General features: G+C 63.6%; 101 protein-coding genes, 2 tRNA genes, 1 other RNA gene and 7 pseudogenes (1 of these 111 only partly in view). 55 read left to right on the top strand and 56 right to left on the bottom strand.

The annotated features are described in order from the left end of the window. A protein-coding gene (gene cmk / locus CO676_RS00565) for a (d)CMP kinase (protein WP_014766699.1) crosses the window boundary here: on the bottom strand, positions 1-594 show its 5' portion. Its footprint begins 42 nt before the window's first position; 594 of the gene's 636 nt are visible here — the first part of the coding sequence; it begins with the start codon at positions 592-594; its stop codon lies beyond the left edge, outside the window. 374 nt (positions 595-968) lie between these two features. On the opposite strand from cmk, the gene CO676_RS00560 reads away from it, so the two are divergent. After that, positions 969-1,256, top strand: a complete 288-nt coding sequence (locus CO676_RS00560) for a hypothetical protein (RefSeq protein WP_080605719.1) — start codon at positions 969-971, stop codon at positions 1,254-1,256. A 159-nt stretch (positions 1,257-1,415) separates the two neighbouring features. Here the strand turns inward: CO676_RS00560 and aroA are convergent, their stop codons facing one another. Beyond that, positions 1,416-2,762, bottom strand: a complete 1,347-nt coding sequence (aroA, locus tag CO676_RS00555) for a 3-phosphoshikimate 1-carboxyvinyltransferase (RefSeq protein WP_097519311.1) — start codon at positions 2,760-2,762, stop codon at positions 1,416-1,418. Between the two features lie 296 nt (positions 2,763-3,058). On the opposite strand from aroA, the gene CO676_RS00550 reads away from it, so the two are divergent. From CO676_RS00550 to CO676_RS00535, 4 genes are all read left to right on the top strand, one after another. Further along, a complete protein-coding gene (locus CO676_RS00550) occupies positions 3,059-3,448 on the top strand; it encodes a TIGR02300 family protein (protein WP_041414845.1) in 390 nt (129 codons plus the stop codon). 196 nt (positions 3,449-3,644) lie between these two features. Then, positions 3,645-3,720: transfer RNA gene (locus CO676_RS00545), tRNA-Ala, on the top strand. Positions 3,721-3,838: 118 nt separating this feature from the next. Beyond that, positions 3,839-4,627: a YdcF family protein gene (locus tag CO676_RS00540; RefSeq protein ID WP_097519310.1), complete on the top strand. Its 789-nt coding sequence runs from the start codon at positions 3,839-3,841 to the stop codon at positions 4,625-4,627. Positions 4,628-4,881: 254 nt separating this feature from the next. After that, complete coding sequence (locus tag CO676_RS00535) at positions 4,882-5,517, top strand: trimeric intracellular cation channel family protein (protein WP_097519309.1); 636 nt, start codon at positions 4,882-4,884, stop codon at positions 5,515-5,517. A 55-nt stretch (positions 5,518-5,572) separates the two neighbouring features. Here CO676_RS00535 and irrA read toward each other — a convergent pair whose 3' ends face one another. Continuing rightward, entirely contained in the window at positions 5,573-5,995 is a 423-nt protein-coding gene (gene irrA / locus CO676_RS00530; RefSeq protein WP_014766693.1) for an iron response transcriptional regulator IrrA, read from the bottom strand. Positions 5,996-6,373: 378 nt separating this feature from the next. Between irrA and fabA the strand changes: the two genes are divergently transcribed. Genes fabA through fabI form a run of 3 tightly spaced genes read left to right on the top strand, consistent with a single transcriptional unit; the run spans position 6,374 to position 8,973 of the window. Then, a complete protein-coding gene (gene fabA, locus CO676_RS00525) occupies positions 6,374-6,889 on the top strand; it encodes a 3-hydroxyacyl-[acyl-carrier-protein] dehydratase FabA (protein ID WP_014766692.1) in 516 nt (171 codons plus the stop codon). Positions 6,890-6,941: 52 nt separating this feature from the next. Next, complete coding sequence (gene fabB, locus CO676_RS00520; RefSeq protein ID WP_014766691.1) at positions 6,942-8,162, top strand: beta-ketoacyl-ACP synthase I; 1,221 nt, start codon at positions 6,942-6,944, stop codon at positions 8,160-8,162. 4 nt (positions 8,163-8,166) lie between these two features. Beyond that, a complete protein-coding gene (gene fabI, locus CO676_RS00515) occupies positions 8,167-8,973 on the top strand; it encodes an enoyl-ACP reductase FabI (RefSeq protein WP_097519308.1) in 807 nt (268 codons plus the stop codon). Positions 8,974-9,103: 130 nt separating this feature from the next. Here fabI and CO676_RS00510 read toward each other — a convergent pair whose 3' ends face one another. The 11 genes from CO676_RS00510 to rimP all read right to left on the bottom strand — a co-directional run bounded on the left by CO676_RS00510 (position 9,104) and on the right by rimP (position 22,786). After that, on the bottom strand, positions 9,104-9,343 hold the full coding sequence (locus CO676_RS00510) for a hypothetical protein (protein ID WP_245424233.1): 240 nt from the start codon (positions 9,341-9,343) through the stop codon (positions 9,104-9,106). A 236-nt stretch (positions 9,344-9,579) separates the two neighbouring features. Then, positions 9,580-10,596: a class I SAM-dependent methyltransferase gene (locus tag CO676_RS00505; RefSeq protein WP_097519306.1), complete on the bottom strand. Its 1,017-nt coding sequence runs from the start codon at positions 10,594-10,596 to the stop codon at positions 9,580-9,582. Between the two features lie 79 nt (positions 10,597-10,675). Further along, complete coding sequence (pnp, locus tag CO676_RS00500) at positions 10,676-12,829, bottom strand: polyribonucleotide nucleotidyltransferase (RefSeq protein ID WP_097519305.1); 2,154 nt, start codon at positions 12,827-12,829, stop codon at positions 10,676-10,678. 352 nt (positions 12,830-13,181) lie between these two features. Beyond that, complete coding sequence (rpsO, locus tag CO676_RS00495) at positions 13,182-13,451, bottom strand: 30S ribosomal protein S15 (RefSeq protein ID WP_097519304.1); 270 nt, start codon at positions 13,449-13,451, stop codon at positions 13,182-13,184. 238 nt (positions 13,452-13,689) lie between these two features. Further along, a complete protein-coding gene (locus CO676_RS00490) occupies positions 13,690-15,384 on the bottom strand; it encodes a sensor histidine kinase (RefSeq protein ID WP_097519303.1) in 1,695 nt (564 codons plus the stop codon). 135 nt (positions 15,385-15,519) lie between these two features. Further along, positions 15,520-16,455, bottom strand: a complete 936-nt coding sequence (gene truB, locus CO676_RS00485; protein ID WP_097519302.1) for a tRNA pseudouridine(55) synthase TruB — start codon at positions 16,453-16,455, stop codon at positions 15,520-15,522. 5 nt (positions 16,456-16,460) lie between these two features. Further along, the gene (rbfA, locus tag CO676_RS00480; RefSeq protein WP_014766683.1) at positions 16,461-16,868 is read right to left on the bottom strand and encodes a 30S ribosome-binding factor RbfA; all 408 of its coding nucleotides are present in this window, start codon (positions 16,866-16,868) and stop codon (positions 16,461-16,463) included. Positions 16,869-17,043: 175 nt separating this feature from the next. Then, positions 17,044-19,716 (bottom strand): translation initiation factor IF-2, encoded by a 2,673-nt coding sequence (gene infB / locus CO676_RS00475; RefSeq protein WP_014766682.1) that lies wholly within the window; start codon positions 19,714-19,716, stop codon positions 17,044-17,046. Positions 19,717-19,821: 105 nt separating this feature from the next. After that, positions 19,822-20,505 (bottom strand): RNA-binding protein, encoded by a 684-nt coding sequence (locus CO676_RS00470; RefSeq protein ID WP_014766681.1) that lies wholly within the window; start codon positions 20,503-20,505, stop codon positions 19,822-19,824. Positions 20,506-20,511: 6 nt separating this feature from the next. Then, positions 20,512-22,122 carry a transcription termination factor NusA gene (gene nusA, locus CO676_RS00465; protein WP_014766680.1) on the bottom strand — a complete coding sequence of 537 codons (1,611 nt, stop codon included), beginning with the start codon at positions 22,120-22,122 and terminating at the stop codon, positions 20,512-20,514. Between the two features lie 46 nt (positions 22,123-22,168). After that, positions 22,169-22,786, bottom strand: a complete 618-nt coding sequence (gene rimP, locus CO676_RS00460; RefSeq protein WP_014766679.1) for a ribosome maturation factor RimP — start codon at positions 22,784-22,786, stop codon at positions 22,169-22,171. Positions 22,787-23,043: 257 nt separating this feature from the next. On the opposite strand from rimP, the gene CO676_RS00455 reads away from it, so the two are divergent. The 5 genes and pseudogenes from CO676_RS00455 to CO676_RS00430 all read left to right on the top strand — a co-directional run bounded on the left by CO676_RS00455 (position 23,044) and on the right by CO676_RS00430 (position 28,914). After that, a complete protein-coding gene (locus CO676_RS00455) occupies positions 23,044-24,672 on the top strand; it encodes an MFS transporter (protein ID WP_014766678.1) in 1,629 nt (542 codons plus the stop codon). A 317-nt stretch (positions 24,673-24,989) separates the two neighbouring features. Continuing rightward, positions 24,990-25,391 (top strand): cupin domain-containing protein, encoded by a 402-nt coding sequence (locus CO676_RS00450; protein ID WP_014766677.1) that lies wholly within the window; start codon positions 24,990-24,992, stop codon positions 25,389-25,391. A gap of 45 nt (positions 25,392-25,436) precedes the next feature. Beyond that, a pseudogene (locus CO676_RS00445) lies at positions 25,437-26,753 on the top strand (epoxide hydrolase family protein). A 95-nt stretch (positions 26,754-26,848) separates the two neighbouring features. Beyond that, on the top strand, positions 26,849-27,586 hold the full coding sequence (locus CO676_RS00435) for a response regulator (RefSeq protein ID WP_097519301.1): 738 nt from the start codon (positions 26,849-26,851) through the stop codon (positions 27,584-27,586). Next, complete coding sequence (locus tag CO676_RS00430; RefSeq protein WP_014766675.1) at positions 27,586-28,914, top strand: ATP-binding protein; 1,329 nt, start codon at positions 27,586-27,588, stop codon at positions 28,912-28,914. Before CO676_RS00435 ends, CO676_RS00430 begins: the two co-directional genes overlap by 1 nt. 88 nt (positions 28,915-29,002) lie before the next feature. Here CO676_RS00430 and CO676_RS00425 read toward each other — a convergent pair whose 3' ends face one another. From CO676_RS00425 to CO676_RS00400, 7 genes and pseudogenes are all read right to left on the bottom strand, one after another. Beyond that, on the bottom strand, positions 29,003-29,638 hold the full coding sequence (locus CO676_RS00425) for a VOC family protein (protein WP_097519300.1): 636 nt from the start codon (positions 29,636-29,638) through the stop codon (positions 29,003-29,005). A gap of 376 nt (positions 29,639-30,014) precedes the next feature. Beyond that, positions 30,015-31,058 (bottom strand): alpha/beta hydrolase, encoded by a 1,044-nt coding sequence (locus CO676_RS00420; protein WP_097519299.1) that lies wholly within the window; start codon positions 31,056-31,058, stop codon positions 30,015-30,017. 143 nt (positions 31,059-31,201) lie between these two features. Beyond that, entirely contained in the window at positions 31,202-32,146 is a 945-nt protein-coding gene (locus tag CO676_RS00415) for a GlxA family transcriptional regulator (RefSeq protein WP_097519298.1), read from the bottom strand. A 272-nt stretch (positions 32,147-32,418) separates the two neighbouring features. Further along, positions 32,419-33,222, bottom strand: a complete 804-nt coding sequence (locus tag CO676_RS00410; protein WP_097519524.1) for an SDR family oxidoreductase — start codon at positions 33,220-33,222, stop codon at positions 32,419-32,421. An 80-nt stretch (positions 33,223-33,302) separates the two neighbouring features. After that, positions 33,303-33,527, bottom strand: coding sequence for a hypothetical protein (locus CO676_RS34390; RefSeq protein ID WP_144340107.1), 225 nt, complete (start codon positions 33,525-33,527; stop codon positions 33,303-33,305). Between the two features lie 32 nt (positions 33,528-33,559). After that, positions 33,560-35,320, bottom strand: coding sequence for a cytochrome c biogenesis protein DipZ (locus tag CO676_RS00405; protein WP_097519297.1), 1,761 nt, complete (start codon positions 35,318-35,320; stop codon positions 33,560-33,562). Between the two features lie 193 nt (positions 35,321-35,513). Further along, positions 35,514-35,980, bottom strand: a pseudogene (locus CO676_RS00400) (type 1 glutamine amidotransferase domain-containing protein); the annotation flags it as partial. Positions 35,981-36,016: 36 nt separating this feature from the next. On the opposite strand from CO676_RS00400, the pseudogene CO676_RS36965 reads away from it, so the two are divergent. From CO676_RS36965 to CO676_RS00380, 4 genes and pseudogenes are all read left to right on the top strand, one after another. Continuing rightward, a pseudogene (locus CO676_RS36965) lies at positions 36,017-36,136 on the top strand (NAD(P)-dependent oxidoreductase); the annotation flags it as partial. A gap of 86 nt (positions 36,137-36,222) precedes the next feature. Then, entirely contained in the window at positions 36,223-36,666 is a 444-nt protein-coding gene (gene msrB / locus CO676_RS00390; RefSeq protein WP_097519296.1) for a peptide-methionine (R)-S-oxide reductase MsrB, read from the top strand. A gap of 1 nt (position 36,667) precedes the next feature. Further along, positions 36,668-37,174: a peptide-methionine (S)-S-oxide reductase MsrA gene (msrA, locus tag CO676_RS00385; RefSeq protein WP_014766665.1), complete on the top strand. Its 507-nt coding sequence runs from the start codon at positions 36,668-36,670 to the stop codon at positions 37,172-37,174. 153 nt (positions 37,175-37,327) lie between these two features. Beyond that, the gene (locus tag CO676_RS00380) at positions 37,328-38,566 is read left to right on the top strand and encodes a bifunctional alpha/beta hydrolase/OsmC family protein (protein WP_097519295.1); all 1,239 of its coding nucleotides are present in this window, start codon (positions 37,328-37,330) and stop codon (positions 38,564-38,566) included. A gap of 68 nt (positions 38,567-38,634) precedes the next feature. On the opposite strand, the gene CO676_RS00375 is transcribed toward CO676_RS00380, so the two are convergent. From CO676_RS00375 to ffs, 6 genes are all read right to left on the bottom strand, one after another. Beyond that, positions 38,635-39,927, bottom strand: a complete 1,293-nt coding sequence (locus tag CO676_RS00375) for a lytic murein transglycosylase (RefSeq protein WP_097519523.1) — start codon at positions 39,925-39,927, stop codon at positions 38,635-38,637. Between the two features lie 10 nt (positions 39,928-39,937). After that, positions 39,938-40,543, bottom strand: a complete 606-nt coding sequence (gene recR, locus CO676_RS00370) for a recombination mediator RecR (RefSeq protein WP_014330655.1) — start codon at positions 40,541-40,543, stop codon at positions 39,938-39,940. Positions 40,544-40,593: 50 nt separating this feature from the next. Then, complete coding sequence (locus CO676_RS00365) at positions 40,594-41,205, bottom strand: LysE family translocator (protein WP_014766662.1); 612 nt, start codon at positions 41,203-41,205, stop codon at positions 40,594-40,596. 89 nt (positions 41,206-41,294) lie between these two features. Next, on the bottom strand, positions 41,295-41,618 hold the full coding sequence (locus CO676_RS00360) for a YbaB/EbfC family nucleoid-associated protein (RefSeq protein ID WP_014766661.1): 324 nt from the start codon (positions 41,616-41,618) through the stop codon (positions 41,295-41,297). A gap of 61 nt (positions 41,619-41,679) precedes the next feature. Next, positions 41,680-43,557, bottom strand: a complete 1,878-nt coding sequence (locus tag CO676_RS00355; protein ID WP_041414838.1) for a DNA polymerase III subunit gamma/tau — start codon at positions 43,555-43,557, stop codon at positions 41,680-41,682. A gap of 45 nt (positions 43,558-43,602) precedes the next feature. Further along, positions 43,603-43,700: signal recognition particle sRNA small type (gene ffs / locus CO676_RS00350), an RNA gene on the bottom strand. Between the two features lie 64 nt (positions 43,701-43,764). Between ffs and CO676_RS00345 the strand changes: the two genes are divergently transcribed. From CO676_RS00345 to CO676_RS00330, 4 genes are all read left to right on the top strand, one after another. Next, positions 43,765-44,211, top strand: a complete 447-nt coding sequence (locus CO676_RS00345; protein WP_041414837.1) for an HIT family protein — start codon at positions 43,765-43,767, stop codon at positions 44,209-44,211. Between the two features lie 2 nt (positions 44,212-44,213). Then, positions 44,214-45,194: an NAD(+) diphosphatase gene (nudC, locus tag CO676_RS00340; protein ID WP_097519294.1), complete on the top strand. Its 981-nt coding sequence runs from the start codon at positions 44,214-44,216 to the stop codon at positions 45,192-45,194. 19 nt (positions 45,195-45,213) lie between these two features. After that, a complete protein-coding gene (locus CO676_RS00335) occupies positions 45,214-45,906 on the top strand; it encodes a YafY family protein (protein WP_097519293.1) in 693 nt (230 codons plus the stop codon). Between the two features lie 97 nt (positions 45,907-46,003). After that, entirely contained in the window at positions 46,004-46,372 is a 369-nt protein-coding gene (locus tag CO676_RS00330; RefSeq protein WP_097519292.1) for a VOC family protein, read from the top strand. A gap of 152 nt (positions 46,373-46,524) precedes the next feature. Here CO676_RS00330 and CO676_RS00325 read toward each other — a convergent pair whose 3' ends face one another. The 3 genes from CO676_RS00325 to CO676_RS00315 all read right to left on the bottom strand — a co-directional run bounded on the left by CO676_RS00325 (position 46,525) and on the right by CO676_RS00315 (position 48,617). After that, positions 46,525-46,662 (bottom strand): DUF1127 domain-containing protein, encoded by a 138-nt coding sequence (locus CO676_RS00325; RefSeq protein WP_014766656.1) that lies wholly within the window; start codon positions 46,660-46,662, stop codon positions 46,525-46,527. 340 nt (positions 46,663-47,002) lie between these two features. Further along, on the bottom strand, positions 47,003-47,857 hold the full coding sequence (locus tag CO676_RS00320; RefSeq protein ID WP_041414835.1) for a prephenate dehydratase: 855 nt from the start codon (positions 47,855-47,857) through the stop codon (positions 47,003-47,005). Between the two features lie 13 nt (positions 47,858-47,870). Then, complete coding sequence (locus CO676_RS00315) at positions 47,871-48,617, bottom strand: 3-deoxy-manno-octulosonate cytidylyltransferase (protein ID WP_097519522.1); 747 nt, start codon at positions 48,615-48,617, stop codon at positions 47,871-47,873. A 156-nt stretch (positions 48,618-48,773) separates the two neighbouring features. Here CO676_RS00315 and CO676_RS00310 point away from each other — a divergent pair, with 156 nt between their 5' ends. Together CO676_RS00310 and CO676_RS00300 are read left to right on the top strand one after the other, a co-directional pair. Then, positions 48,774-49,442, top strand: a complete 669-nt coding sequence (locus CO676_RS00310) for a cytochrome c family protein (protein ID WP_097519291.1) — start codon at positions 48,774-48,776, stop codon at positions 49,440-49,442. A gap of 235 nt (positions 49,443-49,677) precedes the next feature. Beyond that, positions 49,678-50,772 (top strand): branched-chain amino acid aminotransferase, encoded by a 1,095-nt coding sequence (locus tag CO676_RS00300; RefSeq protein ID WP_097519290.1) that lies wholly within the window; start codon positions 49,678-49,680, stop codon positions 50,770-50,772. A gap of 139 nt (positions 50,773-50,911) precedes the next feature. Here CO676_RS00300 and CO676_RS00295 read toward each other — a convergent pair whose 3' ends face one another. Beyond that, positions 50,912-51,856 carry an AEC family transporter gene (locus CO676_RS00295; protein WP_097519289.1) on the bottom strand — a complete coding sequence of 315 codons (945 nt, stop codon included), beginning with the start codon at positions 51,854-51,856 and terminating at the stop codon, positions 50,912-50,914. Positions 51,857-52,097: 241 nt separating this feature from the next. On the opposite strand from CO676_RS00295, the gene CO676_RS00290 reads away from it, so the two are divergent. The 3 genes and pseudogenes from CO676_RS00290 to CO676_RS00280 form a co-directional block, all read left to right on the top strand. Beyond that, a complete protein-coding gene (locus CO676_RS00290) occupies positions 52,098-52,373 on the top strand; it encodes a BON domain-containing protein (protein ID WP_014766650.1) in 276 nt (91 codons plus the stop codon). Positions 52,374-52,400: 27 nt separating this feature from the next. Beyond that, entirely contained in the window at positions 52,401-52,844 is a 444-nt protein-coding gene (locus CO676_RS00285) for an SRPBCC family protein (RefSeq protein ID WP_014766649.1), read from the top strand. Positions 52,845-52,967: 123 nt separating this feature from the next. After that, positions 52,968-53,282, top strand: a pseudogene (locus CO676_RS00280) (SOS response-associated peptidase family protein); the annotation flags it as partial. Positions 53,283-53,321: 39 nt separating this feature from the next. On the opposite strand, the gene abc-f reads toward CO676_RS00280, so the two are convergent. Together abc-f and CO676_RS00270 are read right to left on the bottom strand one after the other, a co-directional pair. Further along, positions 53,322-54,944, bottom strand: a complete 1,623-nt coding sequence (gene abc-f / locus CO676_RS00275) for a ribosomal protection-like ABC-F family protein (RefSeq protein WP_097519288.1) — start codon at positions 54,942-54,944, stop codon at positions 53,322-53,324. A gap of 173 nt (positions 54,945-55,117) precedes the next feature. Next, positions 55,118-55,207: transfer RNA gene (locus CO676_RS00270), tRNA-Ser, on the bottom strand. A 316-nt stretch (positions 55,208-55,523) separates the two neighbouring features. On the opposite strand from CO676_RS00270, the gene CO676_RS00265 reads away from it, so the two are divergent. The 3 genes from CO676_RS00265 (at position 55,524) to CO676_RS00255 (ending at position 57,749) form a co-directional block, all read left to right on the top strand. Beyond that, positions 55,524-55,841 (top strand): hypothetical protein, encoded by a 318-nt coding sequence (locus tag CO676_RS00265; RefSeq protein ID WP_014766645.1) that lies wholly within the window; start codon positions 55,524-55,526, stop codon positions 55,839-55,841. Between the two features lie 50 nt (positions 55,842-55,891). Next, a complete protein-coding gene (gene msrA, locus CO676_RS00260) occupies positions 55,892-56,542 on the top strand; it encodes a peptide-methionine (S)-S-oxide reductase MsrA (protein WP_097519287.1) in 651 nt (216 codons plus the stop codon). A 214-nt stretch (positions 56,543-56,756) separates the two neighbouring features. Then, complete coding sequence (locus CO676_RS00255; RefSeq protein ID WP_014766642.1) at positions 56,757-57,749, top strand: BMP family ABC transporter substrate-binding protein; 993 nt, start codon at positions 56,757-56,759, stop codon at positions 57,747-57,749. A gap of 75 nt (positions 57,750-57,824) precedes the next feature. On the opposite strand, the gene CO676_RS00250 is transcribed toward CO676_RS00255, so the two are convergent. Together CO676_RS00250 and CO676_RS00245 are read right to left on the bottom strand one after the other, a co-directional pair. Continuing rightward, positions 57,825-58,034, bottom strand: coding sequence for a SlyX family protein (locus tag CO676_RS00250; RefSeq protein WP_014766641.1), 210 nt, complete (start codon positions 58,032-58,034; stop codon positions 57,825-57,827). A gap of 83 nt (positions 58,035-58,117) precedes the next feature. Continuing rightward, positions 58,118-58,861, bottom strand: coding sequence for a sulfate transporter family protein (locus CO676_RS00245; RefSeq protein WP_097519286.1), 744 nt, complete (start codon positions 58,859-58,861; stop codon positions 58,118-58,120). Positions 58,862-59,053: 192 nt separating this feature from the next. Between CO676_RS00245 and CO676_RS00240 the strand changes: the two genes are divergently transcribed. Genes CO676_RS00240 through CO676_RS00230 form a run of 3 tightly spaced genes read left to right on the top strand, consistent with a single transcriptional unit; the run spans position 59,054 to position 62,057 of the window. Then, positions 59,054-60,415 carry an amidase gene (locus tag CO676_RS00240; protein WP_097519285.1) on the top strand — a complete coding sequence of 454 codons (1,362 nt, stop codon included), beginning with the start codon at positions 59,054-59,056 and terminating at the stop codon, positions 60,413-60,415. After that, positions 60,412-61,320, top strand: a complete 909-nt coding sequence (locus CO676_RS00235) for an ROK family protein (protein WP_014766638.1) — start codon at positions 60,412-60,414, stop codon at positions 61,318-61,320. Before CO676_RS00240 ends, CO676_RS00235 begins: the two co-directional genes overlap by 4 nt. Next, complete coding sequence (locus CO676_RS00230) at positions 61,320-62,057, top strand: copper homeostasis protein CutC (protein ID WP_097519284.1); 738 nt, start codon at positions 61,320-61,322, stop codon at positions 62,055-62,057. The genes CO676_RS00235 and CO676_RS00230 overlap by 1 nt, the downstream gene beginning before the upstream one ends. Before the next feature lie 262 nt (positions 62,058-62,319). Here the strand turns inward: CO676_RS00230 and nagA are convergent, their stop codons facing one another. Genes nagA through CO676_RS00210 form a run of 4 tightly spaced genes read right to left on the bottom strand, consistent with a single transcriptional unit; the run spans position 62,320 to position 66,174 of the window. Next, entirely contained in the window at positions 62,320-63,480 is a 1,161-nt protein-coding gene (gene nagA / locus CO676_RS00225) for an N-acetylglucosamine-6-phosphate deacetylase (RefSeq protein ID WP_097519283.1), read from the bottom strand. Beyond that, positions 63,477-64,499: an SIS domain-containing protein gene (locus CO676_RS00220; RefSeq protein WP_014766635.1), complete on the bottom strand. Its 1,023-nt coding sequence runs from the start codon at positions 64,497-64,499 to the stop codon at positions 63,477-63,479. Before CO676_RS00220 ends, nagA begins: the two co-directional genes overlap by 4 nt. A gap of 29 nt (positions 64,500-64,528) precedes the next feature. After that, the gene (locus tag CO676_RS00215) at positions 64,529-65,293 is read right to left on the bottom strand and encodes a GntR family transcriptional regulator (protein WP_014766634.1); all 765 of its coding nucleotides are present in this window, start codon (positions 65,291-65,293) and stop codon (positions 64,529-64,531) included. Continuing rightward, positions 65,290-66,174, bottom strand: coding sequence for an N-acetylglucosamine kinase (locus CO676_RS00210; RefSeq protein WP_097519282.1), 885 nt, complete (start codon positions 66,172-66,174; stop codon positions 65,290-65,292). Before CO676_RS00210 ends, CO676_RS00215 begins: the two co-directional genes overlap by 4 nt. A gap of 198 nt (positions 66,175-66,372) precedes the next feature. Between CO676_RS00210 and CO676_RS00205 the strand changes: the two genes are divergently transcribed. From CO676_RS00205 to CO676_RS00165, 9 genes are all read left to right on the top strand, one after another. After that, a complete protein-coding gene (locus CO676_RS00205) occupies positions 66,373-67,269 on the top strand; it encodes an N-acetylmuramic acid 6-phosphate etherase (protein ID WP_014766632.1) in 897 nt (298 codons plus the stop codon). 57 nt (positions 67,270-67,326) lie between these two features. Next, a complete protein-coding gene (locus CO676_RS00200) occupies positions 67,327-68,586 on the top strand; it encodes an ABC transporter substrate-binding protein (protein ID WP_014766631.1) in 1,260 nt (419 codons plus the stop codon). A gap of 234 nt (positions 68,587-68,820) precedes the next feature. After that, on the top strand, positions 68,821-69,768 hold the full coding sequence (locus tag CO676_RS00195) for a sugar ABC transporter permease (RefSeq protein WP_041415700.1): 948 nt from the start codon (positions 68,821-68,823) through the stop codon (positions 69,766-69,768). 14 nt (positions 69,769-69,782) lie between these two features. After that, positions 69,783-70,622: a carbohydrate ABC transporter permease gene (locus CO676_RS00190; protein ID WP_097519281.1), complete on the top strand. Its 840-nt coding sequence runs from the start codon at positions 69,783-69,785 to the stop codon at positions 70,620-70,622. Next, complete coding sequence (locus tag CO676_RS00185; RefSeq protein ID WP_097519280.1) at positions 70,619-71,683, top strand: Gfo/Idh/MocA family oxidoreductase; 1,065 nt, start codon at positions 70,619-70,621, stop codon at positions 71,681-71,683. The genes CO676_RS00190 and CO676_RS00185 overlap by 4 nt, the downstream gene beginning before the upstream one ends. Before the next feature lie 17 nt (positions 71,684-71,700). Further along, positions 71,701-72,711 carry an ATP-binding cassette domain-containing protein gene (locus tag CO676_RS00180; protein WP_014766627.1) on the top strand — a complete coding sequence of 337 codons (1,011 nt, stop codon included), beginning with the start codon at positions 71,701-71,703 and terminating at the stop codon, positions 72,709-72,711. Between the two features lie 455 nt (positions 72,712-73,166). Next, entirely contained in the window at positions 73,167-74,372 is a 1,206-nt protein-coding gene (locus CO676_RS00175; RefSeq protein ID WP_097519521.1) for an efflux RND transporter periplasmic adaptor subunit, read from the top strand. A 10-nt stretch (positions 74,373-74,382) separates the two neighbouring features. After that, positions 74,383-77,529, top strand: a complete 3,147-nt coding sequence (locus tag CO676_RS00170; protein WP_097519279.1) for an efflux RND transporter permease subunit — start codon at positions 74,383-74,385, stop codon at positions 77,527-77,529. A gap of 51 nt (positions 77,530-77,580) precedes the next feature. Further along, the gene (locus tag CO676_RS00165; protein WP_097519278.1) at positions 77,581-78,243 is read left to right on the top strand and encodes a TetR family transcriptional regulator; all 663 of its coding nucleotides are present in this window, start codon (positions 77,581-77,583) and stop codon (positions 78,241-78,243) included. Here CO676_RS00165 and CO676_RS00160 read toward each other — a convergent pair. Further along, the gene (locus CO676_RS00160) at positions 78,192-78,626 is read right to left on the bottom strand and encodes a response regulator (RefSeq protein ID WP_097519277.1); all 435 of its coding nucleotides are present in this window, start codon (positions 78,624-78,626) and stop codon (positions 78,192-78,194) included. The genes CO676_RS00165 and CO676_RS00160 overlap by 52 nt on opposite strands. Beyond that, positions 78,610-82,091 (bottom strand): annotated as a pseudogene (locus CO676_RS00155) (chemotaxis protein CheB). The gene CO676_RS00160 and the pseudogene CO676_RS00155 overlap by 17 nt, the downstream one beginning before the upstream one ends. Positions 82,092-82,337: 246 nt before the next feature. On the opposite strand from CO676_RS00155, the gene CO676_RS00150 reads away from it, so the two are divergent. After that, on the top strand, positions 82,338-83,390 hold the full coding sequence (locus CO676_RS00150) for a chemotaxis protein CheB (RefSeq protein WP_097519520.1): 1,053 nt from the start codon (positions 82,338-82,340) through the stop codon (positions 83,388-83,390). A gap of 121 nt (positions 83,391-83,511) precedes the next feature. On the opposite strand, the gene polA is transcribed toward CO676_RS00150, so the two are convergent. Further along, entirely contained in the window at positions 83,512-86,526 is a 3,015-nt protein-coding gene (polA, locus tag CO676_RS00145; protein WP_097519519.1) for a DNA polymerase I, read from the bottom strand. A 445-nt stretch (positions 86,527-86,971) separates the two neighbouring features. Between polA and CO676_RS00140 the strand changes: the two genes are divergently transcribed. The 3 genes from CO676_RS00140 (at position 86,972) to CO676_RS00125 (ending at position 90,225) form a co-directional block, all read left to right on the top strand. Then, positions 86,972-87,415 carry a MarR family transcriptional regulator gene (locus CO676_RS00140; RefSeq protein ID WP_097519276.1) on the top strand — a complete coding sequence of 148 codons (444 nt, stop codon included), beginning with the start codon at positions 86,972-86,974 and terminating at the stop codon, positions 87,413-87,415. Between the two features lie 97 nt (positions 87,416-87,512). Next, a complete protein-coding gene (locus CO676_RS00135) occupies positions 87,513-88,904 on the top strand; it encodes a M20/M25/M40 family metallo-hydrolase (protein WP_097519275.1) in 1,392 nt (463 codons plus the stop codon). A 373-nt stretch (positions 88,905-89,277) separates the two neighbouring features. Continuing rightward, complete coding sequence (locus CO676_RS00125; protein WP_097519273.1) at positions 89,278-90,225, top strand: YbhN family protein; 948 nt, start codon at positions 89,278-89,280, stop codon at positions 90,223-90,225. Positions 90,226-90,241: 16 nt separating this feature from the next. Here CO676_RS00125 and CO676_RS00120 read toward each other — a convergent pair whose 3' ends face one another. Both CO676_RS00120 and CO676_RS00115 read right to left on the bottom strand, forming a co-directional pair. Then, the gene (locus CO676_RS00120; RefSeq protein WP_097519518.1) at positions 90,242-90,733 is read right to left on the bottom strand and encodes a hypothetical protein; all 492 of its coding nucleotides are present in this window, start codon (positions 90,731-90,733) and stop codon (positions 90,242-90,244) included. Between the two features lie 106 nt (positions 90,734-90,839). After that, positions 90,840-91,727, bottom strand: a complete 888-nt coding sequence (locus CO676_RS00115) for a DMT family transporter (protein WP_097519272.1) — start codon at positions 91,725-91,727, stop codon at positions 90,840-90,842. A gap of 576 nt (positions 91,728-92,303) precedes the next feature. Between CO676_RS00115 and CO676_RS00110 the strand changes: the two genes are divergently transcribed. The 3 genes from CO676_RS00110 to dnaJ all read left to right on the top strand — a co-directional run bounded on the left by CO676_RS00110 (position 92,304) and on the right by dnaJ (position 98,160). Beyond that, positions 92,304-94,526, top strand: a complete 2,223-nt coding sequence (locus CO676_RS00110) for a transglycosylase domain-containing protein (RefSeq protein WP_097519271.1) — start codon at positions 92,304-92,306, stop codon at positions 94,524-94,526. Between the two features lie 253 nt (positions 94,527-94,779). Then, complete coding sequence (gene dnaK, locus CO676_RS00105) at positions 94,780-96,705, top strand: molecular chaperone DnaK (protein ID WP_014766615.1); 1,926 nt, start codon at positions 94,780-94,782, stop codon at positions 96,703-96,705. 312 nt (positions 96,706-97,017) lie between these two features. Next, a complete protein-coding gene (dnaJ, locus tag CO676_RS00100) occupies positions 97,018-98,160 on the top strand; it encodes a molecular chaperone DnaJ (RefSeq protein ID WP_014766613.1) in 1,143 nt (380 codons plus the stop codon). A gap of 184 nt (positions 98,161-98,344) precedes the next feature. On the opposite strand, the gene CO676_RS00095 is transcribed toward dnaJ, so the two are convergent. From CO676_RS00095 to CO676_RS00080, 4 genes are all read right to left on the bottom strand, one after another. Next, entirely contained in the window at positions 98,345-99,232 is an 888-nt protein-coding gene (locus tag CO676_RS00095; RefSeq protein WP_097519270.1) for a DUF2182 domain-containing protein, read from the bottom strand. Between the two features lie 4 nt (positions 99,233-99,236). Continuing rightward, positions 99,237-99,872: a DUF1326 domain-containing protein gene (locus CO676_RS00090; protein ID WP_097519269.1), complete on the bottom strand. Its 636-nt coding sequence runs from the start codon at positions 99,870-99,872 to the stop codon at positions 99,237-99,239. A 140-nt stretch (positions 99,873-100,012) separates the two neighbouring features. Next, positions 100,013-101,017 (bottom strand): inorganic phosphate transporter, encoded by a 1,005-nt coding sequence (locus tag CO676_RS00085; protein ID WP_014766610.1) that lies wholly within the window; start codon positions 101,015-101,017, stop codon positions 100,013-100,015. Next, a complete protein-coding gene (locus tag CO676_RS00080) occupies positions 101,017-101,661 on the bottom strand; it encodes a DUF47 family protein (protein ID WP_097519517.1) in 645 nt (214 codons plus the stop codon). Before CO676_RS00080 ends, CO676_RS00085 begins: the two co-directional genes overlap by 1 nt. Here CO676_RS00080 and recF point away from each other — a divergent pair. The 3 genes and pseudogenes from recF (at position 101,596) to CO676_RS00065 (ending at position 104,397) form a co-directional block, all read left to right on the top strand. Next, positions 101,596-103,094 (top strand): annotated as a pseudogene (gene recF / locus CO676_RS00075) (DNA replication/repair protein RecF). The gene CO676_RS00080 and the pseudogene recF overlap by 66 nt on opposite strands. Before the next feature lie 60 nt (positions 103,095-103,154). After that, positions 103,155-103,916 (top strand): molybdopterin-synthase adenylyltransferase MoeB, encoded by a 762-nt coding sequence (gene moeB, locus CO676_RS00070; RefSeq protein ID WP_097519268.1) that lies wholly within the window; start codon positions 103,155-103,157, stop codon positions 103,914-103,916. Positions 103,917-103,923: 7 nt separating this feature from the next. Next, complete coding sequence (locus CO676_RS00065; protein ID WP_097519267.1) at positions 103,924-104,397, top strand: GNAT family N-acetyltransferase; 474 nt, start codon at positions 103,924-103,926, stop codon at positions 104,395-104,397. Between the two features lie 108 nt (positions 104,398-104,505). Here the strand turns inward: CO676_RS00065 and CO676_RS00060 are convergent, their stop codons facing one another. Then, the gene (locus CO676_RS00060; RefSeq protein WP_097519266.1) at positions 104,506-105,510 is read right to left on the bottom strand and encodes a D-glycerate dehydrogenase; all 1,005 of its coding nucleotides are present in this window, start codon (positions 105,508-105,510) and stop codon (positions 104,506-104,508) included. A gap of 286 nt (positions 105,511-105,796) precedes the next feature. Between CO676_RS00060 and CO676_RS00055 the strand changes: the two genes are divergently transcribed. Continuing rightward, positions 105,797-106,348 carry an SH3 domain-containing protein gene (locus CO676_RS00055; protein WP_041415694.1) on the top strand — a complete coding sequence of 184 codons (552 nt, stop codon included), beginning with the start codon at positions 105,797-105,799 and terminating at the stop codon, positions 106,346-106,348. Positions 106,349-106,420: 72 nt separating this feature from the next. Here CO676_RS00055 and CO676_RS00050 read toward each other — a convergent pair whose 3' ends face one another. The 3 genes from CO676_RS00050 to CO676_RS00040 all read right to left on the bottom strand — a co-directional run bounded on the left by CO676_RS00050 (position 106,421) and on the right by CO676_RS00040 (position 108,490). Beyond that, positions 106,421-106,942 carry an AAA family ATPase gene (locus tag CO676_RS00050; RefSeq protein ID WP_097519265.1) on the bottom strand — a complete coding sequence of 174 codons (522 nt, stop codon included), beginning with the start codon at positions 106,940-106,942 and terminating at the stop codon, positions 106,421-106,423. A gap of 47 nt (positions 106,943-106,989) precedes the next feature. Continuing rightward, a complete protein-coding gene (locus CO676_RS00045; protein ID WP_097519264.1) occupies positions 106,990-107,982 on the bottom strand; it encodes an adenosine kinase in 993 nt (330 codons plus the stop codon). 82 nt (positions 107,983-108,064) lie between these two features. Then, positions 108,065-108,490 carry a VOC family protein gene (locus tag CO676_RS00040; protein ID WP_097519263.1) on the bottom strand — a complete coding sequence of 142 codons (426 nt, stop codon included), beginning with the start codon at positions 108,488-108,490 and terminating at the stop codon, positions 108,065-108,067. Positions 108,491-108,557: 67 nt separating this feature from the next. Between CO676_RS00040 and CO676_RS00035 the strand changes: the two genes are divergently transcribed. Continuing rightward, positions 108,558-109,151, top strand: a complete 594-nt coding sequence (locus tag CO676_RS00035) for a TetR/AcrR family transcriptional regulator (protein ID WP_097519262.1) — start codon at positions 108,558-108,560, stop codon at positions 109,149-109,151. Between the two features lie 21 nt (positions 109,152-109,172). Here the strand turns inward: CO676_RS00035 and nth are convergent, their stop codons facing one another. After that, on the bottom strand, positions 109,173-109,949 hold the full coding sequence (nth, locus tag CO676_RS00030) for an endonuclease III (protein WP_097519261.1): 777 nt from the start codon (positions 109,947-109,949) through the stop codon (positions 109,173-109,175). Between the two features lie 22 nt (positions 109,950-109,971). On the opposite strand from nth, the gene CO676_RS00025 reads away from it, so the two are divergent. Both CO676_RS00025 and CO676_RS00020 read left to right on the top strand, forming a co-directional pair. Then, a complete protein-coding gene (locus tag CO676_RS00025) occupies positions 109,972-110,469 on the top strand; it encodes a DUF2244 domain-containing protein (protein ID WP_014766598.1) in 498 nt (165 codons plus the stop codon). Positions 110,470-110,533: 64 nt separating this feature from the next. Then, the gene (locus CO676_RS00020) at positions 110,534-111,406 is read left to right on the top strand and encodes a bifunctional helix-turn-helix domain-containing protein/methylated-DNA--[protein]-cysteine S-methyltransferase (RefSeq protein ID WP_014766597.1); all 873 of its coding nucleotides are present in this window, start codon (positions 110,534-110,536) and stop codon (positions 111,404-111,406) included. A 54-nt stretch (positions 111,407-111,460) separates the two neighbouring features. On the opposite strand, the gene CO676_RS00015 is transcribed toward CO676_RS00020, so the two are convergent. The 3 genes and pseudogenes from CO676_RS00015 to CO676_RS00005 all read right to left on the bottom strand — a co-directional run. Next, complete coding sequence (locus CO676_RS00015; protein WP_097519260.1) at positions 111,461-112,096, bottom strand: 2,3-bisphosphoglycerate-dependent phosphoglycerate mutase; 636 nt, start codon at positions 112,094-112,096, stop codon at positions 111,461-111,463. Between the two features lie 27 nt (positions 112,097-112,123). Then, positions 112,124-112,942: a 4-hydroxy-tetrahydrodipicolinate reductase gene (gene dapB / locus CO676_RS00010; protein WP_097519259.1), complete on the bottom strand. Its 819-nt coding sequence runs from the start codon at positions 112,940-112,942 to the stop codon at positions 112,124-112,126. Between the two features lie 18 nt (positions 112,943-112,960). Then, positions 112,961-113,259, bottom strand: a pseudogene (locus tag CO676_RS00005) (ABC transporter ATP-binding protein); the annotation flags it as partial.

Below are 113,259 nucleotides of genomic sequence, written 5' to 3'. Positions count from 1 at the left end.
CGCCTGGAATGCCGCCTCTATACTCATTTCAGACGTGTCAAGCAAGTGCGCGTCGGCGGCCGGCCGAAGCGGGCTGTCGGCCCGGCCCATATCGCGCGCATCGCGCTTCTTCACGTCCTCGAAGATCGCCGCATAATCGGCCGTCCCGCCGCCGGAGATGATCTCGTCATAGCGCCGTTTCGCCCGCACCTCCGGCGAGGCCGTGACATAGAGTTTCACCGCCGCATCCGGGCAGACGACGGTGCCGATGTCGCGCCCGTCGAGCACGGTGCCCGGCTCCTTTTGCGAAAAACCCCGCTGCGCCTCGACCAGCGCCCGCCGCACCGCCGGCATGACGGCAATCTTGGAGGCCGCCTCGCCGATCACGTGCGCCGACAGCACGGAGCGATCGAGGCCGGCAAGCTCGACCTCGCGCGCCATCTTCTCCGCTACCGCCTCGTCGTCGAGCGGCAGCCCGGCATCGAGAAGCGCCTTGGCGGTGGCGCGGTAGGTGAGCCCGGTATCGAGATGGTGGAAGCCGTACTCCTCGGCGATCCGGCGCGAAAGCGTCCCCTTGCCGGCGGCTGCCGGCCCGTCGATGGCGATGGTGATCATACTTGGTCCTGCGATCTTTCCTGCGGGCCTGTTAGATCAAAATCGATGGAGAATCCACGATCATCCGATATTTTACGGTTCGCGGGCCAGTCCTGTAGTGTATGGGGTCGCCGACAGCCCTACCGCCGCGGGTAAAGCGCTGACGACCAGCGGCATCATCCAGAACGACATCCAACTTGCGTAGTGGGCAAACAGTAGGGGGAATTCTTCCATTCGGTTGAAGAACACCAACATTATTTTGCGTCAAATTCTTTAACTGCGGTTTTCAAACCATTCACAGGCTCATTTCGCAGCGCTTTGCCGTCCTTGTTCTTGGTGGAACCTAAATCACTCCTGTGAGTTTTGCCACAGAATGAAGAATAGGGAGAAATTAAATGGCTGATAGAGGACCAACAGTAGTGAATACTGGTAGCGGTGGCGCCTGGGCCGTCGCTATAGTTTTAGTTCTGCTTGTCGTCGGCGCCTTGTTCCTCTTTGGTGGCGATCTGTTCGACGGCGCTGGTGGCGGCGGTGACACCGATGTGAATGTCAACGCCCCGACCATCGAAACGCCGGCTGGCGGACAGGGAACGCAACAGGCGCCCGAAGGCGGGCAAACCACACAACCCGCTCCCACAGAAGGACAGGGCACGCAGCAGGCCCCATCGGGCGGCACGCAGTAACGAATGAGCCGTCGCTCTCGGGCGACGGCTCGGAGCCCTTTGCTTCTTCCATTAAATGCCCGAGATGAAGGCGAAAGGAGCCAGATTAGGCCGCCGATCCCATGCGATCTCGCCTTTGCAAAGATTCGGCTCCGCGCGACCGCTGTCCGATTAAGTTGGTCACTCGATCTTCGCGCCGAGCCCGGTCATCAGATCCATGAACTCCGGGAAGCTGGTGGCGATCATCGACGCGTCGTCGACCGTTACGGGATGCTCGGAGGCCAGCCCCATGACGAGGAAGCTCATGGCGATGCGGTGGTCGAGATGGGTTTTCACCTGGCCACCGGCAGCATTGCCGAGGCCCTTGCCGCCCGGGCGGCCGCGCACGACGAGCGAGGCTTCGCCCTCGTCGCAATCGACGCCGTTGAGCTTCAGTCCGTCGGCGACGGCCGAAAGGCGGTCCGATTCCTTGACACGCAACTCGTCGAGCCCGTTCATCACGGTTGCGCCTTCGGCAAAGGCAGCGGCGACGGCCAGCACCGGATATTCGTCGATCATCGACGGGGCGCGCTCCTCCGGCACGGTGACGCCCTTGAGCTCCGAGTAGCGGACGCGGAGATCGGCGACGTCCTCGCCGCCGGCGAGGCGCTCGTTCATGACGTCGATATCGGCGCCCATTTCCTGCAGCGTCAGGATCAGGCCGGTGCGGGTCGGGTTCATCAGCACGTTCAAGATGGTGATCTCCGAGCCCGGAACGATCAGCGCCGCTACCAGCGGGAAGGCGGTGGAGGACGGATCGCCCGGCACGTCGATCACCTGGCCGGTGAGCTTGCCGCGACCTTCGAGGCGGATGGTGCGCACGTCTTGCGGATCGGTCTCCACCGTCAGGTTGGCGCCGAAACCCTGCAGCATCTTTTCGGTATGATCGCGGGTCAACACCGGCTCGATGACGGTGGTGATGCCGGGCGTGTTGAGGCCGGCGAGCAGCACGGCGGATTTCACCTGGGCAGAGGCCATCGGCACGCGATAGGTGATCGGGTTAGGCGTCTTCGGCCCGCGCAGCGTCACCGGCAGACGGTCGCCGTCGGCCGACTTCACCTGGACGCCCATTTCGCGCAGCGGATCGAGCACGCGACCCATCGGGCGCTTGGTCAGCGAGGCGTCGCCGATGAAGGTGGAATCGAAGTCATAGACGCCGACCAGACCCATGGTCAGCCGGCAGCCGGTGCCGGCATTGCCGAAATCGAGCGGCGCTTCCGGCGCCAGCAGGGCGCCATTGCCGACGCCGTTGATGATCCAGGTGTCGCCCTCCTTGCGGATCTTGGCGCCCATCGCCTGCATGGCCTTGCCGGTATTGATGACGTCCTCGCCCTCGAGCAGGCCGGTGATGCGCGTCTCGCCGGCTGCAAGCCCGCCGAACATGAAGGAGCGATGCGAGATCGACTTGTCGCCCGGAATGCGGACCGTGCCCTTGAGATCGGCAGACTTCTTTGCGGTGGCGGGCCGCGGGCTCAGGCCATGGGACATGATGTTTTACCTCTGTCAATCCGGCTCGGCGGCGGCCAAGGATCAAGCGCTGCTTGGGGGTTGAACGAGGACCGCCGGTGTTGCGGGCTCCCTAACATAAAGAGCAAAAGGGGTCATCCTCCCCCACGAAGAAAATGCGCCCCGCCCTGCAGCGAAGTTTGCCGCGGAAGTTTGTCTTTGACAGACGACACCAAGACGATTATGGGGACCGGCTAATCATCATCAGCTTGATACCTTTCCACCCGCCGGCCTACCGGCAAGAGCCGGCTCGCCCGGCCATTCAAGAGGCTTTGACTGTGGCAAAACCGGAACTTGGAACAAAGCGCATCGACCCGGAAACGGGGCGCAAATTCTACGATCTGAACCGTGACCCGATCGTCTCCCCTTATACCGGCAAGTCCTATCCGCTGTCCTTCTTCGAGGAGACCTCGGTCGCCAAGGTGCTCGAGAAGGAGGAGGAGGAAGACGTCACGGAAGTCGATGCAGAGAACACCGAAGTCGAACTCGTTTCGCTCGAGGATGCCGACGAGGAGACATCGGGCGGCGACGAACTGCCGGATCTCGGCGATGACGAAGTCGAGATCGACGGCGACGACGACGACACCTTCCTCGAGGCCGATGACGAAGACGATGACGACGACATGAGCGACCTCATCGGCGTCTCGGACGAAGACGAAGACGTCTAAGAGCCTCAAAAGACGGATAAAAGCCGCTCCGGCCGCGCGACTATGCGGCGGCCGGGCGGACGGCCGGAAGAAAAGATAAAATCGCACCGGCCTTCAATTTTCGGCTTGCCATCTGCCAAAAGCAGAAGTAATAAGCCGCCACTCGCCGGGCACAAATCCCGACGGTTCCCGGAACCGGCACTGCCGGACCCTTGATGGGGCTATAGCTCAGCTGGGAGAGCGCTTGCATGGCATGCAAGAGGTCAGCGGTTCGATCCCGCTTAGCTCCACCAAATCCCTCGTATTTTCGGTTTGATGGAGCATCGGAAGCCCCGATCTTTGCGTCGCGACACCTGTCACTGACGATCGAGTTCACAAAATCTTAACCAGGCGAGCTGAAGAGCAATCTGCATGTTCGTCATCTCGAAAATCTTCTGGCTCGTCGCCCAGCCGATGTCCCTCGCCTTCCTGAGCCTGCTCGTCGGCGTGCTGATGATGCTCGCCCGCTTGCGACGCAGCGGCGGCATTCTCGCCTCGCTTGGCCTCGCGGTGCTGTTCCTCAGCCTCTTCACCACCGCCGGCCCCTATTTCCTGCAGATCCTCGAGGACCGCTTTCCCCGCCCATCGCCGCCTCCCTCGGAGGTTTCCTGCATCATCGTGCTGGGCGGTGCCTTCGAGAATGTGGTGATCGCAAGCCGCGGTGGCATGGAGTTCAACCAGGCGGCGGATCGCTTCGTCGAGACGGTCCGCCTCGCCAAGGCTTATCCTTCGGCGCGCATCCTTGTTTCGGGCGGCGACGGCTCCTTGAGCGGTGCCTATGAGGGCGATGCGCGTGCCTCGCGAGGCTTCTTCGAGGCGTTCGGGATCGCCGCCGATCGGGTGATCCGCGAGGAAGCCTCGCGCACGACGTTCGAGAACGCGCGCTACACGAAGGATCTGCTCGCGGCCAACCGGCTCGAACGATGCGCGCTGGTCACCTCGGCCTACCACATGCCGCGTTCGGTCGGCCTCTTCCGCTCGAACGGCCTTGAGGTCGTTCCCTGGGCGGCGGACTACCGGACGGATGGCAAGGTGCGGCTCGGCTTCGATTTCACCCAGCCCTCGCTCAACGCGCAACTGGCGACGACCGCCGCCAAGGAATGGACCGGGCTTGCTGCCTATTATCTCCTCGGCCGGACGCAAACGCTGCTGCCGCAATAGGCCGTCACGGGACACCGTGCCCAGGCGATTGGCCCCTCATCCGGCCTGCCGGCCGCTTCTCCCCGCCCCCGGGGCGAAGTGGACTAGCAGCGGGCCCCAGTCCCCTCTCCCCGTTTTGGAGAGGGCTAGGGTGAGGCTCAAGCACCGAGTGTGGCACTGAATGACAGAGCAGCCCGCTGACTTATTTTCGGCGCTACGCTAATGATCTCGGAAAGCGTCGATCCCGGATCAACGCAGTCGCAAGCGGAGCCTTCATGCCGATCCTCGAAATCCTCGACTATGCCGGTGTCGCCGTCTTTGCCGCGACCGGCGCGCTTTCGGCCTCGCGCAAGCAGCTCGACATCATCGGCTACCTGTTCCTGGCATCCGTCACCGGCATCGGCGGCGGCACCATGCGCGACGTGGTCCTCGGCGCGACCCCGGTTTTCTGGGTGCTCAACCCGGCCTATCTGATCGTTTGCGCTTGCGCCGGGCTGCTGGTGTTCCTGACCTCGCACCGTTTCGAGTCGCGCTACCGGATGCTCGTCTGGCTCGATGCGGTCGGGCTTTCGGCCTATTGCGTGATGGGCGCGGCTAAGGGGCTGGCGGCGACCGGCTCGCCGACTGTCGCGATAGTGACGGGCATGCTGACGGCGACCTTCGGCGGCATCCTGCGCGATCTCTTGGCCGGCGAGCCGTCGGTGCTGTTGCGGCCGGAAATCTACGTCACCGCGGCGCTTGTCGGCGCCGGCGCCTTCGTGCTGGCGACGCTCGCCGGCCTGCCACTTGCTGCGAGCTCGGCGCTTGGTGTCGCCGCTGCCTTTGCGGTGCGCGGCGGGGCGATTCGATACGGCTGGACGCTGCCGACCGGCAAGGCCGGGCCGGGCCGGGATCCGGACGAGGTGATGTAATTATTTAGTGTTTCCAGCGTCCTTTGTGCGTCTGAACAGACGCACGGCGCTGCAGTTAGCGCTGCGTCTTGCGGCGCAGCCGGACCACGACGTCGACATGGGAGATCTCCATGCCTTCCGGCGGCTCCGGGAGATTGCCGATCTGGATGTTGCTCACCGGAATATCGAGGACCTCGTTCTGGCCCTCGATGAAGAAATGATGGTGATCCGAGACATTCGTGTCGAAATAGGTCTTGGCGCTCTCGACGGCGAGAACGCGGATCATGCCGGCTTCGGTGAACTGATGCAGCGTGTTGTAGACGGTCGCGAGCGACACCGGGACACCGGCCTCGACCGCTTCCTCGTGCAATTCCTCGACCGTCAGATGGCGGTCGCCCTTGGCGAAAATCAGATCGGCGAGCGCCATCCGCTGCCGGGTCGGGCGCAGTCCCGAATTGCGCAGCCTCTCCTGCGAAGACATTTCCGTTGCTTTCGTCATGCGCAGCCGTTCCGATATTCCTGCCAAGTTTATGGAGTATCAGCTTGCGATATAACTTCTGGCGCCGCGGCTTTCAATAGATTCCGGCCCGGGAAGCCGCCGCAAAGGCCTGAAAATCCGTCTAAAGCGGGGGAAGGCTGGCATTTAACTCTGGTCGAGGCCACATACATACTGTAAGCGACGGCGGAACGCCATCGCCATGGGGAGCGGCGCGAGGAAAGACTGACGGACAACTTTTTCCGCCCGCATGTCGCCCTACTTGGAAGAACGTGAGAAACTGCAACCGGCAGCCATCAGGACGGGCTGCGCTTCAATTCCGGCCGAACTTGCTCTAAAGCAGGTCGGAGAACACTTGAGAACTCGGGGAAGCAACCATTCATGACCACCAGGCAATCCAGCTTCAGCTATGAGGAAATCCTGACCTGCGGCCGAGGCGAAATGTTTGGCCCCGGCAATGCGCAGCTGCCGCTGCCGCCGATGCTGATGTTCAACCGCATCACCGAGATTTCGGAAACCGGCGGCCCCCACGACAAAGGCTATGTGCGCGCCGAGTTCGACATCACCCCGGACCTCTGGTTCTTCCCGTGCCACTTCATGGGCGATCCGGTGATGCCGGGCTGCCTCGGCCTCGACGCCATGTGGCAATTGACCGGCTTCTTCCTCGGCTGGCTCGGCGAGCCCGGCAAGGGTCGCGCCCTTTCGACTGGTGAAGTCAAGTTCACGGGCATGGTGACGCCGAAGACCAAGCTGGTCGAATACGGCATCGACTTCAAGCGGGTGATGCGCGGCCGGCTGGTCCTCGGCATTGCCGACGGCTGGATGAAGTCCGACGGCGAAACGATCTACAAGGCTACCGACCTCAGGGTCGGCCTTTTCCAGGAAAAGGCCGATTGAACTGTGGGGTCTTCGCCCCGCACGGATCCAAACTAACAAAAGGTCATCTACCATGAGACGGGTTGTTGTAACGGGCCTCGGCATCGTTTCCTCGATCGGTAACAATGCCGACGAAGTCACCGCGTCGTTGCGCGAAACAAAATCGGGCATTACATTTTCCCCGGATTTCGCCGAGCATGGCTTCAAGTGCCAGGTCTGGGGCCAGCCGACACTCGACCCGACTGACCTCGTCGACAGGCGCGCCATGCGCTTCCTGTCGCAGGCCGGCGCTTGGAACCACGTGGCGATGAAGCAGGCGATCGCCGATGCCGGCCTCGAAGCCGTCGACATCACCAACGAGCGCACCGGCATCATCATGGGCTCCGGCGGCGCCTCGACGCGTACGATCTACGAGGCCGCCGAAATCACCCGCAAGAACAACAGCCCCAAGCGCATCGGTCCCTTCGCGGTGCCGAAGGCAATGTCCTCGACGGCGTCCGCAACGCTTGCCACCTGGTTCCAGATCCACGGCGTCAACTATTCGATCTCGTCGGCCTGCTCGACCTCGGCGCATTGCATCGGCAATGCCGCGGAAATGATCCAGTGGGGCAAGCAGGACGTGATGTTCGCCGGCGGCCACGAGGACCTCGATTGGACGATGTCGAACCTCTTCGACGCCATGGGCGCCATGTCCTCCAAGTATAACGACACGCCGTCCTCCGCCTCGCGCGCCTATGACGTCGACCGCGACGGCTTCGTGATCGCCGGCGGCGCCGGCGTCCTCGTGCTCGAGGAACTGGAGCGCGCCAAGGCTCGTGGCGCCAAGATCTACGCCGAGATCGTCGGCTATGGCGCGACCTCCGACGGCTACGACATGGTCGCCCCCTCCGGCGAAGGCGCGGTCCGCTGCATGCGCCAGGCGCTCTCCACGGTGAAGGGCGATGTCGACTACATCAACACGCACGGAACCTCGACGCCGGTCGGCGACCAGAAGGAAATCGGCGCCATCCGCGAGGTCTTCGGCGAGAAGATGCCGCATATCCAGTCGACCAAGTCGCTGACCGGCCATTCGCTGGGCGCGGCCGGCGTGCAGGAATCGATCTACGGCCTTCTGATGATGCAAGAAGGCTTCATCGGCGAAAGCGCCCATATCGACACGCTCGATCCCGAATTCGAAGGCGTGCCGATCGTCCGAAAGCGCATCGACAACGCCAAAATCGACACGGTTCTCTCGAACTCCTTCGGCTTTGGCGGCACCAACGCGACGCTCGTCTTCCAGCGCTATAACGGATAACAAGATGAACGGATTGATGAACGGGAAGCGCGGCCTCATCATGGGTGTGGCCAACAACCATTCCATTGCTTGGGGGATCTCAAAGGCACTCGCGAGCCAAGGCGCTGAACTCGCCTTCACCTATCAGGGCGAGGCGCTCGGCAAGCGCGTCAAGCCGCTTGCCGCAGAGGTGAATTCCGACTTCCTGCTGCCCTGCGACGTCGAAGACATCGCCTCCGTCGATGCCGTCATCGACGCGATCAAGGAGCACTGGGGTAAGCTCGATTTCATCGTCCATGCCATCGGCTTTTCCGACAAGAGCGAACTCAAGGGACTCTATGCGGACACGACGCGGGAGAATTTCAGCCGCACCATGGTGATCTCCTGCTTCTCCTTCACCGAGATCGCCAAGCGGGCCGCCCGCCTCATGAGCGATGGCGGCACGATGCTGACGCTGACCTATGGCGGCTCTATGCGGGTGATGCCGAACTACAATGTCATGGGCGTGGCCAAGGCGGCGCTCGAGGCGTCGGTGCGCTATCTCGCAGCCGACTACGGCACGCGCGGCATCCGCGTCAACGCCATCTCCGCCGGCCCGATCCGGACGCTCGCCGGCGCCGGCATCTCGGATGCGCGCGCCATGCTCTCCTGGCAGCAGAAGAACTCGCCGCTCCGCCGCACGGTGACGATCGAGGATGTCGGCAACTCGGCTCTCTACCTGCTTTCCGATCTTTCCCGCGGCGTCACCGGCGAGATCCACTATGTGGATTCCGGCTACAACATCACCTCCATGCCAGCGCTCGATACGCTCAGAAGAGCGGACGCCGAATAGGCGCGGCCGGTCAAGACTCCAGCACGGTGCGTTCCTTCGGAGCACCGTTGTTGTCTATGAAGCGCTTCCATACTCAGCGTCGTGCGCCTTTTCCGGCGCGCAAAAGGCGCTGTAGCACTTTGAAGTCCGATTATCCCGCCCAGGCCCAAGCCAGCACCAAGGCGATCGCTGCAACCGCGGCGGCATACGACGCCACACCGAGGCGCTCGCGCCGCAGCCGGGCGCTGTGTATCGGGATGCGGTAGGAGCGCTGGAGGAAGGACATCGGCACCTCCGACGTGGCGCCATGTCCTTCGGCGCTCTTGATTTCCCGGGCAATCAGCTCCGCGACATCCTCCATAAAGGGCGCCCGGACAGGTCCAAATCCCATGGCTTGCTCCCCAAGGAGAAACGATGGCCTTCGGCGACGCGCATCCATCCGGACGCGCAAAGGCGGCCGTGACCTACAGCGCCGTGCGTCTATTCAGACGCACAAAGATAGCACTTTGAATGGCTGAATGTTTTTATGCTTAAGTCGAATACAATTTAAGGAAACATGCAGTAGCCCGATGATTTTATCCCTAATTGCTGCCGATTTAAGGAACTATCCTGATCTGAAGACGCGCGTTACCGCTTCGCCCAGAGCACCTTGAAGCGCGCATTGCGGCAGGTCTCGCCATACTCCTTGGCGTTCTCTGCCAAAACCTGCTCGTAGGGCAGGCCGCGATTTGCGACGAGCATGAGCCTGCCGCCCTGCTTCAGCGCCTTCAGGGCCGCCTTGATGATCGCCGACCCGATCGCCGGCTCAGCGGCATGCCCCTCGTGGAAGGGCGGATTCATGACGATCAGGTCGTATTTGTCGCGGGTATCCTCGCTCGTCAGGTCATGCCAAAAGAACCGGGCCGGCGTCGTGGGTGCGTTCGCCTTCATGTTGCGGCGCGCCGCGTCCAGTGCATCATGATCGGCCTCGAACAGATCGATTCCCTTGAGCCCGGGTGATGCCTGCGCCAGCATCACCGAGAGATAACCCCAGCCGGCGCCGAAGTCGGCCGCATGGCCGGTGAAGTCCTTCGGCAGGCGCGAGGCGAGAAGTTCCGAGCCGGCGTCGACGCGATCATGCGAAAACATGCCTGGTGCTGCCTCGAAGAGGCCGTCCACCCGCACCGGAACCTTGGCGAGTTTGTGAACGGCATCGGCCACATCCTCCGGCCGGGTGAACCAGAAGGCGACGCCGTGGTACTTCGGCAGATGGTCGCCGTCCCATTCGAATTTGTCGATGCGCTTCCTCAGAGACTGGATGCCGTCTTCCTTGCTGCCGGCAACGACGATGAGGGCGCCTTCGCGTGTGCGCTTCAGCGCCTCGGCGATTCGATCCTCGTTCTCGCCCTTGTGTTTGCCGCAGAGCACCAGAGCGACGTCATAGTCCTCGCCCGCAACGACAGGGCTCACATCGGCCCGCATCGCCTCCAGGGTGCGATAGAGCGGCCGCAGGGGCTGCACGGCGGAAATCGGCGCCACGAAGCCCTCGGGCAGCCGGTAGCCCGCCTCGGCACCGAGAAAGAGTACACGCTCGCCTTCTCCAGGCGGATCGATGATACCGGTTTCGAACGGATGGAACAGGGTTTTCAGCGCGTCGCGGCTCATGGGTCGTTTCCATTTTTCTACAAGAAAAGGGCGCGGAGCCATCCGCTCCGCGCCCCTTTTTCAACTGGCTGAAGCCGGCTTATTCGGCCGCTTCGCCGCCGTCCTTCTTCTCGGACTTTTCGGCGACGACCTCCTTGCCGGTCGCCTGGTCGACGACCTTCATGGAGAGGCGGACCTTGCCGCGCTCGTCGAAGCCCATCAGCTTGACCCAGACCTTGTCGCCTTCCTTGACGACGTCGGTCGTCTTGGCGACGCGCTCGGAGGCGAGCTGCGAAATGTGGACGAGGCCGTCGCGGGCGCCGAAGAAATTGACGAAGGCGCCGAAATCGGCGGTCTTGACGACCGTGCCTTCGTAGATCTGGCCGACTTCCGGCTCAGCGACGATCGAGTGGATCCACTTGCGGGCGGCTTCGATCTCCTTGCCGGACGAGGACGCGATCTTGACGGTGCCGTCGTCTTCGATGTTGATCTTGGCGCCGGTCTTCTCGACGATTTCGCGGATGACCTTGCCGCCCGAGCCGATGACTTCGCGGATCTTGTCGACCGGAATGTTCATGACCTCGATGCGCGGCGCAAACTCGCCGAGCTGGCCGCGGCTCTCGGAGATGGCCTTGGCCATTTCGCCGAGGATGTGCAGGCGGCCGCCCTTGGCCTGGTTGAGCGCAACACCCATGATCTCTTCGGTGATGCCCTCGATCTTGATGTCCATCTGCAGCGAGGTGATGCCGGCTTCGGTACCGGCAACCTTGAAGTCCATGTCGCCGAGATGATCTTCGTCACCGAGGATGTCGGAGAGGACGGCGAAGCGGTCCTCTTCCTTGATGAGACCCATGGCGATACCGGCGACCGGCTTGGCGAGCGGAACGCCCGCATCCATCAGCGCCAGCGAAGTGCCGCAGACCGTCGCCATCGACGACGAGCCGTTGGATTCGGTGATCTCGGAAACGACGCGCAGCGTGTAGGGGAACTGCTCGGCTTCCGGCAGCATCGGGCGGATAGCGCGCCAGGCGAGCTTGCCGTGACCGATTTCGCGGCGCCCCGGGGAGCCCATGCGACCGGTTTCACCGACCGAGAAGGGCGGGAAGTTGTAGTGCAGCATGAAGCGTTCTTTGTACATGCCGGTCAGGCTGTCGACATACTGTTCGTCTTCGCCGGTGCCGAGCGTGGCAACGACGATCGCCTGGGTTTCACCGCGGGTGAAGAGCGCCGAGCCGTGGGTACGCGGCAGAAGACCGACTTCCGAGACGATCGGACGTACGGTTTCGAGATCGCGGCCGTCGATGCGGCTCTTGGTGTCGAGGATATTCCAGCGAACGATCTTGGCCTGCAGGTGCTTGAAGACAGAGGCGATTTCCTCGGCCGAATGGGCCGGGTTCTCGATGCCTTCCGGCAGAAAATGTTCCTTGACCTTCGCCTTGACGGCGTCGACGGCGGCGTAGCGGGCAGCCTTCTCGGTGATCTTGTAGGCGTTGCGCAGCTCGTCTTCGGCGATCGACAGCATGGCATTTTCAAGAGCGGAGTGGTCTTCCGGATCGAACTCGCGCGGCTCCTTGGCGGCAACTTCGGCGAGCTTGATGATCGCGTCGATCACCGGCTGGAAGCCCTTCTGGCCGAAAACGACGGCGCCGAGCATGACGTCTTCCGGCAACTCCTTGGCCTCGGATTCGACCATCAGCACGGCTTCCTGCGTGCCGGCGACGACGAGATCCAGCGAGGATTCTTCCATTTCGTCGAGGTGCGGGTTGAGCACGTATTCGCCGTTGATGTAGCCGACGCGGGCTCCGCCGATCGGGCCCATGAAGGGAATGCCGGAGAGGGTCAGCGCCGCGGAGGCTGCGACCATCGAGACGACGTCCGGGTTGTTTTCCAGGTCATGCTGCATGACCGTGATGATCACCTGGGTGTCGTTCTTGTAGCCCTCGGGGAAGAGCGGGCGGATCGGCCGGTCGATCAGGCGCGAGACGAGCGTCTCGTTCTCGCTTGGGCGGCCTTCACGCTTGAAATAGCCGCCGGGGATCTTGCCGGCGGCATAGGTCTTTTCCTGATAGTTGACGGTCAGCGGGAAGAAATCCTGACCGGGCTTCGGTGCCTTGGCGGAAACCACCGTGGCGAGCACGACGGTTTCGCCGTAAGTGGCGAGAACGGCGCCGTCGGCTTGACGGGCGATCTTGCCGGTTTCGAGCTTGAGCGGACGCCCAGCCCATTCGATTTCTACCTTGTGGGTCTCGAACATGTTCTGTCCTTCGTGTGCGGGAGATCGTCCGCGGCTGTTGCAGCGCAGGCGATCTTGTTGCCGCTTGGTGTGGCGCATCACGGGCAAGACAACGGGAGGCTTCTAACCGAACCGGCCGCTCGCCACTTTGCCGCGCTGCCGCATGGAAGCGCTTCGGCGAGCAGGCGCCGAAGCATCCTGCAATCCTGCCCCATGACGGGCCATCGGTTGATCCGCGATACCGGCCCATCCGGTTCGCTGGACATTCTCTCCCTAATGCTGCGCCCTCGGCGCCCGTGGAGAGTCAATTCGGTGGGCGCTTCAGCGCCCAAAAAAATCCGGCGGATCGCCAAGCGACCCGCCGGACAGTCGATTAGCGACGGATGCCGAGGGCACCGATCAGCTTGCTGTAGCGCGCTTCGTCTTTCTTCTTCAGATAGTCGAGGAGCGAACGGCGGCTGGAAACCATCGCGAGAAGACCACGGCGGGAATGGTTGTCCTTCTTGTGGTCCTTGAAGTGTTCGGTCAGGTTGTTGATCCGTTCCGTCAGGAGCGCAACCTGGACTTCCGGAGAACCGGTGTCGCCTTCGATGGTTGCAAATTCCTTGATAAGCCGAGCCTTGCGCTCTGCAGTGATCGACATCGGTTGATCCTTTCGTTTCGAGGATTTTAGGGTCGCCGGCAGCCGGGATGTCGTCCAGCCGCGGCCGTTCACACGAAGAGGCGGTGCCTTTCGCTGGCGTGCCTATAACCGAAACGGACGCAAAAGGAAAGGGCGATCGAGCCGGCCACGGATCGCCCCGCCGCGCCCCGACTGCTCGTCACGGCAGGTACCGCAAATCATCGACGCCGGCGGGCGTCGGTCAATCGCCCGCGCCGCTTCAAGCCTCGCCGCCGCGTGGAATGCGGATGTGCCACTCGATACCGTCAGCGTGCATCGTTCTGTCGAGTTCGGCGCGCAAGGCCATGCCGAGCATGCGCTCGATCACCACCGATCCGAAGCCTCTGCGGGGCGCCTGAGCCAGCTCGACGAGATCCGCACCCGTCTCACGCCAGCGGATGGTGATCGTTCCCGGCGAAACCGACCACTCGAGCTTGATCGCGCCTGTCGCATTGGCGAGTGCGCCATGCTTGATCGCGTTCGTCGCGAGTTCGTGAAGCACCATGCCGAGCGTCTGCGCCATTTGCGTGTCCAACCGCAGGCTTGGACCGTCAAGCACGATCCGGTCCGGATCGTCGGGGGCAAAGGGCTGAAGCTGGTCCTCGGCAAGCTCGCGGAAATCCACGCCCATCGCTGCATTGGCAATCATCAGATCGGTCGAGCGGGCGAGGCCCGCGAGCCGTTTGCGGAACGCGTCGACGAATTCCGACGTATCCTCGCTCGACGCGGCGGATTGGGCCAGCATCGACTGGATGACGGTCAGCTGGTTCTTCGAGCGGTGTGCCACCTCCCGCATGAGGAGTCGGATTTCCGCCTCGGCCCTGGTTCGAGCCGCCGCCGCGCGGGCAAGCGCCGCCGACACGGCCTCGACTTCGGTGATGACGTAGCGACGTGGCTCGATCATTTCGCCGCCGCCGAGGCGCCGCGCGTCGAGCGCGAGCAGCTTGACCCCTTGGGTCAGCAGACGCGCGATGATTAACGAACCGGCGATGGCAATGCTGGCAAAAATGATGCCACCGAGCGACAGCCAGAGAAACGACCACAGGATCGGCGCATCGACGATCTCACGCGGTGCCCAGGCAACGATGCGCCAGCCGGTGATTAGCGAGAATTCCGAGACGACACGGTAGTCCACGCCATGCTCGTTGACATCGCTGACGCCGATGCTGATCTGAGGGAGCTCGTCCAGAAAAAACGCTTCACCGGACCGGGCCGAGGGATCCGACGAAGCGATGACCTTGCCCCTGCCGTCGACCAGTGCGGCATTCCAACCTGGTGAGAGCGTGTCCCGATTGACGGCCTTGGCCATGCGAGCGGCGTCCTGGGTCAGGCCCAACAGATACCGTTGTCCGTCCGGACCGTTTATCGGCAGATAGACGTTGAAGACCCAACTCTTGCTGGTGTTGGCGAAGAAGACGCCCGAAACGAGCGTTCCGCTGCTTTCGAGGGCAAGGTCGATTTCCGGATCGGATGCCCGCCCGAGCAGCGTGCCAAAAGGCACGCCGGTGCTCATCTGCATATTCTGGGCGCTGTCTGCGACGATCAGATTGGAATGGGTGCCCGCCAATGCGCTCGAGGCGCGGTCGTAAAAACCGCGCATGTTGCGGAGATCGACAGCTCCGGAGGTCGACAGGACCTTGAGCGTGGTCATCATGCCCTCGACCTCACGCTCGACGATCCGCGTGATGGATCCGGTCGAGGCTTTGAGCAGCGAGATGACGACCTGCTCCTGCGCGTCGACGCTTCGCTTCACGATGACGAACGAAAAGATGAAGGAAGGGACGATCGCGATGAAGAGCAGCGAGAGCAGATAGAAGCTGAATGGCCTGCGAACATACTGGCGGACAAAAGCCGCAACGGCCTGCAGGCCGCCGGATGAGACCTCGCCCTCACTTCTCTCTGGCGTTTTGAGCATCCGAACTGCCTTTCGCCGCCTGACCCGGCCGCGACGACGGCAGGCCATCACCGATCCGGGCTTTTCAGCTCCGTTGAGCGCCTATGCGCCGCTCGCGCAGACCGGGCCGATTGTTGGCTGGGCAGGGGCTGCCGGTCAATGGCCAGCGAACACACGCTTCGGTCGAAATTCGCCTTCTGCCACTTCACCGATCGCGACGAGTTTGCCGCGCGCAGTCGCGTAGACTTCGGGGGCCGGCAGCGGCGCGTCCCGGCCGCGCAGGATGATCGGGTTGCCCATCCTGAGCCGATGCGCCTGATCGTCGCTCACCGCAACATGCGGCAGGTCGGAAAGCGCCTCGCCGGTATCGATCAGATAATCGTCGAGGGCGCCAAGTCGTTCCGCATCGTCCTCGATCTTCTCCAGCGCCACGAGATCGGCGAGCGCGACCATGTCCTCCTCGCCGAAGGGGGCAACGAAGGTGCGACGGAGTGAACCGATATGGCCGAAGCAGCCGAGATCGCGGCCCATGTCGCGGGCGAGCGAACGGACATAGGTGCCCTTGCCGCATTCGATCTCGAAATGGGCGAGATGCGGCGTGCAGCCGATCAGAGCGAGGCGGAAGACCTCCACCTCGCGCGCTGGAATCTCGACGGTCTCGCCATCGCGCGCGAGATCATAGGCGCGCTCGCCATCGATCTTGATTGCGGAAAACTGTGGCGGCACCTGCGCGATAACGCCGGTATATTTCGGCAGCAGGGCACGGATCGCCTCCTCGCTCGGACGTTCGGCGGATGAGCGAGCGACCTCGCCCTCGAGGTCGTCGGTCGAGCGTTCTTCGCCCCAGGCCACCGTGAATTCGTAGATCTTGCGACCGTCCATGACATAGGGAACGGTTTTCGTGGCATCGCCGAGCGCGATCGGCAGCAGGCCGGAGGCCAGCGGATCGAGTGTGCCGGCATGGCCGGCCTTTTGCGCCTTGAACAGCCATTTGATCTTGGACACCGCCTCGGTGGAGCCGAAATCGAGCGGCTTGTCGAGGATCAGCCAGCCCGAGATCGGGCGGCCCTTGGGTTTACGCGGCTTGGACATGGTTCTTATTCTTCGTCGTCGGTGTCGGGATCGAGGTCACGGCTGACTTCCGGCGAGCGCAGCAGCGCGTCGATCTTCTGGTAATTGTCAAAGCTGGTGTCATCCCGGAAGCGAACGTCCGGCATGTACTTCATCTGCCGGAGCTGCGGCCCGAGGCGGCCGCGGATGAATTTCGCATGCTTGTTCAGCGCCTCGATGATCGCCGCATGATCGGCGACCCCAAGCGGCGTCACATAGGCGGTGGCGATCTTCAGATCGGGCGACATGCGCACTTCGGAAATCGAAACCACCGTCTTCTCGATCAGCGGGTCGCGCACTTCGCCGCGCTGCAGGACCTGGGTGATCGCGGCGCGCACCTGTTCGCCGACGCGCAGCATGCGCTGGGACGGAGCGGAGGATGTGGATCTGGTCATCGTGTTTATCCTGGATCACGAGATTGCGGTCGTAGTGACTTCAATTCGAGACGCGATCGGTTCGATAGAAGCGGGCCGGATGCAGGCGGAACACCGCCAACACCTCCCATTGCCCCGCAATAAAAAGGAGCGCCGGAAATGATCCGGCGCTCGCACAATCTGTTGCCGGATCGACTTAGAGCGTCCGCGTGATGTGTTCAACGCGGAAGCACTCGATCGTGTCGCCGGCGCGGATGTCTTCGTAGTTCTCGAAGGCCATGCCGCATTCCTGGCCGGACTGGACTTCGGACACTTCGTCCTTGAAGCGCTTGAGCGTCTTGAGCTTGCCCTCGTGGATGACGACGTTGTCGCGCACCAGGCGGACACCGACACCACGCTCGACCTTGCCTTCGGTGACGCGGCAGCCCGCGACCTTGCCGACCTTGGTGATGTTGAACACTTCCAGGATCTCGGCATTGCCGAGGAAGGTCTCGCGTCGTTCCGGCGAAAGCAGGCCGGACATCGCCGCCTTCACGTCATCCACCAGATCGTAGATGATGTTGTAGTAACGGATCTCGATACCGGACCGTTCGGCCGCGTCGCGCGCCTGCTTGTTGGCGCGGACATTGAAGCCGATGATCGCGGCATTCGATGCTTCGGCGAGCGAGATATCCGACTCGGTGATGCCACCTGCACCCGAATGCACGATGCGCGCCCGCACTTCGTCCGTTCCGAGCTTGTCCAGGGCACCGGCGATTGCTTCGATCGAGCCCTGCACGTCGCCCTTGATGACCAGCGGGAACTCCTTCAGGCCGGAGGCCTGGAGCTGGCTCATCATCTGCTCGAGCGAACCGCGCGAGCCGGACTGACGGGCAACCATCTTCTCGCGGGCAAGCCGCTGACGATATTCGGAAATCTCGCGCGCACGGCTTTCGTTCTCGACGACTGCGAACTTGTCGCCGGCCGCCGGCGTGCCGGAAAGGCCGAGGACCTCGACCGGCATGGACGGGCCGGCTTCCTTGACGTGTTCGCCCTTGTCGTTGACCAGCGCGCGCACACGGCCCCACTGATCGCCGGCGACGATGATCTGGCCGGGCGTCAGCGTTCCCTTCTGGACGAGAATCGTGGCAACGGCACCGCGGCCGCGGTCGAGCTCGGCTTCCACCACCGTACCCTCGGCCGTCCGGTTCGGATTGGCCTTGAGATCGAGAATTTCGGCCTGCAGCAGGATCGCTTCGAGCAGCTTGTCGAGATTGGTCTGGTTCTTCGCCGAAACCTCGACGTCGAGCACCTCACCACCCATCGACTCGACGAAGACCTCGTGCTGCAGCAGCTCGGTGCGGACCTTTTGCGGGTTCGCCGTCGGCTTGTCGATCTTGTTGATCGCCACGATGATCGGCACGTTGGCCGCCTTGGCGTGGTTGATCGATTCGATCGTCTGCGGCATCACGCTGTCATCGGCCGCGACGACCAGGACGGCAATGTCCGTCGCCTGGGCGCCGCGGGCACGCATGGCCGTGAAGGCGGCGTGGCCGGGGGTGTCGATGAAGGTGATCTTCTGTCCGTTCTGCTCGACCTGGTAGGCGCCGATGTGCTGGGTGATGCCGCCTGCTTCGCCGGCGACCACATTGGCATGCCGGATCGCATCGAGCAGCGACGTCTTGCCGTGATCGACGTGGCCCATGATCGTCACGATCGGCGGACGGGAAACCATGGTCTCCTCCATATCGGCGACGTTAAAGATGCCCTCCTCGACGTCCGATTCGGACACGCGCTTGACCGTGTGGCCGAACTCGCCGGCGATGAGCTCGGCGAGATCCGCATCGATGAGGTCGCCAGGCTTCATCATCTGGCCTTCCTTCATCAGGAACTTGATGACGTCGACGGCGCGCTCCGACATGCGCTGCGACAGTTCCTGAATCGTGATGGTCTCCGGCAGGACGACCTCGCGCGAAATCTTTTCGCGCGTCTCCTGCATCTGGCTGCGTCTGAATTTCTCCTGGCGGCGGCGCATGGCCGAAAGCGAACGGCCGCGCTGGCTACCGTCTTCGTCGACGGCCGCGGTCAGCGTCAGCTTGCCCTGGCGACGGCCCTCGTCGCCCTTGGCGCGGGGGGCAGGCTTTGCCGGCTCGGGACGTGTCACCTTGCCACGGACCGGACCGGCTCCGCCACGTGGGCGCTCTTCCTCTTCCTCGTTGCCGCGGCGGCCGCGCAGTGCGGCGGGAGCCGCCGCAGGGGTCTGGGGCGGCGTGGAGGGCGCCGGGCGGACGGGCTGTGGCCGCACCTCGGTACGGCGCTCGGCAACAACCGGGCGCTCCGCCTCGACCGTCTCTTCGACTCTCTCCGCTTCGACGGCGGCCGGGCGAACAGCCTCCTCGGCGGCGCGGCGAGCGGCCTCTTCCTTCTCGCGTGCGAGGCGCGCTTCTTCCTCCACACGGCGGCGCGCTTCCTCTTCGACGCGGCGCTTGGCCTCCTCGGCATCGCGGACCTGGGCTTCCGCGAGCGCACGACGGCGGGCTTCCATCTCGCCGGCCGAGAGGTCGTTCAGCACGACACCGATGCGAGGACGGTTCTGCTCCGCGCGCGGCTGATGGGGCTGCGGCTGAGGGGCCGGGCGGCCGGCCGGATGCGGCTGGACGGGACGCGGCTCGGCCGGTCGAGCCACGGGCGCAGCGCTCACCGGCGCGACCGGACGCTCGTCCTTGTGCCGCGTCAGGCCGCGTGTCTTCTTGGTTTCGACCACGACCGCCTTCGTGCGACCGCGGCCCATATCCTGGCGCACGGTTCCCTGCGTCACCCCGGAGGGCTTCAGGGACAGCGTCTTCTTGCCCGCTACGCTGAGTGTCTTGTCGTCTTTGTTGTCGGTCATTCCGTTCCGTTCCTAGCGATCAAGGCCGGATGCGTAACATCTGACCCCGTCTTCCAATTTGTCTCAAACAGCGCTCGCGATGCCGGCCTTTGCCGGTGACGCGTGTCATTGCCGTGGCTTATCAGCGCCGCCTTCGGCCCGGACCGGGACAGATCCTCGGTACTTTTCGAGCATGATTGCGCGCTTCACTACACCCTCACCCGCCTGCCCTGCAAGCGCTGCGGCATGGATAAAAGCATTACTTCCCAAAAGCCCCTCCATTTCCGCTGCCGCAAATGGGCGGAACGCAGGTATTTCCGTTTCGTCGGCGACGAAGCTCATCGCCTTGCGGGCCTGGTCGATCTTGCGGACGCCGTCGGCGGCCGCGTCGATCGCGTGGAAAACGCCGAGCGCCGCCAGTCCGCGCACCGCTTGCTCCGTCTTCGTGGCTCCGGAGACGAACTGGGCGGCCTTGCGCGCCATGTTCATCATTCCGGCAAGCTGCTCGACAAGCAGCCTGTCGACCTCGTCTGCCAGCCCCGCCTCGGCCTTCACCTCGGCGCGAAGGGCGCGGGCGAAGAGCTTCTTCGACACTGCCTTCTCGACCAAGCACCGCTCCGCCTTCACCCAGCAGCCGCGTCCTGGAAGCTGCCGCTTCAGGTCGGGCACGACACGCCCGTCCGGTCCGGCCACGAAGCGGATCAACTCATCCGGCGACCCGCTCTCGCGCGTGACGATGCAGGTCCGGCTGCTGCCGCTTCGGTCCTTCGGGCCATTGTCCGAAGGCAAGGTTTCGGTGGCGGCTGTCATCTTGGATCAGGCATCCTGCTCCGAGCCTTCGGCGACTTCGATCGGCTCGTCCTGATCGGCCGCGAGGTCTTCCTCGGTGATCCAGCCAGCCGCCAGGCGCGCCTGGACGATCATGGCCTCCGCTTCTTCGCGGCTGACCTCGAACTTCGAGAAGAGGCCCTCGAAACGCTTGGTCTCGCCGTCCTTGCGCTCGGTCCAGCCGACGAGGTCGTCGGCGGCGCAGCCGGCGAAATCCTCCATCGACTTGATGCCTTCCTCACCGAGGGCGACCAGCATCTGGCTGGTCAGCCCGTCGATCTGGCGCAGCTCGTCGGAGACGCCGAGCTCCGTGCGCTTGGCGTCCATTTCGGCCTCGATCTTGTCCAGATATTCGCGGGCGCGCGTCTGGATTTCCGTCGCGGTTTCCTCGTCGAAGCCTTCGATCGAGGAAATCTCGTCGAGATCGACATAGGCAAGCTCTTCGACCTGGGCGAAGCCCTCGGAAGCGAGCACCTGGCCGACCATCTCGTCGACGTCGAGCGCGTCCATGAAGAGCTGGGTGCGCTCGTTGAATTCCTTCTGGCGGCGCTCGCTCTCCTCCTGCTCGGTGAGGATGTCGATGTCCCAGCCGGTGAGCTGCGAAGCGAGGCGAACGTTCTGGCCGCGGCGGCCGATCGCCAGCGACAGCTGCTCGTCCGGCACGACGACCTCGATGCGCTCGGCGTCCTCGTCGAGAACGACCTTGGTCACTTCAGCGGGCTGCAGGGCATTGACGATGAAGGAGGCCGGATCCGGCGACCACGGGATGATATCGATCTTCTCGCCCTGAAGCTCGCCGACCACCGCCTGGACGCGCGAGCCGCGCATACCGACGCAGGCGCCGACCGGGTCGATCGAGGAATCGTTCGAGACGACGGCGATCTTGGCGCGCGAGCCCGGATCACGGGCGACGGACTTGATCTGGATGATGCCGTCATAGATTTCCGGCACTTCCATGGTGAAGAGCTTCACCATGAACTGCGGATGGGTGCGCGACAGGAAAATCTGCGGGCCGCGCTGCTCGCGGCGCACGTCGTAGACGAAGGAACGGACGCGGTCGCCGTAGCGCATGTTTTCGCGCGGGATCATCTCGTCGCGGCGGATGATGCCTTCGCCACGACCGAGATCGACGATGACATTGCCGTATTCGACGCGCTTGACGGTGCCGTTGACGATCTCGCCGACTCGATCCTTGAATTCATCAAACTGGCGGTCGCGCTCGGCTTCGCGAACCTTCTGCACGATCACCTGCTTGGCGGATTGCGCCGCGATGCGGCCAAAATCCATCGGCGGCAGCGGATCGGCAATGAAATCGCCGAGCTTGGCGTCCGGGTTGCGGTCGCGGGCGAGCTCGAGCGGGATCTGCGTCGAGTAGTCCTCGGCTTTCTCGACGACCTCGAGAAGACGTTGGAGACGGATTTCACCGGTCTTGGAATTGATGTCCGCCCGGATGTTCGATTCCGAACCGTAGCGCGAGCGGGCCGCCTTCTGGATCGCGTCTGCCATCGCGGCCAGAACGATCTCGCGGTCGATCACCTTTTCGCGCGCCACAGCGTCCGCGATCTGCAGAAGCTCGAGCCGGTTAGCACTGACTGCCATGTCTTGTCTCCGTCTGGTTACAGGGGCCTCAAAAGCGCGCCCTGCCTCATTCGATATCTTGATCTTCGTCTTCGAAGTTTTCGTTGGCGGCGCGCGCCGCCTTCGCCTTCTTGTCGGCCGCCAGCGCGTCGCGGATCAGGTCGTCGGTCAGGATCAGCCGTGCTTCCGAAAGGGCGGTGAACGGGATGGCAACGACGGCCTCTTCGCCATAGGCGGGCTGGTCGCGCTCAAGTCGGAAATCCTCCTCGTCCACCGACACGATCTTGCCGCGGAAGCGCTTGCGCCCGTCGACCATGATCGAAGTCTCGCATTTCATCAGATGGCCCTGCCAGCGGACGAAATCGGACTTGCGCACCATCGGGCGATCGATACCCGGCGACGACACTTCGAGATGATACGCCTTGTCGATCGGATCTTCCACATCGAGAACCGGGGAAATGGCCTTGGAGACGTCCTCGCAATCCTCGACGGTCATGGTGCCGTCGTTGCGCTCGGTCATGACCTGCAGCGTCAGACCGTTCTGGCCGGACATGCGCACACGCACCAGACGGAAACCCATCTGCACCAGCACTGGTTCGATGATGTCGGCAATGCGCCGGTCGAGGCCGGTCTCGGTGATCAGCCGCGGTTCATTTGCAGTTTCAGCCGTTGTCGGATCGGACAAACGATCATCTCCTCATCGGACCGGCTAATAAAAAAGAGCGGGTCCTGTCGGGCCCACTCTTCATCTACCGATCAAGAATTTGAGGCTCATATACGCTCCATCGCCGAGAATTGCAAGGCTTGCGGCAGGTCTGGCCGGCAAACGACACAAATCGCGATAAAGCTTGGCCAATGGCAAGTTTAAGCGGCTGGCGTGCCATATTTCGAGGTTTATAAACGAAGCCCAGACGAGCACACGGGCAAGGAGAGAGACACGAGGTGACGAACCGCATATCGCCGCTGGCCCCCTTCCGGCACGACACCTTCCGGATCATCTGGATCGCCAGCCTCGCTTCCAATTTCGGCGGACTGATCCAGGCGGTGGGTGCCGCCTGGCTGATGACGTCCATCTCCCAATCGGTGAACATGGTGGCGCTGGTGCAGGCCTCGATCTCGCTGCCGATCATGCTCTTTTCGCTGGTCTCCGGCGCGCTCGCCGACAATTTCGACCGACGGCGGATCATGCTGGTCGCGCAGACCTTCATGCTTGCCGTTTCGGCGCTCCTGACGATCTGTGCCTATTACGGGCTGATCACGCCGTGGCTCTTGCTGCTCTTCACCTTCCTGATCGGCTGCGGCACGGCGCTCAACAATCCGTCCTGGCAGGCTTCGGTCGGCGACATGGTGCCGCGCGACGACCTTCCGGCGGCGGTCGCGCTGAACAGCATGGGCTTCAACATCACCCGCAGCGTCGGCCCGGCGATCGGCGGCGCCATCGTCGCCGCTGCCGGGGCGGCAGCGGCCTTCGCGGCCAACACGCTCAGCTATTTCGCGATCCTCTTCGCGCTTTCCCGCTGGCGGCCGAGCGTGCCCCAAAGCGCGCTGCCGCGCGAGAGACTCGGCCGGGCGGTTTCGGCCGGCCTTCGCTATGTGGCGATGTCGCCCAATATCGGCAAGGTGCTCCTGCGTGGCTTCGCCTTCGGCCTTTCGGCAAGCGCGATCCTCGCGCTCCTGCCGCTCGTCGCCCGCGACCTCGTCGGCGGCGGGCCGCTCACCTACGGCGTGATGCTCGGCGCCTTCGGCCTCGGCGCCATCGGCGGCGCCCTGCTCAGCGCCAAGCTCCGGGAGCTCCTGTCGAGCGAGACGATCGTGCGCTGCGCCTTTGCCGGCTTCGCTACAAGCGCGATCGTCACCGCGCTCAGCACTGCGGCCTGGCTCACGTCGCTCGTGCTACTTGTCTCCGGCGCCTCTTGGGTGCTGGCTCTGTCGCTGTTCAACACCACGGTACAACTCTCGACGCCACGATGGGTGGTTGGCCGCGCGCTCTCCCTCTATCAAACAACGACCTTCGGCGGCATTGCCGGCGGCAGCTGGCTGTGGGGCGCCGCTGCCGAAGAATACGGCGCCTCGAATGCGCTCATCGGCTCCTGTCTTCTCATGCTGGCCGGCATTGCCATCGGCCTGCGTTTCGCGCTGCCGGAGTTCACGTCGCTGAATCTCGACCCGCTCAACCGCTTCAACGAACCGCTGCTCGCCCTCGACCTGAAGCCCCGCAGCGGTCCGATCGTCGTGATGATCGACTACGAGATCGACGAGCCGGACATCCCCGAATTCCTGACGACAATGGCAGAGCGGCGGCGCATCCGAATCCGCGACGGGGCCGGCCATTGGGCGCTGATGCGCGACCTCGAAAACCCGATCATTTGGACCGAGACCTACCACGTGCCGACCTGGGTCGAATATGTCCGCCACAACCAGCGGCGCACCCAGGCCGACGCCGCTGTCGGCGACAAGCTGACGGCGCTCCACCGCGGCACTGAGCCGCCCCGCGTCCACCGGCTGATCGAGCGCCAGACGATCGTTCCCGGCCATTACGAGCGCTACAAGCAGCCGGCCGAGATGCATTGAGCGGCAGACATGAAAATCTGACGCTTAGTGCCGGAGCAAAATACCGGTTTCGACCATTGCGGATCACTGCAGCGCGAGGCGGCTGACCACGAGCCAATTCCGTTATCGACTTCGCGCTTGCCGCCCCGGCTCGCTCGAGAGGGAGTCCGCACGCCTCCCCCCCATCGGCCGTCATTGGTAGGGATCTGCGCCCTTACGTGGCGCTGAACCGCCGACACATGCCGTTACAAAAGTCCGGCCCGGCGAACACATCGTCAATACACATAGGCGTTCAAATGGCGGTGCTTCGAAAAACAAATGCTTGAAAGGATGACTACATGAAAACGTCTCGGATCATGGCGGCTGCCTTGCTGATCGTCGGAAGCGGATTGACGCTGCACGCGGCCAAGGCGCAGCAAGCGGGAATTCAGCGTACCGATCTCCTGCAGAACGACCTCGGCACGCCGGGCCGCGAGGCGGTCCAGGTGCGGGTCGATTTCGAACCCGGCGCCGTCTCCATCAGGCACTCTCATCCGGGCGAGGAGGTGGCCTATGTCCTCGAAGGTTCGCTGGAATATCAGCTCGAGGGTAGAGCGCCGGCCGTCCTTCATGCCGGCGAAGCTTTGTTCATCCCGGCCGGAGTGGCGCATGTGGCGAAGAATGTCGGCAGCGGCAAGGCATCGGAGCTTGCGACATACATTGTCGAGAAAGGCGCCCCGCTTGTCGTTCCGGTCAAGTGAACGTTTCGACATCGACGCTGAGAACCACATAGAAGGAAGCGCAACATGACCGCACAGGCCGCCGCGTCCGCACTGTCGCGCCGGGCTCTGCTCCTCAGCGGAGGAGCCGCGCTGGCAGCCTTTGCGGCGCTTCGCCCTGCGACGGCCGTCGCCCAAGCAGACGCCAGAACGCCTTTCAAGGGCGGCGACATTCGCCCGTTCCGCGTGGACGTCCCGGAGGCAGATCTCATCGATCTGCGCCAGCGTCTTGCCGCGACGCGCTGGCCCGACCCGGAAACGGTCGATGACCGATCTCAGGGTGTGCAGCTTGCAAAGCTTCAGGCGCTTCTGCGCTACTGGGAAACGGACTACGACTGGCGCAAGGCAGAGGCGAAGCTGAATGCCTTGCCGCAGTTCCTGACGAACATCGACGGCTTGGACATTCACTTCATCCATGTCCGCTCGCCTCATGCGAACGCATTGCCGCTCATCATGACGCACGGCTGGCCCGGTTCGGTCTTCGAGCTTCTGAAAGTCATCGGCCCCTTGACCGATCCGACTGCGCACGGCGGGACAGAAAAGGACGCCTTTCATCTCGTACTGCCGTCCATCCCAGGCTTCGGCTTTTCGGAAAAGCCGAAAGGCACCGGCTGGGGCCCGGAGCGCGTCGCCCGCTCTTGGGACATCCTGATGAAGCGGCTTGGATATGCGCGTTATGTGTCCCAAGGCGGCGACTAGGGTGCCATCATTTCCGGTGCCATGGGCCGCCATGCTCCTCCGGGTCTGCTCGGCATCCACGTGAACAGGATCGAGCGCGCGACCACTATCCCGCCGGAGATTGCCAGGGCGTTGAGAAGCGGCGATGCTGCACCGGCGAGTTTGACCGCGGAGGAACGGGCGGTGTTTGACCAGACTAGGGAGTTTCTCAAGACGGGATTCGGCTATGCGGCTATCACGGGGACGCGCCCGCAAACCGTCGGATATGGCCTCGCCGATTCGCCGGCTGGGCTGGCGGCTTGGTTCTATGACAAGCTCGCGGACTGGGTGTTCACCAGGGGCGAACCGGAGCGTGCCTTGAGCCGTGACGAGATCCTCGACAACATCACGCTTTACTGGCTGACGAACACCGGGACCTCGAGCGGCCGGATTTACTGGGAGAACAATGCCGGCAGTATTAATCTGGCCCCTATCGCGATCCCGGCGGCGGTGACGATTTTCCCGGGAGAGGTTTACAGGCCGCCGAAGAGCTGGGCGGAACGGGCCTACCGCAACCTGTTTTACTACAACCGCGCGGACAAGGGCGGCCACTTCGCCGCCTGGGAAGAGCCGGGCCTGTTCACCGCCGAGCTGCGCGCCGCTTTCGGGCCACTGCGTCAACCCTAGCTTTCGCTTCGGCGCAGGCGCACAACTGGTGAAGACTGCTACCAGAGCGTTCTCATTTTGATAAGAAATGTCAGTCGAGCGGCGGAGATCGCACCATGGAGCACATCGATCATATCTTGATCGTCGATGACGATCGGGAAATCCGGGAGCTTGTGTCAAGCTACCTGAAGAAGAACGGACTGCGCGTTACCGCCGTCGCCGACGGGCGGCAGATGCGTGCATTCCTCGAGGCCAATGCGGTCGATCTCATCCTTCTCGACCTCATGATGCCGGGCGACGATGGCCTCGTCCTGAGCCGCGAGCTGCGCGTCGGCAGACACAAGGCGACGCCGATTGTCATGCTGACCGCCCGCTCCGACGAGATGGATCGCATCATCGGGCTCGAAATGGGCGCCGACGACTACCTTGCCAAGCCGTTCTCGGCGCGCGAACTGCTCGCCCGCATCAAGGCGGTTCTCAGGCGCGCGCGCATGCTGCCTCCGAATCTGCAGGTATCGGAGGCCGGTCAACTATTGCGTTTTGGCCAATGGAAGCTCGACACGACAGCGCGGCATCTCGTCGATGCCGGCGGCACGGCAATCGCGCTCAGCGGCGCCGAATACCGGCTGCTGCGCGTCTTCGTAGACCACCCGCAGCGCGTCCTCAATCGCGATCAGCTGCTCAATCTCACACAAGGACGCGAGGCTGAACTCTTCGACCGCTCCATCGATCTCCTCGTCAGCCGGGTCCGTCAACGCCTTGGCGACGACGCCCGCGAACCGACCTACATCAAGACGGTCCGCAGCGAGGGCTATGTTTTCTCCATGCCGGTCGAAATCGTGGAGCCCCGTTGATGGCAAGCCTTGCCGTTCTTAACGGAATTCGCCTGTGGCCGCGCACGCTGCGGGCGCGGCTGTTCGTTATTCTTCTTGCCGGTTTGACCATCGCCCATGCCATGTCTTTTGCGGTGCTGTTTTCCGAACGCTACATTGCCGCGAGATCGGTGATGTTCAATACGCTGGAAAACGATGTCGCGACGTCAATCGCCATCCTCGACCGGCTGCCCGCGGCCGAACGGCCCGTATGGCTCGATCAGCTTGAACGAGGGTCCTATAGGTTCGTTCTGGGGCGGGGCGTTCGCGGCAATCCCGTGCTTGAACCGGACGACGCCGAGGTCGCCTCCAAGATACAGGCTTCAATTGGCGCAAGATACCCGATCGAGGTTGAATCCATTCCCGGTGGTTCCCGCCATCTTCAGGCGCATCTTCGCTTGAGCGACGGCGAGCCGCTGACGATAGACGTCACGCCAAGGGGCGTCATGCCGGTGGCTGACTGGCTGCCTTACGTGCTCATCGCGCAGCTTACTCTTCTGGTTTTGTGCAGCTGGTTCGCCATGCGCCAGGCCATCCGGCCCCTCGCCAATCTGGCGAGAGCCGCCGACACGCTTGATCCGAACAGCAGCACGCCGCGGCTGAGCGAAACCGGACCGAGTGAAGTCGCTTATGCGGCAACGGCCTTCAACGCGATGCGCGATCGCATCACGCAGTATCTCGAGGAGCGCGTGCAGATCCTCGCGGCGATCTCACATGATCTGCAAACACCGATTACGCGCATGAAACTCCGCGCGGAAATGGCCAAGGATTCCGCCGACAGGAACAAGCTCATTCAGGACCTCGACGAGGTCGAACGTCTCGTCAAGGAAGGCGTCGCCTATGCACGCAGCGCCCACGGCAAAAACGAAAAGGCCTCCCGCATCGATCTCGCCTCGTTCATCGAGAGCCTGGCCTATGATTATCAGGATACCGGCAAGGCGGTCACCGTCGGCGAGTTGAGCCACGGCGCAGTCGTCACTCGGCCGCACGCTTTGAGACGAATTCTCACCAACCTGATCGACAATGCACTCAAATTCGCGGGCAGCGCGGAAATCGAGGCTCAGGAGCGCGACGACGGTACGGTGTACATAAGAGTGCTCGATCGTGGCCCCGGCATTCCGGAAGGCCAGTTGGAATCGGTCCTGCAGCCCTTCTTCCGCCTGGAGCAATCCCGCAACCGCGATACCGGCGGAACCGGCCTCGGGCTCGCCATTGCCCACCAACTCGCAACCGTCATCGGCGCCTCCTTGACCTTGCGCAACCGCGACGGTGGCGGCCTTGCGGCGGAAATCGCCATACGAGGACCATGAGAAAGTTCCGCGCTCGGCACGTATCTCTCCCCAGAACTCGGGGCGGCCGACGCCGCCCCTTTCTCAGCTCGATCCTGACGAGAACCGCTCATGACGGCATCGCTTCGCCGGACTGCTCCCGGATCATGTACTCGGCGTACCAGATGGGCCAGTCCTCATCCCGGTGGCCGAGCTGCTTCTCGTAATCGCCGTGCGCGGCCTCGGCGCGGCGGAACGCACTCGCGAGATCGGCGACCGACGTGAATGTCGTGGCGCCCGCGTCGACGCGCCCGGGAAACCGCGTTGTGACCTCCTGCAGCAGCCAGGTGTTGCCGTCCGGATCGCTGAACGTGGCGTAGGAGAAGTAGCTGCGCCGTTCGGAATCCCGACCGCTGACCGGAGGCTGTCCCGGACCGGTGCGGTGGAAGATCTCGCTCACCTCGACGCCGCGCCCGATGAGGTCGACGCGCGCCGCCTCGATGTCTGACACGACGAGATAGAGGCCGCTTGCCGACCCCGGCGCGGCAGAGGTGATCCCCTTGCCGAAGTGGATCGAAGACGGCGAGCCTGGAGGCGTGAACTGGATGCCCCGGAACGAGTCGCCAACGACGAAGTCGGCGTCGAGCCGCCAGCCGAGGCTCGCGTAAAAATTCTTCGCGCGATCGACGTCCGAAACCGGGATGACGACGACTTCGAGCTTGAAGTCGACCTTTGGCGCTTTCTCGGCGCTCCTTGCAGTTGTCATGGTTTTCTCCTTGAGTTTGGAAGGGGCCGGGCGCTCGAGTTGATGACGCGGACGCTGGCTTGCCTTGTCCGACTGTCGAGGCACACATGCTGCTCCGCACGTGTATGGAATGTTTCGTGACCGGGCAAAAAAGTAACCAAATGCTGGCGGATTGCGGAACGGACACACAGCGATACGAAGGCGCAGTCAGAAGCCGCGCGTGAAAGCACGGCGCAATCAATGCAAGTCGCTTGAAACGGCGCGGCGGTTCGAAGACCACCTGCATGAAGCAATCCAAAGCGCGTCGCGCATTTGGTGAACGCGGACGCGCTTTAGCAACCTACAGCGATCCTGATGCGCCTGAAAGGACGCAACCGTGCTGCGGCGGCAAAAGTGGTCAGAAACGATCGACGTCGACGACGGCCTTGGCGAAGGCCTGAGGCGCTTCCTGCGGCAGGTTGTGGCCAATGCCGCCCGTGATCAGCCGATGCTCATACTTGCCGGAGAATTTCTTGGCATAGGTCGCGGGGTCCGGATGGGGGGCACCGTTCGCATCGCCCTCCAGCGTGATCGTCGGCACGCCGATCATCGGGAATTTGGCGAGTCTTTCTTCCAGATCGTCGTATTTCCGCTCGCCGTCTGCCAGGCTGATCCGCCAGCGGTAATTGTGGATGGTGATGTCGACATGATCCGGGTTCTCGAAGGCCGCCGCGCTGCGGCAGAAGGTGGCATCGTCGAAATTCCATTTCGGCGATGCGAGCTGCCAGATGAGTCTCGCGAATTCCTCTCGGTTTCGCTCGTAGCCGGCACGCCCCCGTTCCGTTGCGAAGTAGAACTGGTACCACCAGGCATGCTCGGCGCCGGGCGGCAGCGGCATCTTGTTGGCTTCACGGCTGCCGATCAGGTAGCCGCTCACGGATACCAGGGCCTTGCACCGCTCCGCCCAGAGGGCAGCGATGATGTTGGCGGTTCGCGCGCCCCAATCGCAGCCGGCGATAACCGCCTTTTCGATCCCGAGCGCATCCATCAGGGCGATGATGTCGGCAGCGATCGCCGCCTGTTGGCCGTTGCGCGGCGTCTCGGCGGAGAGAAAGCGGGTCGTACCATAACCGCGCAGATAGGGAACGATCACCCGATAGCCAGCTTCCGCCAGCAAGGGCGCCACATCGACATAGGTGTGGATGTCGTATGGCCAGCCATGCAGAAGAATGACCGCGGGCGCGTCGCTCGCGCCGAGTTCGGCATAGCCGATATTGAGGACCCCCGCCTCGATTTGCTTGAGCGACGCGAAAGATGCGTTCGTGTCCGGCGTGATCGCCGGAATGCCGGCTTGAGCGGCTGATTTTGCGGCGACGCCCGTTACGCCCAATTGCGCGGCGGCCAGCGTCAACGCCGCGGCTCCGATGAACCGCCGGCGCGGTAGATTGATTTCCCCTGTCATCGATTTTCTCCGGACTGTGTGAGCTACAGTCGCGGAATGCGACGTCAGTGTATCTGCGTTGTGACTTCGCAAAACCGCGATTGAAAGCTCGTGTAGTGCACCTGCGCCTAGATACAGTGGGCTACAATTTACTCTCGGCTGCACTATGCGGACGCACTCTCGCGCGCATTCCGCCGGATCGTCTGCGGCGGCTGGCCGAGCGTGCGAAGAAAGGCACGGCGCATGCGATCGGGATCGGCGAAACCCGTCTCCACTGCGATGACGTCCATGGAGTGCCGGCCCTGCTCCATCATCAGCCGGGCCGCCTCCACGCGGAGTTTCTCCACGGCTTTGGCGGGCGACTGTCCTGTTTCGGCCCGGAACGCCCGGCTGAACTGGCGCGGGCTCAGCCCTGCCGCTTCCGCCAGTTCTTCCACCGACAACACGCCGTCGAGATTCGCCTTGGCGTAGTCGATAGATTTCTGGATCCGGTCGGACTTCGGCTCGAGCTCGAGCAAGGCCGAGAACTGCGACTGGCCGCCGGCGCGCCGGTGATAGACGACGAGCTTGCGGGCGACTGAGCGCGCAACGTCCTGCCCATGGTCCTTCTCGATCATCGCAAGCGCAAGATCGATGGTCGCGGTCATCCCGGCAGACGTCCACACGCTTCCGTCGACGATGAAAATGCGATCGTCCTCGACCTTCACGGCCGGGAATCGCTCCTGCAGCCGGCGCGCGAAGGCCCAGTGCGTGGTCGCACGGCGCCCATCCAGCAAGCCGGCCTCGGCAAGAACGAAGGCGCCGGTGCAGGGCGCTGCCACGCGGCGCGACGTTTCAAGCGCCCGACGCGAAAAGGCGATCAGCCCAGGCGTCATCGGCTCGATCGTCGCGCCGGCGCCGAACATCACAGTATCATAGGGTGTCTCGTCGAAGGCCTTCGTGAGCACGCCGAAGCCGGCGGACGACTTGACCTCGCCGCCCGTCTCTGAAAGCAGCTCGATCTCGTAAGCGGGTTCGCCAAGCGCGGAGTTCGCCATCTCGAAGGCGGTTACCGCCGCAAAACCCATGAGCTGGAATCTTGGAAAGACGACAAAGCCGATCCTATGCATGGGCACCTTCCTCACTGAAATTTTCCGCAGGTACGATATTCCCGCTTGAGAGAAACCGCCACGGGGACTTCCCCGACCCGGCACATGAAGCGCGTCACGAGACACGCTTCATGTCTTCGTTCTTATGCAGGTTGGGCGGCTGCGTTCTCTCAAGGAGCTTCTCTCTGAGAAATCCCGACCGGGCCGGGCAGTGGCGGCGGACGGCCTAACCCTCCTCGGCGGTTGAGTTATTGCCGGTATGTGTCGATGCGGTTTGGAAGATCGTTCGCGCCTTAGCCCACCGCAGCGCGGTAGCGAGCCGCCGGCACCCTGAGGGATAGGTTCGGCATGAGCTTCTGCCGCGCCGCTTCATAGGCCTCCCAATCGGCAGCATCCGGCAGCGACGGAATGGTGATCCGTTCGCCGAGCTCGAAGCCGGCGAGCGCGGCGTCCACCATGTCCTCGGCGGGCATGACGATGTCACTCGGCACATGCTCCAGAGGAGTCCCCGCAACGCTCCAGAAGTCGGTGGCCGTGGCGCCCGGGAGCACTGCTTGAATGCGGATATTCTTGTCGGCGAGTTCTTTCTGGAGCGACAGCGTAAAGGCGAGGACGAAAGCCTTGCTGCCGCCGTAGACGCCGTTCAGTACCTCCGGCGCGATACCGACGATCGAAGCGATGTTGACGATCGCACCGCTATCGCGCGCCACGAAGCCGGGGACCGCCGCGTAGGTCAACCGGGTCAGAGCGTTGACGTTCAGAGCGATCATCTGCTCCATCTTGTCAACATCGGACGCGAGCAGCGGTCCCGTTGCACCGATGCCGGCATTGTTGACCAGCAGGGTGATGCTGGCGTCGGTCTTCAGTATCTGCTCGACTCGACCGAGATCGGGCTTATCGCCGAGGTCCGCCGCGACGACCTCGATGGCGCGACCGGTCTCGTCGGTCAAGCGCTCGGCCAGTTCATTGAGGCGGGACTGGTTGCGGGCGACCAGGATCAGATCGTATCCCCTGCGCGCCAGACGATCGGCATAGATCGCCCCGATACCGGAGGAAGCGCCGGTAATCAGCGCGGTACCATTCGAGTGCTGGGTCATCATGGGCTCCGTTGGTTTGAGTTTGGAGCCTTGATAGTAAGACGAAAGGGCCATGTCTCATATGTCGTATATCCGTCGATTTAGGACACCCGCTTCGCTGATGTCGGCGAGTACTCATTTGAGCACGCCATCTCCCACATGGGCGTGTCCGGTCTCGTCGTCGCCTGCGCCGGACCTTCATCGGGCGAAGCCATTGGTCCGCCGATGAGCGCCGCAATCGCCGACGGCTCCCGGGGATCGGTGTCCCAGGCGCACGGCGCGACCGCGAGCGCCATGATGGCGATGGCCATCGCAAAAATCCGCATTTGAACTCTCCTGTTTGCTTATGGAGTGACGCTCATCCGAAAGTGAAAGCAAAGGCTTCGACGCCGGGATCGAGGAAGCGAATCTCGAACGTCCGCTCCCGCACTTCTCCCGACTGGCGCACGAGCTGGTAGAGGCGCGTGTCCGTCACCGTTCCGTTGCCGTCGGGGTCAATGTCCGAACCATGATCCGGACCCGGTGCAACGCCGTCGACCAGCACTTGGAAGCGAACTTTCCTGCCGCTCGCCCCTGGTCCGAGGACGAGGTGCAGGTCGCGCGCGCTGAACCTGTAGGTAACCGCTCCTCCCGATCGATTGAGCGTCGCCTGTTCGGCTCCGACCGTCCAGTTACCGGCGAGGCGCCATTGATTGAGACCCGGCTTTCCGGCGGTATAGTCGCGCGCCTCATCGGCCGCGGCGCCTTCCGGCGACGCGAAATTTCCGGCTCGCATGTAGCCGAGATAATCCTCGCCGGACTGGAGGTTGGCGATATCGGGCGCGACTTCGGCGCCTTTCGCGGCCGGCCTCACAGGAGCGCCGTTACCCCCGCGGCTGCCTGCCGCTTCCGCCAGCAGTTCCTGGATAACGCGCTCCGACTGCTCGTAATCACCCTCGCCGAAGTGATGGTGCCTGATCCGTCCTGCGGCATCGATGAAATAGTGCGCGGGCCAGTAGCTGTTGCCGAAGGCGCGCCAGATCGCGAACTCGTTGTCGATCGCGACGGGATAGCCGATCTCAAAATCCCGGACTGCTCGCTTGACGTTGTCGAAACGCCGTTCAAAGGCAAATTCGGGTGCATGCACGCCGATCACCACCAGGCCCTGATCCCGGTACTTCTCCGCCCAGGCGCGAACATAGGGGATCGTCCGAATACAATTGATGCAGGAATAGGTCCAGAAGTCGACGAGCACGACCTTGCCGCGCAGCTGCTCGACGCTGAGCGGCTCGGAATTCAGCCACTCGACCGCGCCGTCCAGCGACGGCAAGGTGCCCTCCACCGGCAAATTGCTTCGATATGCCCGCTGCTGACCGTTGACGGCCGGTGCGGCAGGATGGTTCGCCGCCGCTTCCGGGGGCTTGCCGCGCAGCCGATCGAGGAGCGACTGCTCGATACTCGTGGTGCCCGCAAAGGAGAGGCGCGCCAGCACCCCCGTATCGAGGTCGAGTGCGATTGCAATTACACCGGCGAGCACTGCAATGCCGAGGCCCTGCCGGAAACGCTCGCCGAGACCGAGCGATCGCTTCATGGCGGCGAACACCCTTCTGCCGGCGAGCACCGCCAGCGCCAGCGAGGTGGCCGCTCCCGCGGCATAGGCCGTCAGCAGAAGCGTCGTCCCCATATTGGCGCCATGAAGGGCGGCGCCGGTCAGGACTAGCCCGAGAACCGGACCGGCGCAGGGCGCCCAAAGAAGCCCGGTTGCGACACCAAGGAGAAGGGAGGCTCCGATACTCGTTTTTTGCCCGGCCGCCCATTGTGAGAGGCGAGCGCCAAGGGCGACTGCCGGGCGGGTAACAACGGCCGCGGCCCGCGGAGAGAGCAGTATCACGCCAAACACCGCGAGCACTGCGATTGCCGCATATCGGCCTGCCTCATTCGCCTGCACCGCCCAGTCGCCGCCGACCGCGGCAAGCGTCGCCACGCCCGCGAATGTCACGACCTTGCCGATGAGCATGGGAACAATACTCCTGGCGAACGGCTGACCGGCTCGAGAAAACACGAAAGGCAGGACGGGAAGGATGCAGGGGCTGACTATGGTCAGCACACCTGCAAGATAAGCTATCGTGAAAAGGATCATCGTCGTCCCTCTGCAGTGGACCGACGCATTTTTTGGCGTCGGTCGCGCTTCAGTCGTGCTGCATGGAACCAGAGCGAAGTATCCGGCTTGTGTTCTCGCCCAAGCGGATCTGTATCAAAGTGCAGGAGGCGCTTTGAAACCTCCTGCTGCCTGTACGAATTGGCGCCGCCGAGCCAGGCCGCACCACCGGGAACTACTGCAGAAGCTTGAGTAGCTCCTTGGCCGCCGACGTCGACGAAGACGGATTCTGTCCGGTGATCAGCCGGCCGTCAACGACCGTGAAATCCGCCCAATCGGCGGCCTTTCAAAGCGGCCGCCCAGACGCTTCAACTCGTCCTCGACGAGGAACGGCACGACCTCAGTCAGCTCTACCGCTTCCTCTTCGGAATTGGTGACGCCGGTGACGCGCTTTCCCTTGACGATGGGCTCTCCCTGATAGGTTACCCGGTGCAGGACGGCCGGGCCGTGGCAGACGGCCGCGACCGGCTTGCCGGCGTTGTAGAAATCTTCGATCAGGACGATCGAGTTCTCGTCGGCGAGGTCCCACATCGGGCCGTGACCACCCGGATAGAAGATCGCGTCGAGGCCACCCATCTTGACCTCGGCGAGCCGCAGCGTGTTGGCCAATTCCTCCTGAGCGGCGGGGTCTTTTCGACGACGTCGAGGACAGTAATGTCCGCCGCAGGGCGTGCCGGCGCAAAAGACGCGCTGGTGTCGGCGGGTGAGGAAGCAGTTTACTATCATACCCGCCTGAGCGGGGCATCCAACAGCCGGGCGAAGGAGCGACTCGGCTCCGCGCCACGGCCGCTCCTGTGAAGGGAGGCCGGACGCATTGCCCGCCAATGGAGGACGCCGCCCGTGCAAATCGGCCAACGTTGTCGGACTTGAACGGAGATAGGACAATGACCTACGCAAAGACTGACGACGCGGTCAGGAAGCTTACGCCCGAGCAGTATCGGGTGACACAGCAGAACGGCACCGAACGCCCCTTCACAGGGGAGTATCATGACAACAAAAGACCGGGGATCTATGTCGACGTCGTTTCCGGCGAACCGCTGTTCGCCTCGGCCGACAAGTTCGATTCCGGCTGCGGCTGGCCGAGCTTCACCAAGCCGATCGTACCGGCAAACATCAATGAATTGCGGGACGATTCGCATGGTATGATCCGCACCGAGGTGCGCTCCGCGCATGGCGACAGTCACCTTGGCCATGTATTTCCCGACGGCCCTCAGGATCGGGGCGGCTTACGTTACTGCATCAATTCCGCGGCACTGCGCTTCATTCCGCGCGACGAAATGGAGGTCGAGGGCTACGGAGCGTATATCAACCAGGTAGAGGATATCTAAAATGACCGAGAGAGCTGTTTTGGCTGGTGGCTGCTTCTGGGGGATGCAGGACTTGATCCGCAAGCTCCCCGGGGTCGTTTCGACCCGCGTAGGCTACACCGGCGGCGATGTGCCGAACGCGACCTACCGCAATCACGGTACCCATGCGGAGAGCATCGAAATCGTCTTCGATCCCGAGACGATCAGCTACAGGCGGATTCTGGAGTTCTTCTTCCAGGTCCACGATCCGACCACGAGAAACCGACAGGGCAACGACATCGGCAGTTCCTACCGGTCGGCGATCTACTATGTCGACGACGAGCAGAAGCGGATAGCCGAGGACACCATCGCAGACGTCGACGCTTCGGGCCTGTGGCCGGGCAAGGTGGTAACCGAAGTCGAGCCGGTGGGGGACTTCTGGCAAGCGGAGCCGGAACACCAGGATTACCTGGAGCGCTACCCCAACGGCTACACCTGCCATTTCCCGCGCTCCAACTGGGTGCTGCCCCGGCGGTCGGCGGCCGAATAGCCGGTCCACTGTCTCGGGCCGCGGAATTCCGGCGCGCCCCAGTAATTGCGAACCGCCCGGCGGAGACGCTGGGCGGACGGAAGGAACATCCCCGCGCTCGTTGGTCGCCATTGCCGATGTAGAATATCATTCCTGATAGCGAAGGAGCGTCCTATGGCTTTCAATACGCAACGGCTTCAATTCGCCGGCCATTCCGGCGCAACCCTGGCAGCCCGACTCGACCTACCAAACGGGCCTTTACGCGCCTACGCACTCTTTGCCCATTGCTTCACCTGTTCCAAGGATCTGGCGGCAGCGCGCCGCATTGCAGCGGAGCTTGCACGCGAGGGTATCGCTGTCCTGCGTTTTGATTTCACGGGGCTAGGGTCGAGTGAAGGCGAATTCGCCTCGACGAATTTCTCGTCCAATGTCGCCGACCTGATTTCGGCGGCCGATTATCTCCGTCAACACTATCAGGCACCGTCGTTGCTGATCGGCCACTCGCTCGGCGGCGCAGCGGTCCTGGCCGTCGCGAAGGACATTCCTGAAGTGCGCGCCGTCGCCACGATCGGCGCGCCGGCCGATGTGGGCCATGTGTTGAACAACTTCGGAACAAGCCTTGAGGAGATCGAAACGAGCGGTGCCGCCGAAGTCGATCTTGCCGGACGGAAGTTCCTTGTGAGGAGACACTTTGTCGAGGACGCCCGCTTACAGCGCATCAAAGACGCGGTTGCGAGCCTGAAAAAGCCGCTCCTCATCCTTCACGCGCCGCTGGACCAGACGGTCGGAATCGAGAATGCCACCGAAATCTTCCACGCAGCCAAACATCCCAAAAGCTTTGTTTCGCTCGACAAGGCCGACCACCTGCTTACTGACCCTGAGGACGCAGCCTTCGCAGGGCGGATCATTTCGGGATGGTTGACGCGTTATCTCGCCGCCGACGCGCCGCAGGGGACGGCGCCGATCGAACACGTCCGCATCATGGAAACGGGTGAAGGCAAGTTTCAGAACGCGGTTCAGGCTGGCGGCCATCGGCTTTTCGCGGATGAACCCGAAAACATGGGCGGGCTCGATTCCGGACCGTCACCCTATGACTTCCTGTCGATCGCACTTGGCGCCTGCACCTCGATGACGCTGCGGCTGTATGCCGATCACAAGAAGCTGACGCTCGGGCGCATCGGCGTTGACGTCTCACACGCGAGGATCCATGCCAAGGATTGCGAGGAGTGCACCGAATCGGAACGCAGCGGCGGCACCCGGATCGACCGCTTCGAGCGCGTCATTACCGTTTATGGCGAGGTCTCCGAAGACCTTCGCGAGAAGATTGCCGAAATTGCGGGCAAGTGCCCGGTCCATCGCACGCTCGAAGCTGTGGCGAAGGTAAGAACCGTCGTGAAACCACATCCCAAGTAACAGGACGATAGCCGCAATGTCGATGGCTTTTGCTCAGCGAGCTACTCTCCACCTTCCGCCTTCCGAAGTCAGCGCAGCTTCGCCTTCAGCGACGGATCGGGAAAGCAGGTCGGCTTTAGGCCGTTCTTCGCCTGCCAGTCGCCGAGCGAGCGGCGGCTCTTGTAGCCCGGCAAGCCGTCGACCTTGCCGACATCGTAGCCGGTCGCGACCAGTGCCTTCTGCATGCCGAGCACGTCTGAACGCAGCATCTTGCCGACATCGCCCCATTCGCCGCGAAAGGCGCCGCCGCCCGAGGCGATGCGGTCGGCAAGGTTGCCGATGAACAGCGCGTAAAGGTCGGAATTGTTGTATTCCTTGATCACGTAGAAATTAGGCGTGACCACGAAGCCTGGCCCATGCGTGCCGGCCGGCACCAGCATCATGCCCGAAGCGGATCGTTCGGCGGGTGGAAAGGCCTTGCCCGAGATGCGGGTGATCCCCATGCTAGCCCAATCGGCGATCGGCCGCGCCAGATCCGGTCCCTCCTGGGCGCAGGAAACGCCGCCCGGGATCGACACTTCGAAGCCCCAGTCACGGCCGCCCTGCCAGCCTTTCTTAGAAAGATAATTGGCGATCGAGGCAAGGCTGTCGGGCACCGAATTCCAGATGTCGCGGCGTCCATCGCCATCGAAGTCCACCGCATATTTCAGGAAGCTCGAGGGCAGGAATTGCGGCTGGCCCATGGCGCCCGCCCAGGAGCCGCGCATTTCACTTTCCTTGACGTCGTCGCTCTGCAGGATGGTGAGGGCGGCGATCAGTTCGCGCCGGAACAGCTCCGGCCGCGTCGACATGAAGGCCTTGGTCGCCAGCACGTCCATGATCGGATGTGGGATCTTCGCCCGGCCGAAGCCGGACTCCCGTCCCCAGATGGCAAGCACGACCGGCCCCGGAACGCCGTAGGTCCGCTCGATCCGCTTCAGCGTCGATTGATGAGCGGAGGCGAGGCTCCGGCCCGTCGCCGCCAGCCCCTGCAGCCGCCTTTCGGAGAAATAGGACCCGGGCGAGGAAAACTCGGCCTGGCTCTGCTTGCGCTCCTTCGCCTTCGGGAAGCCGGGCGGCGCCAGGTCGGGCAGGTCCCAATCGAGCTTCACATCCGCAAAGGCCGCCTTGAAGGCCGCGGCAGAAATGCCGGCCTGTCTCGCCTCCGGCCAGAGATCATTCTGCAGCCATTGCCGGAATTGCGTTTCCACGCCGGCCTTGGTGGCGGCGTGAGCGGGAAGGTGCAGAGCGAGGAGCGCGGTGACTGTTGCGAGCAGGCACGCGCGGCGCACCCCCGCACAAAGACCGGTAAACCACGAGGCAACACGAGACTTCAAACGCATCGGCATCCCTTCAGATTGTCGTACGCGCCCTAAGCGCGGCCGTCAGCGTGCCTTCGTCGAGATAGTCGAGCTCGCCGCCGACCGGAACGCCATGGGCGAGGCGGGTGATCTTCACTTCCATGCCTTCGAGCTGGTCGGTGATGTAGTGGGCGGTCGTCTGGCCTTCGACGGTCGCGTTGACCGCGATGACCAGCTCGCGCACCCCGCCCTTGGCGACGCGATCCACCAGGCCCTTGATGTTCAGGTCGTCCGGGCCGATGCCGTCGAGCGGCGACAGCGTGCCGCCGAGCACGTGGTAGGCGGCATTCAGCGCCGCGGCGCGCTCCAGGGCCCACAGATCGGCGACGTCCTCGACGACGATGATCACCGACTGATCGCGCCGCTCGTCGGTGCAGACGGTGCAGGGATCGATCGTATCGACATTGCCGCAGCAGGAGCAGATCTTGACCTTGCGGTGCGCCTCGCCCATCGCCTCGGCAAGCGGCCCGAGCAACTGCTCCTTCTTCTTGACGAGATGCAGCGCCGCGCGCCGCGCGGAACGGGGCCCAAGGCCCGGCACCTTCGCCAGGAGCTGGATGAGCTTTTCGATTTCGGGACCGGTGACTCGCTTTGCCATGGCCGGCTTTTAGCGCATCTCACCGACAAACGGAATCGGTTTGACGGCGATCACCGCGTGGCGATTGCGACGGCCGCGCCAGCCATCGTGCCCGCACTGGCGCGGTTGACGATCCGGACCGCGCGGCGGCTCTTCAGGAACTGGCGCGCCTTGGCCGCCATCATCACCCAGGCGAGATCGATGACGACGAGCACCACGACCATGGTGGCGACAAGTTCCGTCCAGCCAAGGAAGGTCACCGAGCCGAGATCGACGATCGACGGCAGCAGTGCCACGTAGAACATCATGATCTTGGGATTGCCGAGCGTAATCGTCAGGCCGGCAAGAAACATCTTCGATGCCGATCTTGCTTCCGGCAGGCTGTCGCTCGGCAATGCCGGTTCGGCCGACCACATCTTCCAGGCCAGGAAGAGAAGATAGAGAACGCCCGCCCATTTGATGGCGACGAACATCCAATGAAAGGTCTCGGCGATCGCCGCCAAGCCGGCAACGGCGAAGGAGAGCCAGATCGCCTCGCCGACCCACATGGCCGCCAGGAAGGGAAGCACATCGCGCGCGCCCTTGGCGAGTACGCGGGCGACGAGCGCGGCGATGCTCGGTCCCGGCGAACCGGCAGCAATCAACAGCGCGCCGGCAAAGACGAGCAGCGACGCAAGCGACATGGCATTCTCCTCCCCAATAAGCTGAGCTGCAAAGTAGCACGATTTGCGTTCTCGCCAGCAGGAGCCGGTTCAAGCGCTCCAGAGGCCGATCAGAACGGCAGCTTCATGCCCGGCGGGATCGGCAGGCCGGCGGTCAGTTCGCGGGTCTTTTCCGCCTGCATGGCCTCGGCCTTGTCCTTGGCCTCCTTGTGGGCGGCGACGATCAGGTCTTCGAGGATCTCGACATCGTCCTCCTTGAAGAGCGACGGGTCGATCTTCAGGCTCTTCATGTGGCCCTTGCCGTCGAGCCGGACGGTGACGAGGCCGCCGCCGGACATGCCGTCGACTTCGAGTGCGGCGATCTCCGCCTGCAGCTTCTCCATCTTGGCCTGCATTTCCTTGACCTTGCCCATCATGCCGATGATGTCGCGCATCGTCGTCTCCTGTCCTTTGGTATGACTGCCTGAATTCAAAGCGCTGCTTCCACGCTGAGCGTTACTCGATGTCGTCGCCGGGGACGATATCGCCGTCTTCGGATTCGGCCGCAGCCGGAGCGAGGTTTTCGATCTCCTCCGCCGCGGCGCGAATGCGCACGTCGGTAATTCTCGCACCCGGAAAGCGCGCCAGGATCGCTGCGACGTCCGGATCCTGGCGGGCGTCGTTGACGCGCTGTTCCTGGGCCCGCTGTTCGGCCTCGACAAGCGTCGGCTCGCCCGGCTCGCGGCTGTAGCTGACGACCCAGTGGATGCCGGTCCATTCCTTGAGCTTGACGGCCAGTTCATTGAGCAGCGTCTTCGGCGCATCGTCGGGAAGATTGACGTCGAGCCTGCCGGGCTCGATATGCACGAGCCGCAGGAAACCGCGCACCAAGGTCTTCAACTTGATGTCACGATTCTTCGCACAGAGATCGGCGATGTCGCTCACCGAATTGACTGGGACCTTTGGCTCCGCCTTGGCGGCAGCTGCCGGTGCCGGTCCGTCCTCGATGCGCCCAACGCCGACGGGTTGGGCCGCAACGTCTGGAACGGCGCGCAGCATGGTCGCGCCGTTCCCGGACGGGCGCTGGACAGGCGCTGCCTCGATGGAGCGGGCCTGAACCGGCTGGCCGGCCTGGAATTGGGGACTGCCGCCACTGCGGGCCGGCGCCGGGCGCCCGTCGGCAGGCTCGCCGCCCGAAAGCTCCATAAGGCGCCGCGCGGCGTCTTCCGGCGAAGGAAGGTGGGCGGCATGGGCGAGCCTGATCAGCACCATCTCGGCGGCCCCCGCCGGCCGCGCCGAGCTTTCCGCCTCGGGAATGCCCTTGAGGAGCATCTGCCAGATGCGCGACAGGGTGGTGACCGCAACACTGCCGGCGAATTCGGCGCCGCGCCGGCGCTCGATCTCGCTCAAGGACTGATCATTGGCCGCCTCGGGCACATATTTCATGCGCGTCACCAGATGGGTGAAATCGGCGAGGTCGGTCAAGACAACGGTCGGATTGGCGCCAGCTTCGTATTGGGCGGCGAATTCGCCGAGGGCTGCCGCCGCGTCGCCCTTGATGACATGCTCGAAGAGGTCGACGATGCGGGCCCGGTCGGCGAGACCGAGCATCGAACGCACCGTTTCCATCTCGACCGAGCCGCCGCCATGGGCGATCGCCTGGTCGAGCAGCGACAGGCCGTCGCGTGCCGACCCTTCCGCGGCGCGCGCCACCATGGCAAGCGCTTCCGGCTCGAAGGGAACGGCCTCCTTGCTCAGGATGATGGAGAACAGCCCGACCAGATCGGAGGCGCTGATGCGCCTCAAGTCGAAGCGCTGGCAGCGCGACAGGACGGTGATCGGAACCTTGCGGATCTCGGTGGTGGCGAAGATGAACTTCACATGCTCAGGCGGCTCCTCGAGCGTCTTCAGCAGGCCGTTGAAGGCCTGGGTCGAGAGCATGTGCACTTCATCGATGATGTAGACCTTGTAGCGCGCCGAAACAGGCCTGTAGCGCACCTGCTCGATGATCTCGCGGATGTCATCGATGCCGGTGTGGGAGGCGGCGTCCATCTCGATAACGTCGACATGCCGGCCGTCCATGATCGCCTGGCAATGCTCGCCCGGCACGCGCAGGTCGATGGTCGGCTTGTCGATCTCGGCGGTCTTGTAGTTCAGCGCCCGCGCCAGGATGCGCGCCGTCGTCGTCTTGCCGACGCCGCGCACGCCGGTCAGCATATAGGCCTGGGCGATGCGGCCGGTCTCGAAAGCGTTGGTGAGCGTGCGCACCATCGGCTCCTGGCCGACCATCAGATCGGAGAAATCCTTGGGGCGGTATTTGCGCGCCAGAACGCGGTAGGCGGCCGGTTTCTCGACGGGTGAAACTGGGGATGAAATGGGCGCTTCGTCGCTCATCGACCCTGCCGCTGTTCGAACTCTTGTCCCGACAGGACGGAGAAGGTGGGAGGCTGGCACGATGACCCGTGCCGGGGCTCGTTAGGGCTGCTTCCTTCCGGACCTGACCCGGTTGGCGAGTGGCTCGTCCACCACCAACCTCCCGGCTTCCATATCGGCAATATCTGAAGCAAATGCAAGCCAAGCCGCCAAAAAACTGCTATCGATATGCAATACAAGGCGAATCCGCTTGGTCCCGAGGAGATTTTCTTGACCGGTTTCACGCTCGACGAGCGCCTTCAGCGCGATGGCATCCCGATCGCCCCGATCGGCCTCTGCCAGATGCGCCTGATGAACGACCGCCGCTGGCCGTGGCTGATCCTCATTCCGCAGCGGGCCGACGTCTCCGAGGTCTTCCACCTGTCGCCGCTCGATCAGGCGATGCTGACCTTCGAGACCAACATGGTGGCGACCGCGCTGAAGAAGGTCGCCGGAGCGGAGAAGATCAACATCGGCGCGCTCGGCAACGTCGTCCGGCAGCTTCATGTACATGTCATTGCCCGCCGCCAGGGCGATCCGAACTGGCCGGGTCCGGTCTGGGGCTTCGGCAAGGCCGAGCCGTGGCCGGAAGGGGAGCATCAGGCATTTGCAGAACGTATACTGGAAAATCTCTGAACATGACGAAAACGATCTTCGATCTTCACAGCCCCCATCCGGAGCCGAGCACATTCGTCGCCTTTGCGGAAAACCATCTTGATCGGCAATCGGAGCACCGCGCCGACGATTGCGTCGAGAAGGCGCTCGAACATCCGGGCGCGCATTTCCTCGCCTTTTCCGGCGCGAAGCTGATCGTCAAGCACGACGAGAAGATCATCGACCCGCTGTTCGCAGCCTATGAGCTTGCAGGTCTCGAACCGACGATCGACGAGGCGGTCCTGCTCGGCTACCTGCCGAACGGCGAGCCGCGGCTTGCCGTGCCGTCCGGCCTGACGGAGGAGACCGTGCCGGAGCCGTTCAAGATCGCCGATGCGCGCATGCTCTACCGGCAGCAGATGCTGCCGGAGGAACTGCTCGGCCAATTCGCCCAAGGGTCGAGCCTGATCACCTGGAACGCCAACAACCGCTTCTGCGGCCGGTGCGGCGGGCCTATGGACGGTGCTGCCGGGGGGTACCGGCGCATCTGCACGGCCTGCGGCCACATGGTCTTTCCGCGCACGGATCCGGTCGTCATCATGCTGACGGTCGATATCGAGCGCGACCTCTGCCTGCTTGGCCGCAGCCCGCATTTCGCGCCCGGCATGTATTCCTGCCTTGCCGGTTTCGTCGAGCCGGGCGAGACAATCGAGAACGCCGTGCGCCGGGAGACCCAGGAGGAATCGGGCATCCGCATCGGCCGGGTGCGCTATCACGCCTCCCAGCCCTGGCCGCTGCCGCACTCGCTGATGATCGGCTGCTTTGCCGAGGCGCGATCGACCGTCATCAAGCGTGACGAGCAGGAGCTTGAGGACGTGCGGTGGTTCACCCGGGCAGAGACGGAAGCGATGCTTGAGCGCTCGACCGGAGTGGCCAGCACGCCGGACGAGCATATACCGCCGCCGAAGGGCGCAATCGCCCACCAGCTCATGCGCGACTGGCTGGCCTGGCCGGAGCGAAGCTGAGCGCGAAGGAGCAGAACCGGTGTCGCGCTCGGAACGGCTGATCGATCTCATTCAGGTGCTGAGACGCCACCGCCGGCCGGTGAGCGGCCGACATCTCGCCGAGGAGACCGGAGTCAGCCTCCGCACCCTCTACCGCGATATTGCCAGCCTGCAGGCCCAAGGCGCCGAGATCGAGGGAGAAGCCGGCATCGGCTACGTCCTCAAGCCCGGCTTCCTGCTGCCGCCAATGATGTTTTCCGAGGAAGAGATCGAGGCGCTGGTGCTCGGTTCGCGCTGGGTGGCGAATCGCGGCGATAAAAGACTCGCGGCAGCAGCCGCCGACGCGTTGGCGAAGATCGGCTCGGTGCTGCCGGCGGAGCTCAAGGAGAAGCTCGACAGTTTGACACTGCTCGTGGGATCGCGCCAAACCATCGCCGAGCGGATCGACCTCGGCCTCTTGCGCAAGGCCATCCGCAGCGAACACAAGCTCGAGCTCTGCTATCTCGACAATGATGGCCGCGACAGCCGCCGCACGGTCTGGCCTTTCGCGCTCGGCTTTTTCGAGGAGGTGCGGGTGCTGGCCGCCTGGTGCGAGCTGCGGCAGGATTTCCGCCATTTCCGGACCGACCGGATCGCAGAAGCGGCAATGCTCGACAATCGCTACCCGCGCCGACGCCAAGCCCTGCTCAAGGACTGGCGCGCCACGCATGGCGTCCACTCCGTCGGGGCCTGAACGACAGAGGAGTTGCCTTTCCGCTACGAGTAGACTGCTGACAAAAACTGACAGCATGCATCAGTAGCTTGAGGGTCCCGAAACAAGGAGACCCATCATGGCAAAAGCCAATCTCATCGTCCTTTATGTAACGGAGCCACTGGCTAGCGTCGAATTCTATCGCAAGCTGCTCGGTAAGGAACCGTTGGTCAGCTTCCCGACCTTCTCCTCCTTCGAGCTTCAGAACGGGTTCGTTCTCGGATTGTGGGCAACAGCAGGCGTACAGCCCGGACCGGTCGGTGAAGGCAGCCGCGCCGAACTCGCATTCATGGTGGAAGGGGAAGAAGCGGTTCGCGCGCATTACGAGGAATGGCGGGCGATGGGCCTGCCGATTGCGCAGGAACTGACGAAGATGGATTTCGGACCGACATTCGTCGCCCTCGATCCGGACGGGCATCGCCTTCGTGTCTGCCTTTTCGACGACTAAGGCCTAGCGAAGGTCTCGCTCACACCCCGCGGGCATCGCCGGCGGGGTGTGGAAGACTTACTGCCGCACGCTCCACTGCAATGCAAAGTGCTACAGCGACCTTTGCGCGTCTGGTGACGCGCGACGCTGTAGGACGCGGGGCCATTCTTTAATCAGCGGCCGTAAACGGCTGCTTGAATCTGGGATCGGGAAAGACCGATGTCGCTCAGCGCGTGATCGTCCAGAGCATTCAGCTCGCGTACCGCGCGGCGCAACTTTGCATATTCCACGATCTTCTGACGGATCTTCATTATTTGACACTCCATTTTCTTGACAAAGGCCAAATAGGCATTTGCCTAAGATTTAAGTAGTTCCATGATTGCAAATTAGGCATGCACCAGACGCGTAGCCGGTTAACGAAGTTCGCCACGTTTCCGAGCTGCGTCGGCGCGTCGTGACATCATCCCCACCCTCCGTCATCCTCGGGCTTGACCCGAGCCCGTCATCCTCGGGCTTGACCCGAGGATCCAATCGCAAGCACCGGTGCTGACGGCGATACTGGCCGACCTGGTCTGGATCCTCGGGTCAAGCCCGAGCATGACGGAGGGGCGGAGAACCGTGCTGAGAAGGGCGCCGTAAGCAGGCTCGTCCTCAGAGCACACCGCGCATCGGGTGCGCCTTGTACGTGCCGAGAATGCGGACGTTTTCCGAGAAGAAGCGCAGCTCGTCCATGGCGTGGCGAACCCCCTCGTCGTCCGGATGGCCCTCGATATCGGCATAGAACTGCGTCGCCACGAACTTGCCGCCAAGCTGATAGCTTTCGAGCTTCGTCATGTTGATGCCGTTGGTGGCAAAGCCGCCCATCGCCTTGTAGAGGGCGGCCGGAATGTTGCGCACGTTGAAGACAAAGGTGGTGATGATCAGCTCGTCGTTCGACTTGCGCGTTGTCCGCTGCTCCTCGCGCGACAGCACGACGAAGCGGGTGACGTTGCTGTCGGTATCCTCGACGTTCTCGGCGATGATCTCCAGCCCGTAGAGGTCGGCGGCAAGGCGTGGGGCAAGCGCAGCCATCGAGCGGTCGCCTGTTTCCGAGACGAGCTTGGCGGCACCGGCCGTGTCGCCCGCGACGATCGGCTTCCAGCGATTGGCGCGGACGATCTTGCGGCACTGGCCGAGCGCATGGATGTGGCTGTGCACGGTGCGGATTTCATCATGCCTGACGCCCGGAAGCACCATCAGCTGGAAGCGGATCGGCATGAAATATTCGCCGACGATGTGGAGACGCGATTCGGGCAGCAGGTGATGAATGTCGGCGACGCGGCCGGCGATCGTGTTCTCGATCGGGATCATGCCGAGATCGGCCTCGCCGTTCTCGACCGCAAGAAAGGCGTCCTCGAAGGTCTGGCAGGGCAAAGGCTCCATGGACGGGAACATGTCGCGGCAAGCCATGTCGGAATTGGCGCCGAAGTCGCCCTGGAAGGAAATCCTGTTGGTCTTGGCGGTCACTTTGGTTCCCCTTTCAGGCCGAGAGTATGCGGCGGGCTTTTTCCAGGTCGGCCGGCGTGTCGACGCCTAGCGGCACGGAATTGGCGATCTCGACATCGATGCGCATGCCGGCTTCGAGCGCCCGCAACTGCTCGAGCGATTCGCGCCTTTCGAGCGTCGAAGGCTTCAGCGACACGAAAGTCTCGAGTGCCCTGCGCCGGTAGGCGTAAAGGCCGATATGGTGGTAGAGCGGCCCCGCGCCATAGGGTGCCGTCGCGCGGGTGAAATAGAGGGCGCGCAGCCGGCTCTCGGAAAGCGGCGAACCGACGACCTTGACGACGTTCGGATTGGTCTTTTCGTGCTCGTCGGTGATCTCCACCGTCAGGGTGGCGATGTCGGTCGTCGCGTTTTCGAGCGGCCTCAGCGCTGCGCGGATCGGACCGGGCTCGATGGTCGGCAGGTCGCCCTGGACATTGATGACGATCTCGGCCTCACCGTTTGGATCGGCCTTCGTGAGCGCCTCGTAGATCCGGTCGGACCCGGACTGGTGATCGACGCGCGTCATGATCGCCTCGAAACCGGCGTCGCTCACCGCCTCGAAGACCTCTCTATGATCGACGGCGACGACGATTCGGCCGACATCGGCTTCCGCGGCGCGTTTGGCGACCTGGACGATCATCGGCAGGCCGCAGATGTCGGCGAGCGGCTTGCCCGGCAGGCGTGTCGAGGCCATGCGCGCTGGAATGAGCACGAGGGCTTTGCCCGAAAGTTCACGATTCATCATCTTGCCTTCAAAAGCCCTGCAGAAAGTGTCAAAAGGTCTCACTTCGGGGCCGATAATCTCTGTTGCAACGCAGAGCCAAAAGACATAGGTTCCGCGCGATTTCAAGATGGGCCGGCTTTTTGTTTGCGCCGGTGGCAAAGGGAGCGTTTGCAGATGAATCCATATGTGAACATGGGTGTGGGTGCCTTGTTGGGCACGGTCTTCGTGCTGATGACCGTGTCCATTGCGTCTGAAGGCATTTTCCATTCCGAAGCTCCCGAGAAGGAAGGTTTCGCAATCGTCGCCGAGGAACCGACTGCCGAAGGCGGTGCGGCTGGCGGCGAAGAAGCCAAGCCGGAGCCGATCGGCCCGCTGCTCGCCAAGGCCGATGCTGCTGCCGGCCAAGCCGTGTTCAAAAAATGCGCAAGCTGTCACACCTCAGAGAAGGGCGGAGCGAACAAGGTCGGCCCCAATCTCTGGAGCGTCATCAACCGTCCGGTCGCCTCGCATGAGGGCTTCGCCTACTCCGCCGGCATGAAGACCTTTTCGGAAGGCGGCAAGATCGTCTGGGACTACGACCACCTGAGCTACTTCCTCGAGGCGCCGAAGAAGCACGTGCCGGGCACCGCCATGGGCTTTGCCGGCCTCAAGAAGCCGGACGAGCGGGCCAACCTCATCGCCTGGTTGCGCGAGCAGGCGGACAGCCCGGCACCGCTGCCGACGGCGGACGCAACCGGCGCCACAGAAGCAGCACCGGCTGCGGCCCCTGCCGAAGGCGGTCAGGCGCCGGCTCCTGCCGAAGGTGGTCAGGCGGCCGCCCCGGCCCCCGCTCCGGCAAACTGAGCGCTCGATATTTCCGAGGAGAGCCCGGTCATCGACCGGGCTTTTTCTATCCGACCAGACGCGTTCCGGAGAAGCATCGGAACCTTTGCGGCGATGCCGCGCCTATCGGATTTTCCTTTGGCAATGCTAATATCTGTGCAAATGACAATGTAACCAAATGCGATCCGATCGGAGTCAAGTCCTGTCTTCATGGCGAGCGGGACGGGCCTGCTCGGAGCGAAGGAGCGGACGATAGATGACCGGCGGTGCAGAAACTTTCCTGTTCGAGACCCATCCGAACCCCATGGCAGCGGGCGAGCGCGAGGCCTTGCTGCAGAACCCGGGCTTCGGCCGCGTGCTGACCGATCACATGGCGACGATCCGCTATTCCGAGGGACGCGGCTGGCATGACGCCAGGATCGAACCGCGGAAGGCCTTGGAACTCAGCCCTTCGACGGTGGTGCTGCACTATGCGCAGGAGATCTTCGAAGGCATGAAGGCCTACTGCCTGCCGGACGGCGGTGCCACACTGTTCCGGCCTGACGCCAATGCGCGCCGTTTCACCAACTCCGCCACGCGCCTGGCAATGGCTCCCTTGCCGGAAGAACTGTTCGTCGCGTCCGTGCGCGCCCTGGTGCGGACGGATCGCGACTGGATTCCGGCGGCTGAAGGCGCCTCGCTCTATCTCCGGCCGTTCATGATCGCCACGGAAGCGATTCTCGGCGTAAAGCCGTCGTCCGACTATCTCTATTGCGTGATCGCCTCGCCGGTCGGCTCCTATTTCAAGGGCGGCGCGCCGGCAGTCACTCTCTGGGTCTCCGAGCATTACACGCGGGCGGCCCCCGGCGGCACGGGCGAGGCGAAATGCGGTGGCAACTATGCGGCAAGCCTCGCGGCACAGGCGGAAGCAAGCCGCGAAGGCTGCGACCAGGTCGTGTTCCTCGACGCCGTCGAGCGGCGCTGGATCGAGGAACTCGGTGGCATGAACGTCTTCTTCGTCTTCGCCGACGGCTCGCTGCAGACGCCGCCGCTCACCGGCACGATCCTGCCGGGCATCACCCGCGATTCGCTGATCACGCTTGCCCGCGACCTGGGCCTCACGGTGCGCGAGGAGCCCTATGCCATCGACCAGTGGCAGGCCGATGCGGAGAGCGGCAGGCTGACCGAGGCCTTCGCCTGCGGCACGGCCGCGGTGGTGACGCCGATCGGCAAGGTGAAGGGCCGCACACGCAACTTCACGATCGGCGATGGCGGGGCGGGCCCGGTCGCTGGCCAGATGAAGGCGGCGCTGCTCGACATTCAGAACGGGCGCGCGCCCGACCGGCACGGCTGGCTCGACCGGCTGTTCTGAGCAGCGGACGACCTGCGGCTCCTCATCCGGCCTGCAGGCCACCTTCTCCCCGTACACGGGGCGAAGGAGAGTCGCGGCAAGCGCCTTGCCTAAAATCCCCTGTCCCCGAAAAGCGTAGGGCGATGGGACGGATTCCGCGTCACATCAAGAGGTAAGCCCAGGCCGACACGCTGATGACGCCGAGCGCCGTTGTCAGCGTGATGGTCGAGGAAGCGAGGCCGTGGCCGACATTGAAATGGTTGGCGAGCAGCCAGGCATTGACGCCGGTCGGCACGGACGAGGTCAGGACGAGGGCGGCGGTCCAGCTGTCGCTGAGGCCAAGAAGATGGCAGGCGGCGAAGACGGCGCCCGGAAGCACGATGAGCTTCAGCATGCTGGTGACGGTGGCAAGTCCGGTATTGCCGGCAAGTCCGTATTTGTCGAGCGCCATGCCGATCGAGACGAGCGCGGCGGGCGCGGCAACCCCGGCAAGCTGATCGACGACGATCTTCGCCGGCCCGCCGAGCGGCTGGCCGAGGAGATGGAAAAGGGCGCCGAACGCGAGGCCGATCACCAGCGGATTGCGGACGAGGTTGCGGCCGACGCCCGCCAGGAGCTTGACGAGGCCCTGCCGCGGGCGGCCACTGGTCTTCTGATCGGCGCGATCCATCAGCACGGTCCCGGCGATCATCATCACCGGCAGATGCACGGAAAGCAGGATCGAGAGCGCGACGATCCCCTCTTCTCCCACCACGCGCGAAACCAGCGGCAGCCCAATGAACACCGTGTTGGCGAAGGCGGACGAGACGCCCGCCAGCACACCCATGCGCTGATCGCGGCCGAAGCCGAGGGTTGCTGCCAGATGACCGATGGTCCAGGTAACGGCGACGCCGGAGAAATAGGCGACCCAGAGCGGCCAGGGCGACCCCTCTTTGAAATCCGCCTCGGCAATGGTGCGGAACAAAAGGACCGGCACGGCCACCCGGAAGACGAAGTCGCCGAGCGCCTCGCCTACGGCCGGCTTCAGGTAGCTGAACTTCACGATCAGCCAGCCGGTCAGGATCAGCACGAAGATCGGGAGCACATTCAAGAAAACTTCGGACATGCGCGAGCCTTATCACGACGTTTCGGCTTGAACCGACCGATCGCGATCGATTCCGGAGAGCAGGTCGGGGGAGCGCGCCCGGGGCCGCGCATTTGTGATTCATGCAGATACCGACGCATAGACCCGTTTGAGCGACGGAAGCAAGGCAGCGATTGAGGGAAAGGCGCCCCAGCTGCGACCATTTGCACCCGGAACATTCAGTCGTCACAAAGCGTTGCGACCGAGGACGGGAACAACAGGAATGTCGAGCGAACATCCGACCTATTCGCACAAGGACGACGACCCGCATCTGACCGATGACGATCTGGCGCTAAAGGTCCTGCGTTTCCTTCGCTACGCAACTTTCATCGACACGAGCGACATAGACGTCATTGCCCTCGGCAACATGGTGGTCTTGTCCGGTACGGTCGCGCGCGAAGCGGATATCGCCTGTGCCGGCGAGGCAGCGGCCTCGGTCATCGGCGTCCAGAGCGTCGAGAACCGGCTGACGGCGAGGCCGGGCGAAGCGGCGGGCTGAGCAGCGGAAGACCGCGGAGGACAAGCCATGAAGGACAGCATCGAAAAGCGCATTGAACTTGCAGCTCCGATCGACAGGGTCTGGCGCGCCTTGACCGATCATGAGGCCTTCGGCGAATGGTTTCGCGTCAAGCTCGACGGCCCCTTCGTCGTCGGTCAGGTCACGACCGGCGAGATCACCTATCCCGGCCACGAAGGCGTCAAGTGGACCTCGGTGACGGAGCGGATGGAGGCGCCGCGGCTCTTTGCCTTTCGCTGGCCGCACTCCGAGGATCCGGATGCCGATTTTTCGAGCTCACCTTCGACACGTGTCGAATTCCACCTCAAACCCACGACCAAGGGTACGCATCTGACGATCACCGAAGCGGGCTTCGGCTCGCTGCCGGAGGAGCGACGCGAGGAGGCGGTCTGCAACAACGAGAAGGGATGGGAGATCCAGACCCAGAACATCAAGGCCTTTGTCGAACCCTGATTCGGCAGCGACACGTCACGATCATTGGCCCAGACTCGGCTGAGAACCCGGCGTTGACGTTCGCCGCCGCCGCGATACCTTTGCGACGAGGGAGGCCAGCGGATGTGCGGACGCGTCTACACGAGCTCCGGCGCGCCCTTCGCGCTTGCCGGCCTCTGGGACACCTGGCGCGACCCGAAGACCGACGAGGACATCCGCACCTTCTGCGTCATCACCTGCCCGGCGAACGAGATGATCGCGACGATCCACGACCGCATGCCGGTGATTCTGCAACGGGAGGATTATGAGCGCTGGCTTTCGCCGGAATCCGATCCGTCCGATCTGATGAAGCCGTTTCCGGCGGAGCTGATGACGATGTGGCCGATCGACCGAAGGGTCGGCTCGCCGAGGTATGAGGCAGCGGATATTCTTGATCCGATCGACCCCGGCGAGGAGTGAGCGCTGAGCGGCAGCGTCACAGCCACTTCTAAAACCCTGTCATCCGCGCAGGCCAGGCGCCTCCTGGCCGGTGCGCTCGACGTACTCGGTATAGCCGCCGCCATATTGTTGAATGCCGTCCGGCGTGAGTTCCAGTACCCGGTTGGACAGTGCCGACAGAAAACGGCGGTCGTGCGAAACGAACAGCATCGTGCCCTCGTAGGCGGAGAGCGCCTTGATCAGCATCTCCTTGGTATCGAGGTCGAGGTGGTTGGTCGGCTCGTCGAGGACCAGGAAATTCGGCGGGTCGAACAGCATTGCGGCCATCACCAGCCGCGCCTTCTCGCCGCCGGAGAGCACCCGGCAACGCTTCTCGACGTCGTCGCCGGAAAAGCCGAAACAGCCGGCCAGCGCTCTAAGCGGCGCCTGCCCGGCCCTGGGAAAGCGTTCCTCCAGCCATTGCAGGATGGTGCTGTCGCCGTCGAGCAGGTCCATGGCGTGCTGCGCGAAGTAGCCCAGCTTGACGCTGGCGCCGAGTGACACGTTGCCCTTGTCCGGCTGGGCAGTGCCGGTGACGAGCTTGAGCAGCGTCGACTTTCCGGCGCCGTTGATGCCCATGATGCACCAGCGTTCGCGCCGGCGCACCATGAAGTCGAGGCCGTCATAGATCGTCCGGCTGCCATAGGACTTGTGCACGTTCTTGAGGTTGACGACGTCTTCGCCGGAGCGCGGTGCCGGCAGGAAATCGAAGGCGACCGTCTGGCGGCGGCGCGGCGGCTCGACGCGGTCGATCTTATCGAGCTTCCTGACGCGGCTCTGGACCTGCGAGGCATGCGAGGCGCGGGCCTTGAAGCGCTCGATGAACTTGATTTCCTTGGCGAGCATCGCCTGCTGGCGCTCGAACTGGGCCTGCTGCTGCCGCTCGTTCAGCGCCCGCTGCTCCTCGTAGAAGCCGTAATCGCCGGAATAGCTCGTCAGCGCACCGCCGTCGATTTCGATTATCCTGGTGACGATCCGGTTCATGAACTCGCGGTCATGAGAGGTCATCAGCAGGGCGCCGTCATAGTTTTTCAAGAAATCTTCCAGCCAGATCAGGCTCTCGAGATCGAGGTGGTTGCTCGGTTCGTCGAGCAGCATCACGTCCGGGCGCATCAGCAGGATGCGGGCGAGCGCCACGCGCATCTTCCAGCCGCCCGACAGCTTGGCGACGTCGCCGTCCATCATCTCCTGGCTGAAGCTCAGCCCGGCCAGGACCTCGCGGGCACGTCCCTCCAGCGCATAGCCGTCAAGCTCCTCGTAGCGCGCCTGCACCTCGCCATAGCGATCGATGATCGCGTCCATCTCGTCCATCCGGTCGGGATCCGACATGGCCGCCTCGAGTTCGCGCAGCTCCGCCGCGACGGCGCTGACCGGACCCGCCCCTTCCATCACCTCGGCAACCGCCGACCGCCCGGCCATGTCGCCGACATCCTGGTCGAAATAGCCGATCGTCACGCCCTTCTCGACCGAAACCTGCCCCTCGTCGGGCACTTCCTCGCCGGTTATCATCCGGAAGAGCGTCGTCTTTCCCGCCCCGTTCGGGCCGACAAGCCCGATCCTCTCGCCGCGGTTCAAGGCGGCCGAGGCTTCGATGTAGAGAATGCGGTGACTGTTGGACTTGCTGATATTCTCGATACGGATCATGGGGAAGATGGCCTGGTGGGATTGCGCGCACCCCTATGCCACGGGTCGGTGCCGCTGTCACGCGATCCGCGCATCTTGCCGGCGCCGAGGCTCGGCGAGCAACGCTTCGAGGCGCGTCCTGCTTCGTTGAAGAGATTCTAACAACCCTGCGAAGCTCGAAGAGCGAAGCAGAATGGCGGACAGAGAGGGATTCGAACCCTCGATACGCTTTCACGTATACACGCGTTCCAGGCGTGCGCCTTCAACCACTCGGCCACCTGTCCATCCGTCTGCAGCCGTTGGTCAGTCCGGCTGGATGGGGGAGTGAGACTCCACCGCGCTGCCGGCATAACCCGGTAGACGGGCGCGATATATACCGATGATTGGCGCCGGATCAACTGCTTTCTGACAGATTGTTGACATCGCGCGAGAAGTCGTGGGCGCGGTCCGCCATTGCGCTTGCCGGGCGGCGCGCCTATCTCTTTGGACGCGACTCGCAAAAGCGTGAATCGGCCTCGCGCCAGGACGCACGGCGTGATTGCGCAATGGCTTGAAGCGATCGACAGGCGCAGGGGGAGATACCTGGCCGGAGGAGGGTGAATGCGGCTCTTGCTGCGGTTTGCAAGCTTTGTCGCGCTGGCGGCCGCCGTGCTTGCCGGCACTGTCGATTCGATCCAGTCTGTGGCGGCTTCCGAGCCGGTGCTGACGCCGCTTGCGGAGGGGGTCGCGCTGCTCGGGTCCGACGCGCTCAACTGGGTGCAATCGCTGCAGAGAACCGATGCCGGACCCGCCATCTGGCTGACCCCCCTGCATTGGGTCCTCATGCAGCCCGCCTTCGCCGTTCTGCTTGTCATCGCCCTCCTCCTGTGGATGGCGGGCTACAAGAAGAAGCCGGCCGCCGGACGTTTCGCGGCCTGAAGCGGCCCCGCGTCGCTCAACGCTTTCGGTGCATCGAAAGGATGCCTCAGATGTTTCTGATCGATATGTTCAACAAAAAGTCCATCCTGCCCGACGCCGAAACCGCGCTTTCCGGCCGCGCCGAGGAAATCCCGACGGCTGCGGCGCACTTCGTCTCCCGCCGGCCGCTGAAAGGGCCCTATCCGGACGGCATGAAGAAGGTGCTGTTCGGCATGGGCTGCTTCTGGGGCGCCGAGCGGCTCTTCTGGCAGATCCCCGGCGTCTATGTGACCGCAGTCGGCTATTCCGGCGGGCTGACCCCGAATCCCACTTACCAGGAGACGACGACGGGGCTGACGGGCCATGCCGAGGTGGTGCTGGTCGTCTACGACCCGGAAAAAGTGTCGCTTGCCCGCCTGCTCAAGACCTTCTTCGAGGAGCACGATCCGACCCAGGGCATGCGGCAGGGCAACGATATCGGCACGACCTATCGCTCGGCCATCTATGTCTTCGACGAGGAGCAGCTAGCCGAGGCGAATGCCGCCCGCAACGCCTTCAGGAGGGCGCTCAACGCCTTCAACCACGGCCGCGAGATCACAACGGAAATCGCGATCGCCGGACCCTTCTACTTCGCCGAGGAGTATCACCAGCAATATCTCGCCAAGAACCCCGGCGGCTATTGCGGCCTGCGCGGCACCGGCGTCAGCTGCCCGATCGGCTGAGCGAAATCCGCGGTCATCTTGCACCCGTCGCCGGGTCTCAGCAGGGAGCCGGCGGCATCTTTACCATCTGAAAAATTTTGGATGTTTTTTTGCATAAGCCGTGCAAGGATGCCGCCACCCAAGCCTTAAACAGAAGAGGGGCGGGTTCCGCGGACAGGCTCTGCCCGCCGCCGGAAAACCCGAAAAGATCCAATTGCGACAACAGGGCTGCAAGATGAAAAAAACCATTCTCGGTCTCTTTGCGTTCTCGATGATGTCGGCGACGGCGCTGGCCGCCGACGTCAAGCCGGCGCTCATCTACGACCTCGGCGGCAAGTTCGACAAATCCTTCAACGAAGCGGCCTTCAACGGCGCCGAAAAGTTCAAGGCCGAGTCGGGCATCGAATACCGCGAATTCGAAATCGCCAATGACGCCCAGCGCGAACAGGCGCTGCGCCGCTTCGCCAGCGACGGCAACAGTCCGATCGTCATGGCCGGCTTCAACTGGGCCGCATCGCTCGAGAAGATCGCAGCGGAATATCCGGATACGAAATTCGCCATCATCGACATGGTGGTCGAAAAGCCGAACGTCAAATCGATCGTCTTCAAGGAGCAGGAAGGCTCCTACCTCGTCGGCGTGCTCGCCGGGCTCGCCTCCAAGTCGAAGACCGTCAGCTTCGTCGGCGGCATGGACATTCCGCTGATCCACAAATTCGCCTGCGGCTATGTCGGCGGCGCCAAGTCGGTGGGCGGGGACGTCAAGGTGCTCGAGGCCTATACGGGCACCACGCCGGACGCCTGGAACGATCCGGTCAAGGGCGGTGAAATCGCCAAGTCGCAGATCGATCAGGGCGCGGACGTCGTCTACCACGCCGCCGGCGGCACCGGTGTGGGCGTATTGCAGGCGGCAGCGGATGCGGGCAAGCTCGGCATCGGCGTCGACTCCAACCAGAACATGCTGCAGCCGGGCAAGGTGCTGACCTCGATGCTGAAGCGCGTCGACGTCGCCGTCTACGACGCCTTCACGGCGGCAAAGGACGACAAGTTCGAATTCGGCATCTCCAACCTCGGCCTCAAGGAAGACGGCGTCGGCTATGCGCTCGACGAGCACAACAAGCCGCTGATCACGCCGGAAATGCTCGATGCGGTCGAGAAGGTGAAGGCCGACATTATCGCCGGCAAGGTGCAGGTGCACGACTACATGACGGACGAGACCTGCCCGTACTGATTGGCCCGTACTGATCGGAAAAGACGATCGGAGGCCGCCGGTTCGCATGGGCCGGCGGCTTTTTGCTGCCTCAAATCAATAATGCGGCGGTCGCGTCACGGGAATCGCCTCTCGGGCTTGTTCCTCAAGGTTCAAGAAACGCTCGGCCAGTCGGTCGAGCTTAGCCCGCGTCTGCTCGACCACTTTCCATTGTTCGGCAAGCTGATCTGAAAGCTCCTCGATGGTCTTCGCCTGATGCGCCATCGTTTCTTCCAAACGGAGGATCCGGTTCTCCATGTCGCTCATGCGCTTCTCCATTTCTTTCTCAGTTCTGCACGCAGATGGTTCATGCCATGCAGATGGTCCAGCCCGGCGGCGCCGTCAAGCGATTAGCCGCGTGCCCCGGCTGTGACGGCGTTCACAGCGGAGAACCCGGGATCGCGTGCTGAGAGCCTCTTGTGCAGGTGCACCATCATGCCGGCGGCAAAGAGCGGCGTCAGCAGGTTGAGGAGCGGCACGGCCAGGAAGGCCGCGACCACGAGGCCCGCCAGAAACACCGTCGCACGATGCTTGACGCGGAAGAGCCGCGCCTCGGCCGGCGAGCGGTGGCGCATGGCGGCGAACTCGAAGAACTCGCGCCCGAGCAGATAGCCGTTGACGAGGAAGAAGGCGATCAGGTTGACGCCCGGCACGAGCAACAAAAAAAGCGCGACGATGTTGCCGAGGATGACGACGCCGAGGAATTTCACCGAGCTTACCATAGCTTCGGCGAGCGGCAGCGGGGTGCCCGGCGGCTCGGCCGGATAATCTCGTTTCTCGACCACTTCGGCCACATCGTCGAGAAAGAAGCCGGCGATCAGCGCCGTCACCGGGGCGAGCAACAGCGCCAAGGCAAGAGCGAGGCCGAGGCTCGCGAAAATCCCGACGACGAAGGTGATCCAGCCGGCCCATTCGGGCGTGCCGGGCATCAGCACGTCGATCCATGGCAGGGCAAGCCAGACGAACAGCTCGCGCAGCGCAAACCAGAGGGCGACGAGCGCCAGCAGCGTCAGCCCGATGACCTTCCAGAACACCGAACGCGTCTCCGCAGCAAAGAGATTGGCGAAGGCGAGCCGCGCCGATTCGAGAATCATGGGTGGTCTCCACTCAGGACAAGTGCGATCGATGTAGGCAGCCGCATCGCCGGCGGCAAGGCACTTGCGCCGCGCTCTCTTGCGATGCACCTAAGAATCTGGCGCTGGCAAACGCAATGCAGGGCGATATGCTAAGGCTGAATCCGGCTTGGGTCCGCTACGCCGGCCGCCGAGAAGCCAAGGGGAAACGCCATGACCAATCAAAAGACGCTCGCCAGCCTTGCTGTTCTCGTGCAATCGGGACAATTGGATCCGGTCGCGCTCACCGAGGATACCCTTACCCGGATCGAAAACCATGCCGACAAGTCGATCTTCATCGGGCTAACGCGCGATCGCGCGGAGCGAGAGGCGAAGGCGGCCTCCGAACGGATCAGTGCCGGCCGCTCGCTCGGCCTGCTCGACGGCCTGCCGGTCGCCTGGAAGGATCTCTTCGATCTCGCCGGCAGCGTCACGACGGCGGGCTCAGTCGTGCTGAAGGACAATCCTCCGGCCGCCGCCGACGCGGCGGTCGTCGCGGCGCTCGGCGGTGCCGGCATGGTGAGCGTCGGCCGCACCAATATGAGCGAGTTCGCCTTTTCCGGGCTCGGCGTCAACCCGCATTACGGCACGCCTCGCAATCCGAGATCGGCGGACGTCCAGCGCATTCCCGGCGGCTCCTCCTCCGGCTCGGCGGCGGCGGTCGCCGCCGGGCTCGTGCCGTTGGCAATCGGCACCGATACCGGCGGATCGGTGCGCATTCCGGCGGCCATGACCGGCATCGTCGGCTACAAGGCAACGCGCGGCCGCTATGCGATGAAAGGCGTCTTTCCACTCGCTCAGAGCCTCGATTCGCTCGGACCCCTCTGCCACACCGTGCAGGACGCCGTCTGGGCAGACGCGGCCATGCACAGCCTGACGGCGCCGGTGATCCGCCGCGCCGAGCTTGCCGATCTTTCGCTCGTCATCCCCGAGACGATCGTCTTCGACGAGGCGGAGGCCGAGGTCGTCTCCGTCTTCGAGGCAGCGATCAAGAGGCTCGAGGCAGCCGGAGTCCGGGTGCGGCGACAAGCCTTCCCGAGCTTCGCCGAAATCTTCGATCTGACGGCGCGGCACGGCGCACTGATAACGGCGGAGGCTTATGCGCTGCATCGCGAGCGGCTTGCCGGACCGGAGGCGGCCCGCATAGACCCGCGCGTCGTCGTCCGGACCCGCCTCGGCGAGAAGACCACCGTCAGCGACTATATCGCCCTTCTTGATGTCCGCGACCGGCTGATCCACCAGACGGTCGAGAGCCTCAAGCCCGGCGAACTGATCGCGCATCCGACAGTGCCACACGTGGCGCCGATGGTCGATCCGCTGCTTGCCAACGACGATCTCTTCATCAAGGTCAATGCCAAGACGCTTCGCAATACGTCGATCGGCAATTTTCTCGACTTCTGCGGCGTTTCCATTCCTTGCGGCACAGGCGCCGCCGGCATGCCGGTCGGCTTCCTCGTCTCCGCACCGCACCACCAGGATGACCGGCTACTTTCGGCTGCGCTTGCCCTTGAGGCGCCGATCCGGGGCGGCGCATGATCGTCTGCTTCGATATCGGCGGATCGGCGATCAAAGGCGCGATCACCCACTCGCCGGAGCGGATCTTCCCCCTGCCCCGCCGGACGACGCCGCTCAACGATTTCCGCCGCTTCGTCGAAGCCATGGAATCGGTGCTCGACGAGGCGGGCGGACTGCCCGACCGGATCGCCATCTCGATCACCGGCGTCATCGACCCTGAGACGCGACGCATCAAATGCGCCAACATCCCCTGCATCGACGGGCGTGAACTGACCGCCGAACTCGAGGCGGCGCTGCACCTGCCCGTGGTGATCGCCAACGATGCCGATTGCTTCGCCCTGGCGGAAGCCGGGATCGGCGCCGGTCGTGGCCACCGCATCGTTTTCGGCGCGATCCTCGGCACCGGCGTCGGCGGCGGCCTGGTTGTCGATGGCAGGCTGATCAATGCCGATGGCGGCTTTGCCGGCGAATGGGGGCACGGGCCGGTGGCTGCGTCCCAAGCGGGGCACCCACCGATTGCCATCCCGACCTTCGACTGCGGCTGCGGCCAGCGCGGCTGCCTCGATACCGTCGGCGGCGCCCGCGGGCTCGAGCGTCTGCACGAGATGATCCATGGTAGGACGCTTGCCAGCCATGAGATTGTCGAGGCCTGGCAGAAGGGAGAGACCGAGGCGGCGCGAACGATCGACATCTTCGTCGACCTCGTCAGTTCTCCGCTGGCACTCGTCATCAATATTACCGGCGCGACCATCGTACCCGTCGGAGGCGGCTTATCCAATTCCGAGGCGCTCCTTGCCGAACTGGACATGGCGGTGCGTCAACGCATCCTCCGCCGCTTCGAAAGACCTCTGGTGGTGCGCGGCGAATGCCGAGTGGAACCGGGGCTGATCGGCGCCGCCCTGCTGGGCTTCGGAGGGAAAGGCTGATGAGCGGTGTTCTGCTCGAGGTCTGCGTTGACGATGCTGAAGGTCTGGCGGCCGCAGTCGAGGGTGGCGCCGATCGCATCGAACTATGCTCGGCGCTTGCGGTCGGCGGCCTGACGCCGAGCGCCGGCCTGATGGCCCTTGCCGGCCTGACACCTGTACCAGCCTATGCGATGATCCGCCCGCGCCCCGGCGACTTCATCTTCGGCCGCATCGAGCTCGACCTGATGCGCCGCGACATCGACGCGGCGCGCACCGCGGGGCTTGGCGGAGTCGTGCTCGGCGCATCGCTTCCCGACGGCCGGCTCGACGCACGGGCGCTCGCCGAACTGACCGGCCATGCCGCCGGGCTTGGCCTGACGCTGCACCGGGCCTTCGACCTGGTGCCGGATTTCGCAGAAGCGATATCGATCGCAATGGAGCTCGGCTTCGAGCGCATCCTGACTTCGGGTGGCGCAAGGACTGCACCGGAAGCCGTCGATACATTGGCGCGCCTCGTCGAACTGGCCGCCGACCGGCTGTCAGTCATGCCCGGCTCCGGCGTCACCATCGACACGCTTGGCCTTTTCCTGCCGAGGCTCGCCGTGATGGAAGTCCATTCCTCCTGCTCAATTCGTGAGCCGACTAAGGACAGGCGGATGGTAGAGATGGGATTCGCACCGCCGGAGCGTCGCCGCACGGATGCGGCGACTGTCAGGGCGATGAAGGCGCGGCTCGACGAAGTACGTTTTGGGCAATGAGAGTCTGAGAGTCGCCGCCCCTCATCCGGCCTGCCGGCCACCTTCTCCCCGCAAGCGGGGCGAAGGGGACTCGCGACAACGCTCCGCCCAAAATTCCTTATCCCCGCTATTCAGTCCGGAGACATGGGTGACACTTGTTCGGAGACATGGGTGACAGGGTGGTAGCGGCTATTTGCGGGCGAGGTCAATGGTGGCGATGGGTTTGGCGCCACTTCACGGCTTGTCGTCCTCGAAAGACTCTGCGCCTTTTCGACGACATGCCTCAAGCGGCAAAGACCACCTCTCCGCCGATCCAGGTCGATTTCATGCCGAGCTCCGGCGTCAGCAGCACGAAATCGGCATCGGTGCCGGGCAAGAGCCGCCCCTTGTGCGAGGCGATGCCCATCACGTCGGCCGGATAGGCGGAGGCCATGCGGATCGCTTCCTCGATCGGCAGGCCGAGCTTCTCGTGCACGAAGCGGACGGAGGAGAGCATGTCTATATCGGCGCCGGCGAGCGTGCCGTCGGCAAGCGTCAGGCGTCCGTCCTTGCGTAGGATCTCGCGGCCATTCAGGAAGAAGCTCGTCATATCGGTGCCGATCGGCGACATCGCATCGGTGACCAGGAAGATCTGCCCCGGTCCCCGCTTGCCGCGCAGCGCAATCCCCATCGAAGCCGGATCGACGTGGAAGCCATCGGCAATCAGCCCGGCATGCAGCGTGCCGGTCGCAAGCGCTGCGCCGACGATCCCCGGTTCGCGGTGGCCGAGCCCGCTCATGGCGTTGAAGAGATGCGTGACAGTCCGGGCGCCGGCCTTCGCATAAGCGCAAGCCGTCTCGAAGCCGACATCCGTATGCCCGAGGCTGACGACGGCGCCGGCGGCGGCAAGGGAGCGTACCTGCTCTTTCGTCGCATTTTCCGGAGCGACGGTGACCATCAGAGCGCCGAGCGCCTTCACGCAGGCGAGCATCTCGGCCAGATCGGTGTCCTCCATCGGGCGGATCAGCGCGGCATCGTGGGCTCCCTTGCGGGCGACCGACAGATGCGGGCCTTCGAGATGCAGGCCGAGGAAACCGGGTACCGCCGCGGCCCTAGCCGCGAGCCCGGCCTCGATTGCGGCGGCGCGGACTTCGCGCGTGTCGGTGATCAGCGTCGGCAGCAGCGCCGTCGTGCCGAATTTCGCATGCGCCGTACAAATTTGCCGGATACCGTCGAGGGTCGGCTGCTCGTTGAGCAGCGCGCCGCCGCCGCCGTTGACCTGCAGGTCGATGAAGCCGGGTACGAGAAGGAGGCCGCGCGCGTCCATCGTCTCCGCCTCGCCGGCAGCGACACCGGCCGGAACGATCCCTTTGACGTGCCCCGCCTCGATGATGAGCGCGGCGCCGTCGTGCCAATCGATACCGTCGAAAATCCGTCCACCGGTGATCTTCTTTCTCGCAGTCATCGTGTCTCCGTTACCTTCTTCAGGCTCGCCGGTGCATCCGGGTTGAGACCGCGCGAACGCGACCAGGCTTCAACGAAACCGTAGAACGGCAAGATCAGCGCTAGCGCGTCGGTGATCGGGTGGCCGGTCTCGACGAAGGGCAGGCGCTTCGCCTTTGTTGCGCGCGAGGAAGTGACATGCACCACCGCACCCTTGGCGCTCATGCCGTCGGCGATTTCCGTGACCGAGGCTTCCGCCGCATCGCGGGCCGCCAGCACCAGCACGGGGAAGCGGGCTTCGACGAGCGCCACCGGTCCGTGCAGTACTTCCGCCGCGGAATAGGCCTCGGCATGCATGCCGGACGTCTCCTTGAATTTCAGCGCCGCCTCGCTGGCGATCGCCAGCGCCGGGCCGCGACCCAGGACGTAGAGCGATTCGGCCTCGCCGAGATCGGCGGCGAAATCCTGCCAGTCGAGCTTCACCGCCTTGGCGAACTGATTCGGCAGATCGGCAACGGCGCGCTTCAGTGCGGCATCACCCGTCCATTCGCCGAGAACGGCAAGTCCCGCGACGATCGAGTTGACATAGGATTTGGTGGCCGCAACGGCGAGTTCGGGACCGGCGAGAATATCGAGCGGGTGGCTACAGGCCTCGGCGATCGGCGAGGGCAGCGTGTTCGTCAATGCAATCGAGACGGCGCCGGCCCGCGTTGCCGCCTCGGCCATCGCGACGATGTCCGGGCTCTTGCCCGACTGCGAGATGGCGATCGCCGCGGCGCCGCCGAGCTTCAGTTCGGCGCCGTAGATCGAGGCAAGCGACGGTCCAAGCGAGGCGACCGGCCGGCCGGCCTGCAGTTCGATCGCGTATTTCAGAAACAGGGCCGCATGGTCGGAGGAGCCGCGGGCGATCGTCACCAGAAAGGCCGGATCCTGGGCGCGCAGCGCCGAACCGGCGGCGGCGAGTGTCGCGGCCGAGCGGTCGAGCAATCTTGCGGCGGCCTCGGGAATCTCGTCGATCTCTCGCCGCATATTGGTCTGCATCGGTCAGGTCCTTTCTTTCACGGCGCGGCTCAGCTTTCCGGGATCGTCAGCTCCGCGACAAAGTCATAGGTGTCGCCCCGATAGAGTGAGCGGGTGAATTCCACGACGCGCCCCGAAGCGAGGTAGGAGACGCGCTCGATCGAAAGGCCAGCCGCACCGACGGCGACGCCCAGCATCGTCGCATCGGGGTTCTTGATGTTGCAGGCGGAAATCCGCTGCACGGCACGGACCGGTCGGGCATGCGACTTTTCGAGCGCGGAATAGAGCGATGAGGTGACGGCAAGCGGATCGGGGACGAATTCCGCCGAAACGCAGGCGCGTTCGATCGCAAGCGGCATGTCGTCGGCGATGCGCAGGCGCCCGAGACGGGCGACCAGCGCGTCGGCGGGAAGGCCGAGCGTCATCATCTCGTCCGGCGACGGATGGAAAAGTCCGCGCTCCAGCCATTCGGCGCGGGTATTGAGACCGCGCCGCGCCATGTCCTCGGTGAAGGAGGTAAGCCGCGACAGCGACTGCTCGACGCGCGAGACCGGCCGCACCACGAAGGTGCCGGAGCCGTGACGGCGGACCAGCAGACCGTCGCGCACCAGGTCGTCGACGGCCTTGCGGACGGTGACGCGGCTTACATTCGCGTAGTCTGCGAGGTCCCGCTCGGCGGGCAGCGCATCGCCATGATTGAGCTTGCCGGACATGATCGCCTCTTCGAGCGATTGCCGGAGCTTGAGATAAAGCGGGCCCGCACCGCCTGACTGCAGGCTTTCGAGAGGCAGGATGGCGGCAAGCTGCTGATTCATGCGACGGCCTCCGGCCGCGCCCCGAAGCGGGCGGCGGCGAGCGCCACGGCGCCGGTCAGCGCGTCGGCCTTCGCTTCGACGAAGAGCGGCTGGTGGCGTTCGGCGAGCCAGGGGCGGTAAAGCGGCGCCAGCCCGCCGAGCAGGCAGATCGTCCGGCTGCCGCCGGCAACCACCACATCGAGCGCCTCGTCCACGGTCGTCGCGGCCGCCTTGAGCAAACATGCCGCCACCGGATCGCCGCGCCCGGCATGGTCGAAGACGCGCGGAGCGTAGCGGCCGAACTCGCCGGGCTTCGCCAGCCGGGCGAAATCGACGACGTCGCGCGGATCATTGTTGAACTCCGCCAGCACGGAATCGGTCACCGGCGATGCTTCATGGATGCCGTCGTAGGCGAGCAGGCTTTCCTGCAGCAGGGCATGGCCGATGCGGGCACCACTGCCATGGTCGCCGATCGTAAAACCCCAGCCGCCGAGATAGCTCACCGTTTCGCCCTGGCGGGCGATGTAGATCGTGCCGGTTCCAAGTATGGCAACCGCACCGTCCTTGTCGCCAAGCGCCCCCTGCAGGGCGATCAGCCCGTCGGATTCGATATCGGCCGCGGCAAAGGGCAACCGCCGCTTCACATAATGGACGGCATCGCCAACATTGTGGCCCGCAACGCCGAGGATGGCGCGGGAAGCAACGATGCCAGCCGGGTCAAGGCCCGCATCCTCGAAGGCGGCGCGCGCCGCGTCGACAATATTCTGCAGCGCCGTTTCGGGATCGGTGAGAATATTGGCGGCACCGGATTTGCCGCGGCCGAGAATACGCCCATCCGGGCCCGCAACCGCCGCCCGGCAACTCGTTCCGCCGCCATCGATTCCGATCAGATAGGATGTCATAGCCACCTCCGCCGTCTAACATACCAAAAAAATACCATTAACCAAGTACGATTCCGTCGAGCCGAGGGCATTTCAGTTATATCGCTGATTTTATGCGAATAATTTTAAGACATCAGTTTTTATTTAGCCAAACGTTAAATTTCTCCTAGACAATTGGTATTTTTTTGGCATTAATTTGGGAGAGAGGAGAACGACGCGATGCCGGCAGCCAAGACCGAACAGCGCCACGATAACGCCAAAGGCCTGGACACGATGGATCCGGCGCTGGCGCTTCGCGTTCTCGCTTCCGGCCAGCAGGCGGCAGCCAAGGCGGTCGATGCGGCGGTCGAGTCGATTGCGGCCGCGGCTGCAGTTGCCGCAAGCGTGCTTTCCGCCGGCGGCCGGCTCGCCTATGCGGGCGCCGGCAGCTCCGGCCTGATGGCCATGGCGGACGCCCTCGAACTGCCGGGCACCTATGGCATTTCCCAGGAACAGATCATCATTCTTCTCGCCGGCGGCGCCGCAAGCCTGAGCGATCTCGCCGGCGGCTACGAGGACGATACCGAGCTTGCACGCGACGACATCCGCAAGGCCGGCATTCAGACCGGCGACTGCCTGATCTCGGTCTCCGCCAGTGGCTCGACCCCCTACGCGCTTGCCGCCGCCGACGAGGCGAGGCAGCGCGGCGCCAAGGTCATCGGCGTGGCCAACAACGGGGGCGCGCCGCTCTTCGAGAAAGCAGATGTCGCAATCCTGCTGCAGACGCCGCCGGAGGTGATTTCCGGCTCGACGCGGATGGGCGCCGGCACGGCACAGAAGATCGCCTTCAACATGTTCTCGACGCTCGTCGGAATCCATCTCGGCCACGTGCTCGACGGCCACATGGTCAATCTGCGGGCCGACAATATCAAGCTTCGCGGCCGTGCCGTGCGGATCGTCTCGGACATCACCGGCGTCGGCGCCGACGAAGCCGAAAGGCTGATCGATGAAACTTCCGGATCGGTCAAGCTGGCGATCCTGCTCGCCTCCGGCGCCAAGGATGTGGTGGCGGCCGAGACGGCACTCGATAAGGCCAATCAGAATTTGCGCCGGGCGATCGCCATCGTCTCGGCCTGAACGATAAACTGGGATCCAAAACGCGCCGTGGCGGCGCCTATAAGAGGGAGAACCTGAATGACCCGTACGACAATCAAAGGCTTGCTGCTTGCATCGAGCATTCTCGGCTCGGCCGGACTTGCGCAGGCGCAGGACGTGACGCTGACCATCGAGAGCTGGCGCAATGACGACCTGGCGATCTGGCAGGAAAAGCTCATCCCCGCTTTTGAAGCCAAGAACCCCGGCATCAAGATCGTCTTCTCGCCGTCCGCGCCGACCGAGTACAACGCGGCGCTGAACGCCAAGCTCGACGCAGGCTCGGCCGGCGACCTCATCACCTGCCGCCCGTTCGACGCCTCGCTCGAACTCTATAACAAGAAGCACCTCGCCGACCTGACCGGATTGCCGGGCATGGAGAACTTCTCCGACGTCGCCAAGTCCGCCTGGACGACCGATGACGGCAAGGCGAGCTTCTGCGTGCCGATGGCCTCGGTCATCCACGGCTTCATCTACAACAAGGACGCCTTCGACCAGCTCAAGCTTTCCGTGCCGACGACCGAGGAGGAGTTCTTCGCCGTGCTCGACAAGATCAAGGCCGACGGCAACTACATCCCCATGGCCATGGGCACCAAGGATCTCTGGGAGGCCGCGACCATGGGCTACCAGAATATCGGCCCGAACTACTGGAAGGGCGAGGAAGGCCGCCTGGCGCTCATCAAGGGCGAGCAGAAGCTTACCGATGAGCCATGGGTCGAACCGTACCGCGTACTCGCCAAGTGGAAGGATTATCTGGGTGACGGCTTCGAGGCCCAGACCTATCCGGACAGCCAGAACCTCTTCACGCTCGGCCGCGCCGCGATCTACCCGGCCGGCTCCTGGGAAATCTCCGGCTTCAATACCCAGGCGCAGTTCAAGATGGGCGCATTCCCGCCGCCGGTGAAGAAGGCTGGCGACACCTGCTACATCTCCGACCACAACGATATCGGCATCGGCCTCAACGCCAAGAGCCCCAATGCGGAGGCCGCCAAGACCTTCCTGACCTGGGTCGCGTCGCCGGAATTCGCGGAGATCTACGCAAACGCCCTGCCCGGCTTCTTCAGCCTGAACTCGACCGCCGTGAAGATGACCGACCCGCTCGCCCAGGAATTCGTTTCCTGGCGTGAAAAGTGCAAGCCGACGATCCGCTCGACCTACCAGATTTTGTCGCGCGGCACGCCGAACCTCGAAAACGAGACCTGGGTGGAATCGGCCAACGTGATCAACGGCACCGACACGCCGGAAGTCGCCGCCAAGAAGCTGCAGGACGGCCTCGACAGCTGGTACAAGCCGGCAAAATAAGATCGAGTGGGGCGCGGCGCCAGGCTGGCTCCGCGCCCTGTTCGCTGCGCGAAGCATTTCTCGCGCCGAGAACGATGCCGCAGTTAGTACCGGCGCCCGGCCGGGCGGATCGGAAAGCGGCTGTGCCGACCATGTCCCTGACCGCGCCGCTTGATGCGCGAAGGACGCGGCAATTCGAGCGAAAATCGGGCTGTGCCGATAGCGGCAGTCCTTGAAGAAGCGGGCCAGAGGCCGATGAAACCAAGTGAAACCACAACGGACGTCAGCGAGCTGAAGCGCCCCCGCCGCTGGCATATCCTCGTCTTTCTGCTGCCGGCTCTGGTCGTCTACACGGCGGTGATGATCCTGCCGTTGATCGAGACGCTGCGGCAATCCTTCTACAACACCGTCGACGGCCAATATGGCTTCGTGGGGCTTGGCAATTTCAAGGTCCTGTTCGGCGATCCGCGCTGGGCGGCGGATTTCTGGAACGCCCTTCGGAACAACTTCGTTTTCTTCTTGATCCACATGGTGGTGCAGAATCCGATCGGCATTGCGCTCGCCGCCATGCTGTCGATCCCGAAGCTGCGCTTCAGTGCCTTCTACCGGACGGCGATCTTCCTGCCGACGCTCCTGTCCTTCGTCATCGTCGGCTTCATCTGGAAGCTCATACTCTCGCCGATCTGGGGCGTCGCCCCCTATCTGATGGATCTCGTCGGCCTCAAATGGCTGTTCGCGCCCTGGCTCGGCAGGCCCGATTCGGCGCTGATCGCCGTGTCGCTGATCTCGGTCTGGCAATATATCGGCATCCCGATGATGCTGATCTATGCGGCGCTCCTCAACATCCCCGACGAGGTGATCGAGGCGGCGGAACTCGACGGCGTCACCGGCTGGAGCCAGTTCTGGAAGATCAAGCTGCCGCTGATCCTGCCGGCGATCGGCATCATCTCGATCCTGACCTTCGTCGGCAACTTCAACGCCTTCGACCTGATCTACACGGTGCAGGGGGCGCTGGCCGGCCCGGACAAGTCGACGGACATTCTCGGCACCCTGCTCTACCGCACCTTCTTCGGGTTCCAGCTCCAGCTCGGCGACCGGTCGATGGGCGCGACGATCGCGGCGATCATGTTCCTGATCATCTTGGCCGGCGTGTCGCTCTATCTCTTCGCCATCCAGCGCCGCATGCGCCGCTACCAGTTCTGAGGGGAGAGACCAGGATGTCGAAAGCAAGAACCTCCATCGCCCGGACCGGCGCCGTCCATTTCGCGTTGATCGCCTACACGCTCGTGGCGTTGTTCCCGGTATTCCTGACGATCGCCAACTCGTTCAAGAGCCGCAATGCGATCTTCCGCGAGCCGCTGGCGTTCCCGACGCCCGAGAGCTTCAGCCTGATCGGCTACGAGACGGTGCTGAAGCAGGGCGACTTCCTCGGCTATTTCCAGAACAGCGTCGTCGTCACCGTCGTGTCGATTGCGCTCGTGCTGCTGTTCGGCGCCATGGCCGCCTTCGCGCTGTCCGAGTACCGGTTCCGCGGCAACACGCTGATGGGGCTCTATCTGGCGCTCGGCATCATGATCCCGATCCGGCTCGGCACGGTGGCGATCCTGCAGGGTATGGTGGCGACGAACCTCGTCAACACGCTGACGGCGCTGATCCTCGTCTACACGGCGCAGGGCCTGCCGCTCGCCGTCTTCATCCTGTCGGAATTCATGCGCACCGTCTCGGACGACCTGAAGAACGCCGGCCGTATCGACGGGCTGTCGGAGTATGCGATCTTCTTCCGGCTGGTGCTGCCGCTGGTGCGGCCCGCCATGGCGACGGTGGCCGTCTTTACCATGATCCCGATCTGGAACGACCTGTGGTTCCCGCTGATCCTGGCTCCGGCGGAAGCGACGAAGACCGTGACGCTCGGCTCTCAGATCTTCATCGGGCAGTTCGTCACCAACTGGAACGCGGTTCTTTCGGCTCTTTCGCTGGCGATCTTCCCGGTGCTCGTCCTCTACGTCATCTTCTCGCGGCAGCTGATCCGCGGCATCACGGCAGGAGCGGTCAAATGAATTCTTCCGCAAATCCGATCCGCGTCCTCGTCGCCGGGCTCGGCAACATGGGACGCAGCCATGCCCTTGCCTATCACGAAAATCCCGGCTTCGAGATAGCCGGCCTCGTCAACCGCTCCAAGGTCGAGCTGCCGGGCGCACTTTCCGGCTACGAGATCGTGCCCTCTTTCAGTGAGGCGCTTCTCGAACTCAGGCCGGAGCTCTGCTCGATCAACACCTATTCGGACAGCCACGCCGCCTATGCGGTGACAGCGATGGAAGCAGGCTGCCATGTCTTCGTCGAAAAGCCGCTGGCAACGACGGTCGCCGATGCGGAACGCGTCGTCGCCTGCGCCCGGGCCAACGGCCGCAAGCTCATCGTCGGCTATATCCTGCGCCACCATCCGTCCTGGATGCGGCTGATCGCCGAGGCGCGGAAGCTCGGGCCGCCCTATGTGTTCCGCATGAACCTGAACCAGCAGTCGAGCGGGCCGACCTGGGCGACACACAAGTCGCTGATGCAGACGACGGCGCCGATCGTCGACTGCGGCGTCCACTATGTCGACGTGATGTGCCAGATCACCGATGCGAGGCCCGTCGAGGTGCGCGGTATGGGCCTGAGGCTCTCGAACGAGATCGCCGCCGACATGTACAATTACGGCCACCTGCAGGTCATTTTCGAGGACGGTTCGGCCGGCTGGTACGAGGCCGGCTGGGGACCGATGATCTCCGAGACCGCCTTCTTCGTGAAGGACGTGATTTCGCCGAACGGCGCGGTATCGATCGTCATGGACCAGGCCGCCAGGTCCGACGACATCGACGTGCACACCAAGACCGCCGTCATCCGCCTGCACAGCGCGGCGACCGGTCCGGACGGCCGCTTCCTCAAGCCCGACGAGGACCTCCAGATGGAAGGCGAACCGGGCCACCAGGACCTTTGCTACCGCGAACAAGCCTTCGTGTTCAAGGCCATTCGCGAAAACATCAATCTCGACCGGCATATGGACGATGCGGTGCAGTCGCTCAAGATCTGCCTGGCGGCGGACGAAAGCGTTCGCACCGGCAGGCCGGTCATGCTCTAACCCAAGAGGGTCGACACGTGGGATCTCTGCAACTTAAATCCATCCGCAAGGCCTATGGCGGTCATGAAGTGCTGAAGGGCATCGACCTCGAGGTGCAGGACGGCGAATTCGTTATCTTCGTCGGTCCGTCGGGCTGCGGAAAATCGACCCTGCTCAGGACCATCGCCGGCCTCGAGGACGCGACGTCCGGAAGTGTGCAGATCGACGGTGTCGAAGTCGGCCATGTCGCACCCGCCAAGCGCGGCATCGCCATGGTCTTCCAGTCCTATGCGCTCTACCCGCACCTGACGGTGAAGGACAATATGGGTCTCGGGCTGAAGCAGGCCGGTGTGCCGAAGGCCGAGATCGACGAGAAGGTCGGCAAGGCGGCCGGCATGCTGTCGCTGCAGCCCTACCTCGCCCGCCGCCCGGCCGAGCTTTCCGGCGGGCAGCGCCAGCGCGTGGCGATCGGCCGCGCCATCGTGCGCGAGCCGAAACTCTTCCTTTTCGACGAGCCGCTGTCGAACCTTGACGCGGCGCTGCGCGTCAACACGCGCCTGGAAATCGCCCGGCTACATCGCAGTCTCAGCGCAACGATGATCTATGTCACCCACGACCAGGTCGAGGCGATGACGCTGGCCGACAAGATCGTCGTCTTGAACGGAGGCCGCATCGAGCAGGTCGGCTCGCCGATGGAACTCTACAACCGTCCCGCCAATCTCTTCGTCGCGGGCTTCATCGGCTCGCCGCAGATGAACCTCATCGACGGCGACCGGTTCGGCGACGGTACGGCGAAGACTGTCGGCATTCGCCCCGAACATATCGGTCTCTCGCGGGACGGCGGCGACTGGAAGGCAAAAGTGATCCACGTCGAGCATCTCGGCGCCGACACCATCGTCTATCTCGAGTCCGACGCGGTCGGGCTGCTGACGGTGCGGCTCTTCGGCGAGCACCGCTATGCGGCGGACGACGTCGTCCATGCCACTCCGGTGATCGGCGGCATGCACCGCTTCGACGCCGATGGCCGGGCGATCGGTTCCGGCCATTGAGGTGCGGGCGCGGGCGGAAAAACCGCTCGCACGCCGGATCGCCCCTCACCCTAGCCCTCTCCCCGCAAGCGGGGGGGACACCGGCGTGTGAATATGGCTGGCGTCTGCGGCGACGTTCGCGCGCGGACACGCGCCGCAGGGCCCCCTTCTCCCCGCCTGCGGGGAGAAGGGGGCCCTGCGGGATGAGGGGCGGGAGGCGCCCGCTGCTTGTCTTCGATCAGCGATCACACCTACGTGAACTGCGACGACGGCAGCGCCGAAGATGCCGCGGCTGCGGCATTTTTGAAGATTACCATACAGCGACTGTCCCCTGTTGCGTTGCGGCAGACATTAACATACATTCCTGTTTGTATATTAGCTTTCCGGTATCTTCCCGCGATGCCGGCTCCGCTTCCTCTTCCTTATAGACCGCGCGGTAGGCGCCGCGGGCGGTCCTTTGCATATTGGACATTGCGATGCATATGAACCGACCGATACTGGCCGTCTCTCTGGCAACCGTGCTGTTTCTCGCCGGTTGCCAGAAGAATGAAGAACAGGCTGCCGCCCCGCCCTTTCCTCCGGCGGCCGTCGCCGTCTTCACGACGGCGGCGGAACCCTTGCCGATCACCAATGAGCTTCCCGGGCGCATTACGCCGACGCGAATAGCCGAGGTTCGGCCGCGCATTTCCGGCATCGTCGTCGAACGGGTGTTCGAGCAGGGCACGATGGTCAAGGAAGGCGACGTGCTCTACCAGATCGATCCCGCGCCATTTCAGGTCAAGGTCGACAGCGCCGAGGCCACGCTGAGGCGGGCACAGGCAGTAGCCGACCAGGCCAAGCGGACCGCCGACCGGCAGTCGCGGCTGAAGGACGCGCAGTTCGCGGCCGTGCAGCAGTTCGACGACGCGATTGCCGCGCTTGCCCAGGCCGAGGCCGATGTCGGCATTGCCGAGGCGGGCCTCGCCGAGGCGAAGCTCAACCTGCAATACGCCAATGTCACCGCGCCGATCAGCGGCCGGATCGGCCGGGCGCTGATCACCGAGGGCGCCCTCGTCAGCGCGAGCGACACACAGAACCTGGCAACGATCCAGCAGCTCGACCCGATCTATGCCGACTTCACGCAGTCGGCGACCGACCTCATCCGCCTGCGCAAGGCCCTCAAGGACGGCCAGCTCATCAGCGGCAAGAACGAAGCGGAGGTGCAGCTTATCCTCGACGACGGCACACCCTACGGCTTGAAGGGCCGGCTGCTCTTTTCCGAGGCGGCCGTCGACGCGACGACCGGCCAGGTGACGCTACGCGGCGAATTCCCCAATCCCAACAACGATCTGCTACCGGGGATGTATGTGCGCGTGCAGATCCAGCAGGGGCTGGAAAAGGACGCGATTACTGTTCCCCAGCAGGCGGTGCAGCGCAACAATGCCGGCCAATCCCAGGTCTATGTGGTCACCGCCGACAAGAAGGTCGAGTTCCGCAACGTCACGCTTGGGCGGACGGTCGGCGAGCGTTGGCAGGTGACCGCCGGTCTCAAGGCCGGTGAGAAGGTCATCGTCGAGGGCTTCCAGAAAATCGGCCCCGGCGCGCCGGTTGAACCCTCCGACTGGAACCCGAACTCCAAGCCCGGTACCGGGCAGCAGAGCGCGGCTGCCGCCGGCGACAAGTCCGCCACCGCAGTGAAGTGAGAGCCTATTCATGCCCAGTTTTTTCATAGACAGGCCGATCTTTGCCTGGGTGGTGGCCATCTTCATCATGGTCGCCGGCATCATCGCCGTTCCGCTGCTGCCCGTTTCGCAATATCCGGACGTCGCCCCGCCGCAGATCTCGATCAACGCCAACTATCCGGGCGCCTCGTCGCAGGACACCTATCAGAGCGTCACGCGGCTGATCGAGGATGAGCTGAACGGCGTCGAGGGCCTGCTTTACTTCGAATCGACGTCGAGTTCCTCGGGCTCGGTCGAGATCAACGCCACCTTCGCCCCGGGCACCGACCCCAGCCAGGCCTCGGTCGATATCCAGAACCGGGTGCAGCGGGTCGAGCCGCGCCTGCCCGATTCGGTCAAGCAGCAGGGCGTCCAGGTGGACGAGGCCGGCTCCGGCTTTCTGCTGATCATCTCGCTGACCTCGACGGATGGGTCGATGGACGCGATCGCCCTCGGCGATTACTTGAGCCGCAACGTCTTGAGCGAAATCCAGCGCGTGCCCGGCGTCGGCCGCGCCCAGATGTTCGCGACCGAGCGGTCGATGCGCGTCTGGCTCGATCCGGACAAGATGCTCGGCCTCAACCTGACCGCCGCGGACGTGACCGCAGCGATCCAGGCGCAGAACGCCCAGATCGCCTCCGGCTCGATCGGCGCCCAGCCGAACCCGATCACCCAGCAGATCAGTGCCCCGGTGGTGATCAAGGGCCAGCTTTCCTCGCCGGCGGAATTCGGTGCCATCGTGCTTCGGGCGAACGCCGACGGCTCCGCCGTGCGGCTGCGCGACGTCGCCCGCATCGAGATCGGCGGCGAGAGCTATTCCTTCTCGACACGCCTCAACGGCAAGCCCTCGGCGGCCATCGCCGTGCAGCTCTCGCCGAGCGGCAACGCGATCTCGACCTCGGAGGCGATCAAGGCTCGCATGGACGAACTCGCCGAGTTCTTCCCGCCGGGGCTTGAATATTCCGTTCCCTACGACACCTCGCCCTTCGTCGCCGTCTCGATCCAGAAGGTCGTCGAAACGCTCGTCGAAGCCGTGGCGCTCGTCTTCCTGGTGATGTTCCTGTTCCTGCAGAACATCCGCTATACGATCATCCCGACGCTGGTCGTGCCGGTCGCCCTTCTCGGCACCTGCGCGGTCATGCTGGCGATGGGCTTTTCCATCAACGTCTTGACGATGTTCGGCATGGTGCTGGCGATCGGCATCCTCGTCGACGACGCGATCATCGTCGTCGAAAACGTCGAGCGCATCATGTCGGAGGAGGGCCTGACGCCGAAGGAGGCGACCCGCAAGGCGATGAAGCAGATCACCGGCGCGGTCATCGGCATCACCCTCGTGCTCGCCTCGGTGTTCATCCCGATGGCCTTCTTCCCGGGTGCGGTCGGGGTGATCTATCGCCAGTTCAGCCTGACCATGGTCGTTTCGATCCTGTTCTCGGCGTTTCTTGCACTGTCGCTGACGCCGGCGCTCTGCGCGAGCTTCCTGAAGCAGGTACCGAAGGGCCATCACCACGCCAAGCGCGGCTTTTTCGGCTGGTTCAACCGCGGCTTCGACCGGACCTCGCGCGGCTATACCGGCCTTGTCGGACGCATGGTGACGCGCACCGGCCGGTTCATGATCATCTACCTGGCGCTGCTCGGTGGCCTCGCCTGGGCCTTCCTGCAACTTCCCTCGTCCTTCCTGCCGGACGAGGACCAGGGCTTTGTCATCGTCATGATGCAGCTGCCGTCCGAAGCTACAGCGAACCGAACGACCGAGGTCATTGAACAGGCGGAGACGATCTTCGGGCAGGAGCCGGCGGTCGACACGATCGTCGCGATCAACGGCTTCTCCTTCTTCGGCACCGGCCAGAATGCGGGGCTTGCCTTCGTGACGCTGAAGGACTGGAGCGAGCGGGACGCGAACAACGCCGCCCAGTCGATCGCCGGCCGCGCGACGATGGCGATGAGCCAGATCAAGGATGCGATCAGCTTCGCGCTGTCGCCGCCGGCAATCCAGGGTCTCGGCACCACCGGCGGCTTCTCCTTCCGCCTGCAGGACCGTGCCGGTCTCGGCGAAGCGGCGCTGGCTGAGGCGCGCGACCAGCTCCTCGGCCTTGCCTCTCAGAGCAAGGTGGTGACAGGCGTCCGCTTCGAGGGGATGCCCGATGCGGCACAGGTCAATGTGCTTATCGACCGGGAGAAGGCGAATACCTTCGGCGTCACTTTTGCCGACATCAACTCGACGATCTCGACCAATCTCGGCTCGTCCTATGTCAACGACTTCCCGAATGCCGGCCGCATGCAGCGCGTGACGGTGCAGGCGGACGAGGGTCAGCGCATGCAGACGGCCGATCTCCTGAACCTCAATGTCCGCAATTCGAACGACGGCATGGTTCCGCTCTCGGCTTTCGCCAGCATCGAATGGATCAAGGCCCCGACTCAGACCGTCGGCTACAATGGCTATCCGGCGGTCCGCATCAGTGGCGAAGCGGCTGCCGGCTATTCCTCCGGCGATGCGATCACGGAAATGGAGCGGCTGGCGGCTGAGCTCCCGGCGGGCTTCGGCTACGAATGGACGGGCCAGTCGCTGCAGGAGATCCAGTCGGGCTCGCAGGCGCCGCTCCTGATTGCGCTTTCGTGCCTGCTCGTCTTCCTGTGCCTGGCGGCGCTCTACGAGAGCTGGTCCATTCCGGTCGCCGTCATCATGGTCGTGCCGCTCGGCGTCATCGGTGCGGTGCTGGCGGTGATGATGCGCGACATGCCGAACGACGTTTACTTCAAGGTCGGCCTGATCGCGATCATCGGGCTCTCGGCGAAGAACGCCATCCTGATCATCGAGTTCGCCAAGGAACTCCGCGAACAGGGCAAGTCGCTGATCGACGCGACGCTCGAAGCCGTGCACCTGCGCTTCCGGCCGATCCTGATGACGTCGCTCGCCTTCACGCTTGGCGTCTTGCCGCTGGCGATCGCGACCGGCGCAAGCTCCGGCAGCCAGCGCGCCATCGGCACCGGCGTCATGGGCGGCATGATCTCGGCCACGGTGCTGGCGATCTTCTTCGTGCCGGTATTCTTCGTGTTCGTGATGAAGCTCTTCGGACGATGGAAAGCCACGGGCGCGGCACCACAGGCCACATCCGAGAGCGCCACGCCCGCCGAGTAACGACGATAACGGCCCGCCCTCGCCGGCGGGCCGTCGAGTAAGGAGAAAAAGATGCGCCGAACCAAGGCCGATGCCGAGGAAACCCGAAGGAAGATCCTGAGCGCCGCCGAGCGCGTCTTCTACAAGAAGGGTGTCTCAGGCACGACCCTCGATGAGGTTGCCGGTCAAGCCGGCGTGACGCGCGGGGCCATCTATTGGCACTTCGCCAACAAGACCGATCTCTTCCTCGCCCTTTATGAGGCGGTGCCGCTGCCGCACGAAGACATGATCGCCCGCGAGATCGAAACGGAAGCCTTCGACACGCTTGCCATCGTCGAGGAAGCGACCGGCGACTGGCTCGACATACTGGCGAAGGACGATCAGCGGCAGCGCATCTTGGCGATCATGCTGCGGTGCGACTATGACGACGAAATGTCGACCGTGCTCATCAAGCAGAAGCTCGTCGACGAGCGCCACAATGCAATCCTCGAACGTGCCTTCGCCCGCGCGCTGGAGCGGGGGCAATTGAAGGAGACCTGGACGCCCGCCTCCGCGGTGCGCACACTGAACTGGACGATGATGGGACTCTGTACCGACTGGCTACTTTTCGGCCGCCGCTTTGATCTCGCCGCCGAGGGGCGAGAGACTGTCAGGCGCCTCTTCGCCAGCTTTCGTCGGGTGCATCAAGCGGAGCCATTCGCCACCGCTTCCTTAGGCTCAGGACCTAGACTCTGAGCGGCAAGCGCTTTTGCGGCAGCGCCGACGAGATCCCGCTGCGTGGCCGGCTTGTCGATTACCAGCACGCCGTTGCATTTGCTTCTCATCTCGTCGGGCAAGGTCTGCCCGCCATAGAACAGGAACGGAATTCCTCGTTCGGCGAGCAGGTCACTAACTTCCTCAGTCGTCTCGCGCCCGAGACGGACATCGAGTATCGCCAGCGACAGCTTTTCGTTCCTGGCAGCCTCCAATGCCGCCAGAAGTGTCGCGCACGGGCCGACGACCTCGGCGCCGGCGTCGAGAAATGCCGACTCCATGTCGAGCGCAATCAGGACCTCGTCTTCAGCGACCAGGACCCTGGCGCCGCAAAGAGGCTGGTTCTCGCTAGCTTTCTGTTCCATCCGGGGGTGTCTCCGGGAACTCAATTTCGATCGTGCAGACGACACCATTCGGGTGAAAATCGCGGCGCACCCTGGCCCCGGGCAAGCTCTTTTCGATCAAAACGCCGCCGAAGCCCCGCTCGGCCGGCGGTTCTACCGGCGGGCCACCGCGTTCCTCCCAGTTAACGATCAGCCGTCGGCCGTTGTTCCCGAGTTTCCAACTGAGACTGACCTGCCCGCCTTCGGTGGCGAAGGCTCCGTATTTCGCAGCGTTGGTGGCAAGCTCGTGAAGAACGAGGCCGAAGGGGGTGGCAATATCCGGCGGAAGCGCGACCGGCTCTCCCTCGATCGTCAGCCGGCTCAGGTCGCCCGCATAGGCCTCGAGTTGACCGAGCGCCAACGCATTCAGCTCGGCGCCGCTCCATTCCGAACCGACGAGAAGCTTGTGGGCGTTCGCCAATGCGGTAAGGCGCCCTTCGAAGCGCTCGACGAAATCCTCGCTCGTTTCCGTGGTGCGCAGAGTCTGCCGCGCCAGCGATTGGACGACGGCAAGCGTGTTCTTTACGCGGTGGCTGAGTTCGTTCAGCAGCAGTTGCCGACGCCGCTCCCAACGCTTGCGATCGGTAATGTCGCGGGTGCTTTCCAGAATGAGCCGTCGATCGCCGAGCGGCACGAGCTCAATCTGGCTCTCCACCGTCAGCACCCGACCATCCTTCGTCGTATGCTTCAATTCGCCGTTCCAGCGACCGTTTTTGAGAAGGGTTTCCCGAAGCTTGTCGAACGAGGAGCCCGGAATGGTCGTCTTCAGCAATTGTTCCTTTTGCTGCCCGAGAGCCTCCTCGCGCGAATAACCATAGAGTTCCTCGCTGCCACGGTTCCACTGCTTGATGCCGTCGTCGAAATCCCAGACGAAGATCGGCGAGCGAGAAAGCTCGACAAGGCGCATTTCGTGGCCGAGGCGCTGTTCGCTGTCCTTCGCCGCTTCCTCGGCGTGGCGCCGCGCGCTGATGTCGACGAAGGTCGCCACGACGCCGTCTATCTTGTCATCGATGGTGCGATACGGCCGCATCCGCACCAGGTACCAGCCGTCATTGTTGCCCTTTACCTCGTATTCGATGGGGCTAAGGTTCTTCAGCACCGCGCGCGCGTCGTCCGCTAGCCTCTCGTAGGCCAGGTGATGCGTGAAATCCGTGATCGGCCGCCCTTCGTCGTTCAGCGTCACGTTGAAGATATCCGTCAGGCGCGGTGTGAACCGCTTGATGCGCAGAGACTGGTCGAGGAAAAGCGTCGCTATGTCAGTCGCGGCCATCAGGTTCTGCAGGTCGCTATGGGCGCGTGAAACGCTCTCCAACTTAAGCTTGAGCTCGTTGTTCACCGTCTGCAGCTCTTCGTTGATCGACTGCAGCTCTTCCTTGCTCGTCTCCAGTTCCTCTGCCGTCGAACGATATTCCTCGTTCATCGACTGCAGCTCTTCGTTGGCGGCGCGCAGGTCCTCGGTGGCCGATTCGGACTCTTCGCGCGTCGACCGAAGCCGGTTCTGGGCGCGTTGCAGTTCCTCCTGCAACTGGCGGATCGTCTGGTTGATGGACGGACGCTCGTCGGCCGTTTCGAGGACGATTTCCTCGGTCTTGTCGATCGTCTCGCCTTCGATGAACAGCACCAGAGCATGCCGGGTGCGCTCCGCTGTCTGGACAACCGGCTTGACCTGCAGGTAGACGCGATGCGGCTGGCCGTCGACGTCGGCAAGGATCGGCATGCTCAGGGTGGGTTCATTTCTCTCGAAGGCGCGATGCAGTGCCGCCCTCATATCGAAGCGAAACTCCTCGCGCACGAGATCCGTCGCATCAGTTGTGACCGGACCGCCCGATGGCTGAAGAAAGCGCCCGGCATTTTCGGAAAGGTGAATCGCGTGATGGCTTTCATCCACGAGCATGCTTGGCGGGGCGATCTTCTCAAGCATCTGGCGATGCACGGCTGCGTCGCTGATGTGGCTCGCCACCGGCGGCGGGCGAATGATGGTCGGTATCCTGCCCTGGTGGGGGCCAGGCAGCACTGGCAGCACCTGGCGTCGATCACTGCCACCGGGTACGGCCTTGTAGATACGCGCCTCGCGATCCACCGTTCGGAAAAGTCCTGCGGGCTGATGGCATTTTCCGACGATCCGAGGAAGAGGAAGCCGCCCGGGTTGAGCGCGTAGTGAAACGTGTTGCAGACCTGTTACTGAAGCTGACGATCGAGATAGATCAACAGGTTGCGACAGGAAATCATGTCGACATGGGAGAAGGGCGGGTCCCGGAGCAGGCTGTGGCTGGCAAACAGAACGACGTCGCGCAGTTCGCGGCGGACCCGATAATGATCGCCCTCGCGCTGGAAGAACCGGCGCAACCTTTCCTCTGAGAGATCGCCTTCGATCGTCGACGGGAGCCGTCCATCGCGCGCCATGCCAAGCGCCTTGGGGTCGAGGTCGGAGCCGAAGACCTGGATTTCCGGCGCGAGATCGCGGCGCGCTGCTTCCTCGAGCAAGAGGATGCCGATGGTGTAGGCCTCCTCTCCGCTGGCGCAACCGGGGACCCAGACCCGGATGGTGTCGGCGGCTTCCTTCCCATCGAACAATTGCGGAATGATCTTTTCGGCGAGCGCCTTGAACGCCGCCGGATCGCGAAAGAACGTCGTGACCGAAATCAGGAAATCGTTGAAAAGGGCCTGCACTTCCTCGGGATTCTCACGCAGGTAGGCGTAGTAGTCCGAGAGCGACTCCTGGCGAGTGACCTGGGCCCGCCGGCCGATGCGACGCAGAATGGTCGCACGCTTGTATTGTGAGAAATCATGCCCGGTCCGGCCGCGCACATGCGCCAGAATTCGTCCGGTCATATCTTCATCGCCGGAGCGAACGGGATGGGAGGGCAGTCGGTCGCGGCTGGCGAGCAGTTCAGCCAGCCGATCCGGAAGCTCGCGAACCGGCAGGACGAAATCGGCGACCTCGGTGGCGATGGCGTTGCGCGGCATCGAGGCATATTCCGCCTCGTTCGGGTCCTGGACGAGCACGATGCCGCCGGCTTCCTTGATGGCCTTGACGCCGATCGCACCGTCCGCGCCTGCCCCCGTCAAAACAATGGCGAAGCCGACCCCGTGCTCCTCGGCAAGGGATCGGAAAAACAGATCGATCGGCGCGCGGGCGGTGCGAGGCTCCTGGAAGGGCAACGCGGCGATCGTGCCGTCGGCGATCTTCAGCCGACGGTTCGGCGCAATCACGTAGACATGGTTGCTTTCGAGGCGGGCGTGGTCCTCGACCTGGGTCACCGGCATTCGCGTGCGGGACGCCAAGATGCTCGCCAGCTCGCTTCTGGAGTGGGGATCGAGGTGGACGATGACAACAAAGGCGGCATCGGTATCGTCCGGCATCAGAGCGAAGAATGTCTGGAGGGCCTGGACACCTCCGGCCGAAGCTCCGATTCCCACAATCGGCGGATCGGATTCCTGATCCATGCTTCACCTCCCTAGGCGCCTATTCTCGGAGCCGTAATTCTCCGAGCGGCCATGGCCCGTTCGGTGGGGCCGTAGCAACCCTCAACCGCCGAATAGCCGGGTAGTCTACACCGATCGAAACCTTCCGGAACAGCCTACTTATAGCAGGCTACAAACCTTCACCAACAGCGAAAATGGGAAAATCTTCCGCGATACGACCTCGAACTAATGCGGTCCTTGTACGTTGTGGACGAAACGGAGCACGCCATGGACCGTCGCGACGTCATCGCCCTCGGAGGGTCAGCAGGAGCGGTCGGCGCATTGAAACAGTTGCTCCGCGAACTTCCTCCCGACTTCGCCGCTACTCTCTTCGTCGTCGTCCATGTCGGCGCGCTTGGAAAGAACCTGCTCGCCGAGATTTTTGCGCATCACGCGACGATCTCCGTCAAGACGGCGGTGGACGGTGAGCGCGTCCTTCCCGGCAGTGTCTACGTAGCGCCGGCAGACCACCACCTCCTCGTTATCGACGGCGTCACCCGTCTCGGCCGCGGGCCGCGCGAGAATCTGGCCCGGCCGGCCGTCGACCCGCTGTTTCGATCGGTCGCAATGACCTACGGCCCGAGGGCCATCGGCGTCGTCCTCACGGGTATGCTGAACGACGGAGCGGCGGGGCTCGCCGACCTGAAACGATGCGGCGGCGTGACTGTCGTGCAGAACCCGGCCGATGCCGCGGCGCCGGATATGCCGCTGGGCGCCTTGGCTGCGACCAACGTCGACTATCGCGCTCCACTTGCCGATCTCGCTTCGCTGCTCGTCGAGCTCACGACCGAAGAGGCCGGTCCGCCGGTTCCGGTTCCCGACGACATCAGGTTCGAAGTCGATATTGCACTTGGCCGCCAGGTCGATGCAGCATTGATGACAGGAATTGCCGACGCCGTGCCCCTGTCATGCCCGGCATGTGGCGGTGTTCTCTCTCAAATCAAGAACTGTCCGCCCTTGCGATTTCGTTGCCAGCTCGGCCACGCTTATACGTCCGATATCTTGTCGGCGGAGAACGAGTGCTCCGTGGACGAGGCCGTGCGGGTGGCGCTCCGGATCATCGAGGAACGGGTGACGCTCAGCGAAAAGATGGCAGACGATGCGGGGCGCAACGGCCTTCAAGCCGCCGCCGCCGCAAACCGACGGCGGGCCGAAGAGATGCGAGAGCATGCCGAAACATTGCGTCGCGCCATTGTCGGCAAATCATTGAAGGTGCCCGCCGGCGAGATCCATGCGCAAAACCTCTCCCCAGCCGCTCCCGACGAGGGGGAGGGGCTTTAGCGTCCGCTTAACGCCGGAACTAAAGCTCGTCGCATTAAACGTATTCATGCGGCGCGCTTTAGGTCTTTGTTATTATGCATGTCGTCATCCCAAAACCGCTGCACACTCTTGGGCGACTGCATTAATGCGCCTCGTCCCAATTCTGCGCCGCACGGGCATCCACCTTCAGCGGCACGCGCATGTCGAGCGCCGGCATCGCGGCATTTTCCATGACCGAAACGATAACCGGGACGGTGCTTTCGATTTCCCCCTCCTCGACCTCGAAGATCAACTCGTCATGCACCTGCAGCAGCATGCGGGCGGAAAGCTTCGCTTCCTCCAGCGCCGGCTCCATCTTCACCATGGCGCGGCGGATGATGTCGGCGGCCGAGCCTTGGATCGGGGCGTTGATCGAAGCGCGCTCGTTGAAGGCTCGCATCGACGGGTTTGAGGAACGGATGTCCGGATAATGGGCGCGGCGGCCGAAGATCGTCTCTACATAGCCATGCTCGCGGGCGAAGGCCTTGGTGTTCTCCATATAGTCGCGGATGCCCGGGAAGCGCTCGAAGTAACGCTTGATGTAATCGCCGGCCTCCGAGCGTTCGATCGAAAGCTGGTTGGCGAGGCCGAAGGCGGAGATGCCGTAGATGATGCCGAAATTGATCGCCTTGGCGCGCCGGCGGATCTCGCTCGGCATGCCGTCGACGGGCACGCCGAACATTTCGGACGCGGTCATCGCGTGGATGTCGACGCCGTCGGCAAAGGCTTGGCGAAGCTGCGGAATATCGGCCACATGGGCCAGCACCCGGAGCTCGATCTGGCTATAGTCAGCCGAGACCAGTTTGCGGCCCGCCGTCGCGACGAAGGCGGTGCGGATCTTGCGCCCCTCGGCGGTCCTGACCGGAATGTTCTGCAGGTTCGGCTCCGACGAGGAAAGCCGCCCTGTCGTCGTCGCCGCAAGCGCATAGCAGGTGTGGACGCGTTTCGTTTCCGGATGGACGAAGCCCGGCAGCGCGTCTGTATAGGTGGATTTGAGCTTGGTGAGCTGGCGCCAATCGACGATCTTGCGCGGCAACTCGTGGCCAACGGCGGCAAGATCCTCGAGCACCGAAGCGGAGGTCGACCATTGCCCGGTCTTCGTCTTCGAGCCGCCCGGAAGGCCCATTTTGGCGAACAGGATATCGCCGAGCTGCTTCGGCGAGCCGATGGTGAAGGTCTCGCCGGCAAGCCGATAGATCTCGTCCTCGAGTGCGGCGGCCCCCTGCGCCAGCTCGCCGGAGAGGCGCGAGAGGATCTGCCGGTCGACGGTGATGCCGCGCTCCTCCATATGCGCCAGAACGGCGATCAGCGGCCTTTCGAGCCGCTCATAGACGCGCGTCAGCCCCTTGGCGGCAAGCCGCGGCTTCAACACGTGCCAGAGGCGAAGCGTGACATCCGCGTCCTCGGCCGCATAGGCGGTCGCCCTGTCGATATCGACGAAATCGAAGCTCACCGACGCCTTGCCGGTGCCGGCAATGTCCTTGTAGGGGATCGGCACGTGGCCGAGCCAGCGCTCCGAGAGCGAATCCATGCCGTGCGTGCCATTGCCCGCATCGACCACATAGGACATCAGCATTGTGTCGTCGAAGCTCTGCAGGGTGATGCCGTGCCGCTTCATGACGAGATAGGGGTATTTCAGGTTCTGGGCGACCTTGAGGATGGACGGGTCCTCCAGCAGAACCTTTAGCCGGCTCAACGCCTCGCGCACCGGCACCTGGTTTTCCACGAGACCGCCGCCCAGCAGATCGCCGACGCCGTTCTTGTGGATCAGCGGCACATAGGCGGCGCGGATCGTGCCGCCCAGGGGATTGTCGCCGTAGTCGGCGATCGCCATCGAAACGCCGACCAGGTCGGCGCGCATCGGGTCGAGGGAGTTCGTCTCCGTGTCGAAACCGAGCACCCCCGCCTCGCGCGCATCGGCGATCCAGCGATCGAGGGTCTCGATGTCGCGGATCGCCACATAGGCCGAATGGTCGAACGGAGCCTTGGCAAAGAATTCGGCGCGCGCTTGTGCCAGCCCCTGCGGCGTCGCGCCAGTGGCATCCGCATCGCCCTTGCCGGTGAGGAAGGAAACCGCCGCCTTAGCGGCATTGCCGCGCGGCGGCGCAGCGCTCGACGATGCCGGTGTCGGCGGTGGCCCGGCGGCCTCGCCCACGTCGAGGTCCGGTCCGTGCGCTTGAGCGCCCCATTCGACCGGCACATACGCCGGCTCGACCGCCTCCGCATCCGTATCGGTCGCCGCCGCGACGCGGCGCGTCAGGGTGGTGAATTCCATCGTCTTCAGGAAGGCGATGAGCTTGGGGCCATCCTGCGAATCGAGTTTGAAATCCTCGAGCGGCACGTCGAGCGGCGTGTCCTTCTTCAAGGTGACGAGCTCGCGCGACAGGCGCGCCATCTCCGCATTGGCGATGATCGCCTCGCGCCGCTTCTGCTGTTTGATCTCGCCCGCCCGCGCCAGCAGCGTGTCGAGGTCGCCATACTCCTCGAGGAGCTGTGCCGCGGTCTTCGGGCCGATCCCCGGAATGCCGGGGACGTTGTCCGTCGAATCGCCGGTCATTGCCTGGAGATCGATCATCTTTTCGGGCGGCACGCCCCATTTCTCGATCACGTCGGGAATGGCGATTTGCTTGTCCTTCATGCTGTCGTACATCGATACATTGGGCGTGACCAATTGCATGAGGTCCTTGTCGGAGGAGACGATCGTGACGCCGGCGCCGGCCTCTTCGGCAAGCCGCGCATAAGTGGCGATCAGGTCGTCGGCCTCAAAGCCTTCCTTCTCGATGCAGGGCAGGTTGAAGGCGCGGGTGGCGTGGCGAATCAGCCCAAATTGGGGGATCAAATCTTCCGGCGGCGCCGTGCGGTTCGCCTTGTACTGGTCGTAAAGCGTATTGCGGAAGGTTTTTGAGGAATAGTCGAAGATCACCGCGAAATGCGTCGGCGTCACGCCGACCGAGGTGTCGCGCGCGTCGGTCAAAAGCTTCCAGAGCATGTTGCAGAAGCCAGCGACCGCATTGACCGGAAGCCCGTCCGACTTGCGGTTGAGCGGCGGGATGGCGTGGAACGCCCGGAAGATGAAGCCCGAGCCGTCGACGAGGAAGAGATGATCACCGTTTTTCATGCGGCCATGGATAGCGCGGGGGAAGGCAAAGGTCCATTGCGGTTTTGCTTGCAAACACCGACCGCGAGGTTCAATTTCCGAAGCTAGGGCGATACGCCATTCCGCGCCGTTGGTCGGAAAATTCGATGATGAAGAGCCTCACGGAAACGTTACGTATTTGTAATGTGCGACTCAGTCGGACAATCCTTGAAAAGCCACATTTGAATCCTCAAATCAGGGTGAGCGGCACTTAAACGATGCCGTCGTCTGGTGATTGGCCTGTCCCCCGCCCGCACCAGATGTGGACAAAGGCCTCATCCCCCTCTCCGGGCCTTTGTCCCGCTTTCACAGAGCCGCCACGGCGCCGCCTCCGCGCCGTGGCGGTTTTTGTTTGGAGCAAGAACAGGCAACTCCATCGCCTGCTTTGTAACTTGTCTTCCTGCCGATTCGCGCCTACCCATGGGACATGGCCTTCAACCGTATGGATTCGGCGACCTATCTGGCCAGCCTGCTGGCAAGAAGCTTCTCGCGCGCCCTGCAGGAGCGGGCGCAAAAGCTCGGCTTCTCCCCGGGGCAATTTCCCGTTCTGCTGGAATTGTGGGCGGAGGACGGACTGACGCAGAAACAGCTGCTCGACCGTCTCGATATCGAACAGGCGACCATGGCCAATACGCTCGCCCGCATGGAGCGCGACGGCCTCGTCGTCCGCCGCAAGCATCCGAACGACAGGCGCTCGCAGCAGATCTACCTGACGGAACGGGCCCGCGAGATGGAGGCGGCGGCGAAGGAGGCAGCGCTTGCGGCCGAGCAATCGCTGCTCGCCGGCTTTCGGCGCTTCGAGAAGGAGCTCATGCTCGAATATATGCGGATGGCGCTCGCCAATGCGACACGCGGCAACGACCCTTCCTGACCGTCATCTCGACAATTTGTCGTTGCATCAAAAGATTTCGCTTAAAGCCGCCCCTATTCGATTCTAGTTTCGCCCGCGAAACCCACAAAGGATTCGCATGATGGCAGATATCACCCGCGTGCTCGAGCGCGCCGACGCAAACCTTCCCCAAAGCCTCGAGCGACTTTTCGACCTCGTCCGCATCCAGTCGATCTCCACCGATCCGGCCTTCAAGGCCGAGTGCCGCAAGGCGGCCGAATGGCTGGTGGCGGAACTCGAGGCCCTCGGCTTCGAGGCCTCGGTGCGCGACACGCCCGGCCATCCGATGGTCGTCGCCCATCATGCCGCCGAGAAGGCAAGCGCCCCGCACCTGCTCTTCTACGGCCATTACGACGTCCAGCCGGTCGATCCGCTGAATCTCTGGGACGCACCCCCCTTCGAACCGGCGATCAAGGAACTCGAACCCGGCCGGAAAGTGATCACCGGCCGCGGCACGTCCGACGACAAGGGGCAGCTGCTGACCTTCGTCGAGGCGGTGCGCGCCTACAAGGAGGCGCATGGGGCGCTGCCCTGCCGCATCACCGTTCTCTTCGAAGGGGAAGAGGAATCCGGCTCCCCGTCGCTGAAACCCTTCCTCGAGGCCAATGCCGCCGAACTCAACGCCGACTACGCGCTGATCTGCGACACCGGCATGTGGGATCGGGAAACCCCGGCGATCTCGGCCGGTCTGCGCGGCCTCGTCGGCGAGGAGATCATCGTCAAGGCAGCGGATCGCGACCTGCATTCCGGCCTTTTCGGCGGCGCGGCGGCAAATCCGATCCATATCCTCACCGACATCCTGGCCGGGCTTCACGACGAGGCCGGCCACATCACGCTCGACAATTTCTACGACGGCGTCGAGGAGACGCCGGCAGAGATCAAGGCGAGCTGGCAGACGCTCGGCCGGACGGCCGAGAAATTCCTCGGCGACGTCGGTCTTTCAATCCCCTCCGGCGAGAAGGGGCGGTCGATATTGGAGCTGACCTGGGCCCGTCCGACGGCGGAGGTCAACGGCATCACCGGCGGCTATACCGGCGAAGGTTTCAAGACGGTGATTGCCGCGCAAGCCTCCGCCAAGGTCTCCTTCCGCCTCGTCGGCAAGCAGGATCCGGCGAAGATTCGCGAGAGCTTCCGCGCCTATGTGCGATCGAAGATCCCGGCGGACTGCTCGGTCGAGTTCCACGCCCATGGTGCTTCGCCGGCTATCCATCTGCCCTACGACTCGGCGCTCCTCACCACCGCCAAGGCGGCGCTCTCCGCCGAATGGCCGAAGCCGGCGATCGTCATCGGCATGGGCGGATCGATCCCGATCGTCGGCGACTTCCAGAAGATGCTCGGCATGGAATCGCTGCTTGTCGGTTTCGGCCTTGCCGACGACCGCATTCACTCGCCCAACGAGAAGTACGAGCTGACATCCTTCCACAAGGGCATCCGCTCATGGATCCGGATCCTCGACGCGCTGGCCGCCTGAGCCTACAGCGCCGTGCGTCTTTTCAGACGCACAAAGCACGCTGTAGCGCTTTGAATTGCTGCATGTATTTGACCTTAAATCGGCTACGATTTGAGGAAACATGCAGTCGTCAGCCGATGCGAAAGGCCTTCGCAGCGGCTCACGCTCAATAGAGGACATCCGAGCAGATATCCGGCCCCTGCTGCTTGACCTCACCGCCTCGGGATGCTTCCCTTTTTGCAAAGGCACAGAATGGGAATGGGCTGTTGGCAAGGGTGAATATCGAGGCATCGCGTCTGAGGCGCGATTCATTCTGCAATGGCGGAAATGGCCGCTCTGGCAACGCCCTCCATTCCTGGACAAGCCGCGCTCGGTCCGTCGCCCTGGCGCCAGCATGACACGGCTGAAGGCATATTTCTGGCCGGCAGTGGGACTGGCGGCAATCGTCTTTTCGGTGCGTGCGCTGATCCATGAACTGCGCGGTTTGTCCCTGAACGAGGTCATCGCCAGTTTCCAGGCCATCTCGATCGAGAGCTGGGCGCTCGCAATCGGCTCGACACTTGTCGCCTATGCGGCCCTTGCCGCCTACGACAAGCTGGCGCTCGACCATCTCGGTCATCGCATCTCGATCTGGTTCATCACGCTCTGCTCGTTCACGACCTATGCGCTGTCGCACAATCTCGGCGCCTCGGTGTTCTCCGGGGCCGTGGTGCGCTATCGCGCCTATCGCTCGAAGGGGCTGACGCCCGGCGAAATCGGCATCCTTGTCGCCTTCTGCTCCTTCACCTTCACGCTCGGCACGCTGGTGCTGTCGGCAATCGTGCTGCTCGCCAAGCCGGACATCATCGAACGGTTTGCCGAGTTTCTGCCGATCGAGATGTCGCTGACGACGGGCGTCCTCATCCTGGTGCTCATCTGCCTCTATATCCTTGGCAGCCTGATCGGTCTTCGGCCGCTGCGCACCCGATGGTTCCAGCTTCACTACCCGCGGCCTCCAATCGTGCTCAGGCAGTTGGTCATCGCCCCTGTCGAACTCCTCGGCGCCGCCGGCATCATCTATTTCGCGCTGCCGGACGCCGGCAATCCGGGCTATGTCGTCATTCTCGGCATTTTCCTCGCCTCCTTCTCGGCGGCGCTGCTCTCGCACGCACCGGGCGGGCTCGGCGTACTCGAACTCGTCTTCATCGCCGCACTGCCCGAGATGGACCAGGCCGACGTGCTGGCGGCACTAGCGATCTTCCGCCTGCTCTATCTGCTGGTTCCGTTTGTCATGGCACTCGTCGTCATCTTCGTCTTCGAGCATTCGCGTTTCCTGGAGCAGCGCGACGCGAAGGGCTCGTAGCTACCCGATGAGGCCATCAGGGCGCGTTGCAGACGCCGGGTATCGCCTTTTCGATCGGTCCCTCCGCATCATCGAGGCGCGCCGTCTCGATTTGGTAGGGGGCGAACGGTGGCACCTGCAGCGACGGGTTGATGATTCTCGTGACATAACAGCCGGAGAAGAAGCGGATCTTGCCTTCCCGTTCGACGGACCTGATCGCCACCGGCACGGCCGAGTAGATGCTGCCGGCTGCCCCCTCGGTGGTCACCTTGCCGATCCGGATCTCCACCGATTCGGTTTTCGCGTAGCCATCGGCAAAGGCCTTGAATTCGCCGACCGGCTCCTTTTCGCCGAAATAGGCATAGGCCCTGGCATATTCCTTGCGGTTGATCGCGTTATAGAGCGAGCGAACAAGCGCGGCGCCGTCGGAACGGTCATCGACGTAAGGCGCGGACTCCTGTGCCCTGCACTCGACGCTCAACGCCGACAGGGCCGCCAATGCCGGCAGGATTATCGAACGAAGCCTCATCATCTCCCTCTCTGACGGACGATCAAGGCCGACCCGAATCGGTGGCCAGACGTCCGCACGATCGGTCATGATCACGACGATTTTGAGTTGAGGCGATCGAACCGTGTCATACCGGCGGCAGGCCCGCCTTGCGCCTTGCGACGACGCGCTCGCGCCAGACGGTGAAGATCCCCGCCGCCACCACCAGCAGCGATCCGATGATCATGTTGACCGTCAAGGTCTCGCCGAAGATCGAGACACCCATGATCGAGGCGAGGACGAGCTGCAGATAGGTGAGCGGCTGCACCGCGACGGCATCGAGCAGGTCATAGGCGCGAATGAGGAAATAGTGGCTCAGGCTGCCGGTGACGCAGAGAAGCAGCATCCACACCCAGTCCGGACCCGTCAGCGTCGCCCAGAAGAACGGGCCGACGAGGCTAATCGCCGCCGCACCGACGACGCCGCTATAGAAGAAGCTCGTCAGCGCCGAATCATCGCGGCTGACGAGCCGCGTCGTGATGGCATAGACCGCGAACATCAGCGCCCCGGCGAGCGGCAGGAGAAAATCGACCTCGAAGGTGCCCTCGCCCGGCTTCAGGATCAGCAGCACGCCGACGAGACCGGCGGTGATCGCCGACCAGCGGCGCCAGCCGACACGCTCGCCGAGAAGCGGCATCGAAAGCAGCGCTACGAAGATCGGCGTCGCCGCCAGGATGGCTTGCGAATGCGCAAGCCCCACGATGGTGAAGGCGGTGATGACGACGACGATCTGCGCCGGCAGCAAGACGCCGCGCAACACCTGAAGGAGCGGCCTTTTCGTCACGGCGGTGGCGCGCAGCCCGGCCGGCGACCGCCAGGCCAGCGTGACGGCAAAGGCGGCAAAGGCCCAGTAGCGGATCATCGCCACGAAGACCGGCGGGTAATTGGCGCCGAGATGCTTGGAAAGCCCGTCTTGGATCGAGAAGATGACGATCGCCAGAAGCGCGAAGACGTAGCCGTTTGCCTTGGATCTCATGGCTCGTCGATACACGCGTCCAGCGGCCAAGACCACGATTTTGTGGCGCGTTCCTGCGGCCGCGCCACAGTGGCTCCGACAATCGGGCGAGTTGACAGAAAAAGACCCCGAGGCCGGGAGGAGGTGGCGTCGGGGTCTTCAAACTCGGCCGGTTCCTGGGAGGAGGAGTGAAACCGACCCGCATCGGGCGCCGCGGGAGGAGGTGCAGCGCTTCGATGAGGAGATCATATGTCATTCCGGCTGATTTAATAGCGACAATGTTGCATCGCAGCATTGCAATGCATGCAAAGCGGACTGCTCATGACCCGCTGGACCCGCGGCTGGGTCGCACTTCGAACACGAGGCCGCAGTCCGCACCGTCCGTGGCCGAGGCGGGACCCCGGCAATGCCAAGGATTTGAAGGCGCTAGGTTTTTCCTCATTCCCATTCTTAACTCCCCCTTAAATAGCCGCATTTAGAGTCGACGGATCGGCATGAGCGGGACGGGAAGACCGGCGCCGCATGACAATTGCGCCGCTGGTGTCGCCTGACAGCGATGATGAACCGGTCCGGCCATAGGGGACAGATCCTTCCGGCATGGCGAGCAGAAAATCAGGGCAGCGGATCGAACCTTCCTTCGGCGGCGATTACGATGACGACGACGATCTACGCGTCGAGGCGAGCGATCGCGTGATCGGTGGCGGACGCAAGGCCAAGCAGGCCCGGCCGAGCGCCAAAGGCGCGCGCGCGACGCGCGGCAGGCGGACCGGCAGAGGCGGGTCCGGCGGCGGCTTCTTCGCTCCGGTGCGGCGGCTTGCCTATTGGTGCGTCGTGCTCGGCATCTGGGGCGCGATCGGCGTCGGCGGGCTGGTGCTCTACTATGGCGCGCGCATGCCGAGCGCCACGAGCTGGTCGATCCCCGAGCGGCCGCCGAACGTCAAGATTCTCGCGGTCAACGGCGATATCGTCGCCAATCGCGGCGCCACCGGCGGCGAGGCGCTGGCACTCGAAGACATGTCGCCCTACATCCCGCAGGCCGTCATTGCCATCGAGGACCGCCGCTTCTACTCGCATTTCGGCGTTGATCCGCTGGGGTTGGCGCGCGCCATGCTGACCAACCTGACGAGCGGCCGCATGGTCCAGGGCGGCTCGACGCTGACGCAGCAGCTTGCCAAGAATCTGTTCCTGTCGCCGGAGCGCACGCTCGAACGAAAGGTGCAGGAAGTGCTGCTCGCCTTCTGGCTGGAGCAGAAATACACCAAGGATCAGATCCTGGCGATGTATCTCAACCGCGTCTTCTTCGGCTCGAACGCCTATGGGGTCGAGGCGGCGTCCAGGCGCTACTTCAACAAGTCGGCGCGCGACGTCAATCTCGGCGAAGCGGCGGTACTCGCCGGCCTGTTGAAGGCACCTTCGCGGCTTTCGCCGGCGCGTGATCCTGGAGCGGCCGAGGCGCGCGCGCAAGTGGTGCTCGGCGCCATGCGCGAGGAAGGCTTCGTCACCGATGCCGAGATCAAGACGGCGATGTCGCAGACGCCGACGCGGGCGAAAAGCTTCTGGTCGGGCGCCGAGCACTATGTCGCCGACATGGTGATGGACCAGCTTCCCGGCATGATCGGCGAGGTCAGCCAAGACCTGATCGTCGACACCACCATCGATCTGTCGCTCGAAAAGAAGGCCGAAGAGGTGCTCGCCGCATCACTCGAGGAGGAGGGCGGCAAGCTCAACGCCTCGCAGGCGGCGCTCGTCTCGATCGACGGCACCGGCGCGATCCGGGCGCTGGTCGGCGGCAGGGACTATGCGGAGAGCCAGTTCGACCGCGCCTCGAAGGCGAAGCGCCAGCCGGGCTCCGCCTTCAAGCCCTTCGTCTATGCAGCGGCGCTCGAGATCGGCCGCACGCCGATGTCGGTGCGCAATGACGCGCCGGTCCGGATCGGCAACTGGACGCCGGAGAACTACGACCAGAAATATCGCGGCGAGGTGACGCTTGCCGATGCGCTGGCCAACTCGCTGAACACCATCGCCGCCCAGCTCGTCATGGAGGTGGGACCGCCGAATGTCGTCAAGCTGGCGCATCGGCTGGGGATCGATTCCGAGATGCAGGCGAACGCCTCGATCGCGCTCGGCACGTCGGAAGTCAGCCTCGTCGAGCTCACTTCGTCCTATGCGCCCTTCATGAACGGCGGTTTCAAGGCGACACCGCATGTCATCCGCCGCATCTCCACCGCCGACGGCACGGTGCTCTACGAGAATACCTATGACAACCCGCCGCGCGTGCTCGATCCGGCGATCGTCAGCGAGATGAACCGGATGATGGTGCGGGTGCTGACCGACGGCACCGGCAGGAAGGCGCGCCTGCCAGGCTGGGAAGCGGCCGGCAAGACCGGCACGACGCAATCTTTCCGCGACGCGCTCTTTGTCGGCTACACGTCCAACCTGACGACCGGCGTCTGGTTCGGCAACGACGACGGCAAGTCGATGAAGAAGGTCACCGGCGGCGGGCTGCCGGCCAAGGCCTGGCACGATTTCATGGCGGCAGCGCATGAGGGGCTTTCGCCCTCGCCGCTCTTCGGCACGACCGGCGTCCAGCCGGTCTTCGACGAGGGCAGTCCCGTCGCCGGCGGCGAGGCTTTGCCCGACGGCTTCGGGGATCCCGCAGCCTTCCCCGAACGCCCGGCAGCGATGGACGGTGCGATCGCCGTCGACCAGAGCCGTCCGGCAGCAGAGCCGACGGGGGGCCCGATCCCGCCGGCAGGCGTCGGCGAAACCACCGGTGCGACCCGTCGCACGACGCTTTTCGAGCTTTTGACCGGCGGCTGAACAGGGCGTCGCCAGCGACAGACAGACGCGCCCGATCATCGGCGGACGCATCGCGCGCATGCGACCGGGAAAGTCCGCTTGCTTTTGGCCCTGCTCGCCCCGCAGAATGCCTTGCAGTCCGAAACGCCGGTCCTTATATACGCCGCATCGACGCAGCCCTCGGGCCGCGATCAAATCCAAAGAGCATCCCGTTAGGGACTGTCCCATGAATGCCTGACCGGGTTCCGACAGTCCGCTGCAAGGAGAGAACGACATGGCAAAAGTTATTGGTATTGACCTCGGAACGACCAACTCCTGCGTCGCCGTGATGGACGGCAAGGACGCGAAGGTGATTGAAAACGCCGAAGGCGCGCGCACGACCCCGTCGATGGTGGCCTTCTCCGACGATGGCGAACGTCTCGTCGGCCAGCCGGCCAAGCGCCAGGCGGTCACCAATCCGGAAAACACCCTTTTTGCGATCAAGCGCCTGATCGGCCGCACCTTCGAGGACCCGACCACCCAGAAGGACAAGGGGATGGTCCCCTACAAGATCGTCAGGGCCGACAATGGCGATGCCTGGGTCGAGGCGCATGGCAAGAGCTATTCCCCGTCGCAGATCTCCGCGATGATCCTTCAGAAGATGAAGGAAACCGCCGAATCGTATCTTGGTGAGAAGATCGAGAAGGCCGTCATCACCGTTCCGGCCTACTTCAACGACGCCCAGCGCCAGGCCACCAAGGACGCCGGCAAGATCGCCGGCCTCGACGTGCTGCGTATCATCAACGAGCCGACCGCGGCCGCCCTTGCCTACGGCCTCGACAAGAAGGAAGGCAAGACGATCGCCGTCTACGACCTCGGCGGCGGCACCTTCGACATTTCCGTGCTGGAAATCGGCGATGGCGTCTTCGAGGTGAAGTCCACCAACGGCGATACCTTCCTCGGCGGTGAAGACTTCGACATGCGTCTCGTCGAATACCTGGCTGCCGAGTTCAAGAAGGAGCAAGGCATCGACCTCAAGAACGACAAGCTTGCGCTGCAGCGCCTCAAGGAAGCTGCCGAAAAGGCGAAGATCGAGCTGTCGTCCTCGCAGCAGACCGAGATCAACCTGCCGTTCATCACGGCCGATGCTTCCGGTCCGAAGCATCTGACGATGAAGCTGTCGCGCTCCAAGTTCGAAAGCCTCGTCGAGGACCTGATCCAGAAGACCATCGCGCCGTGCAAGGCGGCCCTCAAGGACGCCGGCGTCTCGGCTGCCGAGATCGACGAAGTCGTTCTCGTCGGCGGCATGACGCGCATGCCGAAGGTCCAGGAGACGGTGAAGCAGCTGTTCGGCAAGGAACCACACAAGGGCGTCAACCCGGATGAAGTGGTCGCCATGGGTGCCGCCATCCAGGCCGGCGTGCTGCAGGGCGACGTCAAGGACGTCCTGCTCCTCGACGTGACGCCGCTTTCGCTCGGCATCGAGACGCTCGGTGGCGTTTTCACCCGTCTCATCGAGCGCAACACGACGATCCCGACCAAGAAGAGCCAGGTCTTCTCGACGGCCGATGACAACCAGTCCGCCGTGACGATCCGCGTCTCCCAGGGCGAGCGCGAAATGGCCGCTGACAACAAGCTGCTCGGCCAGTTCGACCTCGTCGGCATTCCGCCGGCACCGCGCGGCATGCCGCAGATCGAAGTGACCTTCGACATCGACGCCAACGGCATCGTGCAGGTCTCCGCGAAGGACAAGGGTACCGGCAAGGAGCACCAGATCCGCATCCAGGCCTCCGGCGGCCTTTCCGACGCCGATATCGAGAAGATGGTCAAGGACGCCGAAGCCAACGCCGAGGCGGACAAGAAGCGTCGCGAATCGGTGGAAGCCAAGAACCAGGCCGAGAGCCTGATCCATTCTTCCGAGAAGTCGCTGAAGGAATATGGCGACAAGGTTTCCGAGACGGATCGCAAGGCGATCAGCGACGCGATCGCGGCGCTGAAGACCTCCGTCGAAGCGTCCGAGCCTGACGCCGAGGACATCAAGGCCAAGACCAACACGCTCATGGAGGTTTCCATGAAGCTCGGCCAGGCGATCTATGAAGCCCAGCAGGCGGAAGCAGCGCATGCGGATGCCGCCGCTGACGCCAAGCGTGACGGCGACGATGTCGTCGATGCCGACTATGAAGAAGTCAAGGACGAGGACGACCGCAAGCGGTCGGCATAAGCTCTCCTCGGTCAAACTAGCGAAGCCCGGGATCGCTCCCGGGCTTTTCTGTTGCCGCCGAAGTCCCGACACTACCGACAGCCGGCGGGAAATGTACCTTGGAGGCGCGGCGCGCAGCGATCAATCCGAACGATGATGCAACGGCAAGTGGCGAGAAGTGGTGCCGGAACGCCATTATTCCGACAAAAAAGCACTCGGTCGCCCGACTTGGCTATGGTATCGCGCTTCAAGGTTTACTAAATCCTGTGGCAAGATAATCGGGCAGGGTCGGATCGCGCTGGCAAGCCTTGTCAACTGGACAATCTTTGAAGCATGAAACGAGATCTTTACGAAACGCTTGGCGTTGCAAGAAACGCGGACGAGAAGGAACTGAAAAGCGCCTTCCGTAAACTGGCGATGCAATATCACCCGGACCGCAATCCCGGGGACCAGGAAGCGGAAAAGTCCTTCAAGGAAATCAACCAAGCCTACGAGACGCTGAAGGATCCGCAGAAGCGTGCGGCCTACGACCGCTACGGCCACGCAGCCTTCGAGCAGGGCGGCATGGGAGCCGGCTTCGGCAACGGCTTTGCGGGCGGCAGCGCCGGCGGCTTCTCGGACATTTTCGAAGATATCTTCGGCGAGATGATGGGCGGCGGTCGTCAGCGCCGCTCCTCGGGCGGTCGCGAACGCGGTGCGGACCTTCGCTACAACATGGAGATCACCCTCGAGGAGGCCTTTTCCGGCAAGACGGCGCAGATCCGCGTGCCGACGTCGGTCACCTGCGACGTCTGCACGGGCTCGGGCGCGAAGCCGGGCACCAGCCCGAAGACCTGCGCCACCTGCCAGGGCTCCGGCCGTATCCGCGCCGCCCAGGGCTTCTTCTCGATCGAACGCACCTGCCCGACCTGCGGCGGCCGCGGTCAGACGATCACCGATCCCTGCAGCAAATGCCATGGCCAGGGCCGGGTCACCGAGGAGCGCACGCTGTCGGTCAATATTCCGACCGGCATCGAGGACGGCACGCGCATCCGCCTCTCCGGCGAGGGCGAAGCCGGACTGCGCGGCGGTCCCCCTGGCGACCTCTATATTTTCCTGTCGGTCAGGCCGCATGAGTTCTACCAGCGCGACGGAGCAGACCTCTACTGCAGCGTGCCGATCTCGATGACGACCGCGACGCTTGGCGGCAAGTTCGACGTTACCACACTCGACGGCACGAAATCGCGCGTCACCGTGCCGGAGGGCACCCAGGCCGGCAAGCAGTTCCGCCTCAAGGGCAAGGGCATGCCGGTGCTGCGCTCCAACCAGACGGGCGACCTCTATATCCAGATCCAGATCGAGACGCCGCAGAAGCTCACCAAGCGCCAGCGCGAATTGCTGCAGGAGTTCGAGCAGATCTCGTCCAAGGAGAACAATCCGCAATCGACGGGCTTCTTCTCCCGCATGAAAGATTTCTTCGATACACTGAGCGAATAGCCACACCAGGCTTTCGACTTTGCCCCTCACCCTAACCCTCTCCCCACAGGCCGGGAGAGGGGACTTGGGCAGGCACTAGCCGCGAGTCCCCTTCGCCTCGCTTGCGGGGGAGAAGGTGGCCGGCAGACCGGATGAGGGGCATAGTCGAGGGGCCCGGATCGCCGGTGCCCCGCCCGTGCTCATCTTATGCTACCGCCGCCACCAATTGCCAGAAGCCGAGGGCCATAAGCACCGAACCGGCGAGCCGCGACAGGAGGCGACCGACCGGCAGTAGCTTTTCGGCAAGCACGAAGAGCGCGATCGCGGCAATCCACAGCACATTCATGATGCCGCCGACGAACAGGAGTGCCATCAGCGCCCAGCAGCAGCCGACGCAATAGAGACCGTGACGGAAGCCGAGCCTCACGGCGCCACCCGGATCGCTTCGGAACCCGCCGTGTCTCTGCAGGAAGACGATCGGCGCCTGGCACTGCGTCAAACAGGCATCCTTGAGCGGCGTCCACTGGTAAAGTCCCGCCACGATCAACACGACGCCGCTGAAGACACGATTGGCGCTTGCCAGCGCCGGGGTCAGCAGCGTGCCTTCGATCAGCCATTGTCCGAGCGTGGCGACCAGCGCGAAACCTGTCCAGGCGATGAGGTAGCCGGCGGTGAAATAGCCGGCCGAGGCAAAGGGCTTGCCGTCCCTGAGGCTTTGCCGTCCGACGCGGGCATAGAGAAGGATCATCGGCGACGCTGAGGGAAGCATCATGCCGATCATCATCACCACCCACATGGTCAGGGTGAAGGTGGCCTCGACGGGGCTCCAGGGACGCGGCGAAATCCCCAGCAATGCGTCGAGCGGTCCGGTCCTCGCCTCGCCTCCCATGTGCATGTCCATATCCATGTCCATGCCGGGGTCCATGGGCATTGTTGCATCCATTCCCGTCTCGGGCATCGACATGCCGCCCATGTCCATGCTGGCCGCGAGCCAGAGAATATAGATCCAGGCGACCGCCGCCAACGTGGCGATCGCCGCAGCGACGATCGACCGGTCGCGGCGCAAGAGGGATTCGAGCGTGGTGTCGGTCATGGTGTCAGTGCACCACACCGCGTTCGGTCATGTGGATCCTGGCGAAATGGGCGTGCGAGTCCGACAGGGACAGCGACAGCGTACCGACCGTGTCGGCCCAACCGCGCCCCACCTCGCAGGTATCATACTCAAAGCCGGTCGGCAGGTTGAGCCTGGCGCGGTGCTTATCACCCGTTACCGGATTGAGGATCGGCTCACCGCGCGCCTCGATCCATCCCGGCACGCTGACGCGCGCCGTCCGCCCTTCGATGTCGACCTCGAAGTCGATCGGCGCGAAAACCGGATCGTGGAACGTTTCGAAGGTCGTCGAAAACACCTGGAAGAAGGTGGCGCCGGGTTCGGTGTCCTGCCCGCTCATGATGCGCAGCAGCGCTTCGCGCTGCATATCCGACGCCAGCTCGTCGACGATCGGCACGACCTCGCCGCGGCCCTCATGGATGGCGCCGGGCCAGGCGACGATCATTCCGCACTTCAAGCCATCGAGGCGGGTGTCGCCGTGATGGCCTTCCTCGATCTCGATCATCCCCACGGCGCTGCAATGCCCGTGCGTCGGCAAGGCATTGAACTGGCAGGGGCAACCATAGGCACAGTTGCAATGAATGAATTCACGGCCCTTGATCGTCCATTTGACGTTCGCCATCGTCCCCTCCCAGAGACTATTCCCTTAGGCCATGGGAATATACACCCCGCCAGAAGGGCTGCCAACGGCGCGGCGGTGCCCCGGCGCCACACCATTTCAGGGCGAGTCGGATCGAGTTCGGGTGAAGATATGCCGCCGCCTTAGCCGACGAGGTCGACAGCGAAGTAGGAGAGGGCAGAAATCAGCGCGGCGGCGGGCATCGTGATCACCCAGGCGACGACGATGTTTCCGGCGAGGCCCCAGCGCACGGCAGAGACACGCCGAGCCGAGCCGACGCCGATGATGGCGCCGGTGATCGTGTGGGTCGTCGAGACCGGAATGCCGAGCCAGGTTGCCGCAAACAGCGTGATGGCGCCGCCGGTCTCGGCACAGAAGCCTTGCATCGGATTGAGCTTGGTGATCTTCGATCCCATGGTGTGGACGATCCTCCAGCCCCCGAAAAGGGTTCCGAGCGCGATCGCCGCTTGGCAGGTGATGACCACCCAGAAGGGCACGTGGAACTCCGGCCCGAGATAGCCCTGAGAAAAGAGGAGCACGGCGATGATGCCCATGGTTTTCTGCGCGTCGTTGCCGCCATGGCCGAGCGAATAGAGCGAGGCTGACACGAATTGCAGCCCTCGGAAGGTGTTGTCGACGGCAAACGGCGTCTGGCGCACGAACAGCCAGGACACGATCAGGACCAGCAGGAGAGCCAGCACGAAGCCTATCCCCGGCGACATGACGATGGCGCCGGCGGTCTTCAGAAGACCGGACCAGACGATGGAACTGAAGCCGGCCTTGGCGAGGCCCGCGCCGACGAGACCCCCGACGAGCGCGTGCGAGGAGCTCGACGGAATCCCGAATATCCATGTCAGGATATTCCAGGTGATCGCGCCGATCAGCGCCGCAAAGATGACCTGGGGCGTGACGATGCCGGGATTGATGATCCCCTTCCCAAGCGTCTCGGCCACATGCAGGCCGAAGAACAGGAAGGCGATGAAGTTGAAGAAGGCCGCCCACATGACGGCATATTGCGGTCGCAGCACTCGCGTCGAGACGATCGTCGCTATCGAATTGGCTGCGTCGTGCAATCCGTTCAGGAAATCGAAAAATAGGGCAACCCCGATGAGACCCACAAGCAGCGGGAAGGCGAGGGTGGCGTCCATCAGACGTTCTCGATCACGATGCCGCTGATTTCGTTGGCAACATCCTCGAAGCGGTCGACGACCTTTTCCAGCTCGCCAAAAATCTCGCTGCCGATGATATAGCCCATGGGATTGGTGCTGCCATGGCGCTTGAACAAGTCCTTCAGGCCCTGCTCATGCAGTTCGTCGGAGCGGCCTTCGACGCGGGTGACCTCTTCGGCGATCGTGCTCAGGCGTTGCGCATTGACGCCGATCCGGTTGAGGAGCGGAATAGCCTCGGCGATGAGATGGGCGGCCTCGACGACCGCCAAGCCCATGGCCTGCATGCCGGGATCGAAGCTCTTCTGCTCGTAGAGCCGGATGGTCTTCACCGTCTTGTGCATCATGTCGATCGCATCGTCCATCGACTGGATGAGATCCTTGATGTCGCCGCGATCGAAGGGCGTGATGAAGCTGCGGCGCACCGCAAGCAGGACCTCTCGGGCGACCTCGTCGGCCTCGTCCTCGAGCTGGACGATGCGATCGCAATGGCGCTCGATGTCCGGTCCGCCGGCAAGCAACGCGTTCAACGCCTCCGCCGCCTCCATGACAGTGCGCGAATGCTGCTCGAAGAGATCGAAGAACCGGTCTTCACGGGGGAGGAGCTTGCGAAACAGGCCGAGCATCATTCATCCAACTGTCGATTGTCACAAAACTGTCATATTGCACTTGCGCGGCGGGGGAAAGTTCCGATGCGTCCAAAAATAGAGGCTTTCCCACAGCGGATTCTGCCACAAAGGCCCCCCGATTGGACCTAACCCTCTCCAGCACGCGGGGCTTGGCGCTCGCCGCAAGGCTCCTCTCGCCGTCGTTACGGGGCGAAGGTCGCGGCAGGGGAATAAGGGGCAGAAATCGCCCAAACCGTATTAACCTTTCGCCTTGCCTTGGCCCGGCTTTCGTCCTACCTCACAGGCACGTCGAATTCGGACCCGCAATGCCCCACAAGGTCTCTCTCACCCGCCTGAAACTCAACGACTTTCGCAACTATGCGGCGCTCTCGCTCGAGCTCGACCAGCGGCATGTCGTGCTGACCGGCGAGAACGGCGCGGGCAAGACCAACCTGATGGAGGCGATCTCGTTTCTTTCGCCGGGCCGCGGCCTGCGACGCGCCGCTTATGCGGATGTCGCCCGGGTCGGCGCAAGTGACGGCTTCTCGGTTTTTGCCGCAGTCGAGGGAATGGAAGGCCCGGTGGAGATCGGCACGGGTACGGCAGGCGCGGAGGAAGGGCAAGCCCGCCGCCTCAGACTCAACGGCACGCCGGCCCGCACCGTCGACGAACTCACCGATCATCTGCGCGTGCTCTGGCTGACGCCGGCGATGGACGGCCTGTTCACCGGCCCATCCTCCGACCGGCGGCGGTTCCTCGACCGGCTGGTGCTCTCCCTCGATCCCGAGCACGGCAGGCGTGCCAGCGAATTCGACCGTGCGATGCGCAGCCGCAACCGGCTGCTCTCCGAATTCCGGCCGGATCCCGCCTGGCTTACCGCGATCGAGCGCGAAATGGCCGGCCTGGGCGTGTCGATGGCGCTTGCCCGATTGGAGATGCTCGGCCTGTTGACGGCACTCGTAGAGCGGAGCCAGGGCGGCGGCACCTTCCCGTCCGCCAGCCTCTCGCTCGCCGGATTTCTCGATGATCGCCAAGGGCTGCCGGCCTACGATCTCGAAGAGCAGTATCTCTCGATGCTCAAGGACGGCCGCGCCCGCGATGCGGCAGCGGGCCGAACGCTCGATGGACCGCACCGCAGCGACCTGATGATCCGCCATCGGGAAAAGGACATGGAGGCGGAACGCTGCTCGACCGGCGAGCAGAAGGCCCTTCTCGTCGGGCTGGTGCTCGCCCATGCGCGTCTCGTCGGCGACATGACCGGCCACGCGCCGATACTCCTGCTCGATGAGATCGCCGCGCATCTCGATCAGGGACGGCGGGCGGCGCTCTTCGACCGCGTCGACGAACTCGGCGGCCAAGCCTTCATGACCGGAACGGATCAGGCAATGTTCGAGGCGCTCGGTGAACGGGCACGCTATCTGACCGTTGCAAATGGTCACGTTTCGGAGTGACATCCCCTCCTCCATAACGCGTCGAAAAGAGGCGCGGGCAGGAACCCCACGGAGACGGACATGACCGCAGCAGCCCTCGATCCATCGGAAATCGCGCGCTATGCGCGCCATATCGTGCTGCCTGAGATCGGCGGCGCCGGACAGCAGAAGCTGAAGGCCGCGCGCGTGCTCGTCATCGGCGCGGGCGGTCTCGGCGCGCCGGTGCTGCAATATCTCGCCGCCGCGGGCGTGGGAAAACTCGGCATCGCCGATGACGACGCCGTCTCGCTGTCGAACCTGCAGCGCCAAATCATTCACGCCACCAGCGACATCGGCCGGTCGAAGGTCGAGAGCGCCGCCGCCGCGATCGCCGACCTCAATCCGCATGTGGTGGTCGCGCCGCACCCGCAGCGTCTTTCAGCTGAGAACGCCGAAGCGATCTTCCGGCAATACGACCTCATCGTCGACGGTTCGGACAATTTCGATACGCGCTATCTGGCGGCGGATGCGGCGGAGGCGGCACGGATCCCGCTCGTCACAGGCGCCGTCGGACGCTTCGACGGCTCCGTCACGGTGTTGAAACCCTACGAGACGGATGCCGATGGTCACCCCAACCCATCCTACCGCGATCTCTTCCCGGCGCCGCCTCCGCCGGGTGCGGTGCCGGCCTGCGCCGAAGCCGGCGTGGTCGGGGCGCTAACCGGTGTCATCGGCACATTGCAGGCGATGGAAGCGATCAAGCTCATCACCGGTATCGGCGAACCGCTCGTCGGCCGCCTGCTGCTCTATGACGGCCTCGCGGCCGCGTTCAGCACGATCCGCTATCGGCGCGGCCGGATTTGAAGACAGGATGGAAACGCGTCGCCTCGACCAGAGCTTCGATCGCTACGAGGAACTCCTGGCGCTGATCCTGACATCCTTTGCCTATATGGATGGGCGGATCGATCCGCCCTCCTCCGCTCATGCTCTGACGGTCGAGTCCTTGCGTCGGAAATCCAACGACGAGATCGGCTTTGTGATCGCCGTTGGTCGCGAGCTTCTCGGTTGCGTGTTCGTGAAGCCCGAGCCGGACTGCCTTTACATCGGCAAGCTGGCCATCGATCCGGCCCATCAGGGCAAGGGCCTCGGCCTCCGGCTGCTTGCCGCCGCGGAGGAGACGGCCGGTCACTTCGGCCTGCCCGTGCTGAGATTGCAGACGCGTATCGAGCTCACGGAAAATCACGCCACCTTCGCAGCCTGGGGCTTCGTCGAGACGAGCCGATCCGCCCATCCCGGTTTCATGCGGCCGACCTCGATCGAAATGCGGAAGCTGCTTTGGACCTGAAGCGCCGCATGCAACCGCGGCTATAGTCGCCCCCTCTCCCCGCAGGCACCCCGCAGGCGGGGAGAGGAGAAGGGTGAGGGGGCAAAAGCCACCTTTTTCATTTCAGCTTCAATCCCTTCCCGGCAGCACCCGGTCCGGCGGGCGATGACCGTCGTAGAAGGTGCGGATGTTGATCACCACCTTATCGCCCATGTCGATGCGGCCTTCGAGTGTCGCCGAGCTCATATGCGGCAGCAGCACCACCTTGCCTTCGCCGGCGAGCCTGATGAGCTTGGGGTTGACGGCCGGCTCATTCTCGAAGACGTCGAGACCGGCACCGGCAATCTTGCCCTCCCGCAGGCATTTGATCATTGCCGTCTCGTCGATCACGTCGCCGCGCGCGGTGTTGACGATGTAGCTGTCGGGGCGCATCAGCGCCAGCCGGCGGGCCGAAAGCAGATGATAGGTGGCCGGCGTCGACGGGCAATTGACGGAAACGATGTCGACGCGGGCGAGCATCTGGTCGAGGCTGTCCCAATAGGTCGCCTCCAGCATCTCCTCGGTCTCCCGCTTGACGCGATGGCGGTTGTGATAGTGGATCGAAAGGCCGAAGGCCTTGGCGCGGCGGGCGACGGCTGTCCCAATCCGCCCCATGCCGACGATGCCGATCCGCTTGCCGGCGATGCGGCGGCCGAGCATCCAGGTCGGCGACCACCCGGCCCATTCGCCCTTGCGGTCGGTCAGCACCTGCGCACCCTCGGCGAGCCGGCGGGGCACCGCCAGGATGAGCGCCATGGTCATGTCGGCGGTATCTTCGGTCAGCACGTTCGGCGTGTTGGTGACGGTGATTCCCTTGCGGGCGGCGGTATCGACGTCAATGTTGTCGACGCCGTTCGAGAAGGCCGCGATGAGCTTCAATTGCGGGCCTGCCTGCTCGATCAGCGCGGCGTCGATTCGGTCCGTCACCGTCGGCACCAGCACATCGACCCTTTTCACCGCGGCAACCAGCTCCGGCTGGCTGCGCGGCGTATCGTCGATGTTGAGCTCTGCGTCGAAAAGCTCGCGCATCCGGGTTTCGACGACATCCGGCAGTTTCCGGGTGATATAGACGGTCGGCTTCTTCTTGCTTGTCATTCCTGCGAGCGGCCCTCGTTGACGGGTCCTTAACCAAGTTGGGTGATAGTTTTCTCCCTATAGCCGCAATTTCTACCAGACCCGGTGGGGAAGACAATTGAAAGTCGCTGTCCGGGTCCAGGATTTGCGGCACGCGTCCGGTCGGGCGCGTTCCAGGGTGCGTCCCCGGATCGGAAACGACCCGAGGATTAGAACATGCGGCAATTCAAAGTGCTACAGCGAGCTTTGTGCGTCTGAGAAGGCCACCGCTGTGGAGACGCCGCAAGGCTTCGCTTACGATCGGAACATGGGCTTCGTCATGCGTCACATCATTTCCAAAGCCTCTCAGTTGTTGCTGGCCGCGTTCCTCGGAACGGCCATCATGAATTCCGCCGCCTTTGCCCAGGCGGCAAAGGGTCCGAGCGGGCTGCCGCTCCCCCGCTTCGTCAGCCTCAAGTCCAGGAGCGTCAATCTCAGAATCGGGCCGAGCCTCGATTACGCGGTCGCCTTCCGCTATCTGAGATCCGGCGTTCCCGTCGAGATCATACAGGAATACGACAACTGGCGCCGCATCCGAGACGCCGACGGCACAGAGGGCTGGGTCAACCAGGCGCTGCTTTCCGGCGATCGCACCGCCGTTGCTGCACCGTGGATGCGCGGCAAGGGTGAAGAGATCTTCGTCAATCTCCGGCGCGACCCACAGAGCACGGCGCCGATCATCGCCCGCATGCAGCCGGGCGTGCTGCTGCATATCGGCGAGTGCAACGGCGACTGGTGCCATGCGGAGACGCAAGGGGTGGAAGGCTGGATCGCCCAAAGCGAAATCTGGGGCGCCTATCCGGGGGAAGCCTTCAAGTAGGCCGCTCCGGCCAGCGATGGACGCTCGCCCCCAGTTATGCGTTCGCCTAAGAACTAACGGGCGTGTCGAACGTCATGACTTGGTCGACTTTTTGATCAGTCCTAACTTCGAAATGAGATCGGTGACGAGTTCATCCACGCCCCTCTTCGCGGTGTCGATGACGAGTGGCCGCGGCATCCAATCTTCATAAACTCGATTGGTGATCTCTTCCCACGTTGGTTTTGCCAGCCCCCGTACATCGGTCTTCCGGGTTTCTACCCGCCGACGATGCTCCACTTTGTCTGAGCATATGATCTCAACCTCGATGGCCGATTTGCCCGACCGCTCTGCGACTGACAGCCACGCGTCTCTGGTTACTCGGAGACCGTTTACCGAATCAGCGATGACGGTATTGTCGAGAGTGAGATTGTCTTCAGCCACTCCATAAGCCGCTACGTACCCTGCTGGCCCAATGTCGGAGTTTAGACCGCCCGAAGCGCGAATGCTTTGCTCGATCGTGTCGATTCGCACATGCACGGCATGCAGTTGCCTCGCAAGGGCGCGAGCAATTGTCGTTTTCCCCGTCCCCGGTAAGCCGCCCAAAATGATGAGCATGAGCAGAGCTTTCGATTGTTCTCACACCGACTTTCAGTCGAGATGCGTCAGACGAGGGCGGCCTCCCGGGCAGCGCTGGCGAGCGATATCATCGGGCGCGGGCCGATCTGGCCGATGACGATGCCGGCCGCCAAGTTGCCGAGCTTGCTGCAATCTTCGAGCGAACGGCCGGCCGTGTAGCCATAGAGGAAGCCGGCCGCATAAAGGTCGCCGGCGCCGGTCGTGTCGACCACTTGCTCGACCGCAGTCGCGCCGACGCGCACCCGTTCCTCGCCGCGCACGACGATCGAACCCTCTTCGCTGAGCGTCACGGCGGCGAGCTTGCAGTCCTTGGCGAGCGTCCTGAGCGCGAGATCGAAATTCTCCGTCTCGTAAAGCGCCAGTGCCTCCTGCTTGTTGGCGAAGACGATGTCGACGGTGCCGGAGCGCATCAGGTCGAGAAACTCGTCGCGGTAGCGATGCACGCAGAAACTGTCCGATAGCGTCATCGCCGTCTCGCGACCATGGGCATGGGCAATTCTCGCTGCCTCGCGGATCGCGTCCTTGGCGCGCGGCGGATCCCAGAGATAGCCCTCGAAATAGGTGACGCTCGATTGGGCGACGACGTCGGCCTCGACGTCTTCCGGGCCGAGCTCGACACAGGCGCCGAGATAGGTGTTCATCGAGCGCTCGCCGTCCTCGGTGACGAAGATCATCGAGCGCGCGGTCGGCGGCAGGCTCTCGAGCGGCTGGGTCTCAAAATGAACGCCCTGGGCGCGGATGTCGTGGGTGAAGATCTGGCCGAGCTGGTCATTGGCAATCTTGCCGAAATAGGCCGCCCGCCCACCGAGGTTCGCAACGCCGGCGGCGGTGTTGCCGGCGCTGCCGCCCGAAGCTTCGACCGCCGGGCCCATGCGCGAATAGAGGAGCTCGGCCCGCTCCGCATCGATGAGGTTCATCGCGCCCTTGATGATACCGTTGTGCACGAGAAAACTGTCATCGCAGCGCGCGATGATATCGACGATCGCATTGCCGATCGTCAGTACATCGAATTTCGTCATGAGCTCCGTCCGGTTTCCTGAATGGCCGGTGTTCGTTAATAGCGGTTTTCCGGCCATTTGGAAGACGTTAAATATGCCGCGATCACCTTGGCAGAGCGGCCGCGTCGTAGGCGTCGGCGAAGTCGGCGCTTGGCGGGATCGGCTTGATGACATCGATCATCACGCCATTGGGATCGGCGGTAATGAAATGGCGCTGGCCGAACGCCTCATCGCAGAGTGCCTTGAGAATGGGAAGCCCGGCACCTCGAATCTCGGTGTAGAGCCGGTCGGGATCTTCGACTTCGAAATTCAGCAACAGGCCCTGAACGGGTGCCCGGCGCTGCTCCGGCACGGTCTCATGACGGTAATCGAGAACGGCAAGCGTCACATGCTCGTCCTCGGTCGACTGCAAATGCATGTACCAGTCGCTGACGAAAAGCGGCTCGAAGCGAAAATGCCTCACGTAAAACTCGGCGGTCGCCCGCACATCCGCCGTCATGATCACCGGATAGTAGCTCGTCGATTTCATGCTTTTCCTCCATTGATCATTATCATACAATCTGTATGTATCTATAATTAACATACAGGCTGTATGTATGCAACAGGAAAAGCCCCGGCGTTCGAATCGCCAACGCTCAGACACGACCCGCGCCGCCATCCTCGAGGGAGCGCGCGACCTCTTCATCGCGAAAGGTTATGCGGACACGGCAACGCCTGACATCGTGGCTGCGGCGGGGCTGACGCGCGGAGCGCTCTATCATCATTTCGAGGACAAGAAGGCGCTGTTTCGAGCCGTCGTCGAACGGGAGGCGGGCGAGGTCGCCGCAGCGATCCAACGTTCCGACAGAGGTCAAGACTCGCCGCGAGACGCGTTGCTTGCGGGCGCGTCCGCTTATTTCGACGCCATGTCGATACCGGGGAGAGTGCGTCTGTTGCTGCTTGACGGCCCCGCCGTCCTTGGCGTTGCGGAGATCGCGGCCGTCGACGCGGCGCATGGAGGGCGGACGTTGCAGGAAGGCCTTGCGGCGGCGATGCCGCCAGGGCGGATCGAGGAAGCGAGCCTCAAGGCGACGGCGGTGCTGCTATCGGCCGCATTCGACCGGGCAGCGCTCGAAATCGACGCCGGCGCCGCGCGAGACCCCTATCTCGACGCCATGGGCAGGCTGATCGATGGGCTGATCGGCGGATGACGCCCGAGAGGCGTGCAACAGTCAGCCGGCGACAGGAACCGCCTGCGGCGGCAACTCGACGAGCGGCGCCGGGATGTCGCAACTCTTTTCCGGAGACTTGCAGATATCGGCGATGATACAGCGCTCGCATTCCGGCCGCCGGGCCTTGCAAACGTAGCGGCCGTGCAGGATCAGCCAATGATGGGCGTGGTAGAGGTATTTCTCCGGAATGACCCGCATCAGATTGGCCTCGACCTCGTCCGGCGTCTTGCCGGGCGCCAGCCGAATGCGATTGGCGATACGGAAGAGATGCGTGTCGACGGCGATTGTCGACTGGCCGAAGGCCATTTGCAGCACCACATTGGCGGTCTTGCGCCCGACCCCCGGCAGCGTCATCAGTTCCTCGCGCGTCTTCGGCACCTCGCCGCCGAAGTCGGCGAGCAGCTTCTCGCTGAGCGCGATGACATTCTTCGCCTTGTTGCGGTAAAGGCCGATCGTCTTGATGGCGTCGCGCAGCTTTTCTTCGCCGAGCGCCAGCATCTTTTCAGGCGTGTCGGCAACGGCAAAGAGTGGCCGCGTCGCCTTGTTGACACCGGCATCGGTCGCCTGCGCCGAAAGCGCGACCGCCACCAGCAGCGTAAAGGCGTTGACGTGTTCGAGTTCGCCCTTCGGCTCCGGCCGCTGAACCGAGAAGCGCCGAAAGATCTCGTCGATTTCCGCCTTGCTGTAGACAATGCGTTGCCGCTTGTTTCCGCGGGCGGCCGTCGTCGCTTTCGGTTTCGCGGATCCCGGCGACAATTTGAGCTTCACGTTTTTCATGCTGCATCTATAGTCATTGGGTATGACCGAAGGCAACGCCGAGACAAGCATCAACGACGAGCCGATCTTTGCGGCAGAGCTCACCCCCTACCGCTCGCTCGGCTTCAGGGGCTTCAAGATCCTGCTGATGATCGCCGGTGCGATGAGCGCGATGCATGTCTTCGTGTTCCTGGTCATCGGCGCCTGGCCGATCGTATTTTTCTTCGGCCTCGATTTCGTGCTGCTCCTCGGTGCCTTCTGGCTCAATTATCATTCGGCGCGCGCCCGCGAGGAGGTCAGCGTCTCGCGTACCGACGTGTCGGTGAAGAAGTACACGCCGTCGGGGCGGATGACCGAGCTGCGCTTCAATCCCTTCTGGGCGCGTTTCAGCATCAAGCGCCACCAGGAGATTGGTATCGTCTCGATGAAGATCAGCGGCGGCGGCCGGCAGACGGATGTCGGTTCCTTTCTCAACCGCGACGATCGCGAAACCTTCGCGCTCGCCTTCTCCCGCGCCCTGGCCACGGCCCGGTCGAGATGAATCAAGAAACGGGTGGTTATCCCTCCGCCCGCATGGTTTCCTGCGGCATGACAGGAGATGATCCATGAACGTCGTGACAACCATTCCCACCGACATCACCCCGGACGGCACCGACTACGATACGGTGCGGCACGTCATCGAGATGCTGACGGAGGATTACCGCGACCAGCCGTCGCTCGAAACGATCGCCCGGCGGTTACGCCAATCGCCGACGCAGCTTCAGAAGGTCTTCACCCGCTGGGCCGGGCTTTCGCCAAAGGCCTTCCTGCAGGCGGTGACCCTCGACCATGCCAAGCGGCTGCTGCGGCAGGAGGATATGCCGCTGCTCGAGACCAGCATCGAGGTCGGGCTCTCCGGACCCGGGCGGCTGCACGACCTGTTCGTCACCCATGAGGCGATGTCGCCCGGCGAGTGGAAGGCCCGCGGCACCGGCCTGACGATCCGCTACGGCTTCCACCCCTCCCCCTTCGGCACGGCGCTGGTGATGGTCACCGACCGCGGCCTCGCAGGCCTTGCCTTCGCCGATGCCGGCGAGGAGCGTGCGAGCTTCGAGGACATGTCCCGCCGCTGGCCGAACGCCACCTATCGGGAGGACAGCGCGGCGACCGCACGCTATGCGGCACGCATCTTCAACCCGGAGCGCTGGTGCGCCGACGAGCCGCTCAACATCGTGCTGATCGGCTCGGATTTCCAGATCCGGGTCTGGCAGGCGCTGTTGAACATCCCGCTCGGCAAGGCCACGACCTATTCGAAGATCGCCGGTGAAATCGGCCAGCCCACGGCATCGCGCGCCGTCGGCGCTGCGGTCGGACGCAATCCGATCTCCTTCGTCGTGCCCTGCCACCGGGCGCTCGGCAAGGGCGGCGAGCTTACCGGCTACCACTGGGGGCTGACGCGAAAGCGGGCGATCCTGGGGTGGGAAGCCGGGAAAGCATGAAACAAAAAAGGGGCGCCGCCGCGCCCCTTTTGCTTGCATGCAGGTGTCGGGGGCTCAGTGCGCGCCCGACATGTCGCCGAGCACTTCCTTGGAAACAACGGTGGAATCCGCCTTGAGCTTGTAGACCATCGGTACGCCGGTGGCGAGGTTGAGGTTCAGGACCTGCTCCTTGGTCAAGCGGTCGAGCACCATCACCAGAGACCGCAGCGAATTGCCGTGGGCGGCGACCAGCACCTTCTCGCCGGACAGCACACGCGGCAGGATTTCGGTCAGGTAATAGGGCCAGACGCGGGCGCCGGTATCGCGCAGGCTCTCGCCGCCGGGCGGCGGCACGTCATAGGAGCGGCGCCAGACATGGACTTGCTCCTCGCCCCATTTGGCGCGGGCATCGTCCTTGTTGAGACCGGAGAGGTCGCCATAGTCGCGCTCGTTGAGCGCCTGGTCGCAGATCGTTTCGAGCGAGGACTGGTCGACGGCGTCGAGCACCATCTGGCAGGTGCGTTGGGCACGGACCAGCACGGAGGTGAAGGCGACATCGAATTTGATGCCGTATTCGGCAAGCGCCTTGCCGCCGGCCTTTGCCTCCTCGACGCCGAGTTCGGTCAGGTCCGGATCGCGCCAGCCGGTGAAAAGGTTCTTCAGGTTCCATTCGCTCTGGCCGTGCCGGACGAGGACGAGAGTGCCGCTCATTTCGATTTCCTCTTGAGGTTTTACGTGTCAGTTAAGCCCGAGAACATCGAGCATCGAATAGAAACCCGGCTTCTGGCCGCGGCCCCAGAGGGCCGCCGCGACGGCGCCGCGCGCGAAGATCGAGCGGTCGGTGGCGCTGTGCGAGAGCGTCACCATCTCGCCCTCGCCCGCAAGCATCACCGAGTGCTCGCCGATGACCGAGCCGCCGCGCAGCGTCGCAAAGCCGATCGCCCCTTCGGGACGCGGGCCGGTATGGCCGTCGCGCACCCGGACGGAATGGGCCGCAAGGTCGATGCCGCGGCCCTTTGCGGCCGACTCCCCGAGCAGCAGCGCCGTGCCGGAGGGCGCGTCGACCTTGTGCTTGTGGTGCATTTCGAGGATCTCGATATCCCAGTTGGCGGCCGGAAGCGCGCGCGCCGCCTTTCCCGTGAGAACGCCGAGCAGGTTGACGCCGAGGCTCATATTGCCCGACTTGATGACGCGGGCGTGGCGGGCGGCGGCAAGGATCTTCGCCTCGTCGTCCGCCGAGCACCCGGTCGTGCCGACGACGTGGACGATGCGCGCCTGGGCGGCAAGACCGGCGAATTCGACGGAGGTCGCCGGCGAGGTGAAATCGAGCACGCCTTCGGCATCAAGGAACGCTTCGAGGGGCTTGTCGGTGACGGGGACGCCGATCGGCCCGAGACCTGCCAATTCGCCCGCATCGCGGCCGATGAAGGGCGAACCGGGCCGCCCGACGGCGGCGTGAAGACGCACGCCGGCCATGCTGTGGACGATGCGGATGAGCGTCTGGCCCATCCGGCCGGCCGCACCGACCACCACGAGCTTCATGTCCGTTTCGCTCATCGTCGAATTTCCTCGTTCTTATAGGATTTGGGCGCCGACGGCGGCGTCCGCGCTGCCCTGGAGATTGTGGAGGCGAGCGTAGAGACCGTCCGGCCGCCGCGCAAGCTCCTCATGCGACCCCTCCTCGATCACCGTGCCGTCCTTCATGACGACGATCTTGTCGGCGTTGACGACGGTCGACAGTCGGTGGGCGATGACGATCACGGTGCGGCCGCTCATTGCCTGTTCGAGCGCCTTCTGGACGGCTGCCTCGGACTCGGTGTCGAGCGCCGAGGTCGCCTCGTCGAGAAGCAGGATCGGCGCGTTGCGGACCAGCG

It is taken from the genome of Sinorhizobium sp. BJ1 (assembly GCF_002531555.1).
Taxonomy (GTDB): domain Bacteria; phylum Pseudomonadota; class Alphaproteobacteria; order Rhizobiales; family Rhizobiaceae; genus Sinorhizobium; species Sinorhizobium fredii_B.
Note: the sequence above shows the minus strand (reverse complement) of the source record. Positions and strands in the feature narration are given on the sequence as shown.

What these genes read in the sequence shown, in the direction of transcription:
- CO676_RS00560 (WP_080605719.1), top strand. Translation starts at nt 969, where the DNA reads ATGGCTGATAGAGGACCAACAGTAGTGAATACTGGTAGCGGTGGCGCC.
- aroA (WP_097519311.1), bottom strand. Translation starts at nt 2,762, where the DNA reads ATGTCCCATGGCCTGAGCCCGCGGCCCGCCACCGCAAAGAAGTCTGCC.
- CO676_RS00540 (WP_097519310.1), top strand. Translation starts at nt 3,839, where the DNA reads ATGTTCGTCATCTCGAAAATCTTCTGGCTCGTCGCCCAGCCGATGTCC.
- CO676_RS00535 (WP_097519309.1), top strand. Translation starts at nt 4,882, where the DNA reads ATGCCGATCCTCGAAATCCTCGACTATGCCGGTGTCGCCGTCTTTGCC.
- irrA (WP_014766693.1), bottom strand. Translation starts at nt 5,995, where the DNA reads ATGACGAAAGCAACGGAAATGTCTTCGCAGGAGAGGCTGCGCAATTCG.
- fabA (WP_014766692.1), top strand. Translation starts at nt 6,374, where the DNA reads ATGACCACCAGGCAATCCAGCTTCAGCTATGAGGAAATCCTGACCTGC.
- fabB (WP_014766691.1), top strand. Translation starts at nt 6,942, where the DNA reads ATGAGACGGGTTGTTGTAACGGGCCTCGGCATCGTTTCCTCGATCGGT.
- fabI (WP_097519308.1), top strand. Translation starts at nt 8,167, where the DNA reads ATGAACGGATTGATGAACGGGAAGCGCGGCCTCATCATGGGTGTGGCC.
- CO676_RS00510 (WP_245424233.1), bottom strand. Translation starts at nt 9,343, where the DNA reads ATGGGATTTGGACCTGTCCGGGCGCCCTTTATGGAGGATGTCGCGGAG.
- CO676_RS00505 (WP_097519306.1), bottom strand. Translation starts at nt 10,596, where the DNA reads ATGAGCCGCGACGCGCTGAAAACCCTGTTCCATCCGTTCGAAACCGGT.
- pnp (WP_097519305.1), bottom strand. Translation starts at nt 12,829, where the DNA reads ATGTTCGAGACCCACAAGGTAGAAATCGAATGGGCTGGGCGTCCGCTC.
- rpsO (WP_097519304.1), bottom strand. Translation starts at nt 13,451, where the DNA reads ATGTCGATCACTGCAGAGCGCAAGGCTCGGCTTATCAAGGAATTTGCA.
- CO676_RS00490 (WP_097519303.1), bottom strand. Translation starts at nt 15,384, where the DNA reads ATGCTCAAAACGCCAGAGAGAAGTGAGGGCGAGGTCTCATCCGGCGGC.
- truB (WP_097519302.1), bottom strand. Translation starts at nt 16,455, where the DNA reads ATGTCCAAGCCGCGTAAACCCAAGGGCCGCCCGATCTCGGGCTGGCTG.
- rbfA (WP_014766683.1), bottom strand. Translation starts at nt 16,868, where the DNA reads ATGACCAGATCCACATCCTCCGCTCCGTCCCAGCGCATGCTGCGCGTC.
- infB (WP_014766682.1), bottom strand. Translation starts at nt 19,716, where the DNA reads ATGACCGACAACAAAGACGACAAGACACTCAGCGTAGCGGGCAAGAAG.
- CO676_RS00470 (WP_014766681.1), bottom strand. Translation starts at nt 20,505, where the DNA reads ATGACAGCCGCCACCGAAACCTTGCCTTCGGACAATGGCCCGAAGGAC.
- nusA (WP_014766680.1), bottom strand. Translation starts at nt 22,122, where the DNA reads ATGGCAGTCAGTGCTAACCGGCTCGAGCTTCTGCAGATCGCGGACGCT.
- CO676_RS00450 (WP_014766677.1), top strand. Translation starts at nt 24,990, where the DNA reads ATGAAAACGTCTCGGATCATGGCGGCTGCCTTGCTGATCGTCGGAAGC.
- CO676_RS00435 (WP_097519301.1), top strand. Translation starts at nt 26,849, where the DNA reads ATGGAGCACATCGATCATATCTTGATCGTCGATGACGATCGGGAAATC.
- CO676_RS00430 (WP_014766675.1), top strand. Translation starts at nt 27,586, where the DNA reads ATGGCAAGCCTTGCCGTTCTTAACGGAATTCGCCTGTGGCCGCGCACG.
- CO676_RS00425 (WP_097519300.1), bottom strand. Translation starts at nt 29,638, where the DNA reads ATGACAACTGCAAGGAGCGCCGAGAAAGCGCCAAAGGTCGACTTCAAG.
- CO676_RS00420 (WP_097519299.1), bottom strand. Translation starts at nt 31,058, where the DNA reads ATGACAGGGGAAATCAATCTACCGCGCCGGCGGTTCATCGGAGCCGCG.
- CO676_RS00415 (WP_097519298.1), bottom strand. Translation starts at nt 32,146, where the DNA reads ATGCATAGGATCGGCTTTGTCGTCTTTCCAAGATTCCAGCTCATGGGT.
- CO676_RS00410 (WP_097519524.1), bottom strand. Translation starts at nt 33,222, where the DNA reads ATGACCCAGCACTCGAATGGTACCGCGCTGATTACCGGCGCTTCCTCC.
- CO676_RS34390 (WP_144340107.1), bottom strand. Translation starts at nt 33,527, where the DNA reads ATGCGGATTTTTGCGATGGCCATCGCCATCATGGCGCTCGCGGTCGCG.
- CO676_RS00405 (WP_097519297.1), bottom strand. Translation starts at nt 35,320, where the DNA reads ATGATCCTTTTCACGATAGCTTATCTTGCAGGTGTGCTGACCATAGTC.
- msrB (WP_097519296.1), top strand. Translation starts at nt 36,223, where the DNA reads ATGACCTACGCAAAGACTGACGACGCGGTCAGGAAGCTTACGCCCGAG.
- msrA (WP_014766665.1), top strand. Translation starts at nt 36,668, where the DNA reads ATGACCGAGAGAGCTGTTTTGGCTGGTGGCTGCTTCTGGGGGATGCAG.
- CO676_RS00380 (WP_097519295.1), top strand. Translation starts at nt 37,328, where the DNA reads ATGGCTTTCAATACGCAACGGCTTCAATTCGCCGGCCATTCCGGCGCA.
- CO676_RS00375 (WP_097519523.1), bottom strand. Translation starts at nt 39,927, where the DNA reads ATGCGTTTGAAGTCTCGTGTTGCCTCGTGGTTTACCGGTCTTTGTGCG.
- recR (WP_014330655.1), bottom strand. Translation starts at nt 40,543, where the DNA reads ATGGCAAAGCGAGTCACCGGTCCCGAAATCGAAAAGCTCATCCAGCTC.
- CO676_RS00365 (WP_014766662.1), bottom strand. Translation starts at nt 41,205, where the DNA reads ATGTCGCTTGCGTCGCTGCTCGTCTTTGCCGGCGCGCTGTTGATTGCT.
- CO676_RS00360 (WP_014766661.1), bottom strand. Translation starts at nt 41,618, where the DNA reads ATGCGCGACATCATCGGCATGATGGGCAAGGTCAAGGAAATGCAGGCC.
- CO676_RS00355 (WP_041414838.1), bottom strand. Translation starts at nt 43,557, where the DNA reads ATGAGCGACGAAGCGCCCATTTCATCCCCAGTTTCACCCGTCGAGAAA.
- CO676_RS00345 (WP_041414837.1), top strand. Translation starts at nt 43,765, where the DNA reads ATGCAATACAAGGCGAATCCGCTTGGTCCCGAGGAGATTTTCTTGACC.
- nudC (WP_097519294.1), top strand. Translation starts at nt 44,214, where the DNA reads ATGACGAAAACGATCTTCGATCTTCACAGCCCCCATCCGGAGCCGAGC.
- CO676_RS00330 (WP_097519292.1), top strand. Translation starts at nt 46,004, where the DNA reads ATGGCAAAAGCCAATCTCATCGTCCTTTATGTAACGGAGCCACTGGCT.
- CO676_RS00325 (WP_014766656.1), bottom strand. Translation starts at nt 46,662, where the DNA reads ATGAAGATCCGTCAGAAGATCGTGGAATATGCAAAGTTGCGCCGCGCG.
- CO676_RS00315 (WP_097519522.1), bottom strand. Translation starts at nt 48,617, where the DNA reads ATGAATCGTGAACTTTCGGGCAAAGCCCTCGTGCTCATTCCAGCGCGC.
- CO676_RS00310 (WP_097519291.1), top strand. Translation starts at nt 48,774, where the DNA reads ATGAATCCATATGTGAACATGGGTGTGGGTGCCTTGTTGGGCACGGTC.
- CO676_RS00300 (WP_097519290.1), top strand. Translation starts at nt 49,678, where the DNA reads ATGACCGGCGGTGCAGAAACTTTCCTGTTCGAGACCCATCCGAACCCC.
- CO676_RS00295 (WP_097519289.1), bottom strand. Translation starts at nt 51,856, where the DNA reads ATGTCCGAAGTTTTCTTGAATGTGCTCCCGATCTTCGTGCTGATCCTG.
- CO676_RS00290 (WP_014766650.1), top strand. Translation starts at nt 52,098, where the DNA reads ATGTCGAGCGAACATCCGACCTATTCGCACAAGGACGACGACCCGCAT.
- CO676_RS00285 (WP_014766649.1), top strand. Translation starts at nt 52,401, where the DNA reads ATGAAGGACAGCATCGAAAAGCGCATTGAACTTGCAGCTCCGATCGAC.
- abc-f (WP_097519288.1), bottom strand. Translation starts at nt 54,944, where the DNA reads ATGATCCGTATCGAGAATATCAGCAAGTCCAACAGTCACCGCATTCTC.
- CO676_RS00265 (WP_014766645.1), top strand. Translation starts at nt 55,524, where the DNA reads ATGCGGCTCTTGCTGCGGTTTGCAAGCTTTGTCGCGCTGGCGGCCGCC.
- msrA (WP_097519287.1), top strand. Translation starts at nt 55,892, where the DNA reads ATGTTTCTGATCGATATGTTCAACAAAAAGTCCATCCTGCCCGACGCC.
- CO676_RS00255 (WP_014766642.1), top strand. Translation starts at nt 56,757, where the DNA reads ATGAAAAAAACCATTCTCGGTCTCTTTGCGTTCTCGATGATGTCGGCG.
- CO676_RS00250 (WP_014766641.1), bottom strand. Translation starts at nt 58,034, where the DNA reads ATGAGCGACATGGAGAACCGGATCCTCCGTTTGGAAGAAACGATGGCG.
- CO676_RS00245 (WP_097519286.1), bottom strand. Translation starts at nt 58,861, where the DNA reads ATGATTCTCGAATCGGCGCGGCTCGCCTTCGCCAATCTCTTTGCTGCG.
- CO676_RS00240 (WP_097519285.1), top strand. Translation starts at nt 59,054, where the DNA reads ATGACCAATCAAAAGACGCTCGCCAGCCTTGCTGTTCTCGTGCAATCG.
- CO676_RS00235 (WP_014766638.1), top strand. Translation starts at nt 60,412, where the DNA reads ATGATCGTCTGCTTCGATATCGGCGGATCGGCGATCAAAGGCGCGATC.
- CO676_RS00230 (WP_097519284.1), top strand. Translation starts at nt 61,320, where the DNA reads ATGAGCGGTGTTCTGCTCGAGGTCTGCGTTGACGATGCTGAAGGTCTG.
- nagA (WP_097519283.1), bottom strand. Translation starts at nt 63,480, where the DNA reads ATGACTGCGAGAAAGAAGATCACCGGTGGACGGATTTTCGACGGTATC.
- CO676_RS00220 (WP_014766635.1), bottom strand. Translation starts at nt 64,499, where the DNA reads ATGCAGACCAATATGCGGCGAGAGATCGACGAGATTCCCGAGGCCGCC.
- CO676_RS00215 (WP_014766634.1), bottom strand. Translation starts at nt 65,293, where the DNA reads ATGAATCAGCAGCTTGCCGCCATCCTGCCTCTCGAAAGCCTGCAGTCA.
- CO676_RS00210 (WP_097519282.1), bottom strand. Translation starts at nt 66,174, where the DNA reads ATGACATCCTATCTGATCGGAATCGATGGCGGCGGAACGAGTTGCCGG.
- CO676_RS00205 (WP_014766632.1), top strand. Translation starts at nt 66,373, where the DNA reads ATGCCGGCAGCCAAGACCGAACAGCGCCACGATAACGCCAAAGGCCTG.
- CO676_RS00200 (WP_014766631.1), top strand. Translation starts at nt 67,327, where the DNA reads ATGACCCGTACGACAATCAAAGGCTTGCTGCTTGCATCGAGCATTCTC.
- CO676_RS00195 (WP_041415700.1), top strand. Translation starts at nt 68,821, where the DNA reads ATGAAACCAAGTGAAACCACAACGGACGTCAGCGAGCTGAAGCGCCCC.
- CO676_RS00190 (WP_097519281.1), top strand. Translation starts at nt 69,783, where the DNA reads ATGTCGAAAGCAAGAACCTCCATCGCCCGGACCGGCGCCGTCCATTTC.
- CO676_RS00185 (WP_097519280.1), top strand. Translation starts at nt 70,619, where the DNA reads ATGAATTCTTCCGCAAATCCGATCCGCGTCCTCGTCGCCGGGCTCGGC.
- CO676_RS00175 (WP_097519521.1), top strand. Translation starts at nt 73,167, where the DNA reads ATGCATATGAACCGACCGATACTGGCCGTCTCTCTGGCAACCGTGCTG.
- CO676_RS00170 (WP_097519279.1), top strand. Translation starts at nt 74,383, where the DNA reads ATGCCCAGTTTTTTCATAGACAGGCCGATCTTTGCCTGGGTGGTGGCC.
- CO676_RS00165 (WP_097519278.1), top strand. Translation starts at nt 77,581, where the DNA reads ATGCGCCGAACCAAGGCCGATGCCGAGGAAACCCGAAGGAAGATCCTG.
- CO676_RS00160 (WP_097519277.1), bottom strand. Translation starts at nt 78,626, where the DNA reads ATGGAACAGAAAGCTAGCGAGAACCAGCCTCTTTGCGGCGCCAGGGTC.
- CO676_RS00150 (WP_097519520.1), top strand. Translation starts at nt 82,338, where the DNA reads ATGGACCGTCGCGACGTCATCGCCCTCGGAGGGTCAGCAGGAGCGGTC.
- polA (WP_097519519.1), bottom strand. Translation starts at nt 86,526, where the DNA reads ATGAAAAACGGTGATCATCTCTTCCTCGTCGACGGCTCGGGCTTCATC.
- CO676_RS00140 (WP_097519276.1), top strand. Translation starts at nt 86,972, where the DNA reads ATGGCCTTCAACCGTATGGATTCGGCGACCTATCTGGCCAGCCTGCTG.
- CO676_RS00135 (WP_097519275.1), top strand. Translation starts at nt 87,513, where the DNA reads ATGATGGCAGATATCACCCGCGTGCTCGAGCGCGCCGACGCAAACCTT.
- CO676_RS00125 (WP_097519273.1), top strand. Translation starts at nt 89,278, where the DNA reads ATGACACGGCTGAAGGCATATTTCTGGCCGGCAGTGGGACTGGCGGCA.
- CO676_RS00120 (WP_097519518.1), bottom strand. Translation starts at nt 90,733, where the DNA reads ATGAGGCTTCGTTCGATAATCCTGCCGGCATTGGCGGCCCTGTCGGCG.
- CO676_RS00115 (WP_097519272.1), bottom strand. Translation starts at nt 91,727, where the DNA reads ATGAGATCCAAGGCAAACGGCTACGTCTTCGCGCTTCTGGCGATCGTC.
- CO676_RS00110 (WP_097519271.1), top strand. Translation starts at nt 92,304, where the DNA reads ATGGCGAGCAGAAAATCAGGGCAGCGGATCGAACCTTCCTTCGGCGGC.
- dnaK (WP_014766615.1), top strand. Translation starts at nt 94,780, where the DNA reads ATGGCAAAAGTTATTGGTATTGACCTCGGAACGACCAACTCCTGCGTC.
- dnaJ (WP_014766613.1), top strand. Translation starts at nt 97,018, where the DNA reads ATGAAACGAGATCTTTACGAAACGCTTGGCGTTGCAAGAAACGCGGAC.
- CO676_RS00095 (WP_097519270.1), bottom strand. Translation starts at nt 99,232, where the DNA reads ATGACCGACACCACGCTCGAATCCCTCTTGCGCCGCGACCGGTCGATC.
- CO676_RS00090 (WP_097519269.1), bottom strand. Translation starts at nt 99,872, where the DNA reads ATGGCGAACGTCAAATGGACGATCAAGGGCCGTGAATTCATTCATTGC.
- CO676_RS00085 (WP_014766610.1), bottom strand. Translation starts at nt 101,017, where the DNA reads ATGGACGCCACCCTCGCCTTCCCGCTGCTTGTGGGTCTCATCGGGGTT.
- CO676_RS00080 (WP_097519517.1), bottom strand. Translation starts at nt 101,661, where the DNA reads ATGCTCGGCCTGTTTCGCAAGCTCCTCCCCCGTGAAGACCGGTTCTTC.
- moeB (WP_097519268.1), top strand. Translation starts at nt 103,155, where the DNA reads ATGACCGCAGCAGCCCTCGATCCATCGGAAATCGCGCGCTATGCGCGC.
- CO676_RS00065 (WP_097519267.1), top strand. Translation starts at nt 103,924, where the DNA reads ATGGAAACGCGTCGCCTCGACCAGAGCTTCGATCGCTACGAGGAACTC.
- CO676_RS00060 (WP_097519266.1), bottom strand. Translation starts at nt 105,510, where the DNA reads ATGACAAGCAAGAAGAAGCCGACCGTCTATATCACCCGGAAACTGCCG.
- CO676_RS00055 (WP_041415694.1), top strand. Translation starts at nt 105,797, where the DNA reads ATGGGCTTCGTCATGCGTCACATCATTTCCAAAGCCTCTCAGTTGTTG.
- CO676_RS00050 (WP_097519265.1), bottom strand. Translation starts at nt 106,942, where the DNA reads ATGCTCATCATTTTGGGCGGCTTACCGGGGACGGGGAAAACGACAATT.
- CO676_RS00045 (WP_097519264.1), bottom strand. Translation starts at nt 107,982, where the DNA reads ATGACGAAATTCGATGTACTGACGATCGGCAATGCGATCGTCGATATC.
- CO676_RS00040 (WP_097519263.1), bottom strand. Translation starts at nt 108,490, where the DNA reads ATGAAATCGACGAGCTACTATCCGGTGATCATGACGGCGGATGTGCGG.
- CO676_RS00035 (WP_097519262.1), top strand. Translation starts at nt 108,558, where the DNA reads ATGCAACAGGAAAAGCCCCGGCGTTCGAATCGCCAACGCTCAGACACG.
- nth (WP_097519261.1), bottom strand. Translation starts at nt 109,949, where the DNA reads ATGAAAAACGTGAAGCTCAAATTGTCGCCGGGATCCGCGAAACCGAAA.
- CO676_RS00025 (WP_014766598.1), top strand. Translation starts at nt 109,972, where the DNA reads ATGACCGAAGGCAACGCCGAGACAAGCATCAACGACGAGCCGATCTTT.
- CO676_RS00020 (WP_014766597.1), top strand. Translation starts at nt 110,534, where the DNA reads ATGAACGTCGTGACAACCATTCCCACCGACATCACCCCGGACGGCACC.
- CO676_RS00015 (WP_097519260.1), bottom strand. Translation starts at nt 112,096, where the DNA reads ATGAGCGGCACTCTCGTCCTCGTCCGGCACGGCCAGAGCGAATGGAAC.
- dapB (WP_097519259.1), bottom strand. Translation starts at nt 112,942, where the DNA reads ATGAGCGAAACGGACATGAAGCTCGTGGTGGTCGGTGCGGCCGGCCGG.